At 71.8% G+C, this 113,738-nt stretch carries 109 protein-coding genes, 1 pseudogene and 1 riboswitch (1 of these 111 running past the window's edge); of the genes and pseudogenes, 85 read left to right on the top strand and 25 right to left on the bottom strand.

Annotated features, from left to right (window positions below; genetic code table 11):
- The 6 genes from ACZ6TB_RS26790 to ACZ6TB_RS26765 all read left to right on the top strand — a co-directional run.
- On the top strand, positions 1-2,893 hold the 3' portion of the coding sequence (locus ACZ6TB_RS26790) for an error-prone DNA polymerase (protein ID WP_465558187.1). The gene continues 503 nt to the left of window position 1, outside the view; the window shows 2,893 of its 3,396 coding nt (coding positions 504-3,396); the start codon falls outside the window, past its left edge; it ends in the stop codon at positions 2,891-2,893.
- Positions 2,894-2,935: 42 nt separating this feature from the next.
- A complete protein-coding gene (locus tag ACZ6TB_RS26785) occupies positions 2,936-3,322 on the top strand; it encodes an SSI family serine proteinase inhibitor (protein ID WP_465558185.1) in 387 nt (128 codons plus the stop codon).
- Positions 3,323-3,377: 55 nt separating this feature from the next.
- Entirely contained in the window at positions 3,378-4,124 is a 747-nt protein-coding gene (locus tag ACZ6TB_RS26780; protein ID WP_465558183.1) for a class I SAM-dependent methyltransferase, read from the top strand.
- Between the two features lie 35 nt (positions 4,125-4,159).
- Positions 4,160-5,275: an alkaline phosphatase family protein gene (locus tag ACZ6TB_RS26775; RefSeq protein ID WP_465558616.1), complete on the top strand. Its 1,116-nt coding sequence runs from the start codon at positions 4,160-4,162 to the stop codon at positions 5,273-5,275.
- Between the two features lie 38 nt (positions 5,276-5,313).
- A complete protein-coding gene (gene dinB, locus ACZ6TB_RS26770) occupies positions 5,314-6,609 on the top strand; it encodes a DNA polymerase IV (RefSeq protein ID WP_465558181.1) in 1,296 nt (431 codons plus the stop codon).
- Between the two features lie 99 nt (positions 6,610-6,708).
- The gene (locus ACZ6TB_RS26765; RefSeq protein WP_465558179.1) at positions 6,709-7,095 is read left to right on the top strand and encodes a DUF3040 domain-containing protein; all 387 of its coding nucleotides are present in this window, start codon (positions 6,709-6,711) and stop codon (positions 7,093-7,095) included.
- Between the two features lie 837 nt (positions 7,096-7,932).
- On the opposite strand, the gene ACZ6TB_RS26760 is transcribed toward ACZ6TB_RS26765, so the two are convergent.
- Positions 7,933-8,238 (bottom strand): antibiotic biosynthesis monooxygenase, encoded by a 306-nt coding sequence (locus ACZ6TB_RS26760; protein WP_465558177.1) that lies wholly within the window; start codon positions 8,236-8,238, stop codon positions 7,933-7,935.
- A 46-nt stretch (positions 8,239-8,284) separates the two neighbouring features.
- Here ACZ6TB_RS26760 and ACZ6TB_RS26755 point away from each other — a divergent pair, with 46 nt between their 5' ends.
- Positions 8,285-8,800 (top strand): DUF402 domain-containing protein, encoded by a 516-nt coding sequence (locus ACZ6TB_RS26755; protein ID WP_465558175.1) that lies wholly within the window; start codon positions 8,285-8,287, stop codon positions 8,798-8,800.
- Between the two features lie 149 nt (positions 8,801-8,949).
- Here ACZ6TB_RS26755 and ACZ6TB_RS26750 read toward each other — a convergent pair whose 3' ends face one another.
- The 3 genes from ACZ6TB_RS26750 to ACZ6TB_RS26740 are packed head-to-tail and all read right to left on the bottom strand — an operon-like array spanning position 8,950 to position 13,752.
- Complete coding sequence (locus tag ACZ6TB_RS26750; protein WP_465558173.1) at positions 8,950-11,406, bottom strand: transglutaminase TgpA family protein; 2,457 nt, start codon at positions 11,404-11,406, stop codon at positions 8,950-8,952.
- Entirely contained in the window at positions 11,403-12,701 is a 1,299-nt protein-coding gene (locus tag ACZ6TB_RS26745; RefSeq protein WP_465558171.1) for a DUF58 domain-containing protein, read from the bottom strand. The genes ACZ6TB_RS26750 and ACZ6TB_RS26745 overlap by 4 nt, the downstream gene beginning before the upstream one ends.
- A gap of 1 nt (position 12,702) precedes the next feature.
- The gene (locus ACZ6TB_RS26740) at positions 12,703-13,752 is read right to left on the bottom strand and encodes an AAA family ATPase (protein WP_465558169.1); all 1,050 of its coding nucleotides are present in this window, start codon (positions 13,750-13,752) and stop codon (positions 12,703-12,705) included.
- 321 nt (positions 13,753-14,073) lie between these two features.
- Between ACZ6TB_RS26740 and ACZ6TB_RS26735 the strand changes: the two genes are divergently transcribed.
- Both ACZ6TB_RS26735 and leuS read left to right on the top strand, forming a co-directional pair.
- Positions 14,074-16,920, top strand: a complete 2,847-nt coding sequence (locus tag ACZ6TB_RS26735) for a M36 family metallopeptidase (RefSeq protein ID WP_465558167.1) — start codon at positions 14,074-14,076, stop codon at positions 16,918-16,920.
- 208 nt (positions 16,921-17,128) lie between these two features.
- A complete protein-coding gene (leuS, locus tag ACZ6TB_RS26730; RefSeq protein WP_465558165.1) occupies positions 17,129-19,936 on the top strand; it encodes a leucine--tRNA ligase in 2,808 nt (935 codons plus the stop codon).
- Between the two features lie 65 nt (positions 19,937-20,001).
- Here leuS and ACZ6TB_RS26725 read toward each other — a convergent pair whose 3' ends face one another.
- Complete coding sequence (locus ACZ6TB_RS26725) at positions 20,002-20,814, bottom strand: C40 family peptidase (protein ID WP_465558163.1); 813 nt, start codon at positions 20,812-20,814, stop codon at positions 20,002-20,004.
- A 6-nt stretch (positions 20,815-20,820) separates the two neighbouring features.
- Positions 20,821-20,952: riboswitch (cyclic di-AMP (ydaO/yuaA leader) on the bottom strand.
- Between the two features lie 430 nt (positions 20,953-21,382).
- On the opposite strand from ACZ6TB_RS26725, the gene ACZ6TB_RS26720 reads away from it, so the two are divergent.
- Genes ACZ6TB_RS26720 through ACZ6TB_RS26710 form a run of 3 tightly spaced genes read left to right on the top strand, consistent with a single transcriptional unit; the run spans position 21,383 to position 24,093 of the window.
- Positions 21,383-22,606, top strand: a complete 1,224-nt coding sequence (locus tag ACZ6TB_RS26720) for a MurT ligase domain-containing protein (protein ID WP_465558614.1) — start codon at positions 21,383-21,385, stop codon at positions 22,604-22,606.
- Positions 22,596-23,309 carry a type 1 glutamine amidotransferase gene (locus tag ACZ6TB_RS26715; RefSeq protein ID WP_465558161.1) on the top strand — a complete coding sequence of 238 codons (714 nt, stop codon included), beginning with the start codon at positions 22,596-22,598 and terminating at the stop codon, positions 23,307-23,309. Before ACZ6TB_RS26720 ends, ACZ6TB_RS26715 begins: the two co-directional genes overlap by 11 nt.
- 40 nt (positions 23,310-23,349) lie before the next feature.
- Positions 23,350-24,093, top strand: coding sequence for a TVP38/TMEM64 family protein (locus ACZ6TB_RS26710; RefSeq protein WP_465558159.1), 744 nt, complete (start codon positions 23,350-23,352; stop codon positions 24,091-24,093).
- Positions 24,094-24,104: 11 nt separating this feature from the next.
- Here ACZ6TB_RS26710 and ACZ6TB_RS26705 read toward each other — a convergent pair whose 3' ends face one another.
- Positions 24,105-25,082 (bottom strand): DUF559 domain-containing protein, encoded by a 978-nt coding sequence (locus tag ACZ6TB_RS26705; RefSeq protein WP_465558157.1) that lies wholly within the window; start codon positions 25,080-25,082, stop codon positions 24,105-24,107.
- Positions 25,083-25,762: 680 nt separating this feature from the next.
- Here ACZ6TB_RS26705 and mraZ point away from each other — a divergent pair.
- The 26 genes and pseudogenes from mraZ (at position 25,763) to ACZ6TB_RS26575 (ending at position 56,617) form a co-directional block, all read left to right on the top strand.
- Positions 25,763-26,194: a division/cell wall cluster transcriptional repressor MraZ gene (gene mraZ / locus ACZ6TB_RS26700; RefSeq protein WP_465558155.1), complete on the top strand. Its 432-nt coding sequence runs from the start codon at positions 25,763-25,765 to the stop codon at positions 26,192-26,194.
- 240 nt (positions 26,195-26,434) lie between these two features.
- Complete coding sequence (gene rsmH, locus ACZ6TB_RS26695) at positions 26,435-27,496, top strand: 16S rRNA (cytosine(1402)-N(4))-methyltransferase RsmH (protein WP_465558153.1); 1,062 nt, start codon at positions 26,435-26,437, stop codon at positions 27,494-27,496.
- A 173-nt stretch (positions 27,497-27,669) separates the two neighbouring features.
- Positions 27,670-28,392, top strand: coding sequence for a cell division protein FtsL (ftsL, locus tag ACZ6TB_RS26690; protein WP_465558151.1), 723 nt, complete (start codon positions 27,670-27,672; stop codon positions 28,390-28,392).
- Positions 28,393-28,396: 4 nt separating this feature from the next.
- Positions 28,397-30,802, top strand: coding sequence for a peptidoglycan D,D-transpeptidase FtsI family protein (locus ACZ6TB_RS26685; protein ID WP_465558149.1), 2,406 nt, complete (start codon positions 28,397-28,399; stop codon positions 30,800-30,802).
- Between the two features lie 57 nt (positions 30,803-30,859).
- On the top strand, positions 30,860-32,365 hold the full coding sequence (locus ACZ6TB_RS26680; protein WP_465558147.1) for a UDP-N-acetylmuramoyl-L-alanyl-D-glutamate--2,6-diaminopimelate ligase: 1,506 nt from the start codon (positions 30,860-30,862) through the stop codon (positions 32,363-32,365).
- Positions 32,362-33,747, top strand: a complete 1,386-nt coding sequence (locus ACZ6TB_RS26675) for a UDP-N-acetylmuramoyl-tripeptide--D-alanyl-D-alanine ligase (RefSeq protein WP_465558145.1) — start codon at positions 32,362-32,364, stop codon at positions 33,745-33,747. The genes ACZ6TB_RS26680 and ACZ6TB_RS26675 overlap by 4 nt, the downstream gene beginning before the upstream one ends.
- Positions 33,744-34,850, top strand: a complete 1,107-nt coding sequence (gene mraY / locus ACZ6TB_RS26670; protein ID WP_465558143.1) for a phospho-N-acetylmuramoyl-pentapeptide-transferase — start codon at positions 33,744-33,746, stop codon at positions 34,848-34,850. Before ACZ6TB_RS26675 ends, mraY begins: the two co-directional genes overlap by 4 nt.
- Before the next feature lie 69 nt (positions 34,851-34,919).
- Positions 34,920-36,305 (top strand): FtsW/RodA/SpoVE family cell cycle protein, encoded by a 1,386-nt coding sequence (locus ACZ6TB_RS26665; RefSeq protein ID WP_465558141.1) that lies wholly within the window; start codon positions 34,920-34,922, stop codon positions 36,303-36,305.
- A complete protein-coding gene (murG, locus tag ACZ6TB_RS26660) occupies positions 36,305-37,414 on the top strand; it encodes an undecaprenyldiphospho-muramoylpentapeptide beta-N-acetylglucosaminyltransferase (protein WP_465558139.1) in 1,110 nt (369 codons plus the stop codon). The genes ACZ6TB_RS26665 and murG overlap by 1 nt, the downstream gene beginning before the upstream one ends.
- Before the next feature lie 13 nt (positions 37,415-37,427).
- The gene (gene murC, locus ACZ6TB_RS26655) at positions 37,428-38,915 is read left to right on the top strand and encodes a UDP-N-acetylmuramate--L-alanine ligase (RefSeq protein ID WP_465558137.1); all 1,488 of its coding nucleotides are present in this window, start codon (positions 37,428-37,430) and stop codon (positions 38,913-38,915) included.
- Positions 38,916-38,919: 4 nt separating this feature from the next.
- On the top strand, positions 38,920-39,690 hold the full coding sequence (locus ACZ6TB_RS26650; RefSeq protein ID WP_465558135.1) for a cell division protein FtsQ/DivIB: 771 nt from the start codon (positions 38,920-38,922) through the stop codon (positions 39,688-39,690).
- 294 nt (positions 39,691-39,984) lie between these two features.
- Positions 39,985-41,118 carry a cell division protein FtsZ gene (gene ftsZ / locus ACZ6TB_RS26645; protein ID WP_465558133.1) on the top strand — a complete coding sequence of 378 codons (1,134 nt, stop codon included), beginning with the start codon at positions 39,985-39,987 and terminating at the stop codon, positions 41,116-41,118.
- Positions 41,115-41,825: a YggS family pyridoxal phosphate-dependent enzyme gene (locus tag ACZ6TB_RS26640; protein ID WP_465558131.1), complete on the top strand. Its 711-nt coding sequence runs from the start codon at positions 41,115-41,117 to the stop codon at positions 41,823-41,825. Before ftsZ ends, ACZ6TB_RS26640 begins: the two co-directional genes overlap by 4 nt.
- Before the next feature lie 191 nt (positions 41,826-42,016).
- Complete coding sequence (locus ACZ6TB_RS26635; RefSeq protein WP_465558129.1) at positions 42,017-42,739, top strand: cell division protein SepF; 723 nt, start codon at positions 42,017-42,019, stop codon at positions 42,737-42,739.
- Between the two features lie 36 nt (positions 42,740-42,775).
- Entirely contained in the window at positions 42,776-43,081 is a 306-nt protein-coding gene (locus ACZ6TB_RS26630; protein ID WP_465558127.1) for a YggT family protein, read from the top strand.
- 42 nt (positions 43,082-43,123) lie between these two features.
- Entirely contained in the window at positions 43,124-43,939 is an 816-nt protein-coding gene (locus tag ACZ6TB_RS26625) for a DivIVA domain-containing protein (RefSeq protein ID WP_433302679.1), read from the top strand.
- Positions 43,940-43,971: 32 nt separating this feature from the next.
- A pseudogene (locus ACZ6TB_RS26620) lies at positions 43,972-44,181 on the top strand (hypothetical protein); the annotation flags it as partial.
- A 799-nt stretch (positions 44,182-44,980) separates the two neighbouring features.
- Positions 44,981-45,283: a DUF167 domain-containing protein gene (locus tag ACZ6TB_RS26615; RefSeq protein WP_465558124.1), complete on the top strand. Its 303-nt coding sequence runs from the start codon at positions 44,981-44,983 to the stop codon at positions 45,281-45,283.
- Positions 45,280-46,818, top strand: coding sequence for a potassium/proton antiporter (locus tag ACZ6TB_RS26610; protein ID WP_465558122.1), 1,539 nt, complete (start codon positions 45,280-45,282; stop codon positions 46,816-46,818). Before ACZ6TB_RS26615 ends, ACZ6TB_RS26610 begins: the two co-directional genes overlap by 4 nt.
- Positions 46,819-47,130: 312 nt before the next feature.
- Positions 47,131-47,553: a TraR/DksA family transcriptional regulator gene (locus ACZ6TB_RS26605; RefSeq protein WP_465558120.1), complete on the top strand. Its 423-nt coding sequence runs from the start codon at positions 47,131-47,133 to the stop codon at positions 47,551-47,553.
- Complete coding sequence (lspA, locus tag ACZ6TB_RS26600) at positions 47,454-48,137, top strand: signal peptidase II (RefSeq protein ID WP_465558118.1); 684 nt, start codon at positions 47,454-47,456, stop codon at positions 48,135-48,137. Before ACZ6TB_RS26605 ends, lspA begins: the two co-directional genes overlap by 100 nt.
- Positions 48,138-48,175: 38 nt before the next feature.
- Positions 48,176-49,060, top strand: coding sequence for an RluA family pseudouridine synthase (locus ACZ6TB_RS26595; RefSeq protein ID WP_465558612.1), 885 nt, complete (start codon positions 48,176-48,178; stop codon positions 49,058-49,060).
- A gap of 16 nt (positions 49,061-49,076) precedes the next feature.
- Positions 49,077-50,048: a hypothetical protein gene (locus tag ACZ6TB_RS26590; RefSeq protein WP_465558116.1), complete on the top strand. Its 972-nt coding sequence runs from the start codon at positions 49,077-49,079 to the stop codon at positions 50,046-50,048.
- Between the two features lie 171 nt (positions 50,049-50,219).
- On the top strand, positions 50,220-51,644 hold the full coding sequence (locus tag ACZ6TB_RS26585) for a MinD/ParA family ATP-binding protein (protein ID WP_465558114.1): 1,425 nt from the start codon (positions 50,220-50,222) through the stop codon (positions 51,642-51,644).
- Positions 51,645-51,719: 75 nt separating this feature from the next.
- The gene (dnaE, locus tag ACZ6TB_RS26580; protein ID WP_465558112.1) at positions 51,720-55,256 is read left to right on the top strand and encodes a DNA polymerase III subunit alpha; all 3,537 of its coding nucleotides are present in this window, start codon (positions 51,720-51,722) and stop codon (positions 55,254-55,256) included.
- A 755-nt stretch (positions 55,257-56,011) separates the two neighbouring features.
- The gene (locus tag ACZ6TB_RS26575) at positions 56,012-56,617 is read left to right on the top strand and encodes a hypothetical protein (protein ID WP_465558110.1); all 606 of its coding nucleotides are present in this window, start codon (positions 56,012-56,014) and stop codon (positions 56,615-56,617) included.
- Positions 56,618-56,800: 183 nt separating this feature from the next.
- Here the strand turns inward: ACZ6TB_RS26575 and ACZ6TB_RS26570 are convergent, their stop codons facing one another.
- Positions 56,801-57,508: an LON peptidase substrate-binding domain-containing protein gene (locus ACZ6TB_RS26570; RefSeq protein ID WP_465558108.1), complete on the bottom strand. Its 708-nt coding sequence runs from the start codon at positions 57,506-57,508 to the stop codon at positions 56,801-56,803.
- A gap of 104 nt (positions 57,509-57,612) precedes the next feature.
- Between ACZ6TB_RS26570 and hisD the strand changes: the two genes are divergently transcribed.
- From hisD to priA, 7 genes are read left to right on the top strand one after another with little or no spacing between them, the layout of a single operon-like run.
- Positions 57,613-58,956, top strand: a complete 1,344-nt coding sequence (gene hisD / locus ACZ6TB_RS26565; protein WP_465558106.1) for a histidinol dehydrogenase — start codon at positions 57,613-57,615, stop codon at positions 58,954-58,956.
- A complete protein-coding gene (locus ACZ6TB_RS26560) occupies positions 58,953-60,029 on the top strand; it encodes a histidinol-phosphate transaminase (RefSeq protein ID WP_465558104.1) in 1,077 nt (358 codons plus the stop codon). Before hisD ends, ACZ6TB_RS26560 begins: the two co-directional genes overlap by 4 nt.
- Entirely contained in the window at positions 60,026-60,637 is a 612-nt protein-coding gene (gene hisB / locus ACZ6TB_RS26555) for an imidazoleglycerol-phosphate dehydratase HisB (RefSeq protein ID WP_465558102.1), read from the top strand. Before ACZ6TB_RS26560 ends, hisB begins: the two co-directional genes overlap by 4 nt.
- Positions 60,637-60,795 (top strand): hypothetical protein, encoded by a 159-nt coding sequence (locus ACZ6TB_RS26550; RefSeq protein ID WP_465558100.1) that lies wholly within the window; start codon positions 60,637-60,639, stop codon positions 60,793-60,795. The genes hisB and ACZ6TB_RS26550 overlap by 1 nt, the downstream gene beginning before the upstream one ends.
- Entirely contained in the window at positions 60,795-61,418 is a 624-nt protein-coding gene (hisH, locus tag ACZ6TB_RS26545) for an imidazole glycerol phosphate synthase subunit HisH (RefSeq protein WP_465558098.1), read from the top strand. Before ACZ6TB_RS26550 ends, hisH begins: the two co-directional genes overlap by 1 nt.
- A gap of 6 nt (positions 61,419-61,424) precedes the next feature.
- The gene (locus ACZ6TB_RS26540) at positions 61,425-61,742 is read left to right on the top strand and encodes a hypothetical protein (RefSeq protein WP_465558096.1); all 318 of its coding nucleotides are present in this window, start codon (positions 61,425-61,427) and stop codon (positions 61,740-61,742) included.
- Between the two features lie 11 nt (positions 61,743-61,753).
- Positions 61,754-62,473 (top strand): bifunctional 1-(5-phosphoribosyl)-5-((5-phosphoribosylamino)methylideneamino)imidazole-4-carboxamide isomerase/phosphoribosylanthranilate isomerase PriA, encoded by a 720-nt coding sequence (priA, locus tag ACZ6TB_RS26535; RefSeq protein WP_433302703.1) that lies wholly within the window; start codon positions 61,754-61,756, stop codon positions 62,471-62,473.
- On the opposite strand, the gene ACZ6TB_RS26530 is transcribed toward priA, so the two are convergent.
- Entirely contained in the window at positions 62,425-63,348 is a 924-nt protein-coding gene (locus ACZ6TB_RS26530) for a LysR family transcriptional regulator (protein WP_465558094.1), read from the bottom strand. The two genes, priA and ACZ6TB_RS26530, sit on opposite strands and share 49 nt — an antisense overlap.
- Before the next feature lie 72 nt (positions 63,349-63,420).
- Between ACZ6TB_RS26530 and ACZ6TB_RS26525 the strand changes: the two genes are divergently transcribed.
- Positions 63,421-64,338 carry an EamA family transporter gene (locus tag ACZ6TB_RS26525; protein WP_465558092.1) on the top strand — a complete coding sequence of 306 codons (918 nt, stop codon included), beginning with the start codon at positions 63,421-63,423 and terminating at the stop codon, positions 64,336-64,338.
- Positions 64,339-64,577: 239 nt separating this feature from the next.
- Positions 64,578-65,339 carry an imidazole glycerol phosphate synthase subunit HisF gene (hisF, locus tag ACZ6TB_RS26520; RefSeq protein WP_465558090.1) on the top strand — a complete coding sequence of 254 codons (762 nt, stop codon included), beginning with the start codon at positions 64,578-64,580 and terminating at the stop codon, positions 65,337-65,339.
- 76 nt (positions 65,340-65,415) lie between these two features.
- Here the strand turns inward: hisF and ACZ6TB_RS26515 are convergent, their stop codons facing one another.
- The gene (locus tag ACZ6TB_RS26515) at positions 65,416-65,844 is read right to left on the bottom strand and encodes a hypothetical protein (protein ID WP_465558088.1); all 429 of its coding nucleotides are present in this window, start codon (positions 65,842-65,844) and stop codon (positions 65,416-65,418) included.
- A 67-nt stretch (positions 65,845-65,911) separates the two neighbouring features.
- Positions 65,912-66,550, bottom strand: a complete 639-nt coding sequence (gene yczE / locus ACZ6TB_RS26510; RefSeq protein ID WP_465558086.1) for a membrane protein YczE — start codon at positions 66,548-66,550, stop codon at positions 65,912-65,914.
- A 59-nt stretch (positions 66,551-66,609) separates the two neighbouring features.
- Between yczE and yczR the strand changes: the two genes are divergently transcribed.
- Positions 66,610-68,064 carry a MocR-like transcription factor YczR gene (gene yczR, locus ACZ6TB_RS26505; RefSeq protein ID WP_465558084.1) on the top strand — a complete coding sequence of 485 codons (1,455 nt, stop codon included), beginning with the start codon at positions 66,610-66,612 and terminating at the stop codon, positions 68,062-68,064.
- Here the strand turns inward: yczR and ACZ6TB_RS26500 are convergent.
- Both ACZ6TB_RS26500 and ACZ6TB_RS26495 read right to left on the bottom strand, forming a co-directional pair.
- Positions 68,054-68,512, bottom strand: a complete 459-nt coding sequence (locus ACZ6TB_RS26500) for a pyridoxamine 5'-phosphate oxidase family protein (RefSeq protein WP_465558082.1) — start codon at positions 68,510-68,512, stop codon at positions 68,054-68,056. The two genes, yczR and ACZ6TB_RS26500, sit on opposite strands and share 11 nt — an antisense overlap.
- The gene (locus ACZ6TB_RS26495) at positions 68,505-68,846 is read right to left on the bottom strand and encodes a VOC family protein (protein ID WP_465558080.1); all 342 of its coding nucleotides are present in this window, start codon (positions 68,844-68,846) and stop codon (positions 68,505-68,507) included. Before ACZ6TB_RS26495 ends, ACZ6TB_RS26500 begins: the two co-directional genes overlap by 8 nt.
- A 76-nt stretch (positions 68,847-68,922) precedes the next feature.
- Here ACZ6TB_RS26495 and ACZ6TB_RS26490 point away from each other — a divergent pair, with 76 nt between their 5' ends.
- Positions 68,923-69,777 (top strand): sigma-70 family RNA polymerase sigma factor, encoded by an 855-nt coding sequence (locus tag ACZ6TB_RS26490; protein WP_465558078.1) that lies wholly within the window; start codon positions 68,923-68,925, stop codon positions 69,775-69,777.
- On the opposite strand, the gene ACZ6TB_RS26485 is transcribed toward ACZ6TB_RS26490, so the two are convergent.
- Positions 69,774-71,597 carry an AMP-dependent synthetase/ligase gene (locus ACZ6TB_RS26485; protein ID WP_465558076.1) on the bottom strand — a complete coding sequence of 608 codons (1,824 nt, stop codon included), beginning with the start codon at positions 71,595-71,597 and terminating at the stop codon, positions 69,774-69,776. The two genes, ACZ6TB_RS26490 and ACZ6TB_RS26485, sit on opposite strands and share 4 nt — an antisense overlap.
- A 39-nt stretch (positions 71,598-71,636) precedes the next feature.
- Positions 71,637-71,945, bottom strand: coding sequence for a helix-turn-helix domain-containing protein (locus ACZ6TB_RS26480; protein WP_465558075.1), 309 nt, complete (start codon positions 71,943-71,945; stop codon positions 71,637-71,639).
- A gap of 94 nt (positions 71,946-72,039) precedes the next feature.
- On the opposite strand from ACZ6TB_RS26480, the gene ACZ6TB_RS26475 reads away from it, so the two are divergent.
- The 21 genes from ACZ6TB_RS26475 to ACZ6TB_RS26375 all read left to right on the top strand — a co-directional run bounded on the left by ACZ6TB_RS26475 (position 72,040) and on the right by ACZ6TB_RS26375 (position 87,842).
- Complete coding sequence (locus tag ACZ6TB_RS26475; RefSeq protein ID WP_465558073.1) at positions 72,040-72,222, top strand: helix-turn-helix domain-containing protein; 183 nt, start codon at positions 72,040-72,042, stop codon at positions 72,220-72,222.
- Positions 72,223-72,498: 276 nt separating this feature from the next.
- Complete coding sequence (locus ACZ6TB_RS26470) at positions 72,499-72,894, top strand: hypothetical protein (RefSeq protein ID WP_465558071.1); 396 nt, start codon at positions 72,499-72,501, stop codon at positions 72,892-72,894.
- Positions 72,891-73,073 carry a hypothetical protein gene (locus ACZ6TB_RS26465; protein WP_465558069.1) on the top strand — a complete coding sequence of 61 codons (183 nt, stop codon included), beginning with the start codon at positions 72,891-72,893 and terminating at the stop codon, positions 73,071-73,073. Before ACZ6TB_RS26470 ends, ACZ6TB_RS26465 begins: the two co-directional genes overlap by 4 nt.
- Entirely contained in the window at positions 73,070-73,276 is a 207-nt protein-coding gene (locus ACZ6TB_RS26460) for a hypothetical protein (RefSeq protein ID WP_465558067.1), read from the top strand. Before ACZ6TB_RS26465 ends, ACZ6TB_RS26460 begins: the two co-directional genes overlap by 4 nt.
- Positions 73,276-73,533, top strand: coding sequence for a hypothetical protein (locus tag ACZ6TB_RS26455; RefSeq protein WP_465558065.1), 258 nt, complete (start codon positions 73,276-73,278; stop codon positions 73,531-73,533). Before ACZ6TB_RS26460 ends, ACZ6TB_RS26455 begins: the two co-directional genes overlap by 1 nt.
- A gap of 55 nt (positions 73,534-73,588) precedes the next feature.
- Positions 73,589-73,744: a hypothetical protein gene (locus tag ACZ6TB_RS26450; protein ID WP_465558063.1), complete on the top strand. Its 156-nt coding sequence runs from the start codon at positions 73,589-73,591 to the stop codon at positions 73,742-73,744.
- 5 nt (positions 73,745-73,749) lie between these two features.
- Positions 73,750-74,685 carry a hypothetical protein gene (locus ACZ6TB_RS26445; RefSeq protein WP_465558061.1) on the top strand — a complete coding sequence of 312 codons (936 nt, stop codon included), beginning with the start codon at positions 73,750-73,752 and terminating at the stop codon, positions 74,683-74,685.
- Positions 74,686-75,355: 670 nt separating this feature from the next.
- Positions 75,356-75,748: a hypothetical protein gene (locus ACZ6TB_RS26440; protein ID WP_465558060.1), complete on the top strand. Its 393-nt coding sequence runs from the start codon at positions 75,356-75,358 to the stop codon at positions 75,746-75,748.
- Between the two features lie 34 nt (positions 75,749-75,782).
- Positions 75,783-77,186 (top strand): terminase, encoded by a 1,404-nt coding sequence (locus ACZ6TB_RS26435; RefSeq protein WP_465558058.1) that lies wholly within the window; start codon positions 75,783-75,785, stop codon positions 77,184-77,186.
- 67 nt (positions 77,187-77,253) lie between these two features.
- On the top strand, positions 77,254-80,343 hold the full coding sequence (locus tag ACZ6TB_RS26430) for a phage portal protein (protein WP_465558056.1): 3,090 nt from the start codon (positions 77,254-77,256) through the stop codon (positions 80,341-80,343).
- A 76-nt stretch (positions 80,344-80,419) separates the two neighbouring features.
- Positions 80,420-80,905 (top strand): hypothetical protein, encoded by a 486-nt coding sequence (locus ACZ6TB_RS26425; RefSeq protein ID WP_465558054.1) that lies wholly within the window; start codon positions 80,420-80,422, stop codon positions 80,903-80,905.
- Positions 80,906-80,914: 9 nt separating this feature from the next.
- Entirely contained in the window at positions 80,915-81,517 is a 603-nt protein-coding gene (locus ACZ6TB_RS26420) for a hypothetical protein (protein WP_465558052.1), read from the top strand.
- A 1-nt stretch (position 81,518) separates the two neighbouring features.
- The gene (locus ACZ6TB_RS26415; protein ID WP_465558050.1) at positions 81,519-81,932 is read left to right on the top strand and encodes a hypothetical protein; all 414 of its coding nucleotides are present in this window, start codon (positions 81,519-81,521) and stop codon (positions 81,930-81,932) included.
- On the top strand, positions 81,932-82,342 hold the full coding sequence (locus ACZ6TB_RS26410) for a hypothetical protein (protein ID WP_465558048.1): 411 nt from the start codon (positions 81,932-81,934) through the stop codon (positions 82,340-82,342). Before ACZ6TB_RS26415 ends, ACZ6TB_RS26410 begins: the two co-directional genes overlap by 1 nt.
- A gap of 13 nt (positions 82,343-82,355) precedes the next feature.
- A complete protein-coding gene (locus tag ACZ6TB_RS26405; RefSeq protein WP_465558046.1) occupies positions 82,356-82,673 on the top strand; it encodes a hypothetical protein in 318 nt (105 codons plus the stop codon).
- Between the two features lie 167 nt (positions 82,674-82,840).
- A complete protein-coding gene (locus ACZ6TB_RS26400) occupies positions 82,841-83,254 on the top strand; it encodes an HK97 gp10 family phage protein (RefSeq protein WP_465558044.1) in 414 nt (137 codons plus the stop codon).
- On the top strand, positions 83,254-84,291 hold the full coding sequence (locus ACZ6TB_RS26395) for a hypothetical protein (RefSeq protein ID WP_465558042.1): 1,038 nt from the start codon (positions 83,254-83,256) through the stop codon (positions 84,289-84,291). The genes ACZ6TB_RS26400 and ACZ6TB_RS26395 overlap by 1 nt, the downstream gene beginning before the upstream one ends.
- Positions 84,291-86,378, top strand: a complete 2,088-nt coding sequence (locus tag ACZ6TB_RS26390) for a hypothetical protein (protein ID WP_465558040.1) — start codon at positions 84,291-84,293, stop codon at positions 86,376-86,378. Before ACZ6TB_RS26395 ends, ACZ6TB_RS26390 begins: the two co-directional genes overlap by 1 nt.
- A complete protein-coding gene (locus ACZ6TB_RS26385; protein ID WP_465558038.1) occupies positions 86,379-86,819 on the top strand; it encodes a hypothetical protein in 441 nt (146 codons plus the stop codon).
- 16 nt (positions 86,820-86,835) lie between these two features.
- On the top strand, positions 86,836-87,174 hold the full coding sequence (locus ACZ6TB_RS26380; RefSeq protein WP_465558036.1) for a hypothetical protein: 339 nt from the start codon (positions 86,836-86,838) through the stop codon (positions 87,172-87,174).
- Positions 87,174-87,842 carry a hypothetical protein gene (locus ACZ6TB_RS26375; protein ID WP_465558034.1) on the top strand — a complete coding sequence of 223 codons (669 nt, stop codon included), beginning with the start codon at positions 87,174-87,176 and terminating at the stop codon, positions 87,840-87,842. Before ACZ6TB_RS26380 ends, ACZ6TB_RS26375 begins: the two co-directional genes overlap by 1 nt.
- Here the strand turns inward: ACZ6TB_RS26375 and ACZ6TB_RS26370 are convergent.
- Positions 87,839-88,072: a hypothetical protein gene (locus ACZ6TB_RS26370; protein WP_465558032.1), complete on the bottom strand. Its 234-nt coding sequence runs from the start codon at positions 88,070-88,072 to the stop codon at positions 87,839-87,841. The two genes, ACZ6TB_RS26375 and ACZ6TB_RS26370, sit on opposite strands and share 4 nt — an antisense overlap.
- Positions 88,073-88,249: 177 nt before the next feature.
- Between ACZ6TB_RS26370 and ACZ6TB_RS26365 the strand changes: the two genes are divergently transcribed.
- Positions 88,250-88,462, top strand: coding sequence for a helix-turn-helix transcriptional regulator (locus ACZ6TB_RS26365; protein ID WP_465558030.1), 213 nt, complete (start codon positions 88,250-88,252; stop codon positions 88,460-88,462).
- 63 nt (positions 88,463-88,525) lie between these two features.
- Here ACZ6TB_RS26365 and ACZ6TB_RS26360 read toward each other — a convergent pair whose 3' ends face one another.
- On the bottom strand, positions 88,526-89,254 hold the full coding sequence (locus ACZ6TB_RS26360; protein WP_465558028.1) for a tyrosine-type recombinase/integrase: 729 nt from the start codon (positions 89,252-89,254) through the stop codon (positions 88,526-88,528).
- A 354-nt stretch (positions 89,255-89,608) separates the two neighbouring features.
- Here ACZ6TB_RS26360 and ACZ6TB_RS26355 point away from each other — a divergent pair, with 354 nt between their 5' ends.
- Positions 89,609-90,481 carry a carbohydrate kinase family protein gene (locus ACZ6TB_RS26355; protein ID WP_465558026.1) on the top strand — a complete coding sequence of 291 codons (873 nt, stop codon included), beginning with the start codon at positions 89,609-89,611 and terminating at the stop codon, positions 90,479-90,481.
- On the opposite strand, the gene ACZ6TB_RS26350 is transcribed toward ACZ6TB_RS26355, so the two are convergent.
- Entirely contained in the window at positions 90,474-91,691 is a 1,218-nt protein-coding gene (locus ACZ6TB_RS26350) for an MFS transporter (RefSeq protein WP_465558024.1), read from the bottom strand. The genes ACZ6TB_RS26355 and ACZ6TB_RS26350 overlap by 8 nt on opposite strands.
- Positions 91,692-91,940: 249 nt before the next feature.
- Here ACZ6TB_RS26350 and pdxR point away from each other — a divergent pair, with 249 nt between their 5' ends.
- Complete coding sequence (gene pdxR, locus ACZ6TB_RS26345; RefSeq protein ID WP_465558022.1) at positions 91,941-93,341, top strand: MocR-like pyridoxine biosynthesis transcription factor PdxR; 1,401 nt, start codon at positions 91,941-91,943, stop codon at positions 93,339-93,341.
- Here pdxR and ACZ6TB_RS26340 read toward each other — a convergent pair.
- The gene (locus ACZ6TB_RS26340; protein WP_465558020.1) at positions 93,233-94,516 is read right to left on the bottom strand and encodes an APC family permease; all 1,284 of its coding nucleotides are present in this window, start codon (positions 94,514-94,516) and stop codon (positions 93,233-93,235) included. The genes pdxR and ACZ6TB_RS26340 overlap by 109 nt on opposite strands.
- 66 nt (positions 94,517-94,582) lie before the next feature.
- Positions 94,583-95,215 carry a TIGR03085 family metal-binding protein gene (locus ACZ6TB_RS26335; protein ID WP_465558018.1) on the bottom strand — a complete coding sequence of 211 codons (633 nt, stop codon included), beginning with the start codon at positions 95,213-95,215 and terminating at the stop codon, positions 94,583-94,585.
- Positions 95,216-95,372: 157 nt separating this feature from the next.
- On the opposite strand from ACZ6TB_RS26335, the gene ACZ6TB_RS26330 reads away from it, so the two are divergent.
- On the top strand, positions 95,373-97,115 hold the full coding sequence (locus tag ACZ6TB_RS26330) for an ABC transporter ATP-binding protein (protein ID WP_465558016.1): 1,743 nt from the start codon (positions 95,373-95,375) through the stop codon (positions 97,113-97,115).
- Positions 97,112-98,884 carry an ABC transporter ATP-binding protein gene (locus ACZ6TB_RS26325; protein ID WP_465558014.1) on the top strand — a complete coding sequence of 591 codons (1,773 nt, stop codon included), beginning with the start codon at positions 97,112-97,114 and terminating at the stop codon, positions 98,882-98,884. Before ACZ6TB_RS26330 ends, ACZ6TB_RS26325 begins: the two co-directional genes overlap by 4 nt.
- Here ACZ6TB_RS26325 and rpsD read toward each other — a convergent pair whose 3' ends face one another.
- Positions 98,885-99,493, bottom strand: a complete 609-nt coding sequence (gene rpsD, locus ACZ6TB_RS26320) for a 30S ribosomal protein S4 (RefSeq protein WP_465558012.1) — start codon at positions 99,491-99,493, stop codon at positions 98,885-98,887.
- Between the two features lie 93 nt (positions 99,494-99,586).
- On the opposite strand from rpsD, the gene ACZ6TB_RS26315 reads away from it, so the two are divergent.
- The gene (locus ACZ6TB_RS26315; protein ID WP_465558010.1) at positions 99,587-100,312 is read left to right on the top strand and encodes a DUF2470 domain-containing protein; all 726 of its coding nucleotides are present in this window, start codon (positions 99,587-99,589) and stop codon (positions 100,310-100,312) included.
- On the opposite strand, the gene ACZ6TB_RS26310 is transcribed toward ACZ6TB_RS26315, so the two are convergent.
- The 4 genes from ACZ6TB_RS26310 to ACZ6TB_RS26295 form a co-directional block, all read right to left on the bottom strand.
- Complete coding sequence (locus tag ACZ6TB_RS26310; protein ID WP_465558610.1) at positions 100,309-100,917, bottom strand: TetR/AcrR family transcriptional regulator; 609 nt, start codon at positions 100,915-100,917, stop codon at positions 100,309-100,311. The two genes, ACZ6TB_RS26315 and ACZ6TB_RS26310, sit on opposite strands and share 4 nt — an antisense overlap.
- 8 nt (positions 100,918-100,925) lie before the next feature.
- The gene (locus ACZ6TB_RS26305; protein ID WP_465558008.1) at positions 100,926-101,663 is read right to left on the bottom strand and encodes an ABC transporter permease; all 738 of its coding nucleotides are present in this window, start codon (positions 101,661-101,663) and stop codon (positions 100,926-100,928) included.
- Positions 101,660-102,388 carry an ABC transporter ATP-binding protein gene (locus ACZ6TB_RS26300; RefSeq protein WP_465558006.1) on the bottom strand — a complete coding sequence of 243 codons (729 nt, stop codon included), beginning with the start codon at positions 102,386-102,388 and terminating at the stop codon, positions 101,660-101,662. Before ACZ6TB_RS26300 ends, ACZ6TB_RS26305 begins: the two co-directional genes overlap by 4 nt.
- Positions 102,389-102,513: 125 nt before the next feature.
- Positions 102,514-104,781, bottom strand: a complete 2,268-nt coding sequence (locus ACZ6TB_RS26295) for a hypothetical protein (protein WP_465558004.1) — start codon at positions 104,779-104,781, stop codon at positions 102,514-102,516.
- Between the two features lie 235 nt (positions 104,782-105,016).
- On the opposite strand from ACZ6TB_RS26295, the gene hisI reads away from it, so the two are divergent.
- The 4 genes from hisI to ACZ6TB_RS26275 all read left to right on the top strand — a co-directional run bounded on the left by hisI (position 105,017) and on the right by ACZ6TB_RS26275 (position 108,687).
- The gene (gene hisI / locus ACZ6TB_RS26290) at positions 105,017-105,379 is read left to right on the top strand and encodes a phosphoribosyl-AMP cyclohydrolase (RefSeq protein WP_465558002.1); all 363 of its coding nucleotides are present in this window, start codon (positions 105,017-105,019) and stop codon (positions 105,377-105,379) included.
- Positions 105,376-106,908 (top strand): anthranilate synthase component I, encoded by a 1,533-nt coding sequence (locus ACZ6TB_RS26285; protein ID WP_465558000.1) that lies wholly within the window; start codon positions 105,376-105,378, stop codon positions 106,906-106,908. The genes hisI and ACZ6TB_RS26285 overlap by 4 nt, the downstream gene beginning before the upstream one ends.
- A complete protein-coding gene (locus ACZ6TB_RS26280; RefSeq protein ID WP_465557998.1) occupies positions 106,905-107,633 on the top strand; it encodes a Trp biosynthesis-associated membrane protein in 729 nt (242 codons plus the stop codon). The genes ACZ6TB_RS26285 and ACZ6TB_RS26280 overlap by 4 nt, the downstream gene beginning before the upstream one ends.
- 283 nt (positions 107,634-107,916) lie before the next feature.
- Entirely contained in the window at positions 107,917-108,687 is a 771-nt protein-coding gene (locus ACZ6TB_RS26275; RefSeq protein WP_465557996.1) for a hypothetical protein, read from the top strand.
- Between the two features lie 6 nt (positions 108,688-108,693).
- Here the strand turns inward: ACZ6TB_RS26275 and ACZ6TB_RS26270 are convergent, their stop codons facing one another.
- A complete protein-coding gene (locus ACZ6TB_RS26270) occupies positions 108,694-108,984 on the bottom strand; it encodes a hypothetical protein (RefSeq protein WP_465557994.1) in 291 nt (96 codons plus the stop codon).
- A gap of 326 nt (positions 108,985-109,310) precedes the next feature.
- On the opposite strand from ACZ6TB_RS26270, the gene trpC reads away from it, so the two are divergent.
- The 5 genes from trpC to ACZ6TB_RS26245 form a co-directional block, all read left to right on the top strand.
- A complete protein-coding gene (gene trpC, locus ACZ6TB_RS26265) occupies positions 109,311-110,114 on the top strand; it encodes an indole-3-glycerol phosphate synthase TrpC (RefSeq protein ID WP_465558608.1) in 804 nt (267 codons plus the stop codon).
- The gene (gene trpB / locus ACZ6TB_RS26260) at positions 110,111-111,355 is read left to right on the top strand and encodes a tryptophan synthase subunit beta (protein ID WP_465557992.1); all 1,245 of its coding nucleotides are present in this window, start codon (positions 110,111-110,113) and stop codon (positions 111,353-111,355) included. The genes trpC and trpB overlap by 4 nt, the downstream gene beginning before the upstream one ends.
- On the top strand, positions 111,352-112,155 hold the full coding sequence (trpA, locus tag ACZ6TB_RS26255) for a tryptophan synthase subunit alpha (RefSeq protein WP_465557990.1): 804 nt from the start codon (positions 111,352-111,354) through the stop codon (positions 112,153-112,155). The genes trpB and trpA overlap by 4 nt, the downstream gene beginning before the upstream one ends.
- A 74-nt stretch (positions 112,156-112,229) precedes the next feature.
- Positions 112,230-113,384 (top strand): prolipoprotein diacylglyceryl transferase, encoded by a 1,155-nt coding sequence (lgt, locus tag ACZ6TB_RS26250; RefSeq protein WP_465557988.1) that lies wholly within the window; start codon positions 112,230-112,232, stop codon positions 113,382-113,384.
- Between the two features lie 12 nt (positions 113,385-113,396).
- A partial coding sequence (locus ACZ6TB_RS26245; RefSeq protein ID WP_465557986.1) for an FAD-dependent oxidoreductase occupies positions 113,397-113,738 on the top strand: 342 nt, incomplete at its 3' end.

Here is a 113,738-nt window from a genome sequence, read left to right as displayed (position 1 = left end):
GGACGCGGCCGGTTACGCGGCGCTGGGCAGCGCGATCGGGGAGGGTCAGCTGACCGGCGCCGAGAAGGGGAAGCCCGACTACGGCGGCGTGGAGCGGATCGCCGAGCGGCTGCGTGATCACGTCATGGTGCTGACCGGCTGCCGGAAGGGTCTCGTCCCGCACGCGCTCGCCACCGGTGGTGTCGAGGCGGCCGCGCGGGAGCTCGACCGGCTGACCGAGCTGTTCGGCGCCGAGCACGTCGTGGTCGAGCTGACCGACCACGGCGACCCGTACGACGGTGACCGCAACGACGTGCTGTACCAGCTGGCGCGGCGGCGGAAGCTGTCGACGGTCGCCACCAACAACGTGCACTACGCGATCCCGGCCCGTCGCCGGCTCGCCACCGCGGTCGCGGCCGTGCGGGCCCGGCGCAGCCTCGACGAGATCGACGGCTGGCTGCCCGCGGCCGGCACCGCCCACCTGCGCAGCGGCGCCGAGATGGCCCGCCGCTTCGCCGCCTACCCGGGCTCGGTCGAGCGGGCCGCCGAGCTGGGCCTCGCGCTCGCCTTCGACCTCCAGCTCGTGGCGCCGCAGCTGCCGGCGTTCCCGATCCCGGAGCCGGGCCACACCGAGATGGGCTGGCTGCGCGAGCTGGCCATGCGCGGCGCCCGGGCCCGTTACGGCCTCCCCGACGAGGTGCCCGAGGTCTACGCGAAGCTCGAGTACGAGCTCCAGATGATCGAGAACCTGGACTTCCCGGGCTACTTCCTCGTCGTCTACGACATCGTCAACTTCTGCAAGGAGAACGACATCTACTGCCAGGGCCGGGGCTCGGCCGCGAACTCGGTGGTCTGCTACGCGCTCGGCATCACCAATGTGGACGCCTTCGAGTACGACCTGGTCTTCGAGCGGTTCCTGGCGCCGGAGCGGGACGGGCCGCCGGACATCGACGTCGACATCGAGTCGGATCGCCGCGAGGAGGTCATCCAGCACGTCTACCAGCGCCATGGCCGGCGGCACACCGCCCAGGTCGCGAACGTCATCTCGTACCGCCCGCGCTCGGCCGTCCGCGACGTCGCCAAGGCGTTCGGCTTCTCGCCCGGCCAGCAGGACGCGTGGAGCAAGCAGATCGACCGCTGGGGCAGCGTGGCCACGGTGGACATCGACGACATACCCGAGCAGGTGGTGTCGTTCGCGAATGAGCTGCAGACCTTCCCGCGGCACCTCGGCATCCACTCGGGCGGCATGGTGATCTGCGATCGGCCGGTGAGCGAGGTGTGCCCGGTCGAGTGGGGCCGGATGCCGGGCCGCACGGTGCTCCAGTGGGACAAGGACGACTGCGCGGCGATCAACCTGGTCAAGTTCGACCTGCTGGGCCTCGGCATGCTCTCGGCGCTGCACTACGCCTTCGACATGATCGACGACAAGCTGGATTTCGGCGACATCCGGCCGGCCGATCCCGAGGTCTACGAGATGCTGTGCAAGGCCGACTCGGTCGGCGTGTTCCAGGTGGAGAGCCGCGCGCAGATGGCGACCCTGCCCCGGCTCAAGCCGGAGGTCTTCTACGACCTGGTGGTCGAGGTGGCGCTGATCAGGCCCGGTCCGATCCAGGGTGGCTCGGTCCACCCGTACATCCGGAGAAAGAACGGCATCGAGAAGTGGGAGATGCCGCACCCGACGATGGCCCGCGCCCTGGAGAAGACGCTGGGGGTGCCGCTCTTCCAGGAGCAGCTGATGCAGCTCGCCATGGACTCGGCCGGCTTCACCCCGCTGGAGGCGGACAAGCTGCGGCGGGCGATGGGATCCAAGCGCTCGGTCAAGAAGATGGAGGAGATGCGCGAGCGCCTCTATCAGGGCATGGCGGCGAACGGCATCTCCGGCGAGCTGGCCGACGACCTCTACGTGAAGCTGTGCGCCTTCGCGAACTACGGCTTCCCGGAGAGCCACGCGATCAGCTTCGCCTACCTGGTCTACGTCAGCGCCTGGCTCAAGCGGTACCACCCGGCCGCGTTCTGCGCGGCGCTGCTGAACGCCCAGCCGATGGGCTTCTACTCACCGCAGACGCTGGTCGACGACGCGCGGCGGCACGGCGTGGAGGTGCGCCGGCCGGACATCAACCTCAGCGACGCCGCGGCCACCCTGGAGCGAACCCCGCGGACGCGGGCGATAAGCGAGGAGGGGGAGCCGCCGCACGCCTGGGGAATCGGGGGGCCGGCCGTCCGCCAAGGGCTTTCCCGCATCCGTACGGTGGGAGACGAGCTCGCCCAGGCGATCGAGCAGGAACGGCGGGCCCACGGGCCGTACCGGAGCATGACCGATCTCGCCCGCCGCACCGGGTGCACCACCGCGCACCTGGAGGCGCTCGCCACGGCCGACGCCTTCGCGAGCTTCGGCCTGTCGCGCCGGGAGGCGTTGTGGGCCGCGGGCGCCGCGGCCCAGGACAAGCCGGACCGGTTGCCGGGGACCGTGACCGGCACCGACGCGCCGATGCTGCCCGGCATGAGCGACGTGGATCGCCTGGTCGCGGACGTGTGGGCGACCGGGCTGTCGCCGGAGACGCACCCGGCGCAGTTCATCCGGGCCGAGCTCGACCGGGTCGGCGCGCTGCGGATCTCGCAGCTCGGGCGGGTGGAGGCCGGCACCCGCATCCGGGTCGGCGGGATCGTCACCCATCGGCAGCGGCCGGCCACCGCGGGCGGGGTGACGTTCGTGAACCTCGAGGACGAGACCGGGATGCTCAACGTGACCTGCTCGCCGGGGCTGTGGCAGCGGTACCGCCGGGTGGCCCGGACGAGCTCGGCGCTGGTCGTGCGGGGGCGGCTGGAGAAGGCCGAGGGCGTGCTCAACCTGGTCGCGGACCGGTTGGAGGCGGCCAGCCCACCGGTCACCCCCGCGTCCCGTGACTTCCGGTAGCGTACCCATTTGTCGGATTTGTCGGATAAATGGGAGCGCGCAATGATCCCCACGATGATCGGCCTGGTCGCGGCGGTGCTCGCCGCCGGGCCGCCCACCGGCTACGGCGACGGCGGCGGACGCGGGGAGCCGGAGTCGAAGCTGACCGTGAGCTACCGGGCGGACGCCGGCTTCGCCTCCGCGGTCAGGCTCGAATGCGGTCCGGCCGGCGGCGGCCACCCGAAGGCGGCCGACGCGTGTGCCGAGCTGGCCGCCGTCGACGGCGATCCCGGCCGGATCGAGCCGGCGCACACCGCCTGCATCCTCATCTACCAGCCGGTCACCGCCGAGGTCGCCGGCGAGTGGCGGGGAACCACGGTCGAGTGGACGCACCGGTACGGCAACAGCTGCGAGATGAAGCGGGCGCTCGGGCCACTCGTGGCCTTCTGAAACCGGGGGCCGTGCGCTACCGGTGCCGGATGAGCGAGGCCGATACGCTGCCCGTGTGGAAACCGCATCGACGCGTACGGCCCGACCGCTCGTCTCCGCCCGCACGGCCGCCGTCTGGGCCGTGCTCCGCCGCGAGCTGGACCGCCACGCCGGCCGCGCGCTGACCGTGGTCGACGTCGGCGGCGGCACCGGCGGCTTCGCCGTGCCGCTGGCCCAGTCCGGGCACACGGTCACCGTGGTCGACGCCAGCCCCGACGCGCTCGCGGCGCTCACCAGGCGGGCCACCGACGCCGGGGTGGCCGGGCGGGTGCGCGCGGTGCAGGGCGACGGCGACGCGCTGGCCGGGCTGATCGAGCCGGGCAGCGTCGACCTGATCCTCTGCCACGCGGTGCTCGAGGTGGTCGACCACCCGGCCGACGTGGTCGCGGCGATCACCGCGGCGCTGCGCCCGGGCGGCGCGGTCAGCGTGCTGGTGGCGAGCCGGGCCGCGGCGATCCTCGGCCGGGCGATCAACGGGCATCTGCGGTCGGCCGCCGCGCTGGTCACCGACCCCGAGGGCCGGGCCGGGGCCCGGGACACGCTGCGCCGGCGATACGACGCGGACTCGGCGGCGGACCTGTTGCGCACGGCGGGGCTCGAGGTCGAGGAGACCCACGGCGTACGGGTGCTGGCCGATCTCCTCCCGGCGGCGGTGGTCGAGGAGGACCCGCAGACGCTGCTCGAGCTCGAACTGGCGCTCTCGGCGCGGCCGCCGTTCCGCGACATCGCCTCCCAGCTGCACCTCTTCGCGCGCCGCCGGTGAACGGCGACCGGCTCGGGCCCGACGCCCTGGTGCCGATGCGCCCGGCCTACGGCACCGGCAGCCTGGCCGACCTGCTGCCGAGCGTCTGCGCCGTGCTGGGTGTGCCGGGCACGACCGACGTGCTCGGGCTCGCGCCGGCGCTCGACGGGGTCGACCGGGTGGCGGTGCTGCTCGTCGACGGACTGGGCGCGTACCAGGTGCCGCTGGTCTCCGCGTACGCCCCCGTGGTGAAAGATCTCGCCCCGGGGAGCCGCCGCCTGACCGCGGGTTTCCCCTCGACGACGCCGGTGAGCCTGGTGACCGTCGGGACGGGCGCGCTGCCGGGAGCGCACGGGGTGCTCGGCTTCACGACGCGGCGGCCGGACGGGCGCGTGCTCAACCACATCCAGTGGAAGAACGATCCCGAGCCGCGCGCCTGGCAGCCGGTGCCGACACGGTTCGAGACGGCGGCCGCGGCGGGGCTGCCGGTCACGGTGGTCAACAAGCCCGAGTACGACGGCAGCGGCCTGAGCGTCTCGGCCAACCGCGGCGCCACCTACGTCGGCGCCTCGAACACCGAGGAACTGGCGGCCGGCATGCTCGCGACGCTGGCGGCCGGGCCCGGGCTCGTTTACGGCTATCACCCGGACCTCGATCACTACGGACACCAGGACGGGGTGGACTCGCCGTCGTGGCAGGCCGCGGCCGTCGGGGTCGGCCGGCTGCTCGATCGGCTCGTGCACGGTTTGCCGCCACGGTCGGCGCTGCTGGTCATCGCCGACCACGGTCAGCTGAACGTCCCGCTCGAGGGCCGCACCGACATGGCCGACATTCCGGATCTGGCGGCGGGCGTGACGGGGGTGGCGGGGGAGCCGCGGGTCCGTTATCTCTACACCGCCGACGGCGCCCGGGACGACGTGATCGACGCCTGGCGGGGCGTGCTCGGCTCGGGTGCGTGGGTGCTGAGCCGGGAAGAGGCGATCGCGCAGGGATGGTACGGGCCGGTGCCGGACGCTCATCTCGGCCGCATCGGTGAGATCGTCGTGATCTGCCTGGACCGCACGGTGGCGCTGGCGACCGGCTGGGAACCGCCCGTCGTCGGCAAGCTCATCGCGTACCACGGCTCGGTGACGGCGGCCGAGATGGCGATCCCGCTGCTGATCGCCCGCTGACACCTTTTTTGTCAGAGGGTGCGGCTAGGGTCCCTGGCGTGGGACGTAGTCAGGTGGTGCCTCGGGGGCGCGACCCGCGGTTCGGTCCGGAGGCCGACGACGCGGGGTGCACGATCCTGCACGTCGACATGGATGCGTTCTTCGCGTCGGTGGCGGTCCGGGCGCGGCCCGAGCTGCGGGGCAAGCCGGTGGTGGTCGGCGGCATCGGCCCGCGCGGCGTGGTGAGCTCGGCCAGCTACGAGGCCCGCCGGTTCGGGGTGCGCAGCGCGATGCCGACGATGCGGGCCAAGGCGCTCTGCCCGCAGGCGATCTTCCTGCCGGTCGACGGGCCGGCGATCGCGACCGCCTCGGCCGCCGTCATGGCGATCTTCCGCGACGTGACGCCGCTAGTCGAGCCGCTCTCGTCCGACGAGGCGTTCCTCGATGTCGCGGGCGCGCAGCGGCTGCTCGGCCGGCCCGCGGTGATCGCCCGGCAGATCCGCGAGCGGATGTTCGAGGAGCAGCGGCTGACCTGCTCGGTCGGGGTCGCGCCGACGAAGTTCGTGGCCAAGCTCGGGTCGACCCGGGCCAAGCCCGACGGCATGCTCGTGGTGCCGGCCGGCATGGTGCTCGACTTCCTGCACCCGCTGCCGGTCGACGCGCTCTGGGGCGTGGGGGAGCGGGCCGCCGAGACGTTGCGCCGGTTGGGGCTGACGACGGTCGGCGAGCTGGCCAACGCGCCGTACGGCATGCTTCGCCGCGCGGTGGGCGAGGCCGCGGCCGCCCACCTGCACGAGCTCTCCTGGGGTCGCGACCCGCGCCGGGTCACGCCCGAGCGCGAGGAGAAGTCGATCGGCGCCGAGATGACCTTCGACGTCGACGTGGCCGATCGCGAGGTGCTGCGGCGCAGCCTGCTCGCGCTGTCCGAGAAGACCGGCGCCCGGCTCCGCGCGAGTGGCCAGGTCGGCCGCACGGTGGCGATCAAGGTCCGGCTTGCCGACTTCCGCACGGTCAACCGGTCACGCACGGTGCCCACGAGCACCGATGTGGCGCGTGAGATCTTCGAGATCTCGTGGGGATTGTTCGAGGCGCTCGGTGCGACCGATCACATCCGGCTGCTCGGCGTCCGGGTCGAGGGCCTGACCCCGGCGGCGACCACGTCGCGGCAGCTCAGCCTCGGCGAACCGGAGCGCGGCTGGCGCGAGGCGGAGGCCGCGGCCGACGCCGTGGCCGCCCGATTCGGCCGCGCAAGTGTCGGTCCAGCCAGTCTTTTGGGACGAAGCGATCTCCGCCGCACCGAAAATCACCCCCAGCGGACGGTCGTCCCGCTTTCCGAGCCGCCCACCCCCTCGTAGACTTGCTCGATAAGGCAGCCGACGGCTGTCCCGCGCCACCTACCTTGTTTCACTCCGACCCCGGCTTCGGGATCGGATATGCGCCCGGGGAGGAATGCCGTGCCGCTCTCGGAGCACGAGCAGCGGCTGTTCGATCAGATCGAGCGGTCGCTTGCCGAGGATCCCAAGTTCGCCTCGGCTGTGCGGGCCAGCGACCCGCGTTTCCACGCACGGCGCCGGCTCCTCGTCGCCGCCTTCGTGATCATCCTTGGTCTTGCCCTGGTCGTCTACGGAACGGTGAGTAGCAACACGCTGCTCGGCGTCGGCGGTTTCGTGGTCATGCTCGGTTCCGCCGCCTTCGCGATGCAGTCCCGTCGCAAGGGCAGCGCACCCGATCTCCACGCCGTTGGCGGCACCGCGAGTCGCCGCACCCGCCAGACGCGCAAGGCAGGATTCATCGATCGGCTCGAGGACCGTTGGCGTCAGCGCCCGGAAGGACACCGCTGACCCAGGCGCGCTCGCTGACGAGCGCGCAGTCCTGAACACGCTGGCGTCCGAGACGCGCAGCGACCGGCAGATGGCGGCCACCGGCCGCCATCGCCGTTTGTCAATGCGCCCATAACACGGCGTGTGGGCGGGCGTGGTTGCGGGATTTCGGATGATGTGGCGCCGCTGGATCGGCCCGGCGGATGCGCTTGCCGGGCAACGGACGCGGCGCGGTGCACCGGATGCGGTTGGCGGGCGGCAGCGGACGCGGTTGCCGGGCGATGACGGACGCGGTTGCCGGCCAGCAGCGGATGCGGTTGTCGGGCGATGACGGATGCGGATGCCGGGCGGCGGTGGATGCGCCGGCGCGTTCGGCCGCCCATCGTGAGTGCGGGTCCGGGCGGGTTGGTTGCGGGAACGGCGGACGCCGTGGCGGGTGCTTCCGCCAACGCGAGCCTGGGCGGGTCCGGCGGCGCGAATAACGGCGGCCGGGCGCCGCGAATAACGGTGGGCCGAGCGCCGCGGGGACGAGGCAGCGTGGGCCGGGCAGCGTGGGCCGGGCAGCGTGGGCCGGGCAGCGTGGGCCGGGGCGTCGCGGGGACGAGGCAGCATGGGCCGGGCGGTGTGGGCCGGGCGGCGTGGGAACGCGGCAGCGTGGGCTGAGCGGCGCGAGAACGCGGGCGGGCCCACCACCTCGGCGCGAGAATGTGGCGCGGCGGGCTGGGCGGCGCGGCGGGCTGGGCGGCGCGGCGGGCTGGGCGGCGCGGCGGGCTGGGCGGCGCGGCGGGCTGGGCGGCGCGGCGGGCTGGGCGGCGCGGCTACGGGCTGGGCGGCGCGGCTACGGGCTGGGCGACGCGGCTACGGGGTGGGCCAGGCGTCGAGGACCTCGGCGTGACGCAGCCCAAGCGACTGGTCGATGTGCGTGAACCAGGCCGCGCACTCCGGGATTGTCATGATTTGCTTGGCCGACTCCTCGGCCTCCTCTCGGCTGCGCCACACGATTATGTCGACCCAGGTGCCGTCTTCCTCGCGGGTCAGGTAGGCGGCCTGGCAGGCGGGGAAACGGGCGCGCAACGCCGCCAGCATCGCCGGGCGGTCGGCGATCATCTGGGCCTCGGCGCCGGGGTGCACGGTGAAGCGGGCGAATTCCACGGTCCTCGTCACGCGGGTGACACTAGACCCTGCCTACGACAAATTCGGGGGGTCGAGCGTGGCGGAGCTGCGGTACACGAAGTGGGGCGGGAAGAAGCACTGGAACTTCGCGGCGGAGCCGCTGGGGAGCGACCGTTTCGGCTGGTGGTACGGGTGCCGGGCGGGGATTCCGATGCGGCGCGGGCTGGAAGAGCCGATCTTTCCGGAATACGAGTTCATCGTGCTCTGCCCGGCCGAAGGCAGCTGGGTCGGCTCGTGGAACGGGCCCGCCCACCGGGAGGTCGAGATCTACGTCGACGTCACCACCGTGCCGGTGCGGAACGCGGAGGGGGACATCGAGGCGGTCGATCTCGATCTCGATGTCGTGCGGCTCCGGGACGGGTCGGTCGAGCTGCTCGACGAGGATGAGTTCGAGGAGCATCAGCGCCGGTACGGGTACCCGGACGAGCTGATCGCGCAGGCGCGCGCCACCGCGGACGAGTTGGTCGCGATGATCTCGGCGCGCCAGGAGCCGTTCGGCGCCGTCGGTGACGCGTGGCTGGCCGCCTTCATCAAAAATGGACGCCCCGCGTGAAATACGGACGCCCCGCGTGAAATACGGACGCCCCGCGTGAAAAACGGACGCCGCGCGTGAAAAACGGACGCCGCGCGTGAAAACCGACGCTCCGCGTGAAGAACGGACGCCGCCCCGCGTAACAGCGGGACGGCGTCCGGAAAAGGGAATCAGCGACCGCGACTCGCCAGCAGCCGGCGCGGGCTGAAGCGGGACATCGACTCCCGCACGCGGCCGGACCAGACGATGAAGCGGGCCGACATCTCGGCCGTGCCGATCCGCCAGCGCAGCAGGACCGACGGCGGCATCAGGACGGCCAGGATCCGCGTGCGCCGGTTGGCCGAGCGGGCCAGCCCCTTGCGCACCTGACCCAGCGCCGTCGTCAGCTCGCCACCCACCAGCGGCTTCCGGGCGTACCGTGCGCGTTCCTCGGCCGTGCCCAGCAGCGTCGCCGACGTGGCCGGCTGCTCGCGCAGGTACGCGTCCCGGATCAGGCGCTGGGCCGTGACCCGCGGGGTCTCGCTCGGGTCGACCGGGATCCGGAAGTCGATCATCGTGTCGAGCAGCTCGTCCCAGGCGGCGTGGGCGTCATGACGGGCCCGCGTCGCCTCGGGGGTGACCACGATGCCGTGCCCGCCGCCCGGTGGCCCGGCGCCCGAGGCGGCCAGCACCTTGGGCGCCGCCGGCGCCGTCGCCGCGTGTCTGCGCCGGCGCAGCAGGGCCCGGAGCAGCGCCGGAATCAGCAACAGCGCGATCAGCAGGGCCACACCGCCGGCGATCCAGAGCAGCGTGTACGACGTCTTCGTCGACCCCGTGTCGAAGCTGCCCGCCCCGGTCGGGTCGTTCAGCCCGCGGTCGAGGCGATCCGGGTTGCCGGGCGCCACCGACGTCTCGGGTCCGGCCGCGGCCGGGCCGGTCGACGACGACGCGGTCGGGGTCGGCTCGTCGACGTTCGGCGCGTACGACGACCGGGTCGAACCGGCCACACTGGACGCCGGCGTCGCGTCGAACGGGATCCAGCCGAAGCCCTGCAGGTAGACCTCGGTCCACGCGTGCGCGTTCCGGTTCGTGATGACCCACGAGCCGTCGACCTCGTTGCCCTTGGTGAAGCCGAACGCGACCCGGGCCGGGAGGCCGGCCACCCGCGCCATCCAGGCCAGCGCCGCCGCGTACTGCTGGCAGTATCCGACCTTGTTCTTCAGGAAGGCGGCGATGTCCGAGCTGTTGCCGGCCGACTCGGTCGTCAGGCTGTAGCTGAAGTTGTTCGCCTTCGAGAAGTAGTTGTACAGCGTCCGGATCTTGTCGTAATCCGTGGTCTTGCCCTTGATCAGGCCGGCCACGAGGGTGTCGACGTAGTCGTCGCGCGGGGTGTTCGTGTACTGCGTGCGCAGCGGGTTGTCCTTGTTCAGCGGCTCGGCCGTGCGCAGCTCGGCCTCCGTGTACGACGCCCGCACGTAGTCGAACGAGTACTTCTTCCCCTTGGTCGTCTGGCGGGTGGAGAAGATCACCTGCTGGTTCGGATCGAAGGACCAGCCGCCGCCGAGGTCGCCCGCGCGCACCGTGTTCGAGTAGATCGGCAGCATGTTCTGCTTCAGCGCGTCACTGACCTCGATCTGCGCGTGGTACTGCTGGAACTGGCCGCCGGCCGTGCCGCCGCGCGGGTCGGGCAGGCCCCGGTTGACCGCGTTGCCGACCGGCGTGCGGTTGCCGAAGCCCAGGTTCGTGAGCTGGTCGGCGACCCCGAAACGCAGGTAGAACGGGTACTCCTCGTTGGTCGTCAGCTTGATCACCTGGACCGTGTTGCCCTGGGTCAGGTTGCCGCTGAGCGACGCGAACAGGTTGATCCGCCCGCCGGCGCCGTTGCCGACCCCGCCGGCGCCGACGCCGCTGCCGCTCTGCGTGAGCTGCGAGAGCAGGCCGCCGGTGATGGTCGGCACGAGCAGCGGCAGCACCACGGCCGCGGCCACGCCGACCACGCCCAGGCGCCGGCCCGCGGCCGCGAGCGGCGAGGGCTCCCAGACGTCGACGTCGCGGCCGTCGCCGGTGAAGCGGCGGCCGAAACGGCGTACGCGATCGACGTTGTCGGAGACCAGCAGCCACATGAAGCCGGTGGCGCCGATGATGAACGGCAGCACCGGGACGCTGTCGATGTAGACCGCGACCGGCACCGAGTAGATCGCCAGCATCGGCAGGCCGGCCAGCGCCGGGCGCCGCGCGACGACCGTCAGCAGGTCGACCGCGATCGCCACGCTGCCGACGCCGAGGACCGTGATGAACAGCAGGCCGTCCCGATCGGGGACGGGCACACCGTACGACCTCGTGTCCTGCCCGGCCTGGGTGAACAGCTCCGCAAAATGGCCGAAGGTGGCCGGTTGCGGCACCAGGATCTCGTGGCCGCTGGGGAACATCCAGGTCAGGATGAGCAGCAGGACCACGACCTCGGTGACCGCCTGCGCCCAGACCGGGAACCGCAGCGTGCGGGCGAGCATCACCGCCCCCGCGATCAGGCCGACCGCGAGGATGCAGCGGACCAGCCAGTTCCACGAGTCGAAGATGGACGAGATCGGCGCGGCCGCGAGCAGGGTGGCGCCCGCCGCGACCAGTCCGAGTCGCCGCCGGCCGGTCATCGGATCACCCCACCGACGGTCTCGGCCATGGCGGCCCGCCAGGCGAAACCGCTCGAGCCGCGGGCGGCGGCCGGCCACAGGTTGGGCAGCGTCGCGCCGTGCGTCACCGGCACCGAGCGCCAGCCCGCGTGCACCAGGGCGAGCGCCGCGGCGGCGTGCTCCCGGTCGGCCTCCTGCCGCTCGCCGGCCGACATCGACACCCAGGTCGAGCTGTCGATGGCGAAGCCGATGCAGGTGGCGCCGTTGCCGCGGAGGCCGGCCAGCAGCTCGGCCTCGGCGACGCTGAGCGAGCCGAAGATGCCGATCACGAGGCCACCGTCGGAGCGGCGGCGCACCTGCTCGACCAGGATCGAGACGTCGCCGTTCTGGGCGAGCTTGACCTCGGCGAGCGTGTCGAGGATGACGCCCTCGCCGGCGATCTCGGCCGCGTCGATGTCGACGCCCGAGCCGGTGACCAGCCGCAGCTTGTAACCGGCCGCGCGCAGGTGCATCGCGATGCTGGCGGTGGCCGAGACGGCCCACTCGAAGCTCGCCGTCGGGCCCTCGCCGCGGTGGGCGAAGACCCGGGTGTCGAGCACGACCGTGGCCCGGCTCTCCCAGGGCTGCTCCTCGCGGCGCACCATCAGCTCGCCGGTGCGGGCGGTGGACCGCCAGTGCACGCGCCGCAGGTCGTCGCCGCGGCGGTACTCGCGGGTCGCGGCGTCGTCCTCGCCGTGCACGGCCACCGACCGGGCGCGGCTGTCGCCGGTGCCGGCGTACTCGCCGGCGAGCCGGACGGTGGGCAGCGGCACCACGTGCGGGATGACGGTGAGCCGGTCGACGCTGGGGAACGACCGGGTCAGCTCGCACAGGCCGAACGGGTCGGTCAGGCGGATGACCAGCGGGCCGATCGGGTACTTGCCGCGCACGTCGGCGCGGACCGTGTACGCCACCGAGCTGGCCTGGTGCGCGCCGAGCCGCTCGAGCACGACGCGCGGGCGGCTGCCCAGCGCGTACGGCAGCTTGTCCTCCAGCAGCAGCGTGCCGGTGGGCAGGCGGGACATGTTCTGCAGGCGCAGGATGACCCGGGCGCTGGAGCCGACCGGGGCACGGCCCGGCTCCAGCGAGCGGGTGCAGGCCAGCTTGTACCGGCTGCGCCCGACGTACGCCGCGGCGAGCAGTGGCAGCGCGGCGAGCAGCACTGCCACCCGCAGCAGGTCACGCTCGCCGAGGACGATCGCCGAGACGCCGGCCGCGGCGGCCGCGGCCAGGAAGGACCGGCCGCGCGTGGTCAGCCCCCGCAAGGCCTCGCGCATGTCAGCGCCCCCGCGGCTCGTACTGGGTGCCGCCGCCGGCGCCCGGACGGGTGTCGTACGGCGAGCGGCTCCGCTCGTGGGGCAGCGGCAGGCGGTGCACGATCTCGGCCACGATCGCGTCGGTCGTGCGGCGGTTCAGCTGCGCGTCCGCGGTCGGGATGATGCGGTGCGCGAGAACCGGCACGGCCAGCGTCTGGATGTCGTCGGGCAGGACGTAGTCGCGGCCCTCGAGCGCCGCGACCGCCTTGGCGGTGCGGATCATCTGCAGGGTCGACCGGGGCGACGCGCCGAGACGGATCTCGGGCGCCTCACGGGTCGCGGTGACCAGCGCGATCGCGTACTGCTGGACGGCGTCGGCCGCGTGCACGTCGCGGACCGTGGCGATGAGGCGGCGGACCAGCGAGGCGTCGGAGACGGCCCGCAGGTCGTTCAGCGGGTCGTGGGCGCCGTGGCCGCTGAGCATGGCGAGCTCGGCCCGGGGGTCCGGGTAGCCCATCGCGATGCGGGCGGTGAACCGGTCGCGCTGGGCCTCGGGCAGCGGGTAGGTGCCCTCCATCTCGATCGGGTTCTGGGTCGCGATGACCATGAACGGCGCCTGCAGCTCGTACGTGGTGCCGTCGACCGTGACCTGCCGCTCCTCCATGCACTCGAGCAGGGCCGACTGGGTCTTCGGCGAGGCCCGGTTGATCTCGTCGCCGACCACCAGGTTGGCGAAGACCGCGCCCGGCTTGAACTCGAAGTCGCGCGTCTCCTGGTTGTAGACGCTGACGCCGGTCACGTCGCTGGGCAGCAGGTCGGGGGTGAACTGGATGCGTCGCACCGAGCAGTCGATCGACCGGGCCAGCGCCTTCGCCAGCTTGGTCTTGCCGACGCCCGGCACGTCCTCGATCAGCAGGTGGCCCTCGGCGAGGAGCACCGCGAGCGCGAGGCGGACCGTCGCGCTCTTGCCCTCGATGACCTGCTCGATGTTGGTCATGATCGCCTGCGTCGCCACGCGGAATTCGTCGGCGGTCATCGGTCCACCGGGCTCGTCCCAGGTCGGGGTTGTCACGGGCCTCCTCCAAGGTCTTTCTCGCCATGTCGGCGCAGCGAAACAGGGCGGCGTGCCGCCCGTCCCCACAGGTTAGCCCGATCACACCAAACCGCCGAGTGCGGGCGATGGATGCCGTCAGGCAAGCGTCAACCGGACTCAGATATCGGATGGGTAAAGAATCGGACATCAGTCTAGTTATATTTTCGGATCTTCGGACAGAGTCAGGCATCGACGGGCCACACAAGTGGGGTGCGGCCGGCGCGAGGGTCCTCATCGCGTCCGGGCTGCTCCTTTGCCCGGTCGAGAGGGGCTGAATTGAGACCGTTATCCGTACCGTCCGTGACCCGGCGGGTCGGGGCGGCTGCCGCCGGCGTGTTCCTGCTGGCGGGACTGTTGCCGGCCACCGCGCAGGCCGCGCCGGATCCTTCGCGGGACGCCGGGAAAACCCAGCGCCAGCAGCCACAACGTCGCGCCGATTACGACAGCCGCGCGAGCCTCGGCGCCGCCGTGGCCGCGCAGCCGACGGCCGCGCTGAAGGCCAGGATCGTCCCGCAGGCGTCCGGCTCGGCCGTGAAGAAGCTGCGTGACACCCTCGGTGTGCAGGGCATCGTGGACATGGACCGGTCGACCGGCACGCCACGCCGCGTCGCCCGCCTGGACGGCTTCCTGACCGGCAAGAGCAAGCTGAAGCCGGAGAAGATCGCCCGCGACTACCTGGGCAAGCACGCCGACGTCTTCGGGCTCGACGCCGCCACGCTCGGCAACCTCAGCCTTCGGCAGGACTACGTCGACGTCGAGGGAACGCACCACCTGAGCTTTGTGCAGACCGTCGGCGGCATCCCGGTCTTCGGGAACGGACTGAAGGCGCACATCGCCAAGGACGGGCGAATCGTCCAGATCGACGGCTCGCCGCTCAAGAACCTCCCGGCGGCCGCCGGTGCGGCGAAGGTGTCCGCGGCCGGCGCCCGGGCGGCGGCGGTCAAGGACGTCGCCGGCACCTCCACCGCCAAGGTCGTCAAGGCCAACGCGGGGGCCACCAAGCAGACCACGTTCAGCGACGGCGGCAACGCCAAGCTGGTCTGGTTCCAGGCCGCCGGCGGGGCCCGCCTGGCCTGGCAGACGATCTCGGTCGACGAGGGTTACGTGCACGTGGTCGACGCGGCCACCGGCGACGTCCTGTACCGGCAGAGCACGGTCGACGCCGATTCCGCCGAGACCTGGGCGAACTACCCGGGCGCCCCCAAGGGCGGCAAGCAGGTCGACGTCAGCCTGACCAAGTGGCTGCCGAACAACTCGCCCCGGCTCGCCGGCAACGTCGCGCACGTCTACTCGGACGTCAACGACGACGACATCGCCAACCCGACGGAGGAGATCGCACCGTCCGGGAAGCGGAGCTTCGACTACCCGTTCACCGACTTCTCGGCGACGGTCGGCGGCAAGTGCTCGGCGTCGTTCAAGTGCTCGTGGGACCCGAACACCCCGAACTCGTGGCAGGTCAACCGCGCGCAGAACGCGGTCCAGATGTACTACTTCCTGGGCACCTGGCACGACCACCTGGCGGCCAAGCCGATCGGCTTCACCCGCACCGCCGGCAACTTCGAGGCGGTCGACGGCGACGCCGTGCAGGGTCAGTCGGACGACGGCGCGAACACCGCGAACGGCCTGCCCGACGACGACCACGTCGACAACGCCAACATGAACACGCCGCCCGACGGCATCTCGCCGCGGATGCAGATGTACCTGTTCCTTCCGGACAACCTGTTCATCGCGGGCAACTCCGGCGACGAGTCGGACGTCGTGTACCACGAGTACACGCACGGCCTGTCCAACCGGCTCGTGGTCGACGCCAACGGCAACTCGACGCTCGGCAACGTGCAGGCCGGGTCGATGGGTGAGGCCTGGAGCGACTGGTACGCGATGGACTACCTGATCAACCAGGGTCTGGAGAAGGACACCGCGACGATCGGCGACGTCCGGGTCGGCCGGTACGTCACGGCCGGCACCACGATCCGCAGCGAGCCGCTCGACTGTACGGTCGGCGCCCCGGCGGCGGTCTGCCCGGGCACCGCGGGCGCGGGTCCGGGCGGTTACACGTACGGCGACTTCGGCCGGATCTCCTCCCGCGGCGCCGAGGTGCACGCGGATGGCGAGATCTGGGCGCAGACGCTGTGGGATCTGCGCAAGACGATCGGCGTCAGCAAGGCGGAGTCGCTGGTGACCCGCGCGATGGAGCTGTCGCCGTCGAACCCGTCCTTCCTGGACGAGCGCAACTCGATCCTGGCCGCCGACATGGTGGTCAACGGTGGCAAGCTGCAGAAGACCATCTGGAAGGTGTTCGCGAACCGGGGCATGGGCTACTTCGCCGCCGCCGTCGACGGTGACGACAAGCAGCCGGTCGAGGACTTCTCGATGCCGCCGGGCCCGAACACGCCCAAGGGCACGCTGATCGGCAAGGTGACCGACCAGGACACCGGCACCGCGGTGGCGGGCCTGTCCATCGGCTTCGGCGGCCACGCCTCCGGCTTCGCCGGCGACCTGCAGACCACGACGGCGGCGGACGGCACGTACACGATCTCGGGCATCTTCCCCGGCACGTACGCGAAGGTGTTCGCGCGTGGCGCCGGTTACGACCTGCAGACCGCGACGCTGTCGATCCCGTCGCACACCGTGCGCAAGGACTGGTCGGTCCGCAAGGACTGGGCGGCCTCCAGCGGTGGTGGCTCGGTGGTCAGCTTCACCGGCCCCGACTACAGCCCGCAGTGTGGGCCGGCCTTCCTGATCGACCAGTCGCAGAGCTCCGGCTGGGGCTCGGACACGGCCGACGGCGGGCAGACCATCGTGCTGAAGCTGTCCGGTGCGGTCAACATCAGCCAGCTGCTGGTCAACCCCTCGGCGACCTGTGGTGACCCGGCCAGCGTCTCGACCGCCGGCTACCGGATCGACACGTCGGCCGACGGCACGACCTGGACCCAGGCCGCGGCCGGCACCTTCCCGCCCGGGACGGTCACCGCGACCCCGGTCACGCTGGCGCCCGGCACCGGCACCGGCGTCGGCTACATCCGCTACAACATGATCAACACCCAGGCCCAGGTGGCCGGCCTCTGCCCGGCGGGTCAGCCGCCGGCCGACGCCGGTTGCGTGTTCCTGGACTCCACCGAGCTCTCGGTCTACGGACCGGCGGCCTGACGGACGAGTGATACCGGTCGCCGCTTGCGGGCGGCGACCGGTATCATGCACCCATGGCCCGGCAGTTCCTGCTTCTTAGCCGGCCGTGCTGCCACCGCCGATAACGACGGGCACAGCACGGCGATCCCCTCCTGCGTGAGGGGCTTTTTTGTGCCCACTGAGCCAACCCGCGGCGGAAAACAGAATGTGACCCCGCTTGAGAAGACGGATGCCGATCATGAGCGAGTCAGAGACCCCGCGGTTCCGGTACACGGCCGCCCTGGCCAACGAGATCGAGCCGCGCTGGCAGGCCTGGTGGGCCGAGCACGGGACGTTCAACGCGCCCAACCCGGCCGGTGACCTGGCCGACCCGGCGCACCCCCGGACCGGCGCGCCCAAGCTGCACGTCCAGGACATGTTCCCGTACCCCTCGGGCTCGGGTCTGCACGTGGGTCACCCGCTCGGGTACATCGGCACCGACAGCTACACCCGCTACAAGCGGATGGCCGGCTTCAACGTGCTGCACCCGATGGGCTTCGACGCGTTCGGCCTGCCCGCCGAGCAGTACGCGGTGCAGACCGGCACCCACCCGGCGGTCACCACGGCGGCGAACGTCGAGCGGTACAAGGGCCAGCTGCGGCGGCTGGGCCTGGCCTACGACGAGCGGCGCTCGTTCGCGACCACCGACCCGGACTACTACCGGTGGACGCAGTGGATCTTCCTGCAGGTCTTCAACTCCTGGTACGACGAGAAGATCCACAAGGCCCGACCGATCCCGGCCCTGATCGCCGAGTTCGAGGCCGGCACCCGGCCGACGCCGGGCACGCCGTGGGCCGCCATGTCCGCCGTCGAGCGGCGCAAGCTGGTCGACGACCACCGCCTGGCCTACATCAGCGAGGCCCCGGTCAACTGGTGCCCGGGCCTGGGCACGGTGCTGGCCAACGAGGAGGTCACGCCGGACGGGCGCAGCGAGCGCGGCAACTACCCGGTCTTCCAGCGCAAGCTGAAGCAGTGGATGATGCGGATCACCGCGTACGGCGACCGCCTGATCGAGGATCTGGACACGCTGGACTGGCCCGAGCCGGTCAAGCTGATGCAGCGCAACTGGATCGGCCGGTCGCGGGGGGCGCACGTCGAGTTCCCGGTCGGGGACGACGTGATCACGGTCTTCACCACCCGCCCGGACACGCTGTTCGGCGCGACCTACATGGTGCTGGCGCCCGAGCACGAGCTGGTCGACAAGATCGCGCCGGCGTCGTGGCCGGACGGTACGAACCGGACGTGGACCGGGGAGTTCGCCACGCCCGGCGAGGCGATCGCGGCCTACCGGGCGCAGGCCGCGGCCAAGACCGACGAGGAGCGCACGGAATCCAAGGTCAAGACCGGCGTCTTCACCGGGGCGTACGCCATCAATCCGGTCAACGAGCAGCGGGTTCCCGTCTTCGTCGCCGACTACGTGCTGGCCGGCTACGGCACCGGCGCGATCATGGCGGTGCCCGGTCAGGACGAGCGCGACTGGGAGTTCGCGGAGAACTTCGAACTGCCCATCATCCGTACGGTCGAAGCGCCTGTTGATTTTGAAGGTGCTTTCACCGGCGACGGCCCCGCGATCAACAGTGACTGGCTGGACGGGAAGGGTGTCACCGAGGCGAAGGCCGCGATGATCGCGTGGCTGGAACAGCACGGGCACGGGCGTGGCGCCACCACCTACCGCCTGCGCGACTGGCTGTTCAGCCGGCAGCGGTACTGGGGCGAGCCGTTCCCGATCGTGTACGACGAGACCGGCCTGCCGGTCGCGCTGCCCGAGGCGATGCTGCCGGTCGTGCTGCCCGATGTGGACGACTTCTCGCCGCGCACCTTCGACCCCGACGACGCGAACAGCGAGCCGGAGACGCCGCTGTCCCGCAAGAAGGACTGGGTCAACGTCGAGCTGGACCTGGGTGACGGCCCGAAGTCGTACATCCGGGAGACCAACACCATGCCGCAGTGGGCCGGCTCCTGCTGGTACGAGCTGCGCTACCTGGACCCGCGCAACGACAAGGCGCTGGTCGACCCCGACAACGAGGCCTACTGGATGGGCCCGGCGCGCGACGGCGACTCCGGCGGCGTCGACCTGTACGTGGGTGGCGTCGAGCACGCGGTGCTGCACCTGCTGTACGCCCGCTTCTGGCACAAGGTCCTGTACGACCTGGGCCACGTCTCGTCCTTCGAGCCGTTCCGGAAGCTGTTCAACCAGGGCTACATCCAGGCGTACGCGTTCCGCGACGCGCGCGGCGTGATCGTGCCGGCCGAGGAGGTCGTCGAGCGGGACGGCAAGTACTTCCACTCCTCCCAGGAGGTCTTCCGCGAATACGGCAAGATGGGCAAATCGCTGAAGAATGTCGTCACGCCCGACGAGATGTGCGAGCAGTACGGCGCCGACACGTTCCGGGTGTACGAGATGGCGATGGGCCCGCTGGACGTCTCGCGCCCGTGGGAGACCCGGGCCGTGATCGGCTCGCAGCGGTTCCTGCAGCGGGTGTGGCGCCTGGTGGTCGACGAGGAGACGGGCGCGCTGCGGGTCTCCGACGAGCCGCTGGAGCCGGCCGTCCGCAAGCACCTGCACCGCACCATCGCCGGCGTCCGGGAAGACCTGGACGAGCTGCGGTTCAACACCGCGATCGCCAAGCTGATCGAGCTGACCAACACGCTGACCCCGCTGCCGGTCGCGTCCCGGGAGGCGATCGAGCCGCTGGTGCTGATGGTGTCGCCGTTCGCGCCGCACCTGGCCGAGGAGCTGTGGAACAAGCTGGGGCACGCGGGCACGCTGGCCTACGCGGACTTCCCGGTCGCCGACCCGGCGCAGCTGAAGGCCGAGTCGATCACCTATCCGGTGCAGATCAACGGCAAGGTGCGGGGGCGGATCTCGGTTTCCCCTTCGGCTTCCGAGGATTCCGTACGGGATGAAGCTCTGGCCGCGGTGGCCGAGGCGCTCGGGGATCGCACGCCCAAGAAGGTGATCGTGGTGCCCGGCCGGTTGGTCAGCGTCGTCGTCTGATCTCCATGGCAAAGGGCGCCGCGCGAACCGCGCGGCGCCCTTTCGTCTCGCCTTTGTTCCTTTTGTTACGCGACCAGACGGCGTACGACGTAGTTGCTGCCGTACATCTTGTGCTTGCCGACGCGCGCGCCGGTGTGCGGCGAGTCGTACATGTAGCCGTTGCCGGCGTAGATGCCGGCGTGGTACCCGTACGAGCCCGAGCGGAAGACGATCAGGTCACCGACCTTGACCGACTTCTTGGCGACGGCCTTGCCGTACCTCTGCTGCGAGTTCGCCTTGTGCGGCAGGCTCTTGCCGGCCGCCTTCTTGAAGACGTACATGGTGAAGCCGGAGCAGTCGAACCGCTTCGGCCCGGCGGCCGCGAACTTGTACAGCGCGCCGGTGTGCGACTTCGCCTCGGCCAGCACCCTGGCCCCGGCGTTGCTGCGCACCGTGATGCGGATCGAGCTGCCCCAGTACGCCTGGTACGAGCCGTTCCCGTAGAAGACGGCGCGGAGGTTCACGCTGGTGCTCGGCCGCGTGTAGAGGTTGGTGATGCCGTTCTTGCCGACCCGGACGGTGCCCACTGCGGCCCACTTGCCGCCCCGGTTGCCCTGGAGCTGGACCTTGCCGGACGTGATCCGCTTGCCCGTCTTCGGGTTGTAGTACCGGACGGTGATGCGAACCTGCTGGCCGGAAGTGAGGGTCCGGGTACTGACGTTGGTCAGGTTGGTGGGCTTTGGCTTGGCCGCGGCCTGGACCGCCGCCACCGGCGTGGCGGCGCTGGCCGCCGGCGTCGAGATCAGCTGACCTGCGCAGAGGCAGAGTCCCAGGGACAGCGCGGCAGTACCGGTGCCGACGGACAGCCGTCGACGCCGGCTCGAGGTGTGCTCGTGCACGGTAAGGAAATCCCTCCGGCACGCCTGCGAGGTTAGCTGTCGGGTTCGGGCGGGAAGGTTGCCCGGTCGCCGTGGAGGCCGACTTCACCCCGAGGTTGCCCCGTTGCCCGCCACCGGAGCGGGTGGCGCGGAGCGGACCGGCTGTCTCTCTCGAGAAGCTGTGGGTCCCCCGTCCCTGCCCCCGTATGCCTTTGTGGTTGTACGAGTTCGGTGGTCGTGACGATCGGCCCGGGGCAGGGCTCGGCGTGAACCGGATCGTCGCGAGCCGTTCCATTCGGATCGGCAGAACCTTGCTACCTGAAATTCCGCATGATCGGCGGGAGCGGTTTCGTCACGCTCCGTGGTTGGCACATTGGTGGCTGTCCAATTTGTTACGTCCGCGAGACAAATGCCGTGACGCGTCGTGCCGGGGGGATCACGGCTTGTCGAAGGTTACGGGTGAAACAGAACACATAAATAGTGCTTCCCCAGGTCAGGGCGATTTCGTTTCGTCCTGTCCGCCTCTTGTCCGCCGCAACTCGACGTAACAGCCGACTCCGGTACCCTCGCTCCCGTGACGGACGGCAAGATGCCCCTGCGGGCCAAGGTCGCGACCGGCGTGTCGAAGACCGCGGCCGCGCTTTCTCGGGCCGCGGGACGCGGCGACGGCTCGGTCATCGGCGGATGGATCGGCCTCAAGATCGACCCAGATCTCCTCGCCCACCTGGCCTCCGGCCGCGCGGTCGCGCTGGTCTCGGGCACCAACGGCAAGACCACCACGACGCGGCTCACCGCGGCCGCGCTCGAGGTGCTGGGCCGGGTCGCCACCAACTCGTTCGGCGCCAACATGCCGACCGGCCACACCTCGGCCCTCGCCAAGGCCGGCACCACGCCGTTCGCGGTCCTCGAGGTCGACGAGCACTACCTGGCCCGGGTGATCGACGCGACCAGCCCGCGCGTGGTGGCGCTGCTCAACCTCTCCCGCGACCAGCTCGACCGGGCCAAGGAGGTGGCGATGATGGCGCAGCTGTGGCGCGACGCCCTCGCCGGCCACCCCGAGGTGCGCGTGGTCGCCAACGCCGACGACCCGATGGTGGTCTGGGCCGCCGAGGGGAGCAGCGGGCAGGTCACCTGGTTCAGCGCCGGCCAGCGCTGGCACGACGACTCCTTCGTCTGCCCGCAGAGCGGCCACCCGATCGAGCGCAACGGCGGCGACTGGTGGTGCACCGGCTGCCCGTTGCGCCGCCCGCGGGCCCAGTGGCACGTCGAGGACGAGGGTGTCATCGACCCGCGCGGCGACTGGCACCTCGTCAAGCTCCAGCTCCCCGGGCAGGTCAACCTGGGTAACGCCGCGACCGCCCTGGCGGTGGCGGCCGAGTTCGGGGTGCGCCCGATAGAGGCTCTGCCGCGACTCGCGACTGTGTCGTCCGTCGCCGGTCGTTATGCGCAGGTCGACCGGGACGGACGAAACGTCCGTTTGCTGCTGGCGAAAAACCCGGCAAGCTGGTTGGAGGCGTTCGACATGGCGGAGCTCGCCCCCACGCTGCTCTCCGTCAACGCCCGGGACCCCGACGGTCTCGACACCTCGTGGCTGTACGACGTCGACTTCTCGCCGCTGCGGGACCGGCCCGTGCTGATCACCGGCGATCGCGCGTACGACCTGGCCGTTCGTCTCGAGGTGAACGGAGTGCCTTTCCGGCACGTGAATAGTTTTGACGAGGTCATCCGGTCGGTTCCGCCCGGTCGCCTCGAGGTGATCGCCAACTACACGGCGTTCCAGGACATTCGAGCGGAGTTGGACCGTGTCAACTGAGAGCACGCTGCGCATCGTCTGGATCTATCCAGACCTGCTCTCGACGTACGGCGACCGCGGCAACATGCTCATCCTGGCGCGCCGGGCCGCGATGCGGGGCATCCCCGTCGAGGCCTACGAGATCCGCTCGGACCAGCCGATGCCGTCCAGCGCCGACATCTATTTGATCGGCGGCGGTGAGGACGGGCCGCAGGCCCTCGCCTCGCAGCGCCTGATCGCCGACGGCGGCGTGCACCGCGCCGTCAACCAGGGCGCCGCCGTGCTGGCCATCTGCGCCGGTTACCAGCTGTTCGGGCACTCGTTCTTCGCAAAAGGGGCGAAATGCCCCGGGCTCGGGCTGCTCGACCTGCACTCCGACCGCGGCGAGACCCGGGCCGTGGGCGAGATCCGCGGCGACATCGACCCGCGGCTGGGGCTGCCGGCGCTCACCGGCTTCGAGAACCACGGCGGCCGCACCCACCTGGGCCCCGGCGTCTCGCCGCTGGCCCGGGTCACGGCCGGCATCGGCAACGACGGGCAGACCGAGGGCGCATGGCACGGGAAGATCCTGGGCACGTACTCCCATGGGCCCGCGCTGGCTCGCAACCCAGCTATAGCCGATCTGCTACTGCGTTGGGCGATCGGCGCGGATAGTCTTCCTCCCGTTGACGACACCTGGACGGACCGGCTTCGCGCCGAAAGGCTCGCCGCGGCGAGCGCATGACCGATCATGGAACCGACGACAAGGTTGGCGGTACGCCTGCATGACTGACACCCTGTTCGCTCTCCCGGCTCCGGCCGTCTCCGCTCCCGCCGTGCCCGTGCCGGCCGCTCCCGCGGCCATGGGCTGGAAGCGCCGCCTGACCCGGTTCGGCGTCCTCGGTGTCGTCGTGGGTGGCCTCGCGGCCGCCGCGGCGTTCCTGCCGCTGCGCGAGATCGGCGACGCGATCCTGGCCCTCGGCCACGTCGCGCCGATCGCGATCGCCGTGGTCGGCGGCCTCCTGCTGTCGGTCCTGGTCCCGCGCACCGCCATCACCATCGCCTGCGGCGCCCTGCTCGGCGCGGCCACCGGCGCGGTGACGGCCCTGGCCGCCGCGGTGATCGCCGCGACCGCCACCTACTACGCCGGCCGCTGGGCCGGCCGGGGCGTGCTGCACGCGCGGTCCGGCGGCCGTCTCGCCCGCCTGGACGGCTGGCTGAACAAGCGGGGCCTCTCCGCGGTGCTCCTGGTCCGCTTCCTGCCGCTGGCGCCGTTCGGCCTGATCGGGTACGCCTACGGCACCACCAGCGTCTGCCGCAAGCGCTACCTGTTCGGCACGTTCCTGGCCTCCATCCCGTCCGCCGTGAGCTACGCCGTGATCGGGGCCGCGGTCGCCAACCCGCACGGCATGAGCCCGCTGACGCTGGCCCCGGCCCTGGTCGGTTTCACCTTGACCACCACCATCGTGTGGCGCTGGAAGCGCTCGGCCCGCCGCCGCGCCGCCGCCGAAGCCGCCGCCGCTGCCTGACCGTCCTCGCTCTACGGCCCGTCGCTCACCGCGGCGGGCCGTTTCGCGTCCCCGGCCCGCTGCCGCAGTGCCTCGCGGATCTGCCGGGCCACCGAGGCCGGGTCGGATCGTACGAGCCAGGCCGGAAAGCGCAGGATGCGGTCGCCGGCTATCCAGATCTGGTTCTGCCGGAGCATGTCCGCCGTCCAGTGCTGAACGTCCATGTGGTGGCTGCCGTCGACCTCGACCAGGACGCGTGCGCTCGTCCAGTGCGCATCGACGAAGCGATTACGGCCGGATTCGTCGGTGCGGCGAAGCTGGAGGTCGGGCATCGGCAACCGGTACCGCCGGCAGAGGCGCAACAGGTCGATCTCCGAGAGCGCGGCGGCCCCGCCGTCGATGTCGTCGATCGTCGTCCTGATCAACTGCCGGCGGCGAAGTGCCGGGAAGTGGCCGAGCACCTCGCGCAACTCCGCGACGGTGACCAGACCCTGCTGGCGGGACCGTGCGATCAGGTCGCGCACCTCGTGGTCGCTCGCTGCCCAGGACGCGCCGTCGATCACCGCCCGCGCCATGGTGGTGCGCGGTGGACGAGCGGGCCGGCGATGCCACTCGGGGAACACCGTGGTCCGCCGGACCCGAACGCCCGGCATGTCGCCGGGAAGCCGTGGCAGCCGTACGCTCCGGCACCGATCGGCCGGCACGATCACCTGGATCGGGCCCGCCCGGAGCCCCTGCGCGCCGCCCTCGGTGGCGGCCGTCGTGCCGGCCAGGTGCGCGTCCCGGCCGGACACCAGCACCGCGACCCAGAGTTGCTGCTCGTGGCGGAGCAGTCCGTTCTCGGCGAGCAGAACGCCACGGCACAGCCGGCGCCACCGCCCCTGACGAATGTGCGAACGCACGATCCCCGGCCGGAGGAGCCGCTCGGCCTGCGCGGTCGTCAGCACGCCCGCCTGTTCGAACAGCAGCCAGGCGAGTTCGTCGGCGTCGGAGCCCGGAATCGGTAGCACCCGAGGACCTTGCCCCATCCAGCGCGCCACGCGCTCCGGCGCTGTGGATATCGCCGGGCGAGCACCCGGAAGGGCTGATGACTTGCCGTTCCAGACGTGCGGCAACTCATCAAGATCGCGGCGGTGGTGGGCGCGCGGGTGGCGGGCGGGCGGAGCGCTGATGACTTGCCGTTCGCTTGGTGCGGGAAGTCATCAAGATCGCCGGAGAGGCGGCGCGGCGACAACGTGGCGCGGGGGGCCTGCGGCCAGGGCGGCGGAGGGTGCCGGCGCTTGCTTGGGAGCGGCCCGGCGCGAGGCGGGGTGGTGGTGTCGCTTGGTGGGGCGGAGGGCTCCACTTTGCTCCACCTGGGGGCCCCACTTTCCTCCCGGGGAGGGGTTGACAGGGCGTGGGAGCGGGAGAAATCCGACATTTTGCGGTGGTATGGGGTGGTCTGGAGCGCGGGTGTCGGGAACGTGACGGGGATGATCATGGGGATGCGCTCCACTCCGGGGGCAACGCGGTGAGCTGGGCATTCTCGCTAGTTGACAACGGGGCGGGGCTCGCATTCCGCTTGCGGGTGGAGGGAAGTGGAGTAGAGTGGAGCGCAGTGGCAGGGTCGAGGGGGACTGGACCTGGGAGGCCTGCCGGCCCGAGTTGACAGGCGGACCGCGAACCGCTGGGGCAGGGGGGTGGACAGCCGATGTTCCTCGGCACCCATACCCCGCGCCTCGATGACAAGGGGCGGCTGATTCTTCCGGCCAAGTTCCGAGATGAGCTGGCGGGAGGTGTCGTGATCACCAAGGGGCAGGAACGCTGCTTGTACGTGTTCCCGATGCCGGAGTTCCAGCGCATCGCGGGCCAGCTTCGTGAGGCGCCGGTGACCAACAAGTCCGCCCGGGCATACAGCCGGGTGTTCTTCGCCAGCGCGCATGACGAGGTGCCGGACAAGCAAGGGCGGGTGACGATCCCGGCGCACCTGAGGGAATACGCGGCTCTCGACCGCGACCTCGTGGTGATCGGGGCCAGCACCCGGGTGGAGATCTGGGACAAGCAGTCCTGGGACGACTACCTCGCGGCGAGCGAAGACGAGTTCGCCGACATCGAGGAGGGGGTGCTGCCCGGCGGACTGTAGGGCGTGGCACCCTGCCGGGCCGGTTGCGGCCCTGGACGTCACTGCCGCCGTACTGCGAGATCTCCAGCCGCTCCCGCACCTGGCGCCTCTTCCCCGGCGCCAGGCGCGTGTCCGAGAGGAACGGCCCGCCGGCAACGGGCCGCCCGACGGACACGAGCGGATGGGGATCTGGCGGTACGGACGACGTCCGGGCCGATGCGCGGCGATGGAGGACGGCCGGGGTGGCAAAGGGGGGTCGACATGGGGGAGCCTCGTGGCACGCATGTGCCCGTGCTGCTCGAGCGCTGTCTCGAGCTGCTCACTCCCGCGCTCGACATGCCCGGCGCCGTCCACGTCGACTTCACGCTCGGGCTGGGTGGGCACGCCGAGGCCGTTCTCGAGCGCTTCCCGGACGTGGTCCTCATCGGACTCGACCGGGACACCGAAGCGCTCGCGCACGCCCGGCAGCGGCTGGCGCCGTTCCGCGCCCGGACCCATCTCGTGCACGCGGTCTACGACGAGCTCCCGCAGGTGCTCGCCGACCTCGGGTACGAGCGGATCCACAGTGGCCTGTTCGACCTGGGCGTCTCGTCGTTGCAGCTGGACGAGGCGGATCGCGGGTTCGCGTACGCCCAGGACGCCCCTCTCGACATGCGGATGGACCAGACCGCCGGGGTCACCGCCGAGGAGGTCGTCAACACGTACGAGCCGGGCGAACTGGTCCGGATCCTGCGGCAGTACGGCGAGGAGAAGTTCGCCCCGCGCGTCGTCTCGGCGATCGTGCGGGAGCGGGCGAAGGGGCGGATCACCTCCACGGCCCGGCTGGCCGAGCTGGTCAAGGAGGCGATCCCGGCCGCCGCGCGACGAACGGGTGGAAATCCCGCGAAAAGAACGTTTCAGGCGTTACGTATTGAGGTAAATGGGGAGCTCGCCGCCCTGGAGTCGGCACTACCGGCCGCTTTGGACGCCTTGGCGCCTAAAGGCCGACTTGTGGTGATGAGCTACCAATCGTTGGAGGACCGGATCGTCAAGCGCGCCCTCGTCGCGAGGACGCGCAGCACCGGGCCGATCGACCTGCCGGTCGAGCTGCCCGGAACCGGACCGACATTGCGGCTGCTGACAAAGGGGTCCGAGCCGCCCACCGACGAGGAGGTCGAGGCGAACCCGCGAGCGGCTTCGGTGAAGCTGCGCGCGGTGGAACGCCTCGGCCGGCAGGACCAGGCATCGGGCGCCGAACGCGAACGGCAGCCCCGCATGTCAACGCACGGGGGACGAGGGCGGTTACGCCCGGGGGAACGCGACGAGGGGGAGGGGAAAGCATGAGCGAGCGCACGCGCGCGCCGCGGCCGGGGGGCCGGGTCACGGATCAGCGCGGGACGATGCCGGCACGCGATGCGGACGCCCGAAGTGACGCCCGGGGGGCGCGCCACTTCACGGACGACACGCGCCAGTCAGGGACCGGGCGGGTCGCGCGGGACGAGGGCGGCGAGGCGAAGATGCCGCGCGGCTCGGACCTGGCGCGGGGCAAGGGCCGCCGGCCGGAGCCGATGATCGGCCGGAGCCGCACGTCCACGCCGGACCGAGAAGGCCGAGAGGGCCGAGAGGGCAAGTCGCGCGAGAACAAGACGCGCGAGAACAAGCGGGACGTACGGGCCGGTGGCCGCCGGCCGGTGTTCGACGCTCCCGTCGACGGCACCGCCGCGCTCAAGCCCGAGGCCTTCATCGACCTCGACGTGGCCAGGGCCGAGCCGCTCAAGGTGGCGAAGCCGAAGGCCGAGCCGCTGAAGACCGGCGAGGAGACGCGCGCGCCTCGGCTGCGGGTCGCGCCGCCGGCGCCGATCAGCGCGCCGCGGGCGCCGTTCGTGGCCTCGGTGATCGGCGTGGTGATCGTCGGGGTGCTCGGCATCCTGCTGATCAACACCAAGACCAACGAGAACTCGTTCCGCATCGCCGACCTGCAGAAGCAGGACGCCCAGCTGGACACCCAGCGGCAGGATCTGGACAACCAGCTGGTCGAGGTGTCCAGCATCGGCAACCTGGACGCGGCGGCGCGCCGCCTCGGCCTGGTCAAGGCGGACAACCCGGCGCTGTTCACGCTGCCCGACGGCAAGATCATCGGCGTGCTCACGCCGGCGAACGGCAAGCCGGCCGTGACCGCCGGCGACGCCGCCACCAAGGGCGCCGGGAAGGCGACCGGCGCCACGGGCGACGGGCACTAGCCACATGTCGCCGCGATCCGACGACACACCGCGCCGGGGCTCTCAGCCCCGGCGCGGCACGTCTCGTGACATCCCCGCCGACGGCGCCGAGGACGACGAGAACGGGACCGGCCGGAGCCGCGGCTTCGGCGGCATCGGCGACGCGCGGGCGTACACCCCGCGCGGGCGCACCGTGGCCGAGCGCGACCAGCGCACCCGCTCGCCGCGCGCGGGCCGCACCAGCGACCCGTTCCGCCCGGCGCTGCAGGTGCTCGACGGCGGCCGTCCCCAGCGCGGGCGCCGCCCGGCCGGGAACGACCCGGCCCCGAACAAGCCCGAGCCCGAGTCCAAGCCGGAGCCCAAGGCGGCGAGCCGGACGACCGCGGCCAAGGCGCGGAACCGGGACGAGCGCCGCGAGCCGCCGCGCAGCCGCCGGCCGGAGCCGGACGACCGGGATGTCGACGAGCTGACCCGCCGCCGGGAGCGGGCCGGGACCCGGGACCGGGCGGCGACCCGGGAACGGGCCGGGACCCGGGAGCGGGCCACGACCCGGGACCGAAACGCGACCCGGGAACGGGCCACGACGCGTGGCGCCCGGACGCGGGAGCCGGTCGGGCCGCGGGCCGGCCGGGATACGCGTACGGGAAAAAGCCGTGCTGTTCGCACCATCGCCCCCGAACCGCCCAAGCTCGCCAATTCCACCCGGCGGTTGCGCCTGGGCACCGTGCTCGCCCTCTCGCTGTTCGTGATGATCGGCATTCGCCTGGTCGTCCTCCAGGTCGCCTCGTCGCCGGCCGACGCCAAGCGGCTCATCGAGCTGCGCGCGACCCGGATCAGCGACATCACCCTGCCCGCACCGCGCGGCAGCATCATCGACCGGGACGGCACCGTGCTCGCGCACAGCGTCGAGGCGCGCTACGTCGGCGCCGACCCGACGCTGATCACGAACCCGACGCAGACCGCGGCCACGCTGGCCCCGCTGATCGGCGTCCCGCAGTCCAAGCTGGTCCCGCTGATGACCCGGCACAAGCGGCCGGGCGGCGGCGAGTCGCACTTCGAGTTCCTGGCGCACGGCGTCGACATCTCGGTCGGCAACAAGATCAGCTCGATGGACCTCGCGGGCATCGTGGTGCGGCAGGACGAGCGGCGGGACGTGCCGGGCGTCGACCTGGCCGCCAACCTGATCGGCTTCACCGGCGCCGACAACTCCGGTCTCGAGGGGCTCGAGGCACGCTACGACTCCCTGCTGCGCGGCACGCCGGGCGAGCAGGAGTACGAGGTCGGCAAGGGCGACCTGAACTCGCCGATCCCGGGCGGCTACCAGCGCTACGTGGCGCCGCAGCCGGGCGCGTCGCTCGAGCTGACCATCGACGCCGATCTCCAGTACGAGGTGCAGCGCATCCTGGGTGACCAGCTGCGCGAGTGGAAGGCGTCGATCGGCGGCGCCGTCGTGCTCGACGTGAAGACGGGCGAGGTGCTGGCGCAGGCGAGCTTCCCGCCCTACGACGCGACCAAGCCGGAGAACTACACGCCGGAGAACCGGATGGACGTGCCGAGCGCGGTCGTGGCCGACGTCGGCTCGGTGCACAAGGCGATCATCTTCGGCGCGGCCCTCCAGGAGGGCATCATCACGCCGCAGTCGACGCTGGCCATCGGCCCGGGGCTGATGCGTGGCGGCTACCCGTTCGTGGACAGCCACCCGCAGAAGAAGGGCACGCTGATGACGATGCCCGGCCTGCTCGCGCTCTCCTCGAACGTCGGCACCATCATGATCGCGGACCAGCTGGGCAAGCAGCGGGTGTACGACTACCAGCAGAAGTTCGGCCTCGGGAAGGCGACCAACGAGGGCGTCGCCGGCGAGCAGCCCGGCAAGATCCTCACGCCGGACCAGTGGAGCGCCTCGGCGTCGGGCTCGGTGCCGGTCGGCATGAGCATGGACGTCACGCTGATCCAGATCGCGGCCGCCTACGCCGCGATCGCGAACGACGGCATGTACGTCCAGCCGCACCTGATCAAGGCGATGATCTCGGGCAAGGACGGCAAGGTCACCCCCGGCGCCCAGCCGCAGACGCACCGGGTGCTGCGCCCGGAGGTGGCCTCGGAGCTGCGCACGATGATGGAGGCCGTGGTCGACGAGCAGGACGCGACCGGCACCCAGGCGCGGGTCAACGGCTACCGGGTGGCGGGCAAGACCGGCACCGGCAAGCGGCTGATCGACGGCCAGTACACGAGCAGCAACTACGGCTCGTTCATCGGCATGGCGCCGGCCGAGAACCCGCGCTTCGTCATCGCGGTCTCGGCCGAGGTGCCGCACGGCGCCGGTGGCGATGTGGCGGCGCCGGCGTTCAGCAAGATGATGTCGTTCGCGCTGCTGCAGAACCGGGTGCCGCCGTCGGCCACCAAGGCGCCTACTTTCAAGATCCATCCATGAGCGTACGCAGCATGGCGTTTTCGGTCGATTGCCGGGCACGGGGTAGGGTCTGACGCCGTGCCCGGCATTCCCCGTCCCGAGACCGTCGCGCCGCTACCACTGGCGCGCCTGGCCGAGCTGTTGCCGGCGGTGCTGACCGGCGGTGACGCCGAGGTCACCGGCATCACGCACAGCAGCCAGGAGGTTCGCCCCGGCGATCTGTACGCGGCGCTGGCCGGCGCGAACCGGCACGGCGCCGAGTTCGCCGCGGGCGCGGCCGCCGCCGGCGCGGTGGCGGTGCTCACCGACGAGGCGGGCCGCGAGCGGGCGCTGGCGGCCGGGCTGCCGGTGCTGGTGGCGGACGACCCCCGGGCGGTGCTCGGCGCGGCCGCGGCGGCGATCTACGGCGACCCGTCGGCCCGGCTCACGATGATCGGCATCACCGGCACCGCCGGCAAGACCTCGACGGCCTACCTCGTGGAGTCCGGACTGCGGGCGGCGGGCCTGGTCACCGGCCTGATCGGCACCGTCGAGACGCGCCTCGGCGACCTGGTGGTGGCCAGCGTGCGCACGACGCCGGAGGCGACCGACCTGCAGGCGATCCTGGCCGCGGCCGCCGAGCGCGACGTCACCGCCGTGGTCATGGAGGTGTCCAGCCACGCGCTCGCGATCGGCCGGGTCAACGGGCTGCGGTTCGCGGTCGGCGGCTACACCAACTTCGGCCTCGACCACCTCGACTTCCACGCCGACGTCGACGACTACTTCGCGGCCAAGGCGCGCCTGTTCGACGGGCGCAGCCGGGCCGAGGTGCTCAACTTCGACGACCCGGCGCTGCGGCCGCTGTTCAAGCCGTCGACGATCAGCTATTCGGCGGCCGGCGACACCGCGGCCACCTGGTGGGCGTCCGGCGTGCGGCCGTCGGCGTTCGGCCAGCGCTTCGTGGCGCACGGCCCGGACGGGATCACGGTCGAGGCCGGCGTCGCGCTGCCCGGCCGGCACAACGTGGCCAACGCGCTGCTCGCCCTGGCGTCCCTGGTGGCGGTCGGCGTCGACCCGGCGGTGGCGGCCCGCGGCATCGCGGCCTGCCCCGGGGTGCCCGGCCGGCTCGAGCGGGTGGAGGCGCCGGGCGAGGTGCTCGGCGTGGTCGACTACGCGCACAAGCCGGACGCGATCGTGGCGGCGCTGGCCGCGCTGCGCGAGCTCGCGGCCGGGCGCGGCGGCCGGGTGATCTGCCTGATCGGAGCCGGTGGCGACCGCGACAAGGGCAAGCGGCCGCTGATGGGCGCGGCCGCGGCACGTGGCGCCGACCTGGTAATCGTGACTGATGACAACCCGCGCACCGAGGACCCGGCCGCGATCCGGGCGGCGGTCCGGCGGGGCGCCGAGGAAGCGGGCGGCACATCAAAATTGATCGAGGTGGCCGGCCGGCGCGCCGCCATCGACGAGGCGGTCCGGCTCGCCGGGCCGGGCGACGTGATCGCGTTGCTCGGCAAGGGGCACGAGCGGGGCCAGGAGGTGAACGGGCAGATGCTGCCGTTCGACGACCGCATCGAGCTCGCGGCCGCGCTGGGGAGTGACTCTTGATTCGCATGACGCTGGACGAGATCGCCAAGGTGACCGGCGGGCGTCTCGTCAACGCCTCGCCGTCGGCGGAGGTGACCGGCGGAGTCGAGTACGACTCCCGCAAGGTCGGGCCGGGTGGGCTCTTCGTCGCCTTCGAGGGCGAGAAGGTCGACGGCCACGAGTACGCGTCGGTCGCCGTCACGAAGGGTGCGGCCGGCGTGCTGAGCACCCGCGACACCGGGGAGCCGGGCGTCGTGGTCGAGGAGCCGCTCGTGGCGCTGGCCTCGCTGGCCCGGACCGTCGTCGAGCGGCTGCCGGGGCTGACGATCGTGGGGCTGACCGGCTCGTCCGGCAAGACGACGACCAAGGACTACATCGGGCAGCTGCTCGGGCGGCTCGGGGCGACCATCGCGCCGGCCGGCTCGCTCAACAACGAGCTGGGCTTCCCGTACACGGTGCTCCAGGCGACCGAGGAGACCCGCTTCCTGGTGCTCGAGATGGGCGCCCGGGGGATCGGGCACATCAAATACCTGTGTGAGATCGCCCGGCCCGAGGTCGGCGTGGTGCTCAACGTCGGCGCCGCGCACATCGGCGAGTTCGGCTCGGTCGAGGGGACGGCGCGGGCCAAGGGCGAGCTGGTCGAGGCGCTGCCGGCGACCGGGGTGGCGATTCTGAACGCGGACGATCCGCTGGTCGCCGGCATGGCGTCGCGGACGGGCGCGCGGGTGCTGCTGACCGGGGAGTCGGCGGAGGCGGCGGTCCGGGCCACCGAGGTCACGCTCGACGAGCGCGGCCGGGCGGCGTACACCCTGGGATTTGCCGGAAAAACCGGAAATGTTCGGCTGGGGGTGGCCGGGCGGCACCAGGTGGCGAACACGCTCGCGGCGGCCGGGGTGGCGTTGTCGCTGGGCATGAAGATCGACGACGTGGCGAACGCCCTCGGGGAGATCGGGATCGTGTCGAGCCGGCGGATGGATGTCTTCACCCGCCCGGACGGCGTCACGGTCATCGACGACTCCTACAACGCGAACCCGTCGTCGACCGCGGCCGCGCTGCACGCGCTCGCGGCGATGCGAACGGAAGGACGCCGCGTCGCGGTGCTCGGCTACATGGCCGAGCTCGGCGAGCACGAGCGGGCCGGGCACGAGGAGGTCGGCCGGCTGGCCGCCGAGCTCGGCACCGACCGGCTGGTGGCGGTGGCGGAGAACGCCCGTCCGATCCTGGACGGGGCCGCGACGGTCGAGGGGTGGACCGGTGAGGCGATCTTCGCGGACGATCAGACCGCCGCGCTCGAGATCGTCCGGGGGGAACTGCGGGCCGGCGACGTCGTGCTCGTGAAGGGTTCCAGGTACCGCACGTGGGACGTGGTCGATGGACTGCGTCCTGAGGAGGGTCGCCCGTGAGGGCAGTCATCGTCGCGGCCGCGGTCGCGTTCATCATCTCGCTGTTCGGCACCCCGGTGGCCATCCGCGTGTTCACCGCGCTCAAGGCCGGCCAGCCGATCCGCGGTGGCCTCGGCCTGGCCAGCAACCAGGGCAAGAAGGGCACCCCGACGATGGGCGGCGTGGCGTTCATCGTCGCCACCGTCTTCGCGTACGTGGCCGGGCACGTCGCCCTGACCACGCTGCCCGAGCGGCAGATCGCGCAGGAGGGGCCGACCATGACGGCCCTGGTCCTGCTCGGGCTGTTCGTCTTCTGCGGCGTGGTCGGCTTCCTCGACGACTTCCTCAAGGTGCGCCGCCGCAACTCCGACGGGCTCAGCGCCAAGGGCAAGCTGCTCGGCCAGCTGATCGTCGGCGCCGGCTTCGGCATCGCCGCCCTCTACGTGGCCAGCACCAACGGTCAGACCGTGGCCAGCGAGCACATCTCGTTCATCCGCGACGTCAGCTGGCTCGACGTCGGCAAGGTCGGCTCGGTGATCGTGTTCGTCTTCGTGATCATGGCGATGTCGAACGGCGTGAACCTCACCGACGGCCTCGACGGCCTCGCCACCGGCGCCTCGATCCTGGTGCTCGGGGCGTACGCGCTGATCGGCTTCTGGCAGTACCGGCACTGGTGCGGTGACACCGACTACCGGCTGGCCAACGCCTACTGCTACCAGGTGCGCGACCCGCTGGAGATCGCCATGATCGCGGCCGCCGCGGCCGCCGCCTGCGTGGGCTTCCTGTGGTGGAACACCTCGCCCGCCCGGATCTTCATGGGCGACACCGGCGCGCTCGGCCTCGGCGGCCTGATCGGCGGGCTGGCCGTGGCGACCCGCACCACGCTGCTGTCGATCATCATCGGCGGCCTCTTCGTGATCATCACGATGTCGGTGGTCATCCAGATCATCTCGTTCAAGACGACCGGTAAACGGGTGTTCCGGATGTCGCCCCTCCAGCACCATTTCGAGCTGGCCGGGTGGAGCGAGGTCAACATCGTGGTCCGGTTCTGGATCGTGGCCGGCATCTGCGTGGCGATCGGCCTCGGGTTGTTCTACTCGGACTTCCTCGCCGTCATGGGGTGAGTCACATTGCGACGCGACACGCCAGCGACGTGACCACGGCTGGCGTGTCGCCCGCACGATGATGTGTCCATGGCGGACGACCGGACACAAAAGGTGGCTCGCCCGTCGCTCAGCAGGCAGCTCCTGCCCGCCGTGCACGGGCTGCTCGCGCGACCCCTCTCCTCGTACTACCTGCTGATCGCCTGCTCGGGCCTGCTGCTGCTGATCGGGCTCACCATGGTCTTCTCGGCGACGAGCGTGAAGGCGTACGAGGAGAACGGGAACGCCTTCTCGGCGATCGCCAACCAGACCGTGTACGCGCTGCTCGGGCTCGTGGCCTTCTGGATCTGCCAGCGCCTGCCCGCCGGCACCCTGCGCGACCTCGGCAAGTACATCCTCGGCGCGGCGGTCGTGCTGCTCGCCCTCCTCGACCTGCTCGGCGCGCTGCACTCGGTCGGCGTGCTCGGCCGCTCCGCGATCGGCCCGGTGCACGCCGAGCTGCTCTGGCTGTACTTCGGCCCGGTCGGCCTCCAGCCGGCCGAGCTGGCCAAGCTCGGCATGGTGCTGTGGGGCGCCGACGTGATCGCCCGCAAGGGCCCGGCGCTCGGCCACTGGCGCGAGCTGGCCCGCCCGCTGTTCCCGGTGGTCGGCCTGCTGTTCGTGCTGGTCGGCTACAACGACCTGGGCACCATGCTGGTTCTGCTCGCGCTGATCGTCGGCCTGCTCTGGGCGGCGGGCGTACGCCTGCGGGTCTTCGCCGCGCTCGGGGTGCTCGGCCTGGCCGGCGTCGGCCTGCTGATCGCCGCGGCCTCGGGCGGCGCCGGCTCGGGCACGGCCGGCGGGGAGAACTACCGGCTCGCCCGGCTCACGAACTTCCTGCAGCCGATCGAGAAGTGCAACCTCGCCGACGAGTGCTACCAGATCATCCAGGCCCGCTCGGCGATCTTCGAGGGCGGCTGGTTCGGCGTCGGCCTCGGCAAGAGCGTGCTCAAGTGGAACTGGCTGCCCGAGGCGTCCAACGACTTCATCTTCGGCGTGGTGGCCGAGGAGCTGGGCGTGGTCGGCTGCTCGGTGATCCTGGCGCTGTTCTCGGTGCTGGCGTACACCGGCTTCCGGATCGCCCGCCGCTCGGCCGACCCGTTCCGCCGCCTGGCCGCCACCGCGATCACCACCTGGCTGGTCACCCAGGCCGTCATCAACATCGGCGGCGTCACCAAGATGCTGCCCATCACCGGTGTCCCGCTCCCGTTCATCTCCGCTGGTGGCAGTGCCCTCGTCGTGACCCTCGCGGCGATCGGCATGCTCGCCTCGTTCGCCCGCGCCGAGCCGGACGCGGCCAAGGCCCTGAACGCCCGTCCGCCCTCGAAGTGGGTACGGCTAGTCTGGGCCCCGCTGCCGCCGCTTCCCCCGCAACGGCAGCCGGGTCCGAAGTCCGGCCGGACGCCCGAGGGCGCGGGGGCCGGAAGGAGACGGTGATGAGCTCGCTGCGGTCGGTCGTGCTCGCCGGGGGAGGCACCGGCGGTCACATCTACCCGCTGCTCGCCTTCGCCGACGCGCTGCGGCGGCATTTCCCCGGCGTGCGCATCACGACGCTGGGCAGCCCCAAGGGCATGGAGAACGAGCTGATCCCGCCGGCCGGTTACGACCTGCGCGTGATCCCGGCGTTCCAGCTGCCCCGCTCGATCAACATGAACCTGCTGCGCACCCCCGACCGGATGTGGAAGTCGGCGCACGCGGCCGGCCGGATCCTCGACGAGGTGCAGGCCGACGTGGTGGTCGGCTTCGGCGGGTACGTGTCGGTCCCGGCGTACCTGGCGGCGTGGCGGCGCGAGCTGCCCATCGTCATCCACGAGGTGAACGTGCCGCCGGGCGTGGCCAACCGGATGGGCATGAAGTTCACCAAGAACGTGGCGGTCGGCTTCCCGCAGCAGCCGCAGCAGGCCGAGTCCCTGCGCGACGCCCGGGTCGTCGGCGTGCCGCTGCGCACGGCCATCTCGCACCTCGACCGCGCGGCGCTGCGCCCGCAGGCGCTCTACCAGTTCGGCCTGCGCCCCGACCTGCCGGTGCTGTTCGTCTCCGGCGGCTCGTCCGGCGCGCGCACCATCAACCTGGCGGTGGCGGCGGCGGCCAAGCGGCTCGCGCACGCCGGCGTCCAGGTGCTGCACGTGCAGGGCGGGCGCAACGAGCCCTTCGAGGTGCCGAACGATCTCCCGGTCCCGTACGTGGTGATTCCGTACCTCTCCGACATGCAGCTCGGCTACGCGGCCGCCGACCTCATGCTGTGCCGGGGCGGCGCGATCACGGTGGCCGAGACGACCGCGCTCGGCGTGCCCGCGGTCTACGTGCCCTACCCGCACAGCAACCAGGAGCAGCGGCGCAACGCGTTGCCCGTGGTCGAGGCGGGCGGCGGCGTCCTGGTCGACAACAGCGAGCTCACCCCCGAGTGGATCGAGCAGCACATCATCCCGTTGGCACGCGACCGGCAGCGGCTCGCGATGATGGGCGCGGCCGCATCGCGGTACGGACGCCGCGACGGTGACGAGGCCCTGTTGGAGTTCGTCCTGGAAGCGGTGGCCAAGCGATGAAGGGGATTCACCAGTGAACACCGCGGAGCTCACCCCGGCCGGCGAGTTGACCGCCGAGGACCTGGGCAGCGTGCACCTCATCGGCATCGGCGGCGTCGGCATGGGCGGCCTCGCCCGCCTGCTGCTCACCCGCGGCGTTCCGGTCTCCGGCAGCGAGCTGCGCGAGTGGCCGGCGCTGGCCGCCCTGCGCGCGCTCGGCGGCACCGTGCACATGTCGCACGTCGCGGAGAACCTGGACGGCGTCGACACGGTGGTCTACTCGACCGCGATCCCGCACGACCACCTCGAGCTGGTCGAGGCCCGCCGCCGCGGCCTGCGGATCATGCACCGCTCCGAGGCGCTCGCGGCCGCCATGACCAACCGGCAGACGATCGCGGTGGCCGGCACCCACGGCAAGACCACCACCACGTCGATCATGACGGTGATCCTCCAGCACGCCGGCCAGGACCCGTCGTTCGTGATCGGCGGCGAGATCTCCGAGGCCGGTTCGAACGGTCACCACGGCACCGGGCCGCACTTCGTGGCCGAGGCCGACGAGAGCGACAAGTCGTTCCTGATCTACCGGCCGCACGTCGCGATCATCACGAACATCGAGGCCGACCACCTCAACAACTGGGGCGACCTGGACGGCCTGAAGGCGGGCTTCCTCCAGTTCGCCAATCTGACCGACGACTCCGGCTTCGTCGTCACCTGTGCCGACGATCCGGGGACGGTGGAGCTGATCGCCGCGCTGCGCGCCTCCGGACGAACGGTTTACACGTACGGCGAAAGCCCGTCGGCCGATCTGCGGGTTTCCGACGTCGTGTCGACCGTGAGCGGCGTGCGCTACCAGGCGTTCCTGGACGGTGCCCCGCTCGGCGAGATCAAGCTGGCGCTGCCCGGCCGGCACATGGGCCTCAACAGCGCGGCGGCCGTCCTCACCGCGCTGCGCCTGGGCATCCCGCTCGACAAGATCACCGAGGCGCTGGCGTCGTTCCCCGGCGTCCGGCGCCGCTTCGAGCGCAAGGGCATCGCGGCCGGCGTGCGGGTCTACGACGAGTACGCGTACCACCCGACCTCGGTCAAGGCGGCGCTGCTGACCCTGCGCGAGGTGGCCGGCGACGGCAAGCTGCTGGTGGTGTTCCAGCCGTACCGCGTCTATCGCACCCGCGACCTGCAGGCCGAGCTGGCCGAGGCGCTGTCGATCGCCGACCAGACCATCGTCATGGAGGTCTTCGGGCCGGGTGAGGTGCGCCAGCCGGGCGAGGGCGGGGTCGCGCTGACCGCGGCCATCGACCTGCCGGCGGGGCAGAAGGTCTTCGTGCCCGACTGGGAGGACGTGCCGGCCGAGGTCGTGCGCCGCAGCCGGCCGGGCGACGTGGTCGTGACCATGGGGGCGCCGCCGATCTCGCTGATGGGCGACGAGTTGCTGGCCGCGCTCGCGGGCGAGGACGCGCTCTCGGGCGAGGACGCGCTCTCGGGCGAGGACGCGCTCTCGGGCGAGGACGCGCAGGAGGAGTGACGGCATGAGCGGGGGCGGCGGGCGCAACTGGCGGCTGGTCCGGGCGAACACCGACGCGGTGCCGTCCTCGGCCCGGCGGTTCATGGCGCGCGCCCGTCAGCGCCGGCTCAAGGCCGCCGTCCCGTGGGCGGCGGCGGCCGGCGTGCTGGTGATCGCCGGCGCGCTGACCTGGCTGGTCTACGGGACGTCGGTGCTCGGCGTGCGCGACGTCAAGGTGGTCGGCGTCCAGCTGATCAGCCCGGTGCAGGTGCAGGACGCGGCGGCGGTGCCGGCCGACGAGCCGCTGGCCCGGGTCGACCTCGACGGCGTCCGCTCCCGGGTGCGGGCCATCCCCGCGGTCGACCGGGTGACCGTCAAGCGCGGCTGGCCGTCCACGGTCGTGATCGAGGTGGTCGAGCGCACGCCGGTCGCGGCCGTGCCGACCGCCCCGGGCAAGCTCCAGCTGATCGACGGGACCGGGGTGGCGTACCGGGAAGTCGCCAAGAAGCCCGACGGCCTCCCGCTGATGCGCCTGGCCACGCCCGGTCCGTCCGACGTGAACACGAGATCGGCCCTCAAGGTGCTCACGGCGCTCAGCCCCGACCTGCGCGAGCAGCTGGTGGCGGTCTCGGCCGCCGCTCCCGCGCAGATCAAGCTCGAGCTGAGCAAGGACCGCACGGTGGTCTGGGGCGACGATACCGCGAGCGACACGAAGAGCCAGGTCGCGACCGCGCTGCTCAAGAAGGCGGGTAAGGAGATCGACGTCAGCGCGCCCACGGTCGTCACGATCCGATAACGGATTTTTCGGACATAAGGGCAGGAACGGCGTATTTTGTCAGAGGTTACGGCCGCGTCGGATATTCGCCACGCACGCGGGCCTCGACACGCCGCGCCGGTCCTTGGTTGACGCCTGTCCGCCGCTTACGTTGCCTCCAGAGGTTGAATGGTTGACATAACCCTAAGCCTCTAGTAGAGGGTGAGGGTTTCCTCGCCCTCCCTTGCACGGCAGCGGATGTCGAGCTGCGGTTCCTGGCCGGACCGCACGGGGCCCACGACATCCGCCAACCCCGGAAGGGAAGGCTGAGCCCTGATGACACCTCCACACAACTACCTGGCGGTCATCAAGGTCGTCGGGATCGGCGGCGGCGGCGTCAACGCCGTGAACCGCATGATCGAGGTGGGGCTCAAGGGTGTCGAGTTCATCGCGATCAACACCGACGCCCAGGCGCTGTTGATGAGTGATGCCGACGTGAAGCTCGACGTCGGCCGGGAGCTCACCCGCGGACTCGGCGCCGGCGCCCAGCCCGAGGTCGGCAAGAACGCCGCCGAGGACCACCGCGACGAGATCGAAGAGGTGCTCAAGGGCGCCGACATGGTCTTCGTGACGTGCGGCGAGGGCGGCGGCACCGGCACCGGCGGCGCGCCCGTGGTGGCGAACATCGCCCGCAAGCTCGGCGCGCTCACCATCGGGGTGGTCACCCGGCCGTTCTCGTTCGAGGGCAAGCGGCGCCAGGTCCAGGCCGAGTCGGGCATCGACGAGCTTCGCAACCAGTGCGACACCCTCATCGTGATCCCGAACGACCGGCTGCTCGCGCTCGGCGACCGCGGCATCAGCATGATGGACGCGTTCCGCCAGGCCGACCAGGTGCTGCTCTCCGGCGTGCAGGGCATCACCGACCTGATCACCACGCCGGGTCTGATCAACCTGGACTTCGCCGACGTCAAGAGCGTCATGAGCGGCGCCGGCAGCGCGCTCATGGGCATCGGCTCGGCCCGCGGCGACAACCGCGCGGTCGAGGCGGCCGAGAAGGCGATCTCCAGCCCGCTGCTCGAGCAGAGCATGGACGGCGCGCGCGGCGTGCTGCTCTCCATCGCCGGCGGGTCCGACCTCGGCCTGTTCGAGATCAACGACGCGGCCCAGCTGGTCACCGACGCGGCCCACCCGGACGCGAACATCATCTTCGGCGCGGTCATCGACGACGCCCTCGGCGACGAGGTGCGGGTCACCGTGATCGCGGCCGGGTTCGACGGCGGCACCCCGTCGTACAAGCCGGCCGAGCCGTCCCGGAAGGTCTCGGCGCCGGCGCAGCCGGCCGCGACCCCGGCCGCGGCCAGCACGGCCCCGGTGCACACGACGACGGTGCCGGCCGCGCCGGTGCAGACGCCGCGCCGGGTGCTCTTCGACGATGTGGACGTGCCGGACTTCCTCAAGAACGGATCGTGACCGCCGCCGCCGGTCGCCGCGACGAGCTCGCCGCCTCGCTTGCCGAGGTTCGTGAGCGGATCACCCGCGCCTGTTCGGCCGCGGGGCGGCCGGCGGAGGAGGTCACCCTGGTCGCCGTGACCAAGACCTATCCGGCCAGCGACGTCGTGTTGCTGGCCGGACTCGGCGTCACCGACGTCGGGGAGAACCGGGACCAGGAGGCCGCGCCCAAGGCCGCCGAGGTCCGGGCCGAGGGCGCGAAGCCGCGGTGGCATTTCATCGGCCAGTTGCAGCGGAACAAGGCGAGGTCGGTGGCCGAGTACGCCGACGTGGTCGAGTCGGTCGACTCGGTCCGGCTCGCGGAGGCACTCGAGAAGGCCGCGGCCGAGCGGTCGAAACAACTGGAAATTCTGATCCAGGTGAGCATCGACGGCGATCCGTCCCGGGGCGGAGCGATCGGCGACGATCTCTGGCGGATATCCGACGCGGTGGCCGGGTCGGCGGCGCTGCGTCTGGGCGGACTGATGGCGGTCGCTCCCCTGGAATGGGACGCGGACCGGGCGTTCGAGCAGCTTGCCGCGCTGTCGGCGCGGCTGGTGGCGACGCATCCGGCCGCGACCGCGCTGTCGGCCGGGATGAGCGGCGACCTCGAGGCGGCCGTCCGGCACGGCGCGACACACGTCCGGATCGGCACTTCTTTGCTCGGAATGCGAAACCCGCTGCGGTAGCCTTGCGGCGGGCAGCAAACTACATAGGTGTTATTTAACACCGCGGGTCGCCTCAGTCCGTTTCGGACTGCCGGCTCGTGCAAGGGGGGACTGCGGTACGCCGAGGGGGTGCGGGCCGCGCAGCGGACAAAGGTGGGGGACATGGCTGGTCGGGTCGGCACTTTCGCCCAGGTGCGGAATGAGGTGGGGGCATGAGCGCGCTTCGGAAGGCGGGCGTCTGGCTGGGCCTCGTCGAGGAGGACGACGACCGCGGCTACGACGACCGCGGCTACCGCGAGACCTCGTACCGCGACCGTGACCGCGACCGCGACCGTGATCGGGATCGCGACCGGTACTCGTCCGACCGCTACGCCGACGAGTTCGCCGACGAGGAGGACGACGTCGAGGAGGAGCGGTCGGTGCCGCGCGCCCGCAGCGACCGGGCGCGAATCTCCGAGCGGCTCTCCCGGGCCGATCTGGACGACCACGATCGGGTGGAAACCGGGGATCGGGCCCGGGTGCGTTCCATCACGCGGTCGACCACGTCGAGCGATGCGGCGACTCCGCTGAGCTACGCGACCCGCGACAATCTCGCCCTGGCGCCGCAGCAGGTGCACACTCCCCAGCCCCAGGCGCGGCCGGTCGAGGAGGAGCAGCGGTACCAGATCACCACGCTTCACCCGACCACATACCGGGAAGCGCGGACCATCGGCGAGCACTTCCGGGACGGCGTTCCGGTCATCATCAATCTCACCGAGATGGATGAAGGAGACGCCCGGCGGCTAGTCGACTTCGCGGCCGGTCTGGCGTTCGGTCTTCGCGGTACGATCGAGCGCGTGACCAACCGGGTTTTCCTGCTCTCGCCGGCAAATGTCCAGGTCACCGCGGAGGACAAGGCCAAGATCGCCGAGGGTGGGTTCTTCAACCAGAGCTGACCCGGCAGATCTGACCCGACCGGGGGACACTCAGACGTGCTGTCGATCCTTTTCCAGATCCTTTATCTCATCGTCTACCTTTTCTTTCTGGTCCTGCTGGCCAGGTTCGTCCTGTCGGCGGTGCTCCAGTACGGACGGCGGTGGCAGCCCGGCCGGGGCGCCTCGGCGGCACTCGAAACGGTGTGGACCGTCACCGATCCGCCTCTCAAGGCGTTGAGGCGTGTGATCCCACCGCTGCGCATTGGTAACGTGAGCTTGGACCTGGCTTTCATCGTGCTGCTGGTTATCCTGTTCGTGCTCATGACATTCGTGCTTCAAAGCCTGATCATCGCGTACAGCTAGACAGCAGCCCCACCGCGGCCGCAACTGACCCGAGGAGTTTCGATGCCGCTGACCCCGGCCGACGTGCACAACGTCGCCTTCAAGAAGCCCCCGATCGGCAAGCGGGGGTACGACGAGGAGGAGGTCGACGCCTTCCTGGATGAGGTCGAGCGCGAGCTCGCCCGTCTGATCGAGGAGAACAACGAGCTGCGCGCCCAGGTGGAGCGCGGTGGACGAGGCGGCGCGCCAGCCGTCTCGGGCGCCGACCCCCGTCTCGCGGCCGAGCTCAACGACGTCAAGGCCCAGCTCGACCGTGTGCAGCGGGACAAGGCTCAGGCCGAGCAGGCGGCGCGCCAGATGCAGGCCGAGCTGGAGCAGGTCCGGGCCCAGGGCCCGGTCGGCGCTCCCGCCGGTGGCACCGGCGACGGCGAGCAGCAGGCGCTGCGGGTGCTCATGATGGCCCAGCGCACCGCCGACGACCACGTCGCCGACGCCCGCCGCGAAGCCGACAAGCTTCTCTCCGACGCCCGCTCCAAGGCCGAGGAGGTCACCCGCGAGGCCCGCGCGAAGGCCGATGCCCTCGAGCGCGACGCCCGCCAGCGTCACCAGGAAGCCATGGGCGGCCTGGACGCGAAGCGGACCGCGCTGCAGAAGCACATCGAGGAGCTGAAGCAGTTCGAGCGGGAGTACCGCACGCGGCTGAAGGCCTACCTGGAGAGCCAGCTGCGCGATCTCGACGGCCGGGGCCAGGGCCTCGAGGCCGAGATGTCGCGTGCCGACTCGAGCCGGGCGGTCGGCGGTTCCGGCGGTCTCGCGGCGGCCGGTCTCGCCGGGTCGTACGGCGGCAGCCGTACCGGCGCCATCGAGTCCGGACGCTGATCTTCCCTCCGGCGCCACGACGAGGATGAGCCATGATCGTTGTTAGCCTGCTGCTCATCCTCGTCGCGGTGACGCTGCTCGCGCTGGGCCTCACCGGCGGATCGAGCACCCTCCTGATCAGTTCGATCGTGGCCAGCCTGCTGGCCGCGGTCGCCCTGGTCATCGGCGCGCGCCAGAACGCCGGTCGCCGCGCGGCCGCCGGCGAGGCCGGACCCGCCGCTCCCGAGTTCGCCGCGGAGTCCGCCGGCACCGACGATTTTGCCGGGCCCGAGCCCGTGTTCGCCGCCGAATCGGCCGAGTCCGATTTGTCAGATAGACGGGAAACCGTCCGCCTCGACGCGGTCGATGATCGACTCGACGAAAATCTTCGCAACGAAAATCTTGACGACGACCCGTACGCCGCCGAGCGCGAGGCCTTCGAGGCCGGCCGCCGCGACGCCGCCGCCGGAATGGCCGCCGCGGGCATGGCCGGCGCCCCGGGTGCGCGCCGCGACGACGACCTTGCCGCCGAGCCCGACTACGACCGCGCTGCCGACGCGATCAACGCGGCCCGGGCCGAGGACGACTTCTCCGACGACGAGCCGCCGTGGCGGACGCACGCCGAGCCCGCGTTCGACGAGCCGGTCGCGGAGGAGGAGGACGAGTTCGCCGAGGCGGACGACGACGACCCCGCGGACGAGCCGCTGCCGCAGTCGGTCAGCCCGTCCGACGCCGTGCGGGTGGCCCGCCTCGACGCCGAGGTGCTGGTCGTCGACGGACGGCCCCGCTATCACCTCTCCGATTGCCCGCACCTGCTCGGCCGGCTCACCGAGCCGATCCCGGTGAACGAGGCGGTCGAACTCGGCTTCAGCCCCTGCGGCCTGTGCCGCCCGGTCGACCGGCTGGTCGCCGCCGCCGTTCGCCACTGAGTTGCCCGGCTGGGGACAACGTGGGGGAAATGTCGTAGCCGGGTTCTAGTCTCGGCCCCACCCAGTGACGAGGGTGGGGATCGTGGGGGTGGTGGGGGTGCCTCGCCGCACCCGGTGATCGGCACAATGGGGCATGGTTTCCGGAGGTCTTTCCGTCGCCGTCCGCGTTCGTCCCGGCGCGGGGCGCAACCGGGTCGGCGGGCGCTACGACGGCCCGCACGGTCCCGCGCTGATCGTGGCGGTGAGCGCGCCCGCCGTCGACGGCAAGGCCACCGAGGCGGTGCGCCGGGCGCTCGCCGGCGCCCTGGCGGTGCGGGCCGGGGACGTGACGCTGCGGGTCGGCGCGACGAGCCGGGACAAGGTCTTCACGGTGCCGGCCGGCGACGAGATCCAGGCCCGCCTGGCCGAGCTGCGCGACGGCGCCGGAGCCCCGTGACGGGAAACCTCGACCTCGCGCTGCTCATCGGGGCGGCGGTGCTGCTGGTGGCGGTGGCCGCGGTGCGTCTCTCGACCCGGGTCGGCCTCCCCAGCCTGCTCGTCTACCTGCTGCTCGGCATGATCATCGGCGAGTCCGGCTTCGGCATCCGCTTCGACGACGCCGAGCTGACCCGCACGCTCGGCTTCTGCGCGCTCATCCTGATCATCGCCGAGGGTGGCCTGACCGCCCGGTGGAGCACGCTGCGTCCGGTGCTCGGCCTGAGCGCGTCGCTGGCGACCGTCGGGGTGCTGGTCAGCATCGCGGTGGTCGGCCTCTGCGTACATCTGATCCTTGGTCTGAATTGGCAGTTGGCGCTGCTTTACGGCGCCGTGCTGTCCTCGACCGACGCCGCCGCCGTCTTCGCCACCCTGCGCCGCCTGCGCCTTCCGCCGCGGCTGGTGGCCACCCTCGAGGCCGAGTCGGGACTCAACGACGCCCCGGTGGTGATCCTGGTGGTCCTGCTGAGCGCTACGGCCGAGGTCGGGCATCCCTGGTGGTACGAGGTGCTGCTGGTGATCTACGAGCTGGCCGCCGGGGCCGCGATCGGGCTGGCCGTGGGCGCGGCCGGCCGCTGGACGCTCCGGCACGCCGCGCTGCCCTCGGCCGGGCTCTACCCGATCGCCGCGGTCGGGCTCACCGTGCTCGCGTACGCGGCCGGGGCGGTGGCGCACGCCTCCGGCTTCCTCGCCGTCTACGCGGCCGGGGTGGTGCTCGGCAACGGCCGCCTGCCGCACCGCCGGGCCGTCCTCGGCTTCGCCGACGGGCTCGCCTGGCTCGCCCAGATCGGCCTGTTCGTGCTGCTCGGCCTGCTCGCCTCGCCCGAGCGGCTGAGCGGCGCGCTGGTGCCGGCCCTGGTCGTGGGCCTGGCGCTGGTGCTGCTGGCCCGGCCGCTGTCGGTGATCGTGGCGGCGGTGCTGGCCCGCCCGGTGCGTGGCCCCCGCCGTCCCGGCAACCGCGTCGGCTGGCGCGGCACCGCGTTCCTCTCCTGGGCCGGGCTGCGCGGCGCGGTGCCGATCGTGCTCGCCACCATTCCGCTCTCGGCCGGCACCGCCGGGGCGGACGGGCTGTTCGACGCCGTCTTCCTGCTGGTCATCATCTTCACGCTGGTGCAGGCGAGCACCCTCGGCCCGGCCTCCCGGCTGCTCGGGGTGACCGCGCCGGACGAGCCCGCCGAGATCCATGTGGAGACGGCGCCGCTCGAGAACATGCACGCCGACCTGCTCCAGCTCGACGTGGCGCCCGGCTCCCGGCTGGCCGGGGTCTACATCGACGAGCTGCGGCTGCCGGTCGGGGCCTCGGTGACGCTGGTGGTGCGGGACGGCGCCGGCTTCGTGCCCGGTCCCGACACCCGGCTGCGGACCGGGGACGCCCTGCTCATCGTGACCACGGCGGCCGTGCGCGACGTGGCCGAGCGGCGGCTGCGGGCGGTGAGCCGGCGCGGCCGGCTGGCCCGCTGGTTCGGCGAGGAGGGGCGGGAAGAACCGGCTCGATGAGGCGGTCCGGCATCGAATCGGGAACGGTCGGGTATCCGACTGGGAGATTTACGACCTTTGTCGGGCCAAGATCGGGTGCCCGTGTTGTCGCTCCCCGATACGTTCCGTATCCTTGCCACCCTCCGGAGTGCGCGGCTGACGGTTCAGCCGCGCCGTTTGTGCAGGTGGGGCAAGATCTACGGCGGCGTCGGGCTCGCGGCGCCGACTGCCGGGCGCTTCTCCGGCACGACAAAGGGGACAGGCGGGCAGCACGCTCGCCCGTCCCGACGAACGCTGATCGCCGCGCCGGGGGGTGCGGCCGAGGGAGCGACTATGGCCAAGGCAACCGAGACCAGGACCGCCACGACCGCCAAGGCCGCCACGAAGCGGACCCGCAGCGCCGCCGAGACGGAGAAGATCCGGGTGGCGTTGACCGAACGCCGCGACGAGCTGCAGTCCGAGTACGACCAGTCGCTCACCGAGATCTCCGACCTCCAGCGCGAGCGGCTCGCCGACTCGGCCGGGGACGACCAGGCCGACACCGGGACCAAGACGTTCGAGCGCGAGCAGGAGATCACTCTCGCCAACAATCTGCTCGAGCGGATCACACAGGTGGAACGCGCCATCGACCGCCTCGGCGAGGGGAACTACGGTTGGTGCGAGCGGTGCGGCAACCCGATCCCGGTCGAGCGACTGGCGGCGTTCCCGTCCGCGACTCTCTGTGTGGCTTGCAAGCAGTTGGAGGAACGACGCTGAACGCTGACGAGGCGGAGGGCGTGACCGCGGTGCGGCCCGAGCCGGAGGCACGGCCCCGGTTCAGTGGCCGTGCCGTGGCGGTGCTCGGCATCACGGCCGTGCTCGCCGTGGCGCTCGACCAGTGGGTGAAGTGGCTGTGCACCGAGCACCTGACCGAGGGCGAGCCGGTGCGCATCCTCGGTGGCTTGGTCTACCTGTCGCTGCTGCGCAACAGCGGGGCGGCGTTCAGCATGGGCAGCCAGCACACCTGGGTGTTCCCGGTGATCACGCTGGTGGTCATCGGCTGGATCGTCTACATGGCGACGCGGCTGCGCTCCCTGCCCTGGGCGATCTCGCTCGGGCTGGTGCTCGGCGGCGCGTTCGGCAACCTCGCCGACCGGCTGTTCCGCGCCCCCGGCCCGTTCCGCGGCCACGTGGTCGACATGATCAGCCTCTTCGCGCCGTACGCGGAGAAGTTCGCCGTCTTCAACATCGCCGACAGCTGCCTCTCGGTGGGCGTCGCGCTCGCGGTCGTGCTCGAGCTCACCGGCCGGCAGCGGGACGGCCGGAAGGCCGTACGGAAGAAGGCGGAACCGGCGTCGTGACCCAGCGCTCCCTGCCGGTGCCCGACGGGTTGGACGGCATGCGACTCGACCAGGCGGTCTCCCGGCTCTTCGGGCTGTCCCGCACGGCCGCCGCCAGCCTGGTCGAGGCCGGCGACGCGCTGGTCGACGGCTACCCCCGGCCCAAGTCGGACAAGGTCGCGGCCGGCTCGTGGCTCGAGGTGACCCTGCCCGCCCCGGTGAGCGCGCCCGTGGTCGTGGCCGAGCCGGTGACCGGGCTGACCATCGTCTACAGCGACGACGACATCGTCGTGGTCGACAAGCCGGTCGGCGTGGCCGCCCACCCGAGCCCCGGCTGGACCGGTCCGACCGTGATCGGCGGCCTGGCGGCGATGGGGCAGAACGTCGCGACCAGCGGCGCCGCCGAGCGGCAGGGCATCGTGCACCGGCTCGACGTCGGCACCACGGGGCTGATGGTGGTGGCCAAGAGCGAGATCGCGTACAGCGTGCTCAAGCGCGCCTTCAAGGAGCGCGAGGTCGACAAGCGGTACCACGCGGTCGTGCAGGGCCACCTCGACCCGCTGCGCGGCACCATCGACGCGCCGATCGACCGGCACCCCACCGCCGACTACAAGTACGCGGTGATGTCCACCGGCAAGCCGAGCGTCACCCACTACGACACGCTCGAGGCGTTCCGCGCCGCCAGCCTGGTCGACGTGAAGCTCGAGACCGGCCGTACCCACCAGATCCGGGTGCACTTCTCGGCCATGCGGCACCCCTGCGTCGGTGACCTCACCTACGGCGCCGACCCCACGCTCGCGGCCCGCCTCAAGCTGAGCCGGCAGTGGCTGCACGCCCGAGAATTGGGGTTCCTCCACCCCCGAACGCACGATGAGGTTCGGTTCGTCAGCGACTACCCTGATGACCTGAAGTACGCGTTGGACGTGCTTCAGGACGCGAGCTGATCTCGGGGAGCAACACGTGGGTCCCGCGGAACGGATGCGGGAGCCGATGATGAGCGCGGTCACGCTGCGGGCCATGATCGGGCTCGCGATCGTCTCGGCCGCCGTGCTGTTGCTGGCCATCGTCTGGGCGAGCCGGCGGGACCACGACGTCCCCGGCATCCCCGGCGACGTCATCCGGGTCGGCGTCGTGCAGGGCCAGTCGGTCACCGGCTACCTCCGGTCCTCCCGCTCCGAGCTGGCCGCCCTCACGAACCCGTCGGCGCCGCCGGCCGGCGACACCTGGGCGCTGGTGAGCCTCGACGACTACGTCCCGCCGGGGGCGCTGCCGCGGATGTTCGACGGCGCCGCGGTCGCGCAGGTCTACACCCGGGTGCCGGTCGCCGGGAAGCACACCCAGGTGGTGCGGATCCCGGTCTACCGGCTGCCGGCCGACGTCATGTCGGGCATGCTCGACGCGGCCCTCCAGCGCGACCAGGAGAAGGCCGAGTACCTCCAGCTCGGCCGCCGGATCGGCGGGGACGACGCGAACGCGGCGCGGGCCCGGAAGGCGTACGAGTCGGCCGCTCGCACGGCGGGGACGGAGGCCGACGCGTACCGCAGCGGTTGCGCCTGTGTCTTCGCGGCCGTGGTCCGCGCCGCCCCCGCCGCGTTGCAGGGTGTCGCGGACCGTCCCGGAGTGAGAGCCGTCGATCCCGCGCCCGAGGTGCGGCAGCTCGACCGGGCCGAGTTCCGGCCGCCGCTGCCGGAGCAGGACGGGACGATCCCGGCGGAACCGAGCGGATCTCCGATTCCTGTGCCAAACGACGGTTCAGCCATTGCCTCGCGGAGGCCCCCGCCGATACTGTCTTCGTCCGGGCTCCCTGTGACATCCGACTCACCGGCGAGCATCCGCCCCCTGCCCGATCCCTCTGTCCCGGCACCCGAGGAACGCCCTGCAGTGCCTTCAGCCACATTCGCGAGCGCTGCTCAAGGGCCGCCGAGTTCATGATCGGCAGCACCTCGAGCGCGGTCCGCACGTTAGATCCCTCGTCCGCGAAACGTACGGATGGCCAGTCGATCACGACCGTGGCGCTGGGGTTCGATCGAGGAGAATGACCGGGGATGGTCGGTCGGGCAGTGGCCCGAACAGGTTTCGCTCCGTAGCCTGTCATGGGCTGTCATGGGCGGGGTATCACCGGGATTGAATGCGCAGGGAGGACGAGCCGTGGATGGGACCGAGACCGGCTGGGGCCGGCCTGCGGAACCTGCCCCGCGTTGGCGGGCGCTGCTCGACCGCGCCCGGCATGGTGCCCGCAACGCCGAGGAGCAGCCGGCCGAGGCCGAGCCGGAACCGCAGCAGGCCCCGCCGCAGCAGTTCGGGCAGCCGTTGCCGAGCCGCCGGCCCTACAACCCGCTGGAGCCGCGCGGGTACGAGCAGCCGGCGAACGGCTTCGAGCAGCGGGCGCCCGAGCAGCCGTACGAGCCGCGCCGGCAGATGCCGCCGCGCCCTCCGATCAACCCGCTCGACCCCCGTCACCAGGCGCGGCAGGCCGCCGCTCCGGCTCCCGCCCCGGCCCCGCCCCAGGCCCCGGCGCAGCAGCCGCACAGCTTCTTCAGCCCGGCGCCGCCCGCCCGCTCGACGCCGGTGGCGCCGCCCCCGCCGCCCGCGCCGCGCGACTACCCGCAGATCCGCGCCTCCGCGGCCGCGCCCGTCCGGCCGCCGGCGCCCGCGCCCGCACCGGCGCCCACCTCGCCGGCCGGCGCCCGCATCGAGTGGCGGCAGACCGCGCCCGACGACGAGCTCGGCCGGGCCGTCGCGGTGCTGCGCCGCAAGCTCGGCAAGCCCCGCGTGCTGGCCTTCGCCAACCCCAAGGGCGGCGTCCACAAGACCACGGCGACCGTGCTGGCCGCGGCCACCATCGGCAGCGTCCGCGGCCGCGGCGTGCTCGCCTGGGACGACAACGAGCTGCGCGGCACGCTCGGCCTGCGGGCCGGCAGCGCCCGGCACGCCCGCACGATCAAGCACCTGCTGGCCGACCTCATGACGATCGAGGGGCTGCACGGCGACGGGCTGCTCAGCGAGCTCGACAGCTACCTGCGGCACGCCTCCGACGGGTCGTACGACGTGCTCGCCGGCGAGGAGAACCCGCGCTTCGCCGCCCGCCTCGACCAGGACACGGTCCGTCGCGTGATGGACCTGCTGCGCCGCACCCACGACGTGATCTGCGTCGACACCGGCAACAACGTGGAGAGCGTCAACTGGCAGACGGTGATGCGCCAGGCCGACCAGCTGGTGATCACCACGGTGCCGCGCGAGGACGCCGCGTTCACCGCCGACTGGATGCTCGACGTGCTCGACGAGAGCGGCATGGGCGACCTGGTCTCGAACGCGGTGACGTTGATCTCGTGCCCGTCGCCGGGACCGCTGCCGATGCTCGACGACTTCGCCAAGCACTTCGCCACCCGGACGCGCGGGGTGGCGATCGTGCCCTACGACCCGTCTCTCGAGGTCGGGTCCTCGATCGAGTACCAGGACCTCCAGCCGGAGACCCGGCAGGCGTGGCTGCGGGCCGCCTCGATGATGGTCGAGCCGTTCGCCGAGTGATCCGCGTGTGGCCCTCGAAAGTGTCGTAGGGGCGGACTAGAGTCGCGGGGTCCACACAACTTAAGGGGGCCCCGGGTGTCTGACTCGTTCGTGCATCTCCACGTGCACACCGAGTATTCGATGCTCGACGGGGCGGCCCGGGTCAGGGAGCTGTTGGCCGAGGCCAAGCGGCTGGGCATGCCGGCGGCGGCGATCACCGACCACGGCAACATGCACGGGGCGTACGACTTCTACACCCAGGCCAAGGCCGCCGAGATCATTCCGGTGATCGGCGTCGAGGCGTACGTGGCGCCCGAGTCCCGCCTCGACAAGGCGCGCGTGAAGTGGGGCCGTCCCGAGCAGAAGAGCGACGACGTCTCCGGCAACGGCGCCTACACGCACATGACGATGTGGGCGCGCAACGCGGTCGGCCTGAAGAACCTCTTCCGCCTCAACTCGCGGGCGTCGATGGAGGGCCAGCTCGGCAAGTACCCGCGGATGGATTTCGACATCATCGCCGAGCACGCCGAGGGCATCATGGGCACCACCGGCTGCCCGTCCGGCGCCGTGCAGACCCGGCTGCGGCTCGGCCAGTTCGACGAGGCGCTCAAGTCGGCCGCGAAATACCAAGAGGCGCTGGGCAAGGACAACTACTTCCTCGAGATCATGGACCACGGCCTCTCGATCGAGAAGCGGGTCCGCGACGGGCTCCTCGAGATCGGCCAGAAGCTCGGCATCAAGCCGCTGGTCACCAACGACTCCCACTACACGCACGAGGCCCAGTCCGAGGCCCACGACGTGCTGCTGTGCGTGCAGACCGGCAGCAACGTGGCCGACCCCAACCGGTTCCGGTTCGACGGCAACGGCTACTTCGTGAAGTCGGCCGACCAGATGCGCGCGGTCGACTCCTCCGACGCGTGGCAGGAGGGCTGCCGCACCACGCTGCTGGTGGCCGAGAAGGTCGACACCGACGGCATGTTCACCTTCAAGAACCTCATGCCCCGGTTCCCGATCCCTGAGGGCCGCACCGAGGAGGAGTACTTCCGCGAGGTGGCGTACGAGGGACTGCGCCGCCGTTTCCCCGACGGCATCCCCGACACGCACGTCAAGCAGGCGGAGTACGAGCTCGGCGTCATCATCCAGATGGGCTTCCCGTCGTACTTCCTCGTGGTCGCCGACTTCATCCAGTGGTCCAAGCGCAACGGCATCGCGGTCGGCCCCGGCCGCGGCTCGGCGGCGGGCTCCCTGGTGGCGTACGCGATGGGCATCACCGACCTCGACCCGCTGCCGCACGGCCTGATCTTCGAGCGGTTCCTCAACCCCGAGCGCATCTCGATGCCCGATGTCGACATCGACTTCGACGAGCGCCGGCGGGGCGAGGTCATCAAGTACGTGACCGACCGCTGGGGCGAGGACAAGGTCGCGCAGATCGCCACCTTCGGCACGATCAAGGCCAAGGCCGCGATCAAGGACGCGGCCCGGGTGCTCGGCTTCCCGTTCGCGGTCGGCGACCGGATCACCAAGGCCATGCCGCCGGATGTGATGGGCAAGGGCATCCCGCTCTCCGGCATCTTCGACAAGGAGCACAAGCGGTACAGCGAGGCGGGCGAGATCCGCACGATGTACGAGCAGGACCCCGACGTGAAAAAGGTGATCGACACCGCGCGGGGCATCGAGGGCCTGATCCGGCAGACGGGCGTGCACGCGGCCGGCGTGATCATGTCGGCCGAGCCGATCATCGACCACATCCCGCTGATGCGCCGGGCCTCGGACGGCGTGATCATCACGCAGTTCGACTACCCGACCTGCGAGACGCTCGGCCTGCTCAAGATGGACTTCCTGGGCCTGCGAAACCTGACGATCCTCGACGACGCCGTCAAGAACATCAAGCTCAACCACGAGCTCGACCTCGACCTGCTGAAGGTGCCGCTGGACGACCCGGCGGCGTACGAGTTGCTCTCCCGCGGCGACACCCTGGGCGTGTTCCAGCTCGACGGCGGCCCGATGCGGTCGCTGCTGCGGCTGATGAAGCCGGACAACTTCGAGGACATCTCGGCCGTCCTGGCGCTGTACCGGCCCGGCCCGATGGGCGTCGACTCGCACACCAACTACGCGCTCCGCAAGAACAACCTGCAGGACATCACGCCGATCCACCCCGAGCTCGAGGCGCCGCTGCGCGAGATCCTCGAGCCGACGTACGGCCTGATCGTCTACCAGGAGCAGGTGCAGCGCGCCGCGCAGATCCTCGCCGGCTACAGCCTCGGCCAGGCCGACCTGCTCCGCCGGGCGATGGGCAAGAAGAAGAAGGAGATCCTCGACAAGGAGTTCGGCCCGTTCCAGCAGGGTTGCATGGAGCGCGGCTACTCCAAGGAGGCGATCCAGGCGGTGTGGGACGTGCTGGTCCCGTTCGCGGGCTACGCGTTCAACAAGGCGCACTCCGCGGCGTACGGGCTGGTGTCCTACTGGACGGCGTACCTCAAGGCGCACTACCCGGCCGAGTACATGGGCGGACTGCTCACCAGCGTCGGCGACGACAAGGACAAGATGGCGATGTACCTGGCCGAGTGCCGGCGCATGGGCATCCAGGTCCTCCCGCCCGACGTCAACCAGTCCGCCGGCCCGTTCACCCCGGTCGGCAAGGACATCCGGTTCGGTCTCGCCGCGGTCCGCAACGTCGGGCACAACGTGGTCGAGGCGATCGCCCGGTGCCGCAAGGAGAAGAGCGAGTACCTCGACTTCTACGACTTCCTCTCCAAGGTGGACGCGGTCGCCTGCAACAAGAAGACGATCGAGTCTTTGATCAAGGCCGGCGCGTTCGACTCGATGGGGCACACCCGCAAGGGGCTGCTCGCCGTGCACGCCGAGGCGATCGACGCGTACGCGGATGTGAAGCGCAACGAGGCGGCCGGGCAATTTGATCTTTTCGGGGCGTTCGCCGACACCGCGGAGGGCGGCTCGTCGGCCACGGTGGCGATGCCGACGATCGGCGACAGCGAGTGGGACAAGCGCGACAAGCTGGCCTTCGAGCGGGAGATGCTCGGCCTCTACGTCTCCGACCACCCGCTGGCAGGCCTCGAGCAGCTGCTGGCCAACTCGGCCGACACCTCGATCGCCTCGCTGAACGAGGAGGGTTCGGTGCCGGACGGGCAGGTCGTCACGCTCGCCGGCATCCTCACCGGCGTGCAGCGGCGGATCACCAAGCAGGGGCGGGCGTGGGCGTCGGCCACCCTCGAAGACCTGGCCGGTGGCGTGGAGACGCTGTTCTTCCCGAATACGTATGAGGTGATCGGCCAGTACATCGCCGAGGACGCGATCGTGGTGGTGAAGGGCCGGGTCGACCGGCGCGACGACACCCCGCGCATCATGGCGATGGACATGTCGCTGCCCGACATCAGCCACAACCCCGACAGCAAGCCGGTCACGCTGACCATGCCGATCACCCGCTGCACGCCGCCGCTGGTGTCGGAGCTGAAGGAGATCCTGACCAGCCACCCGGGCGACTCCGAGGTGCACGTCCACCTGCAGAACGGCAGCCGTACGACGGTCCTGCGGCTGGGCGCCGTGCGGGTGGCGCCGACGCCCGCCCTGCGCGCCGACCTCAAGATGATCCTCGGCCCGTCCGCGGTGGCCTGAGGCCCTGGTGATGACGGCGGTCCGGGGCACGACCGACAGTCCGCGGCGGGACCTGGCAGGATCGTAGGGTGAACCCGAGCCAGGAGTCGGCCCCGAGCCAGGAGCCGGCGCAGCCCCAGCCCACCGGCCGGCCGCCGGTCGATCCGACGGCCGACCCCGCCGCCTACGGCCCTTCCGGGCCGCCGGCATCTCCGGGTGGGCCGGCATCTCCGGGTGGGCCGCCGTCGCCGGGTGGGCCGCCGTCGCCGGGTGGGCCGCCGTCGCCGGGTGGGCCGGGGTCGCCGGGTGGGCCGGGGTCGCCAGGTGGGCCGGGGTCGCCAGGTGGGCCGGGGTCGCCAGGTGGGCCGAGGTCGCCAGGTGGGCTGGGGTCGCCGGGCAGCGGCGCGGCGCCCTTCGGCGGAGGTGGGCCGGACGGGGTTGCGGGTGGCGGGCTGTTCGGCGCCGACGCGACCGCGCCTGCGGGCGGTTCGGCGGGCGTTTCGGGTGGCGGCGAGCCGTTTGGCGCGGGTGGCTCTTACGGCGCGGGCGCTTCCGGTGGCGAGCCGTTCGGGGCGGGCGGGTCTTACGGCTCGGCGGGCGCTTCCGGTGGCGGTGAGTTCTACGGCGCGGGGGACGGGGCCGGGCAGCCGGGGTTCGGGGGCGAGGGCGTCGGCTATGGGCTTGCCCATCCCAGCGGGCCCGAAGGTGGCAGCCGGTGGTGGGGGCTGCGGCCGGCCACGCGGCGGCCGTGGCGGCGGACCGTGATGGTCACCGTCTTGAGCGCGGCCGTGGTGACGGCGCTCGGCGGGCCGCTCGGGCTGCTCTGGGCGTGGATCGCGCCGAGCGTACCGGTCATTGCCACGGGGCAGAACATCGTCGTCAACGATCCGTCGCCGGAAGAATACATCGCGGCCGACGGGTGGTTCACGATCCTCGGGCTCGGCTTCGGGCTGCTCGTCGCGGTCGTCGCCTGGCTGCTGCTGCGCCGGGACCGTGGGCCGTTCCTGCTGCTCGGCGTCGTCGCGGGCACGCTGGGGGCGGGCTATCTGGTGGCGCCGTGGGTCGGGGAGATGATCGGGAAGAGCGCCTACGAGCAGTGGCAGGACTCGGCCACCCGCGGCGCGACCTTCATGGCGCCGCCCGAGGTGCACTCGACCGGGCCGATGCTGGTGCCGGCGTTCGCGGCCGCCATCGTGCTGACGCTGCTGGCCGGCTGGTCGAACGATCCCGACCTGGAGAACCCGGGCGCGAGACCCGGCTACGGACCGAACACCGTTGCCGCCGGCCCGTGGCCCGGCGACTATCAGTCCGCGGAGCCCGGCCCCGAGGCCGTCGAGGCGGCTCACCACCCGCAGACGTCCGCCGAGCCGCCCCGCGCCTGACCGGTGCCGAGCCGCCCCCGCGCCTGACCGGTTTCGAGCCGCCCCCGCGCCTGACTGGTGCCGAGCCGCCCCCGCGCCTGACCGGCGCCGAGCCGCCCCCGCGCCTGACCGGTGTCGAGCCGCCTCGCGCCTGACCGGTGCCGAGCCGCCCCGCGCCTGACCCGCGCGGTCAGCCGGGCAGGGTCAGTTCGGGCTGGCGGGGCGGGCCAGATCGGAAAGCGGCACCGGGACCGCGCGCACCCGGGCCAGCAGGCCGGCCTCGCGGTTGAGCAGCTTCAGCTCGGCGCGCAGGCGGCTTGCCGTGTCGGGGGCGGACAGCAGCAGCTGGCGCTCGTCGGTGGTCAGCTGGGCGGTGGCGGCGATCAGGTGGGAGAGGACCGTCGGGTCGGCGGGCACCGCGTCGAGCACCTCGGAGTCGGGGCGCAGCAGGTCCAGGTAGGTGCGGAAGGCGGCCAGGGCGCGCGGGGCCAGCATTGCCGCGACCTCGTCGGCGGCCTCGTCGGGAAGCCACTCGATCTTGGCCGTCAGGTAGGGCTCGTCGCCCTTGTCGACGTCGAGTATCTGGAAGCGGCGGCGGCCCACGGTCATGATGTCGAAGCGGCCGTCGGGCAGCTCGGTCACCTGGCGCAGCTCGGCCGTGCACCCGACCGGGTAGAGATCGCTCGCCTGCACGGCGGCGGGCTCCGGCTCCGGATCGTCCTCGGCCTCGGGACTGGGCGCCTCGGCGCCGCGGCGCAGAGTTACCACGCCGAACTCGTGCGGGCCGTCGACCGGGCTGGCGACGAGCTCGCGTACCAGCGTGCGGTATCGCTCCTCGAAGATGTGCAGGGGCAGCACAAGCCCGGGAAACAGCACCGTACCCAGCGGGAACACCGGCAGCCGCTCGCTCACCAGCTCAGCCTATCGGCCACCCCACCATGGTCAACCCGTCTCAAGCCCTGGGCCACGACGTGGCGCGAAAGGCATGGTCACACCCCCCGCCTAGAATTGGCGGCGTGCTGAACCGGACCGACCTGCGCGGCTCCCTCCGTGACCCGCGCGGCCTGCTGCCCCGTGCCCGGCTCGACGTCTCCGAGGCCGTCGAGCGGATCCGTCCGACCGTCGAGGCGGTCCATCAGCATGGCTTCTCCGCGATCGCGGAGGCGACCACCCGGTTCGACGGCGTCACCCTCGAGCGACTGCGCGTGCCCAAGGCGGCGATCGCGGCGGCGGCCGAGACCCTCGATCCGCAGGTACGCGACGCGCTGCTCGAGGCGATCCGGCGGACCCGCAAGGTGCACGCCGACCAGCGCCGCCACGACGTGACGACCCAGGTGGTCGCCGGCGGCACGGTCACCGAGCGGTGGGTGCCGGTGACCCGCGTCGGGCTCTACGTGCCGGGTGGCCTCGCGCTCTATCCGTCCACCGTGGTCATGAGCGTGGTGCCGGCCCAGGAGGCCGGCGTCGAGGGTCTCGTCGTCGCGTCGCCGCCGCAGAAGGAGAACGGCGGCCTGCCCGACGCGCGGGTGCTGGCCGCCTGCGCGCTGCTCGGCGTCGACGAGGTCTACGGGGTCGGCGGCGCCCAGGCGATCGCCATGCTCGGCTACGGCTCCGACGGCGTCGACGAGGGCGACCGCTGCGAGCCGGTCGACATCATCACCGGGCCCGGCAACATCTGGGTGACGGCGGCCAAGCGGCTGCTGCGCGGGGTCGTCGGCATCGACGCCGAGGCGGGCCCGACCGAGATCGCGATCCTGGCCGACGAGACGGCCGACCCGCGGCACGTGGCGGCCGACCTGATCAGCCAGGCCGAGCACGACCCGCTGGCGGCGAGCGTGCTGGTGACCGACTCCGAGGAGCTGGTGGCCCGGGTCGAGGCCGAGCTCACCCGGCAGGTGGCCGCGACCAAGCACGAGCAGCGGGTGCTCGCCGCGCTGACCGGGGAGCAGTCCGGCGTCGTGCTGGTCGGCGACCTCGAGCAGGGGTTGCGCGTCGTCGACGCGTACGCGGCCGAGCACCTGGAGATTCAGACGCGTGACGCGCGGCAGTGGGCCATGCGGGTCCGCAACGCCGGCGCGATCTTCGTGGGCGCCTGGTCGCCGGTGTCGCTCGGTGACTACATGGCCGGCTCCAACCACGTGCTGCCGACCGCCGGCTGCGCGCGCCACTCCTCCGGCCTGTCCGTGCAGTCCTTCCTGCGCGGCATCCACGTCGTGGAGTACGACCAGGCCGCGTTGCGCGACGCGGCCGATCACGTGGTGGCCTTGGCCAACGCCGAGGACCTGCCGGCTCACGGCGATGCCGTCAAGGTTCGCCTTCAGTCCGATCAGGGGCGGTCGGACGGGAGGTTCCGAGGATGAACATCGACGATCTGCCGATCCGGGACGATCTGCGGGGCAAGTCGCCGTACGGTGCGCCACAGCTCGACGTCGCGGTCCGGCTGAACACCAACGAGAACTCGTACTCGCTGCCCGACGAGGTGACCGACGCGATCGGCAAGGCGCTGCAGGCCGAGTTGCGCGACCTCAACCGCTACCCCGACCGGGACGCGGTGGCGCTGCGCACCGATCTCGCCGACTACCTCGGGCACGGGCTCACCACCGCCCACCTCTGGGCCGCCAACGGGTCGAACGAGGTGCAGCAGCAACTGCTCCAGGCGTTCGCCGGCCCCGGCCGTACGGCGCTCGGCTTCGGACCTTCCTATTCGATGCATCCGCTGCTCGCCCAGGGCACCGGCACCCGCTGGATCGGCGCCCTGCGCGACCCCGACTTCGGCCTGCCGGTCGACAGCGCGGTCGAGCAGCTCGAGTTGCACGACCCCGACCTGGTCTTCCTCTGCTCGCCGAACAACCCGACCGGCACGGCGCTGGACCCCGAGGTGATCACGGCGGTTCTCGACAAGGCGCGCGGCATGGTGGTGGTCGACGAGGCGTACGCGGAGTTCGCCCGCCCCGGCACCCCGACGGCGCTGGCGCTGATCGCCGATCACCCGCGCCTCGTGGTGAGCCGCACGATGAGCAAGGCGTTCGGGTTCGCCGGCGGCCGGCTCGGCTACTTCGCGGCGCACCCGGCCGTGGTCGACGCCGTCCAGCTGGTCCGCCTGCCGTACCACCTGAGCTCGCTCACCCAGGCCGCCGCCCGCGCCGCGATCGCCCAGCGCGACGCCCTGCTCGCGACGGTCGAGGCGATCAAGCAGCAGCGTGACCGCATCGTGGTGACGCTGCGCGAGCGCGGTCACCGGGTTGCGGACAGCGACGCCAACTTCGTGCTGTTCGAGGTCGGCGGCGACCAGAAAATCGTGTGGCAGCGGCTGCTCGACCGCGGTGTGCTGATCCGCGACGTCGGCCTGCCGGGCTGGCTGCGGGTCACCGCCGGCACCGAGGCCGAGACGGATGCGTTCCTGGAGGCCATGAAATGGGAGGCCGTTAAATGAGTCGTACCGCCAAGGTCGAGCGCGTCACCAACGAGACCAAGGTGCTGATCGAGATCGACCTCGACGGCACCGGCAAGGGCGACCTGGCCACCGGGGTCGGCTTCTACGACCACATGCTCAACCAGCTCGCCAAGCACGGCGGCTTCGACCTCACCGTGCGCACCGAGGGTGACCTCGAGATCGACGCGCATCACACCATGGAAGACACGGCCATCGCGCTCGGTGAGGCCTTCTCGCGCGCGCTGGGTGACAAGGCCGGCATTCGGCGGTACGGGTCGGCCACCATCCCGATGGACGAGGTGCTCTGCCGCGCCGCCGTCGATCTCTCCGGCCGCCCCTACGTGGTGCACGACGAGCCCGAGCTGGCGCCGTACATCGGCCCGGTCTACCCGACCAGCATGACCCGGCACATCTTCGAGTCGTTCGGCTTCGCCGCCAAGGTCACCCTGCATGTGAGCGTGCTGCGGGCGGCCCGCGACGGCGGCAAGCCCGATGCCCACCACGTGGTCGAGGCGCAGTTCAAGGCGTTCTCCCGGGCGCTGCGCGAGGCCGTCGAGATCGACCCGCGCAACGCCGGCGCGCTGCCCTCGACGAAGGGCGTGCTCTGATGGCGATCGTCCTGTTCATCGTGGCCGGCTTCCTGGTCGGCGGCGTGGTCCAGCTGGCGCGCTCGGGCGCGACCAAGTTCAGCGTCGCCCTGGTCGGCGTGCTCGCGGCGCTGGCCGTCGCCGGCGGCGTGGCCTGGCTGATCCCCGGGGATGGATGATGACCAAGAAGGTGGTCGTGCTCGACTACGGGTCGGGCAACCTGCGGTCGGCCGAGCGTGCCGTCGCCCGCACCGGGGCCGACGTCACGGTGACCAGCGACCTGACGGTCGCCGCCGAGGCCGACGGGCTCATGGTGCCGGGTGTCGGCGCCTACGCGGCGTGCATGGCCGGCATCGAGGAGCTGGGCGCCGGGCCGATGATCGCCGACCGGGTGGCGGCCGGAAAACCGGTGCTGGGCGTCTGCGTGGGCATGCAGATCTTCTTCGACTCGGGCGTCGAGCACGGCGTGGAGACCAAGGGACTGGGCCTGCTGCCGGGGGTCGTGTCCAAGTTGACGGCGGTCCGCATCCCGCACATGGGGTGGAATACCGTGGAGGTCGCGCGCGACTCGGCTTTGTTCGCGGACGTCAGTGCCAGCGCGAGGTTCTACTTCGTTCACTCGTACGCCGCCTCGGATCTTGATGTTCTGCTCCAAGCCGGCGCCAAGGTGACCACCGCGAGCCACGACGAGCCTTTTGCCGCCGCCGTCGAGCTCGGCCCGATCGCGGTCGCCCAGTTCCATCCGGAGAAGTCCGCCGACGCCGGCTATGCGCTGCTGCGCAACTGGGTCGCCGGGCTGTAGCGGACGGTGTCCAAGGAGCGCGCGAAGCGACGCGCCGAGCGGCTCGCCGTGCTGGAGCGGGAGAAGGCCGTCCGCGCCCGCAAGGTGGCCCGCCGGCAGCGCCGCCGCACCCTCGTCAAGAAGCTGACCCCGCGGGTCGGGCGGTCCGGGCGTCTCTATCGCCGCAGCCGCGGCCAGCGCATCGGCATCGTGCTCGTCCCGCTGCTCGCGGCGATCGCGGTCTGGCTGTTCGTGCCCGATCTCGGCCTGCGCATCGTGCTCACCGTCGTGATCGTTATGGCCCTGCCCGCCCTCGTCGTCGCCATCCTGGGCGGAAAGAACTAGAAGGAGACATCGTGACCCTCGCTCTGCTGCCCGCCGTCGACGTCGCCGACGGCCAGGCCGTCCGCCTCGTGCAGGGCGCCGCCGGCTCGGAGACCGCCTACGGCGACCCCATCGAGGCCGCGCTCGCCTGGCAGAACGACGGGGCCGAGTGGGTGCATCTGGTCGACCTCGACGCGGCCTTCGGGCGCGGCTCGAACGCGGAGCTGCTCGCCGACGTGGTGCGGCGGCTCGACGTCAAGGTGGAGCTCTCCGGCGGCATCCGGGACGACGCGTCGCTGACCCGGGCGCTGGCCACCGGCGCGGCCCGGGTCAACATCGGCACGGCCGCCCTCGAGGACCCGGAGTGGTGCGACCGGGTGTGCGGCGAGTACGGCGACCGGGTGGCGATCGGGCTCGACGTGCGCGGCCGCACGCTGTCGGCGCGCGGCTGGACCCGCGACGGCGGCGACCTGTACGAGGTGCTGGCCCGCCTCGACAAGGCGGGCGCGGCCCGGTACGTCGTCACCGACATCACCAAGGACGGCACGATGCGCGGGCCGAACCTGGATCTGCTCCGCGAGGTGTGCGCGGCCACCGACAAGCCGGTCATCGCCAGCGGCGGCGTGTCCACGCTGGACGACCTGCGGGCGCTGGCCACGCTCGAGCCGATCGGGGTCGAGGGCGTGATCGCCGGGAAGGCCCTTTACGCCGGGGCGTTCACCGTGGCCGAGGCCCTGGCCGCGCTGGCCTGACTCCACGACTCGCGCAGCGCCCGCTCGGCGGCCTTGATCGCCGGGCGGGCCGCGGCGGCCTCGCGCCAGGCGACCACGACCCGGCGTCGCGGCGCCGGATTGATCCCGACGACGCGCACGCCCTCGGGCAGGACGGCCGGCCTGGCCAGCCGGGGGATGATCGCCACCCCGAGACCGGCCGCGATCAGGGTCAGCTGCGTCTCGAACTCGCCGACGTGGAAATCCGGCTGCACGCTCGGCAGCACCCGCATGAGCCACTGGTTGCAGACGTCGCCGGCCGGGGCCGAGATCCACCGCTCGTCGCGCAGCTTGCCGAGCGTCGTCGTGCCGCTCAGCCGGTGACCGCTCGGCACGATCAGGTCGGCCACGTCCCAGCCGAGGGCCACGTGCGCGATGCCCGCCGGGTAGTGCAGCGCCACCTCGGGCCAGTCGTCGAGCACCGCCAGATCGACGTGCCCGCGGTGCAGCGCCTCGAGGCCCTCGTGCGGGTTGGCCTCGATCAGCCCGGTGGACAGCTGAGGATGCTCGCCGGCCAGCCGGTGCAGGGCCCACGGCAGCAGCGCCCGGCACGCGGTGGCGAACGCGACCACGGTCAGGCGCCCGACCACCGTGTCGCGATGGGCGGCCAGCGCGGCCTCGGCCTCGTCGACCGTGGCGAGCACCCGCTCGGCGTGCCGGGCCAGCACCTGGCCGGCCTCGGTGAGCCGCAGCCCGCGCCCGTCCTTCTCGACCAGTGTGGTGCCAGTCTCGCGCTCGAGCTTGGCGAGCTGCTGTGACACGGCGGACGGCGTGCAGTGCAGCGCCTCGCCGGCGGCCAGGACCGTCTTGTAGCTGGCCACGGCGTGCAGGGCGCGCAGGCGACCCAGGTCAATCATGAAGCGACCCTACATCGTCGCTTCAGCAGTATTCGATGGTGCTTAACGGTCCGCCGCGCGAGGCTTGCGATCGTGAGACCTCGTGACATCGCGCTCGCCATCGCGGTCATGGCGATCTGGGGCGTCAACTTCGTCGCCATCGAGACCGGCCTCGACCACTTCCCGCCGCTGCTGTTCAACGCGCTGCGCTTCACCCTCGCCGCGTTCCCGGCGCTGTTCTTCGCCGGCCGCCCGCAGGTGCCGTGGCGCTGGATCGTGGCGACCGGCCTGATTCTCGGCGTCGTCAAGTTCACGATGCTCTTCGCCGGGATGGCGGCCGGGATGCCGGCCGGCCTCAGCTCGCTGGTGCTCCAGAGCCAGGCCGTCTTCACCGTGATCTTCGCGGCGCTGCTGCTGCGCGAGCGCCCGCGCCCGGTGCAGATCGCCGGGCTCGCGGTGGCGGCGGCCGGGATCGTGGTGGTCGCCGCCGGCATGAGCACGGGCTTCGGCGCGTTCCTCCTGATCATCGGGGCCGCGGCGGCGTGGGGCCTGTCCAACATCGTCACCCGCAAGGCGGCCCCGCCCGACACGCTGCGTTTCATGGTGTGGGTCTCGGCCGTCGCGAGCGGCCCGCTGATCCTGCTCACGCTCGCGGTGGACGGTCCGGCGGCCGACCTCGCCGCGCTGCGCGCGATCGACGGCCGAGCCGTCCTGGCGGTGCTTTACGTCGCGCTCATCTCGACGCTTGCGGGTTTCGCGGCCTGGGGCTTCTTGCTGCGACGGTACGGGGCGAGCACCGTCGCACCGTTCTCGCTGCTCGTGCCCTTCTTCGGCATGGCGTCGGCGGCGCTCGTGCTGGGCGAGGCGATCCGCCCGATCGACGTGATCGGTGGCGCGCTGGTGATCGGCGGCATCCTGCTCGGCCTCGTCCGCCGGCGGCCGGCCTCGCCCTCGCCCGCCGTTCCGCCCTCCGCCGCGCGCGATTCCGTTCTGACCCGCGCGTATAGGTGAGCAGAGCGTCCGACGCCGGTCCCCGGGGCCGGGCCGCGCGTATAGGTGAGCAGAGCGTCCGACGCCGGTCCGCGGGGCCGCTCGCGCGTATAGGTGAGCAGAGCGTCCGACGCCGGTCCGCGGGGCCGCTCGCGCGTATAGGTGAGCAGAGCGTCCGACGCCGGTCCGCGGGGCCGGGCGCGCGTATAGGTGAGCAGAGCAAAGGACGTCCGGAACGGAGCGACCGTTAGGGTTGGGGCATGACGGTCGCGGTGCGCGTTATCCCTTGTCTCGACGTCGACGCCGGGCGGGTGGTCAAGGGCGTCAACTTCGTCGATCTGCGCGACGCCGGCGACCCGGTCGAGCTGGCCGCGGCCTATGACGCGGCGGGGGCCGACGAGCTGACGTTCCTCGACGTGACCGCCTCCTCCGACGACCGGGGCACGATGCTCGACGTCGTGCGGCGGACGGCCGAGAGCGTGTTCATCCCGCTCACCGTCGGCGGCGGCGTGCGGTCGGTCCAGGACGTGGACGTGCTGCTGCGGGCCGGCGCCGACAAGGTGGGCGTCAACACGGCGGCGATCGCGCGGCCGGCGCTGATCTCCGAGATCGCCGAGCGCTTCGGCAACCAGGTGCTCGTGCTCTCGCTCGACGTGCGGCGGTCGGCCGAGCAGCCCAGCGGGTGGGAGGTCACCACCCACGGCGGCCGGCGCAGCGCGGGGCTCGACGCGATCGAGTGGGCGCGCACGGTGGCGTCGCTCGGCGCCGGCGAGATTCTGCTCAACTCGATGGACGCCGACGGCACCAAGGCCGGGTTCGACCTCGAGCTGATCCAGGCGGTGCGGGCCGTGGTCGACATCCCGGTGATCGCGAGCGGGGGAGCGGGCGCGGTCGAGCACTTCCCGCCGGCGGTGGCGGCGGGGGCCGACGCGGTGCTCGCGGCGAGCGTCTTCCACTTCGGAGACCTCAGCATCGGCGAGGTCAAGGACAGCCTGCGGGCGGCCGGCAACCCGGTGCGCTGAGGGCCACCCCCGCCCTGTTGGGTGGGGGTGGAGTTAAACAGCCGGGTACGACAATTTCGGGCGCGAGTCCACCGGCTCAGCGACCGTCGGCCAGGCGCATCGAGTACTCGCGGACGGCGGCGTTGTAGGTCTGCTCGTCCAGCGTCCAGTCGAAGTCGCCGGGGGCGCTTGCCCGGTTGAGCTGGGCCTGGAGGGTCATCACGGCCGACGACAGGCCGCTGAACGGGCGGGTGCGCCACAGCTGCTCGCCGGCGGGGGCGATCTCCAGCAGGTCGTCCTCGATCACCAGCAGGCCGGCGCCGGCCAGGCGGCGTACGGACTCCTCCAGCTCCTCGCGGCTCGGCACGGCGTGGTGCAGGAAGTCGGCAGCCGCCAGCACGTCGGCCAGGCCGGCCCCGGTAACGGGCAGCGAGGCGTGCATGGCCCGGTCGCGCTCGAGGCGCTCGGCGATGACCGCGGACACGAAGATCCAAGCGTCGTTCCACTGCCAGTCGCCAGCCCCCATGGCGCAATGATGCCGCGCTCCGACCACGCCGGGGAAGCAATTGTGGCCGGATGATCACCGACTTGTGTCAGTCCACCCGGGACACGTGCAAGTTGCGCGATTCCGGCACGGTGCACAGGGGCAAAAAGACGTGAACCAGGGGTCCAATGCACAGGGCGTAGGCGATCGTGCCGATGCCGACGGTGCCGCCCAGGAGGAAGCCGACCCCGAGGACTGACAACTCGATCGTGGTACGGACGAGGCGGATGGACAGCCGCGGGAAGCGGTGCACGATCCCGGTCATCAGGCCGTCACGCGGTCCCGGGCCCATGCGGGCGCCGATGTACAGACCGGTGGCGAGCGCGTTCACGAGGATGCCGGCGACCAGATAGCCGACGCGGCCGGGAATCGTCCCGCCGGCCGGCAGCACGGCCAGCGCGAAGTCGACCACGAAGCCGATCACGACCAGGTTGGCGATCGTGCCGAAGCCGGGCCGCTGGCGCAGCGGGATCCACAGCAACAAGATAGGGATGCCGAGCAGGATCACGACCCAGCCGAAGCTGATGCCGGTCGCCTCCGACAGCCCCTGGTGAAAGACGTCCCACGGATTGAGACCGAGGTCGGACTTCACCATGAACGCCATGCTCACCCCGTAGAGCACGAGGCCCGTGAAAAGCTGGACCAGGCGCCGGGTGAGACGGCGATCTCCGTTGCCAATGAGACTCATAGATGCCACTCTGAAGGCCAATTCGGCATCGCTGAAGAGCCAATTTGCGGGAGGTGGCTGTGACGAGCTCGGTCAGAGGGGCCCAACTGGCTCGCCTGCTCGGTCAGTGGCACGCATTGCCGGGCCGCCACCGCAGCCCGGATTACGCCGCTCTGGCCGCCGCCGTCCGGGGACTACTCTCCGACGGGCGCCTGCCGCTCGGCGTGCGACTTCCCGCGGAGCGGGAACTGGCCGAGGCGCTCGGGGTCAGCCGCACGACGGTCAGCGCCGCGTACCGCGCCCTCCGGGAGACCGGCCACCTCACCAGCCGGCGTGGCGCCGGGAGCTGGACCACCCTCCCGCATGGCCACCGCGTGGCGACCTCGGGCCTGTGGGCGGCCGGCGACGAGAGCGACGTCATCGACCTCGGCGTGGCCGCCTCGCCGGCGCCGGACGAGCTGGTGACCGCCGCCCGCGCCGCCGCCGACGACCTGCCGCGCTACTTGGGCAGCGCCGGGTACCACCCGACCGGCCTGGTCGAGCTGCGCGAGGCGGTCGCGGCCGGGTACACGGCCCGCGGGGTGGCCACCTCGGCCGAGCAGATCCTGATCACGGCCGGCACCCAGCAGGCGCTCGACCTGGTGCTGCGGCTCTCGGTCCCGGCCGGCGCGCCGGTGCTGGTCGAGTCGCCGACCTATCCCAACGCGCTGGCCGCGCTCTCCGCCCGCCGCGCGCGGATCAACACGCACGGCCTCGACGCGGCGACCGGCTGGGACGGGGAGATGCTGCTCGGCGCTCTGCGCCAGGGACGGCCGCGGGTCGCGTACGTGATCCCGGAGTTCCACAACCCGACCGGCCACCTGATGGACGCCGCCCTGCGCGAGCGCCTGGTCGCCACCGCCCACCCGGCCGGCACCGAGCTGATCGTCGACGAGTCGTTCGTCGACCTCGCCCTGGACGGCGCCGAGATGCCGCCGCCGGTCGCCGTCTTCGACCGGCACTCGCGGGTGGTGTCGATCGGCGGGATGAGCAAGGGCTACTGGGGTGGCCTGCGGATCGGCTGGGTACGGGCCTCGGCGCCACTCGTGCAGCGGCTGGCCGCGATCCGGGTGGGCGTCGACATGGCCAGCCCGGTGCTGGAGCAGCTGGTGGCCGTACGGCTGCTGGCCCAGGCCCCGCAGATCATCGCCGCCCGTCGCGCCCAGCTCCGCGCCCGCCGCGACGCCCTGATTCTCGCCCTGCGCGACCACCTGCCCGAATGGAGCTTCACGGTGCCGTCCGGCGGGGTGATGCTCTGGGCCGAGCTCGACGGCCCGATCTCCAGCGCGCTCGGCCGCGCCGCCGAGGACGTGGACGTCCGGCTCGCTCCCGGACCCCGCTTCGGCCTCGACGGCACGCTCGAGCGTTTCCTGCGGCTGCCGTTCGCCCTCGACGCGGAAACCCTCACCGAGGCCGTACGGCGAATCGCGTCCGTGCGCTACGACCTGGACCGGGCGGCCCGGCCCGCATGGCGCACGCCCGCCGTCATCGCGTGACCCAGGCGCCGTTCTTCATCACGGTACGGCCCGGGAGCTCGTCGACCTCGCGCCAGGCCTGCACGAGATGAGGTCGCAGCACGAGGAAGACATACGACTCGCCGGCCGACCGGGGGTCCCAGTCGCTCTGCTCGGCGTACGCCGAACCCACCGCGCCGGCGGAAGCGACCGGGATCGTCTCGTCGAGCACGGCGTCGATCATGACCACGTCGCGGGTGGGGCCCAGCCCGACCCGGGCCCGCCCGTTCGCGGCGAGGTTGCGCGCGGTGGGCGAGGTCCGGGACGTGGCCAGGATGATCCGCTCGTCGTGCCAGGCCATGGTGAGCGGCACCAGGTAGGGCACGCCGTCGGCGGAAGCGGTCGCCACGAAGCAGTCGGCCACCGGCGCGGCGAGCCGGACGAGCGCGTCGGCCTTGCGCTGCGAGAGGGAGCGGGGCTGCTCAGGCATTGTTTCCCTGGAACAGTCCGACCAGGTTGCCGTCGCCGTCGCGCAGGTGGGCGGTGAGGCCGCCGCCGCCGATGTCGCGCGGCTCCTGCTCGACGGTCGCGCCCGCGGCCGCGAGCTCGGCGACCATCGCGTTGATGTCGTCGACGTGGAAGTACGTGATCGGGCCGGCCGCCAGGTCACCGTGGGGGTTGAGGCCGATCTCGGGCGAGCCCTCGGGGCGGAAGCCCACGTAGTAGGGCGACGACATGTACGGGTCGACGCCGAGCAGCTTGGCGTAGAGCGCGGTGGCCGCCTCCAGGTCCTTGACCGGGACGGTGATGGTGCGAATAGCCATGGGATCCTCCGTTTGTCACAGCGGACCGCTGCGGTCCGTCAAAGGCTATGACGGACGCCGAACAGAGAGTGTGACGATGAGCGAACTCGAGATTCTGGCCGCACGGTTCGAAGAGGACCGCCCGCATCTGCGCCAGGTCGCCCAGCGGATCCTGGGCTCGCCCCACGAGGCCGACGACGCCGTGCAGGAGGCCTGGGTCCGGCTCAGCCGCTCGGACACGGCCGAGGTCGGCAACCTCACGGGCTGGCTCACCACCGTCGTGTCGCGCGTCTGCCTCGACATGCTGCGTTCCCGCCAGGCCCGCCGCGAGGACGTGGCCGAGCTGCCGGTGGTGGTCGACGAGGGCGCCGACCCCGAGGGCGAGGCGGTGATGGCCGACTCGCTCGGGCCGGCGCTGATGCTGGTGCTCGACACGCTCGGGCCGCGGGAGCGGCTCGCCTTCGTGCTGCACGACATGTTCGCGGTGCCCTTCCCGGAGATCGCGGAGATCATCGGGGCGTCGCCGGCGGTGGCCCGCCAGCTCGCCAGCCGCGCGCGGCGCCGGATCCAAGGCATAAATCCGGATAACCCCGATAAATCGCGCCAGCGGGAGATTGTTGACGCGTTCCTCGCGGCGGCCCGCGGGGGCAACTTCGCCGCGCTGCTCGAGCTGCTCGATCCGTCGGTGGTGCTGCGGGCCGACGAGGCGGCGGTCGCGATGGGCGTGAGCGCGACGGTCAGCGGCCAGGAGGGCGTGGCCGGAATGTTCAACGGGCGGGCCAAGGCGCTGCGGACGGCGCTCATCGACGGCGTCGCCGGGCTGGTCTGGGCGGTGCGCGGCGAGCCCAAGGTGGCGTTCGCCTTCACGGTCTCCGAGGACGGCCACGTCACCGGCATCGAGCAGATTGCCGACCCGGCGACGCTGACCGTCCTGGAAATCGAGTTCCTCTAGATCTGCGCGAGGGATCCCTCGTACATCTTGTCGATCTCGGCGGCGAAGTTGGTCTCGACGCTTCGCCGCTTGATCTTCATGGACGGGGTGACCTCGCCGGCCTCGATGCTCAGGTCGCGGGGGAGGATCGCGAACTTCTTCACCGTCTCCCAGCGGTTGAGCTTGCTGTTGAGCTCCTTGACGTAGCCGTCGATCAGCGCCTGGGTCTCGGCCGCGGCGACGATCTCGGCGTACTCCTTGCCGTCGAGCGGTCCGCCCTTGGCCCAGGAGACGATCGCGTCCTCGTCGAGCGAGATCAGCATGGTCACGTAGTTGCGGGCCTGGCCGATGATGACCGCCTGCGACGTGTAGGGGCAGACCGCCTTGAACATGCCCTCGATGGCGCTGGGCGCGATGTATTTGCCGCCGGACGTCTTGACCAGGTCTTTCTTGCGGTCGGTGATGCGCAGGTAGCCCTCGTCGTCGAGCTCGCCGATGTCGCCGGTGCGCAGCCAGCCGTCCTCGGTGAACGCCTCGGCCGTCTCCTTGGGCAGGTCGTGGTAGCCGCGCATGACCGGCTTGCCGCGCAGCAGCACCTCGCCGTCCGAGTCGATCTTGCACTCGAGGTCGCCGATCGCCACGCCGACGGTGCCGATCTTGAGCCGCCCGGCCCGGTTCACGAAGTTGGCCGCGCTGCTCTCGGTCATCCCGTACCCCTCCATGATCGGAAGGTTCGCGGCCGCGAAGAACTCGGCGATGTCGCGGCTGAGCGGCGCGGAACCGCTGACCAGCACCCGGAGCCGGCCGCCGAGCCGGGTCTGCAGCTTCGAGAAGACCAGCTTCTCGGCCAGCGCGTACTTGATCTTGAGGCCGGCCGGCAGCGGCTTGCGGGCCTGCTCGAGCGCGACCTTCTGCTTGCCGACGCCGACCGCCCAGCCGAAGATCTTGGCCTTGGCCCCGCCGGCGTCGAGCGCGGTGGTGACGGTCTTGTTGTAGACCTTCTCGAAGATGCGGGGCGCCGCGCACATCAGCGTCGGCTTGACCACCGAGAGCATGTCGACCAGCTTGTCGACCCGGCCGTCGACGTAGGTCGGGACGCCCACGTGCAGGATGCCGCAGAGCAGCGTCTTGCCGAACGAGTGCGACAGCGGGAGCCAGAGGTACTGCAGGTCGGTCGACTCGAACAGGCCGAGGTCCTGCTGGGCGACGCCCTCCCAGGTCCAGCCGCCGTGCAGCAGCTGCACGCCCTTGGGACGCCCGGTGGTGCCCGAGGTGTAGATGAGCGTGGCGAGGTGGTCGGGGCCGATGCTCTCGACCACCTGCTCGATCATCCGCGGGTTGTCGCGCAGCGCCGCCTTGCCGCGCTCCTCGAGCTCGGCCAGCGTGAGCTGCGGCGGGGTGGCGCCGGCGTCGGCCTGTCCGCCGAGCAGCACGACGTGGGTCACGCCGGCCTCGACGCCAGAGATCTTGAGCGCCTGCTTCGGGTTTTCCGCGATCAGCACCTTGGACCCCGAGTTCGACACGATGAAGCTCGCGTCCTCGGGCTCGGTGGTCGGGTAGACCGTCGTGGTCGCGGCGCCGGCGCAGTTGATGCCGAGGTCGGCGAGCACCCACTCGTAGCTGGTGCCGGAGAGGATCGCGACCCGGTCCTCGAGGCCGACGCCCAGCGTGCGCAGCCCGGCCGCGATCGCGGTGGCGCGCTCGCCGACCTCGGCCCAGGTGTGCCAGACCATGCCGGTGTCGTCGGCATTGGGCGTCGCGAACGCCTGACCGTTCGGAGTCGCCGCCACGCGCTTGAAGAACATGTCGGGGATCGACCGGTAAGGAACGTCGAGAGCCATCAGGCGCCGCCTTAGGAAAGGGGGGAGGTAACGCGGTTGTTACCGCAGGGTATCGCCAACGCGTTCCCCAACAATAGAGGCCGGAATCTCGGCGACGGGCCCTAGCGCGAGCCAGCGGTAGTCGACCCCCGTGACGCCGGCGATCTTCATGCAGGCGTTCAGCAGCTGCCGCGGCTCGAACTTGCCGGCTTCCCATTGCCGCCAGGTCTGCGGCGCGATCGCGCACGACTCGGCGGCCTCCTTGATGTTCGTCCAGCCCATGCGCTGGCGGACGAGAGCCAGCCGTGCGCCGAACGTCGACAGGTCCGGCACCCACCCCGATGCCGGCGCCCTCTTCAAATCGGTCATGGGAAGCACTATACGAGTGCGGACACATGCGAAGCGTGCCAAGCTTTGAAACTAGTACTTGACACTACTCGCGCCCGCGCCCATGCTTCAGTACATGACACCGCTGCCAGAACTTCTTACTGCTCGCGAGGTAGCGGAAGCGCTGCGCGTCGACGTCACGACCGTCCACCGCTGGGCCCGCACGGGAGAGATCGAGGCCATCCGCCTGCCCGGGCGGCTGATCCGCGTCCCTCGCGCCGAGGTGGAGCGGATGCTCGCCGTGCCGTCGCCGTCATGAGCAAACCGCCGGCGACTCCGCCGCCTCCCGCGGGCCCGAAGCCCCCTACCCGTCCCAACAACGCGCGTCCGCTCGGTACCCCGCCGTACGGGCCGCGGCCCAAGTAGGCCCCCGATCCTCGCGGCGTCCCACCGATCGCTACGGCGTGACAGCGGGGATCGGGCCAGATCCGCCGGCGGGCCACGCGCCCCCCGTAGACGCGCAGTGGCCCCCCACGCGCGCCGCGTGTCCCGCCGGCTCTTCCCAACCAACTGCCCGATGAAGGGATGTTTCGTCATGCCCGAATTCAGCACCGACGAGATCGCCGAGGCCCGCTCGGCGCTCGAGCGGATGGGCGCCACCGCGAAGTGGGTGGGCGGCGTGTCGATCGCGTCGGTCCCGCTCAGCTTCCTCGGCTCCGCACTCTCGTACGCGAGCCTGAACTACCCGGAGGACCCGCAGCTGCGCGGCGCGGCCGCGGTGTACGAGGCGTGGAAGCAGCTGCCCACCATGGCCGGCCCGCCCCCGATTGACGCGGTGCTCGACGCGTGGCAGCAGCCGCCGCCCCCGCTTCAGCCGGTCGCCGAGGTGCCGCCGCTCCCGGACGACGCCGGCGCGCTGATCCGGGCGTGTACGTCGCCGACCGATGAGCAGCTGGTCAAGGTCGTCAACAAGCTGAAGGAGCTCGCGTGATCGCCGTCGACCTGCAGCTCGCGCGCGTGTGCAAGCACGTGGTCAAGTACGAGGCGATCGACACGGCCGCGCCGGCCGTCGACCAAATCTACGTCGACAAGGCCGCGCTCGGCCGCCTGGCCGAGGGTGGCTTCCCCGAGATGCTCACCATCCGGATCAGCGCGGTCGGTGACCAGTGACCGCCGACGCGCTGTGTGGCCGCTGCAAGCGGCCGGGCAAGCTACGCGCGCTCTACGCCCGCGATCGCGAAACGGGCGTGGCGATCCTGGTCGGCCGCCTCGGCCCGCACTGCTTCTACATCGTGGCCGGCCAGGTCTCCCGCAACGGCCACACCCCGGAGACCCACCAGGCGAAGCCGATCTACCTGCGCGGGAGCAAGTGATGGCGCCCAGCTGGTGGCCCTGGGAGACGTCGGCCGAGACGCCGGCGGAGGAGGCCGAGAAGCTGACCCCGGCCGAGTTCGCCCTGGGCGACCTGCAGACCCGGGTCAAGCACGCCGAGGCGGTGATCGTGACCGCCCTCGGCGACTACAAGGGCGGCCCGGTCCCGTTCGACGTGCTGCTCGACGTCCGGCTCGCGCTGCGCCCCGTCCCTCTGCGCCCGGCCGTCCCGGTCGTGCCCGGCGGGGGAGGTGCCTAGACCGGCATGGGCCGTCGTCGACGCGTCAGGCAAGCAACGCGAATGGAGCTGCGCCGTGTGCAGATTCCAGCACCGGCCCGGCTCGCTGTGCCCCCGCGCCGGCGTGTGGCTCGTTGCGGCGATCTGCCTGCGCTGCCGCGCCGACGGCACCTACTACTGCCCCGACCACGACCTCCACACCTACTTCGAGCGAAGGCGGCCTACCGAGTGACCTGGGTGAAGATCTCCGACACGGCCGCCTCACACCCCGTCGTATCCGGACCGCTGACGTGGTCGGCCGAGCACCTCGACGCCGTCGAGGGCTACGACCTGTGCAACGTGCTGTTCGGGATCGTGCTGCGCTGCGCGACCCGGGCAGCGCAGTACGAGCGCGATTACGAGGTGCTCGACAACGTGGTGGCCGAGATCGCGGGCCCGAACTGGCTGACCCGGGCGGAGCAGGCCGCCCGGGCCGGCTACTGGACCCGCAACGCCACCGCGGACGGGTGGACGCTGCTCGACGACGCCGAACACCTGTTCCACATCCGCAAGAAGGCCGAGATCGAGTGGGAACGCGCCCGCAAGCGCGATATCTCGAATCCGCGGCTGGTTGTGCCCGTCCGGCTGCGTGACGGCGATGCCTGCCGCTACTGCGGCCGCATCGTCCAGTGGAACGCGCGCCGCGGCAACCGCGCGGGCACCTACGACCACCGGCGGCCCGGAACGGCCGCCCTGTTCCCCGATGACCTCGTCGTGTGCTGCGCGGGCTGCAACAGCCAGCGCGGCGCCGACATCGACCCCGACGCCTGGCCCTTGCGCCCCGCGCCGGCCTCACCGCACTACGGCGACCTGACCGTCCGCCTGTTGGCCGAACACGGCCACATCGTCCCTTCCGCAGCACCAGAAGCGAGCGCAGCCGGGCCCGGCGACGCTCCATCAGGTGCTCCACGCCCGGCCAGCGCAGGCGCCTCCGACGGCGACGACGCGGCCGAGCGTGTCGAAGATCTGCAGGTCGGATCTGCAGATCTTCTGGATCGGGGGCATCCGGCGGACAGAAACCCGGGTCGGGACGGTAATGCGGGTAGGTCCGGATCGGCGCGGCGCGGCCGCCGGGGCGGGCGTCGGGCCCGGAACCATCATTACCTAGAAGGAGGTGAAAACCATGCTCGTTAAGACGTACGCGCTCAGCTGTGACACCTGCGGGAACTGGGGTGGCTCCTACGCATCCAGTAAGGAGGCGCGCGCCAGATACCTCAAGTCAGGGTGGAAGCGCGTACCGAAGAGCCGCGATCAGCCGGCCGCCGATCGCTGCCCGCGGTGCTTGCGCCGTGAGTAAGACCTGGGCCGGGGGCAGCACCAGGGCGTGGCGTACGACGCGCGCTCTGGTGCTCGCCCGTGATCGGCGCGATGGATGGGGTTGTCGTGCGCACGATGAGGGTTGGTGCGCTCGAGCGAACCGCGCATCATCGCACGCGTGTACGACAGTTCCGTCGTGCGCGCATCACACCAGGGGGAAGGCGGTCACGGGCGATGATCCGCGCTACCTGGTGGCCAGCTGCAGCGCCTGCAACCTGTACATCGGTGACCCTGCGCAGGGCGCCGACCCACCGAACGAGGGAGTGACCAAGTGGTGATGGGCTTCGACTCGCCGTTGCACGGAGAGATCCTGCGACTCGAGGAGGGCGAGTGGCGGCCGGTCACGGTCGTTGAGAAGCGCGATGGGTTCGTGATCGTCGATCGCCGCCGCGTTTTTTCCGAGAACGGGGGTGCCGGGACACCCGCGCCCTGTCTTTCTCCCTCCCCGGCCCAGCAAAAAACTTTTCCGAGCGACCGGTAACTATCCGTGACGATGCTGACCCGCGTGCGCGCCGCGCTCCGGTCGACGCCCCGCATGGACCGGGACGCCGCCACTGTGGAGCTCGCGCTCGCCCACGCTCGGCAGCTCGACGTCGTCGCCACGGCCTTGGCCGAGCTCGACCCGGTCGAAAACTCGCTCGCGTACCGCCGGGCGGTCGCGTCGTACAAGGATTTCGCCCGCATGCTGGAAGCCACCCTCGATCGTCTGGGGATGAGCCCCGGCGCGCGGCCGGCGGCGCGAGCTCCGGAGGAGGCCGGCGGTGACCCTGCATCTGCTGCCCTCCACGGACTCCGAGCCGACGCCGCCGCCGGTACCGCTGGGGTCGATTACGCCGCGGCTGTGGACCCGGCCGTTACGGCCGCTGACGCCGGCGACTAGCTACGGCTTCCGGGTCATATGGTTCGCGGCCGTCGTGCTGCGCGAGCCGCTCGACCCGTGGCAGCAGTGGGCGGTCATTCACCTCGGCGAGCTGCTGGAGGATGGCCGGCCCCGCTTCCGGCAGGTGCTCATCCTGGTGGCCCGGCAGAACGGCAAGACGCACCTGTGCAAGGTGCTCGCGCTGTACTGGATGTTCGTCGAGCGGTGGCCGCTGACGTTCGGCACGTCGACCAAGCTCGAGCAGGCGAAGAAGGCGTGGCGGCTCGCGATCCGCACGGCCCAGCGGAACCGGGCGCTGCGCGGCCGCTGCCTGAAACCGCGGGTCGCGAACGGGCAGGAGATGTTCTGCACCGTCGACGACTGCTGCTACACGATCGGCGCGTCGGACGCGAAGGGCGGCCGCGGTGACAGCATCGACCGGCAGATCGGCGACGAGCTGCGCGAGCAGCACGATTGGGAGGCGTACAACGCGGCCGCCTACGCGATGAACGCCCGGCCGTACGCGCAGGCGGTCTACATCACCAACCAGGGCGACGCCCGGTCGGTCGTGCTCAACTCGCTGCGTACGGCGGCGCTGGCCGGCACCGATCCGCGGCTCGGTCTGCTCGAGTGGTCGGCGCCGCCCGGCACGCACCCGATGGACACGGGCGGGTGGGCCGCGGCCAACCCGCAGCTGGGCCGCTTCCGCGCCGGCGTGTCGGCGATGGACATCGACACGATCCGCGGTGCCGCGCTACGCGTGGCGAAGCCCGGCGCCGACCCGGGCGACCTGGCCGGCTTCCTGACCGAGTCGCTGTGCATGGCGGTCGACCAGCTCGACCCGGCGGTCGACGCGGCCGCGTGGGCGGCGTGCCTGGACCGGGCGCCGCTGGACGTCGACGACCGCGGCGGCCTGGCCGCGTGTGTCGATCTCTCCCCGAACCTGCAGCACGCCACCCTCTCCGCCGCGCAGATGCTCGAGGACGGCCGGGCCCGAGTCGAGACGATCGCCGCGTGGGACGGGCCCGACACGCTCGCCAGGCTCCGCGCCGAGCTCCCGGCGTGGGTCGCTCGGGTGCGGCCGCGGTCGCTCGGCTGGTATCCGGGCGGCCCGGCCGCCACCCTGGACGCCGACCTGCGCGACCGGCGTAAGGCCGGCCGCTACAGCTGGCCGCCGCGCGGCGTCGACGTCGCCGAGATCAAGGCCGATACGCCGGCGGTGTGCATGGGGTTCGCCGCGCTGGTCGGCCAGCACCAGATCGCGCAGTCCGGGCAGCAGCTGCTCGACACGCAGATCGAGCAGGCGGAGAAGCTGTACGTGCCGGGCGAGCGGTGGGTGTTCACGCGCCGCGGCGTCGGCCAGGTAGATGCGGTGTACGCGGCCGCCGGCGCCGTCCACCTCGCCCGCACTCTGCCGCGCGCCCGGACGGTGTCTCGCCGAGCCCGGGCCGCGACCTGACCGAACGAAATTCGGTAGATCGCGCGCCAGCCGAAGAAAGTTCGGATCGCGGCCTACACTCCCGATCATGGGATGGTGGTCCGCGGCCCTCGAGCAGGCGCGGCAGCTGGTCGGGCTGCCGCGCCCCATCACGCTCGACCTGCAGCCGCTGCACACGTTCGACCTCGCCCCGCAGCCGGTCGACCGGCTGCTCACCGCGATGCGCACCGGCGCCGGCCCGGTCACCCGCGACCAGGCCATGTCGGTGGCCGCCGTCCAGCGCGGCCGCAACGAGCTCTGCTCGATCGCGACGCTGCCGCTGCGCCTCTACCGCGGCCTGGACGTCGTCCCGTCGCCGCTGTTCCGCCAGTTCGACCTCGACGTCCCGAACGTCGTGCACCTGGCCATGACCGTGGAAGACCTCGTGCTCGAGCGGATCGCGTGGTGGGAGGTCACCGGCCAGGACTTCGACGGCTACCCGGTCGCCGTGCACCGGATCGAGCCGTGCCGGGTGCGGCTCAAGCGGCCGGACGGGCCGCCGCGGCCGGGCGATGCCCGGTGGGTGTGGATCCGCACCGAGGATGACAAGGCGTGGCGGCAGGTGTCGGCGGCCCTGATGATCCGTTTCGACTCGCCGAACCCCGGCATCCTCAAGGCCAACGCCCGCGCGATCCGGATCGCTCAGCGGCTGGACGAGCTCACCGAGATGTACGCGAACAACCCGGCGCTGCGGGAGTACTTCACCGACGCCGATGACCCGTCGGTCGATCCGATGGAAGACGACGAGATCGACGCGTTCCTGTCGGAGTACGGGGCGATGCGGCAGCAGCGACCGTTCGGGTGGATCCCGAGCTCGGTCAAGCGTGTCGAGGGCGGTGTGCCGTCGCCGAAGGACTTCACCCTTGTCGACCTGCAGCAGCAGGTGATGATCGCGATCGCGAACGGGCTGGGGGTCGACCCGGAGGACATCGGCGTGTCGACCACCTCGCGCACGTACCAGAACGAGGACGCCCGCCGCCGCGACAAGATCAACCGGATGTACGCGCCGTATATGCGCGCGATCACCGACCGGCTGTCGATGGGCGACGTCATCCGCCGCGGCTACACGGTGCAGTTCGACCTGACCGACTACCTCAAGCCGGACCCGCAGGGCCAGGTCGACTACTGGAAAGGGCTCAAGGACATGGGTGTGACCGACGAGGCGGAGATCCGCGGCTGGGCCGGGCTGTCCGGGCCACCCCCGAAGGCGACGCCGGCGGCCGCGCCGGCGCCGACCCAGAACGCGCTTCCTCCGGTCCGCGTCTCGTCGCAGCTCGGCCGATTCGACGGTGACGGCCCCGCGTTCCGGTTCCACGCCACCGACTTCGCGGCGCCGCCGCCGGCGCCGACCGTCGACGAGGCGGCCCGCACGATCACCGGCCTGGCCGTGCCCTACAACGCCGTGGCCAACAAGTTCGGGCTCCGCTACTCGTTCAAGCCCGGCTCGCTCGAGTACTCCGACCCGGCGCGGATGGCGCACCTGAAGGACCACACGACGCCGGTCGGTTTCCATCGCTCCGTCAAGGACTCCGCTGACGGGCCTGTGGTGGAGCTGGCGGTCCTGGACGGCCCGGACGGTAGCCCGGCCAAGGCCGAGCGGGATCAGCTGCTCTACGACGCCGCGCACGGCCTCTACAGCGGCCTGTCGATCGGCGTCGACTTCAGCATCGACCCCGAGGACGGCGACGTCGAGATCGGCGACGACGGCACCTACAACGTCGTCCGCGCGACCTGGCGCGAGACGTCGACCACGTACCTGCCCGCTTTCGACGATGCCCGCGTGACCAAGGTGGCCGCGAGCCTGACAGGAGGAACCATGAAGTGCCCCCACTGCGGGCTCGCGCACGCGCCCGGCATCGCCTGCGCGACGTTCGCTGCGCAGCTGCGCACCGACCCGCCCCCGGCCGCCCCGCCCACGCCGGCGGCCGCCCCGACGCTCGAGCAGTTCCACGCCTGGCTACAGACGCAGCCGGCCGCGGCTCCGCCGGCGCCCGCGCTGCCGGCCGAGCCGCCGACGGCGGTCAACCCGAACCACGGGTCGGTCCAGGTGGTTGAGCCGTTGCCTTACCGCTACGACCGCAAGGGCAACCTGCGCGACGGCACCCACGATTTCAGCTCGGACATCTCGGCGGCCTACAACCCGAAGTACCGCGGCGAGCTCGACCCGGTGACCGCGCAGGGCCGCATCGAGGCCTGGCTCAAGCACGCGTTCGACCCGCAGGCGCCGGACCTCGGCCGCCTCGACCCGCCCGGCAACGCCGCGCAGCAGCAGTTCGCGATCACCCCGGCGAACGTGGTCAACCTCAACTACCCGCAGAACCATCCGGAGATGTACGTCGACCAGCTCGACTACCTCTACCCGATGTACCAGGCGTTCAACAAGGGCACCCTCGACACGGTCACGCCGTTCGTGCTGCCCAAGTTCAACGCGAGTTCCGGCCTGGTCGCCGACCACGTCACCGGCACCGAGCCGACCCCGGGCGCGTTCACCGCGACCGCGCAGACCATCACCCCGTCGCCGCTTTCCGGCAAAGTCGAGATGACGCGCGAGGTCCTCGACCAGGGCGGCAACCCGCAGGCCTCCGGGCTGATCTGGCGGCAGATGGTCCGCGGCTGGTACGAGGGCATCGAGGCCGCGATCCAGGCGTTCTTCGTCGCGAACGCGGCCAGCATCCCCGACATCAACCTCGGCGTGGCGGTCACCGACGCGGTCATGGATCAGGCCCTCGCGACTGCGATCACCGCGCTGCAGTACATCCGCGGCGGAGACCGCTACTCGCGGGTGTTCACCCAGATCGACCTCTACCAGAAGCTGGCCAAGGCGGTCGACACGACGAACCGCCCGTTGTACCCGACGCTCGGGGCGATGAACGCGTCCGGGCAGATGGGCCCGGAGCAGAACTACCTCAACGTCCGCGGCAAGACGTTCGCGCCGGCCTGGGCGACCGCGGCCACCGGCTCCGTCGCCGCGTCCAGCTGGATGATGGACCCCGACGTCGTCGGCGTCTGGCTGTCCACCCCGCAGCGCCTCGACCTCGAATGGCGCGTCGCCTGGGTCGACATCGGCATCTGGGGCTACAAGGCCCTCGCGATCACCGACTTCACCCGCACCCGCGAGCTGGTCTACGACCCGGTATAGGGATCACAGGCCCGGGGCCACTCACGCCCCGGGCCGCCCCTATCCCCTCGAATCCGTTGCTACGTAAGGAGATCCGATGTCCGAGACGAAAGACGAGATCGCCGCGGAGCGCGATCGGCTGCAGGCGGAGAACGAGCAGCTGCGCGGTCAGCTCGCGTCCGCCGGCGCCGGCCGGGCGTACGCGCCGGCCCAGCGGTTCCAGCTGTCGGAGGGCGACCGGCAGGAGCTCGAGATCCGCGGCGTGGTCAACATCGGCGGCCGCATGTGGACCCGCGAAGAGGTCCTCGCCGAGCTCGCGAAGACCGGCCCGGACGCGTCCGGAAACAACGACCAGTCCGGCGTGCAGATCGCCGAGGCGCCGGCGGGGACCCGGGTTGACCCGGGCACGCTGCCGACTCGCACCGGCCCGGGCGTGGCCGGCGTCGACTTCGTGTACCCGTCGGTCAAGCGCGGCGCGATCGACCCGGCCGTGGCCGGCACGCCGGGCATCAACGGCCCGGCCGCCGATACAAAGCTGGGCGGTTTCGAGCCGGCCCAGCCCGACGACGTCGACCTCGACTAGGGCCTGGCCGTGCCCTGGAAGCCCGACTACATCACCGTGTCGCAAGCCACGGCGTTCCTGCGCGTCGACGACACGGTCGATGACGTCGAGATGGGCAACTGGGTCACGGCCGCGTCCCGCGCGGTCGACAAGAAGACCAACCGGCAGTTCGGGCAGCTGGCCGCGCCGGCCGCCCGGGTCTACCGGCGGCCGCCGGCCTACGACCCGTCGACGGGTATGTGGCTGCTCGAGATCGACGACGTCCAGGACGTGACCGGCATGCTGGTCAACGGCGTCGCGTACGCGAGCTCCGGGGCCACGCTGCTGCCCGACAACGCACCCGCCGACGGCGTCCCGTGGGAGCGGCTCGGTCTCATCGCCCCGCCGATCATGCCGGGCCCGGGCGTGCCGATCTCGTACACGATCACCGCCCGGTGGGGGTGGACGGCTGTGCCGACGCAGGTGATCGCCGCGTGCAAGTTGCAGTGCTCGCGGTGGAACGCCCGCCGGGACAGCCCGTACGGGATCGCGGGGTCCCCGGACAACAACTCGGAGATGCGGCTGCTGGCTCGGCTCGACCCGGACGTGGCCACGACCCTGGCCGGCCTGTCCCGGCGCCGGAAAGTGGGCTGACGTGGACGTGTACGCGGTGATGGACGAGATCAGCACCCTGGTCCACACGATCACTGGTCTGCGCAATGCGACCTGGGCGTCCCGCAGTGTGGCCTCGCCGGCGGCGATGGTCGGGTGGCCGGAACGTGCCGATTACGTCGGCACCTATCAACGCAAGCAGACGCGGATCCCGGATCTGCCGGTGCTCGTGCTGTGCGGCAAGGCGTCCGAGCGGGTCTCGGCCAAGCGGCTCGGTGAGTACGTCGCCGAGACGGGCGCCCGGTCCATCCCGGCCAAGATCATGTCCCGGGCCGGTTCGTGGGTGGCGTGCGACCTCGTGGACGTCAAGTGGGTCGGCTTCCCGGCCGCGACGGTCGCCGGTATCGATTATCTGGCCGCCGAATTCCACCTCGACGTCATAGGAAAGGGCACCTGATGGCATTCGTTCACGGTCAGTTCACCAAGGTCACCGTCGCGACCAAGGACATCAGTCCTTACATCAAGACGTCGACGTTCACCGAGGAAGCCGACTTCCACGACACGACGGGCTACAACCCGACCGGAGGCCGTAAGACGAAGGCCGGCGGTCTGCTCGACGGCAAGTTCGTCATGTCTGGCAGCTACGACAACACCGCGTCGACGGGGCCGCGTAACGCGCTGCGGTCGCTGCTGGGCACGTCGGTCTCGGTCGTGCGCAACGTGGAAGGCCTCGGCACGGGCAAGCCCAACGACGCGTTCTCCGGGGTGCTGACCAAGTACGAGGAGACCAACCCGGTCGACGACATGGTGACGTGGTCGGCCGAGATCGAGATTTCCGGCGCGGTCACCACGACCGCGCTGCCGTAGGGAAGGCCTTCGGATGACGAATCTGACTCGCGAGCAGATCCTGGCCCGCAAGACCGGCAAGGGCACGGCGACCCTGCCGGACGGCAGCACCGTCGCGATCCGCGCGCTGACCCGTGACGAGGTGCTGGAGTCGCAGGATCTGCGCGAGCTCGCCGACCGGGACAACTTCATCATCGCCACCGGCCTGACCAACCCGAAGCTGTCGGTCGACGACGTGGCCGCGTGGGCCGCCGAGGGCGACGCCGGCGACCTGGTCGCGGTCAGCGAGGCGATCGCCGAGCTGTCCGGCCTCAAGCAGGGCGCCGGGAAAAGCGGCGTACCTGGCGCTTGAGGAAGACCCGGACCTGGAGTTCGAGTTCTACCTCGCCCAGAAGCTCGGCCGGACCGTCGCCGAGCTGAGGGCGTCGATGGGCAACGACGAGTTCGTGGTGTGGACCCGGTTCTATGCCCGCAAGGCGCAGGCCCAGGAGCTGCAGCACAAGATGGTGGGAGGCTGAGATGGCCGCGAAGATCGAAGTGCAGGGTCTACGCGAGTTCCAGCGCGCCCTCCGGTCGATGGACGCTGCTCTGCCGAAGCAGATGCGGGTGGCGCTGAACGAGGCGTCCGGCGTGGTCATCGACTACGCCCGGCCGCGGTTCCCGCGTAAGTCAGGCCGGGCCGCGGCGTCGCTGAAGGCTCGCTCGTCGCAGCGCGCGGCCCGGGTCGCGCTGGGTGGCGGCCGAGCCCCGTACGCGCCGTGGCTCGACTTCGGCGGGCAGGGCCGGGTGAAGGGCCGGCCCCCGAAGCGGGAGTTCATCAAGGGCGGCCGGTACGTCTACAAGGGGCTGGAGGTCAACCGGGAGCAGATCACCGACAAAATGAGCGCCGCGCTGACCGAGCTTGCTCGCTCGGCCGGCCTTGAGGTGACCTGATGCCCAACCAGGTGACATTGACGTTCGCCGGCGAGGAAAAGCCGCTCACCGACTCGTTCGACCGGGTCGGCGGCTCGGCGAAGAGGATGGGCGACAGCGTCGGCTCGACGGCACGCCAGCTCGACGAACACGCGAACGGGCTGGAAAAGGTCGGCGGGTCGGCGGACAACGCCGAGCGCAACATCATCGGGGTGCACGACGTCATCGACGGCACCGCGACGATCATGCAGGGCCCGGGGAAGCAGGGCATCGTCGCGTACCTGCAGGGCTGGGCCGACCTGGCGGGCGGTATCGCGCCGATGGCCGAGTACCTGGCGCAGACCAAGGTGGCCACGCTTGCGCAGGCCGCGGCGCAGAAGGTCGCCTCGCTGGGCGCGAAGGTGTGGGCGGGCACGCAATGGCTGCTGAACGCGGCGCTGACCGCGAACCCGATCGGCCTGGTCATCGCCGCCATCGTCGCCCTGGTCGCCATCTTCGTGATCGCGTGGAAGCACTCCGCGACATTCCGCAGCATCGTGATCGGCACCTGGAACGGCATCAAGGCCGCGGCGCTCGCGGTGGGCCGCTGGTTCACCGGCACGCTGTGGCCGTGGATCAAGGGTGTGGGCGACCGGATCGGCGGCATGTTCAAGGCGATCCCGGGCATCATCAAGCGGGCGTTCTCCGGCCTGGTCAACATCATCTTGTGGCCGTACCGCACCGCGTTCAACCTGATCGCTGACGCCTGGAACAACACGATCGGGCGGCTGCACTTCACGATCCCATCGTGGGTGCCCGGCATCGGCGGCGCGTCGATCGACGTCCCGAACCTGCCGCACTTCCACGCCGGCGGCATCGTGCCCGGCGTGGTCGGCACGCCCACCGTCGCGCTGCTGCAGGCCGGCGAGAAAATCGGCTCGGTGGGCAGCTCCGGCGACGGCGGCGGCTGGGTGGCCGTGCGCGGTGACGCCCTGATCGATCAGCTCACGACGATGATCGCGGCCCGGGTCGGGGCCCGCGGCGGCCGCGCCGCCCAGCTGGGCATCCGGATCATCTGATGGCCGCCCTCGATCTGCAGGTGCAGCTGTTCGTCGACGGCGCCTGGACCACCTATCCGGCGTACTCCGAGGAAGGCTTCACCGTCCGCTGCGGGCCCGACGTCGAATCGGGGCCGCAACCCAACCTGATCAGCCTGACGCTGGCCAACGACGACTACTCGATGGACCCGGCGAACGTCGCGTCGCCGCTGTTCGGGAAGATCGGCCGCAACACCCCGGTGAAGATGGTGATCCACGGCATCGGCATGTTCGTCGCCGAGGCGTCGTCGTGGAAGCCGGAACGCACCGTTGAGCACTCGCCCGGCGCCGGCCGCGGCCGGTCGTCGATCACGCTGACCGCCGAGGGCGTGCTGCGCCGGCTGGGCCGCTGGGAAGACCAGCTCGACTCGCCGATGACCCGGCAGACGTCCGGCTACTCGAGCTTGCTCGGCCATTGGCCGCTCGAGGACCCGGCCGGCGCGGCCCAGCTCGAGCAGCGCGTCTCCGGGGCCTCCCCGGGCGCCTACAGCGGCACCGTGACGCTGCAGGGCGACGATGGCGCCGGCGGCTCCGACAAGTGCCTCGTGCTCGGCTCGGACGGGTTCGTCGGCGGGAACTTCCTGCGGACCACCGGCAACGGGTGGCAGTGGGTGTTCGCGATGAAACTGGCGGCCGTGCCGTCGTCGGGGACGACGCTGACGTTCGCGAACATGTCCGACACGCTCGGCCGCAACTGGACGTGGGGCGTCAACTCGACACAGTTCGTGGTCACGGTCACCGACGCTGACGGGTCCGTGCTCTCGACGACGGCGTTCGGGTCGATCCCACCCAACAAGTGGATCCGCTACCGGATGAAGTGCACCCAGGCCGCGGGCACGATCACCCTCGAGCCGGCCTGGTACCCGCAGGACTCCCTCGTGATCACCGGCGGAACGATGACGTTCGCCGGCAGCACCGCGGCCAGGCCGTCGCAGTGGTACGTGCGGGGCAACGCGTGGACCGACGGCGCCGCCTACACCACCGTGTTCGCCACCTCCGACACGGTCGTCGACCTCACCACCACCCAGGCGGCCGCGGCGTTCAACGGCTACCTGGCCGAGCGCGCCGGCGACCGGTTTAGCCGGCTCATGAACGAGCAGGGGCAGACGTTCTGGATCGGCGGGGACGTGTCGAAGTCGGCGCCGATGGGGCGGCAGAAGCCCGGCCGGCTGCTTGACCTCATCCAGGAGTGCGCGGAAACCGACGGCGGCCTGTTGACCGATGAGCCGATCGCGTTGGGCATCCTGTTCCGCCTCTACAACGACCTGATCAACCAGACACCGACGATCGCGCTGACCTACGGCGTCGACGTCTCCCCGCCGCTGGACAAGACCATCGACGACGTCGGCGTGATCAACGACATCACCGTGGAGAACGCCGACGGCACGAAGGTGCATCAGGAACAGACGTCCGGGCCGTTGTCGACGTCGCCGCCGCCGGCGGGCGTCGGCCGCTACAAGAAGACGATCAACGTCAACGCGGCCGGGATCAGCCAGCAGATCGACCGGGCGAATTGGGAGCTGACTAACGGCACCCTGGCCCGGGCCCGATATCAGTCGGTCACCATCGACCTGCTCAAGTTCCCGTCGTACCGCAACGCCGTCAACCAGACCAAGCCTGGGCACATCATCACGATCGACGGTCTCGAGCCTGATCAGGTGCGCCTCCTGGTGATCAACATGACCCGGCAGGGCGGCGCGTTCGCGCATTTCGCGACGTTCAACTGCGTCCCCGCGGACCTGTACTTCACCGGCCGGTACAACGACGCCGGCCTGAAGTACGACTCGAGCTCGACGACGCTCGGGTCGGGTGTGACGTCGACGGCGACGTCGGTCGTGTTCTCGACGCAGGTCTCCAAGGAGCTGTGGTCGACGTCGAACGTGCCGTACGACGTGGCGATCGCCGGCGAGCGGATGACCGTGACCGCGATGGGCGCACCCAGCGGGACGGGCCCGTTCCTGCAGACAGCCACCGTGACCCGCTCGGTCAACGGCGTCGTCAAGGCCCAGACCGGCGGCGCGGAAATCCACCTGGCGAACCCCGCCCGCTACTCGATGGGAGGCTACTAAATGCCCAACGCCGGCGATCCGATCAGCGCGTCCGACATCGCCGAAAACGTCGGCTTCGCGCAGCTCACCGTCGACTCGAGCACGTTCACGACCACCGAAATCGGGGTGCTCGACTGCGTGTGCGCAGGGTTGATCAACGGCCAGTTCTACGTGATCACCCTGTACGTGGCCGGCCTGTCGTCCACCGTCGCCGGCGACCTGGCTTTCGCCCGCGTCCGTCAGGACAACGCGGCCGGCGTCCAGATGATGGGGCCGCAGATCTACATCCCGACGACGTCCACGTTCGGATTCCCGACGATGGCACAAGCCCGGTACACGGCGACGGCGACCGGGGCGAAGACCTTCACTCTCACCGGACAACGGCAAACCGGCACCGGCACGCTCAAGTACGGCAACGGCGGCGGCCGGGCCACGGTCCTGCGCGTCGACCGGCTCATCTGACCGAAGGAGACCCCCGATGAACAAACTCAGCTGGCCGGCCGTCGGGCTGATCGCCGTGCTCGCCGGCGTCGCGGTCGCGCTGGCCACCCTGGCGCACTGGGATCCCGCAGCGATCCTCGGCGTGCTCGGCATCCTCGGCGGCATCGGCGGCGGCGCCGCGGTTGGCGGCGCGGTCGCCGGACGAGTCGAAGACGTACACGCCGAGACGGCCGCGCAGACCCCGATCCTTGAGACCGTCGCGAAGCGGGTCAACGGCGACCTGGACGGCCGGATCGCGGCCGCGATGGAAGAAGCCGCCGAGACCGGCGCCGCGCGCGCCCTGGCCGCGCTGCGCGCGCAGGGGGCGATCCGCTGATGGCCGCCCTCGTGCCGTGCCTGGTCGCGCTGCGCGGCGAATTCGACGCCCTGTTCCCGGATCGCGATCGGAGCTCGGACGGCTGGATTGGCGACGCCGCGCACGCCGCCCGCAGCTCCGACCACAACCCCGACGCTCGCGGCCTGGTCCACGCGATCGACGTCGACACCCAGCTCGGCGAGGGCGCCTCGATGCAGGCGTTCGTCGACCACCTCGTCGGCCGCAAGGACCGCCGGCTGACCTACATCATCTTCAACCGGCGGATCTGGTCCGCGTCGCACGGCTGGAACCCGCGGCCGTACGAAGGCACCGACCCGCACACCGGGCACGCCCACGTGAGCGCCGACGACCTGCCGGCGCTCGAGCAGAACACCGCCAGCTTCCACCTCGAGGAGGTCCCCGTGAGCATGACCGCCACCGACCTGAAGAAGATCGACGACATGATCAAGGCGTCCGAGGCCCGCGTACTCGCGCAGGTAGTAGGGCTCAACGACAAGATCGGCAACGAGGGGCACCCGAACCGCACGCGCGGCCAGAACGATAACGACCTGTCGAACCTCAGGGGCTTCTTCGTGGGCGACCAGCTCGACGCGCCCAACGCCGGCGTTGTGGCCGGCTCCCCGCTGGACAAGATGACCCGCGCCGCGGAGAAGATCCTCGCGGACTAGGGCCGCTTGGGAATCAGCGCGTAGCCGTCGTCGACCGGGTGCACGTAGAAGCCGCGCATCATTCGGTGCCCCGGGCCCTCGGGCTCGACGACCAGGCCGTGGATGACAAACCAGCCTTCCCAGCCGGTCACGTTCATCTCTTCGGCGTAGTCGAACCGGATCACGAAGTCGTACGGTCCGCCCGGCCAGAACACCGTGATGCGCTCGCCGCGCTTGTGTGGCTGGTCCATGGGTCGTCCTCCCCGGCAGTGGTGGACGGAAGGGCGGGCAGGTCTCGGGACCCTGCCGGGGGCGTTCCCGGGCCCGCCCCTCCTGCCGACGGAGGTTACGTCGCGTAACCCCCACATGCAAGAGGTAATGTACGGTTTACGTCACGTCAAGATCACTTAGAGTCTACGTTCTCGGGTGTGGCGGAGGACGTGTTCCCGATGGGGCCGGAAGAGATCCGGCAGCGCCTGGGCATCTCCCGGCAGCGGGCATACATCATCATCGGCCGGCGGGACTTCCCGGCGCCGTGGCGCGAGCTCGCGCGGGGGAAGGTCTGGCGGTCTACGGACGTCGAGGCGTGGATAAGCGCGAATCGGCCGAATCTCACGGCCGAAGGTGCCGAGGACGGCTGACAAAAGGTGCGGGCCGCACCCGTCTGGGTGCGGCCCGCGTTGTCTCGTGGATACTGAATGTGCCTAGTTACCTGCTGGGGGCTGGGTGGGGGCGGGCAGCGATCTGATCGCGAGTCGGCGCTGCCTGCTTGCCACCTTCGTGTATCCCTGGGTGCTGGTGATGCTCTTATGTCGCAGGGCGTCCCGGACCAGCTCCAGATTGTTCGTCTCGTTCAGCAGTCGGGTAGCGAACAGGTGGCGAAACCGGTGCATCGTCACGCCCTCCAGGCCGAGCGAGTCGAAGTGCTCCCGGCCGTGGGTGCCGATCCACCGAGGCGTCACCGGCACGCCGCGGCCGCGCACGAGCACCGGCCCCGGCGGCCGGCCCCGCACCAGCTCCCACACCACCGGGTGCGTGTCGACGTAGGCCGGCGACCCGCCCTTCGACCGCACCACATAGATGTTTTCCTCGGTCACGTGCTGCCGGTACACGCCGCACATCTCCTCCACCCGCAGCCCGGCGTAGGAGGCGAGGTGTATTGCGGTGCGCCACGGATCTCGCGACCGGCTGGCCGCGATCTCGAATTCTTCGTCGGTGACCGGCCGCGGCACGCCGGCCGGCGAGCTCGGCTTGGCCATGTCGGCGGCCGGGTTGCCGAGCAGGTAGCGGCCGGCGGCCCAGCCGTAGAAGCCGAGGATGTGCCCGGCGTAGGTGTGGAGCGTCCAGCCCGACCAGCTGTCGTCGTGCTGCAGCCAGTCCTCGAGTTCGTCGGTACTGGCGTACGCCAGCCCGAACGGCAGGTCGTTGTGCAATTTCCGGAGGACGCGGCATCGGCAGTCCACTGTGTGTGGTGAGGCCCCCGATGCCCTGAGAAACCGCTCGTACGCGGCGATCATTTCACTCACCGAGACAGTTTCTTTACGTTTGGTTAAATCCTCAATCCGGCTCTTCATCCGACTAGCCGCGGACTGTTTAGGCGACTGTCAATCGGTCGCGCGCGCACAACTGTCCGACATTTTCCCTGGTCAGGCCGCGCTTGTTCCCCGATGGTCGCGATCACGCGCTGACCAGCGGAATACCGCAGGGTATTGAAAGGTCGGCCAGGAGGCCAGTACCGGGCCCCGGGTCCGATTCTATCGACCGACCCGCCGGTAACGTCGCGAAGCATGAGCGTGATTGTCCTGGGCGGGACTGGTGTGGACACGGTGGTGCCGGTGGCGGGCCTGCCGGTGCTGGGCGCCGACTCGGCCCGCCCGGTCGGACCGATCCGCGACGAGGTGTCGCACACCGGCACCTGCGTGGCGCTGGCCCTGCGCGCGCTCGGCGTGCCGGTCGCCCTGGCCGACACGGTCGGCGACGATGACGCCGGCAGGCGGGTGACCTCGGCGTTCGCGGCGTGGGGCATCCCGCTGCACGCGGCGGCGGCGCCGGCCGGCACCCGGCGCGCGGTCAACCTGATGAGCCCGGACGGCCGGCGTCTCTCGATTTACGACGGCCGGGACGTGGCCGGATACCGGTTCCCGGCGGAGATCCTGGCGCAGGCGACCGGCCGGCACGCGCACGTGACGATCATGGATTGGGCTCGGCATCTGGTGCCCGAGCTGCGCGCGGCGGGCCTGACGATCTCCACCGATCTGCACGACTGGGACGGCGTCAACCCGTACCACCTCGATTTCGCCCTGAATGCCGACCTCGTCTTCGTGAGCGGGGTGCAGCTGGCCGAGGGCGCGCCCGAACGGATCCTGACCGAGGGGAAGGCCTCGCGGGTGCTGGTCACGCACGGCGGAGAGGGCGCCACGCTGCACACGAAGGAGGGCGCCCGGCATTGCGCGGCGGCCGATCCGGGCGCGCCGATCGTGGACACCAACGGCGCCGGCGACGCGTTCGCCGCCGCCTTCCTGGCGGGATGTCTGGCGGGCGAGAGCGACGACTCCTGCCTGCGCTCGGCGTTGCTCGCGGGTGCCTTCGCCTGTACGCGCGAAGTGGGCCCCGAGTGCTTCATCGATCGCGAGACCCTGGCCGCCCGGCTGCTCACGTAGGCGCGGTCTCCTCCAGCGGCCGCATCGTCCGGATGCCGGCCGCGAGCGACGCGGTCACGGCCGCCACCAGCACCGACGCGGCGAAGAGCAGGATCGTGCGCGGCCCGCCCCAGGCCGTCACGAAGACGCCGGCCAGCAGCGGCGCCGCGGCCGACGCCGACATCGCGGCCAGGAAGATCACGCTCAGCACCCGGCCCTGGAGGCGGTCGGGCGTGATGGCGGCCTGGTAGCCGAACAGGGCCGCGTTGCAGGACGGACCGAGGAAGACGGCCAGCGCCACCGGCACCGCCGCCAGCACGCTCGTGGTCAGCCACGCGCTCGCCACCAGCACCCCGGTCGCGGCCCAGCAGATCGCCCGGATCAGCCCGGCGAACGGAAGCCAGCGCTGCAGGAGCGGCGCCACGAACGCGCCGGTCAGCCCGCCGATGCCGACGATCGTCTCGGTCAGCCCGATCACGCCCGGGGTCACGCCGTGCCGCTGGAGCGTGACCACGATCGTGAACAGCACGCCGGTCAGAGCGAAGTTCAGCGGCGCCGCGATGATCAGCACGGCACGCAGGAACGGGTTGCCGAAGACGAAGCGCAGCCCCTCGGCCAGGGCGGTGGCGTGCCCGGGCGGCGGCTCGGACTGCTCGGCCTGCAGCGGCCGCCGGATCAGGGCCACCCCGGCGAACGAGGCCAGGTAGGACAGGGCGTTGCCGAAGAACGGCAGGGCGTGGGTGATGCCGAAGAGCAGGCCACCCAGCGGCGGGCCGGCCAGCGAGGTGCCGTACGTGCGGGCCTCGTTGCGGGCCACCGCGGCCGGCAGCTGGGCGGCGGGGACGATGCTGCGCAGCGACGCGTGCTCGATCGTGTTGAACAGTGCCGTGCAGGCGGCGTCGAGGACGGCGACCGTGATGATCAGGGCGAGGGTGGCGCGGCCGGTGGCGACGGCGATGCCGAGTCCGATGCCGGCGATCAGCCGGATCACGTCGCAGATCAGCATGGCCCGGCGGCGGTCGACCCGGTCGGCGAGCACCCCGGCCGGCAGCCGGGTGGCGAGCTTCGCGATCAGGGCGCAGGTGCCCACGACGCCGGCCCGCACCGGCGACCCGGTCAGGTCCAGCACCAGCAGCGGCACCGCGAGCTGGGCGATCGCGCCGCCGAGGTCGGACAGCGACTGGCTCGTCCAGAGGAGCGTGAACTCCCGGTTGCGCCACAGGGCGCTCACCCGCGAACTCCGCTCGGTAGCACCCCGGTCACCTAGCGCAAGATATTTACTGCTCGCGATTTCCGCAACGGTGCCGGCTCAGAGCAGCGAGACCTTCTTTTTCACGATCTCCCCTTCCGTCGGTCGGTCGGCGGCCGTCTTCGTGCTCGTGGCGCGTCGGTGCGACGGCCGCCGCTCCGCATGCGAACGAGCTTATTTCGCCGGTCGGGGCGGACCTGCATACCGGTTTGGACATATCAGAATGGGTCGGTGGATCTGGTCATCACCGACGACGGCGGCGGCGAGAAGACCGTTCTCGTCTACCGGGCGCTGCGCGACGCGATCGTGGACGGACGGCTGCCGGCCGGGCATCGCCTGCCGCCGACCCGGGCGCTCGCCGTCGACCTGGGCGTTTCGCGAGGCAGCGTGGCCACCGCGTACGAGCGCCTGGTCGCCGAGGGCTACCTGTCGGCCCGGGTCGGCTCGGGCACGTTCGTCGCCGAGGTGCCGGCGCGGCGGCACGCGCCGCGGGCCGCCGCTGATCCGTTGCGGCCACGCGCCGGCTGGCCGACCAGCCCGGCGCCGACCAGCGGGGACGAGCCGAAGCCGCGGTACGACTTCCGCACCGGCATCCCCGACGTGACCCTGTTCCCGTTCGACGCCTGGCGGCGGCTCGTCACCGCCGAGATGCGGGCGGGCGCGAACACGCCGGGCACCTATCCGGCGCCGGCCGGGCACCCCGCGCTGCGCTCGGCCATCGCCCGCTACCTCGGCTACGCGCGGTCGGTGCGGGCCTCCGCCGACGACGTGGTCGTCACCAACGGCACGCAGCACGCGCTCGACCTGCTGGCCCGGGTGCTGCTGCGGCCGGGCGACGTGGTGGCGGTCGAGGAGCCGGGCTATCCGCCGGCGCGGCGGCTGTTCGAGGCGATCGGCTGCCGGGTGGCGGGGGTGCCGGTCGACGAGGAGGGGCTGGTGGTCGCCGCGCTGCCGGCCGGGTGCCGGCTCGTGTACGCGACCCCGTCGCACCAGTTCCCGCTCGGCCGCCCGATGAGCCTGGCCCGGCGCCGCGAGCTGCTCGACTGGGCCCGCCGGCGCCCGGTGGCGATCGTCGAGGACGACTACGACAGCGAGTTCCGGTTCTCGGCGCGCCCGCTCGAGCCGCTGCACAGCCTGGACGAGGCGGGGCGGGTGCTCTACGCCGGCACGTTCTCGAAGAGCATGATCCCGTCGATCCGGACCGGCTTCCTGCTGGTGCCGCCCGGCCTGCGCGGCGCCGTCGCCGCGGCTCGTCAGCTCGGCGACGGCTACGGCCCGCCCGCGCTCCAGGCCGCCCTGGCCCGGTTCATCGACGAGGGTCAGCTCGCCCGGCACGTCCGCCGCGCCGGCAAGGAGTACGCGCGGCGACATGCCGCGCTAACCGCCGCCTTGAGCGACATTTCAGAAATGTCGCTTATACCGTCGGCGGCGGGGCTGCACGTCACGGCGTTGTGGGAGGGCGACACCGCGGCGGTGGTAAAGGCAGCGGCAAAGCGGGGAGTGGCGATCGAGGACCTGGCTGCCTATGCGACCTCGCACGCCGGCTTCGTGTTCGGGTTCGGCGCCGTCGACCCCGCGCTGATCGGCGAGGGGATGGCGATCTTCGCCGGCCTCCTGGACCGCCACGCCTGATAGCTGATCGCCCCGGCCGCCACCACGAGGCTGAGCAGCGCCGGCGGCCCGGTCAGCAGGAGCAGCCCGAGCACCGCCACGAACGCGGCGCCGGCCCCGATCCGGGACGGCCCGGCCGGCAGCAGCCGGAGGGCGGCCGCGGTGCCGAGCACGTAGACGAGCGTGAAGCAGCCGGTGACCAGCAGCATCGAGGTCTTCAGCGCGAACGGCAGGGACACCGAGGCGAGGCTCGCGAACAGCACGAACGTCAGCGACTTGCGCTGCGTGCCGAAGACCCGGGCGGGCAGCGCGCCGTCGCGGGCCAGCGCCGCGCCGAGCCGGGACGCGCCGGCCAGGTACGCGTTGACCGCCCCGATCGTGAGCAGCACCGCCACGATCGCCGTCACCACCCGCACCGGGCCGCCGACGCCGACCGCGAGCAGGTCGGCGAGCGGCGCCGCGCTGCCGCCGAGCGCCGGGCCGAGCACGAGCACGCTGGTCAGCGCCACGGCGAGGTAGAGGACGCCGACCACGACGACCGCGATGGCGGTGGCCCGGGGCACGTCGCGCCGCGGGTCGCGGTAGTCGGGGGAGAGCGACGAGATCGCCTCCCAGCCGGCGAAGCCCCAGACGAGCACGGCCGCCGCCGCCCCGATCCCGGTCCAGCCGTGCGGCGCGAACGGGGTGAGGTTGTGCCAGCGGGCGTGCGGCAGCGCGGTGATCACGGTGACCACCAGCAGGGCGGCGAGCGCGCCGGTCAGCCACAGCTGGACCCGGCCGGAGACGCGCAGGCCGAACCAGTTCATCGCGAAGACGGTGCCGACCACGGCCAGGAACGTGCCGAGCACTGTGGCCCGGCCGCCGCCGAGCACGTCGGCCACGTACCCGCCGGCGAACGCGGCCGCGGCCGGCGCGCCGAGCGGCACGGCGAAGTAGAAGCACCAGCCGACGGCGGCCGCGGCCCGCGGGCCGAAGGCGAGCCGGACGTACGTCGAGACCCCGCCCGAGTCCGGGTGGCGGGCGCCGAGCGCCGCGAACGTCCAGGCCAGCGGGGCCGAGAGCACGATCAGCGCGAGCCAGGCGACCAGCGAGGACGGACCGGCCACGTCGGCGGCGAGGGCGGGCATCGAGATCACGCCGGTGCCGAGGACGGCGCCGACGCTGAGCGCGGTGCCCTGCGCCACGGAAAGCTTCATGGGACGAACCTACGGCCCGGATTGGCTCCGCGTCTGGGCCAATTCCGGGCCGTTGGCATGGGCCAATCAGATCGCCAGGCGCGCCTTCTTGAGGGCGGCGACCTGGTCCTCGGGGCCGGTGACCTCGGCCCGGGCGGCGCCCTGCCGGCCGGAGAGGAACAGCGCCAGCTCGCCGGCGTGCCCGATCACGGTCACCTGCGCGCTCTCGCCGCCGACCACGAACTCGCCGAAGCCGGCCGCCTCGCGCACCCGTACCGGCATCCGCACCCGGCGCAGGGCCAGCTTGCCGGTGAACTGCGCGGCCCGCCAGATCGCCCGGGCGTGCGGCTCGTCCAGGTCGCGGGGCTCCCACGCGCCCTCGCCGCGGCGCACGTCCTCGTGGTGGATGAAGTACTCGACGGTGTTGGTGAGCTCGTCCAGCAGCGGGTTGCTGACCAGGCTCCACCACGGCGGATTGCGGATCTCGTCGACGATCTCGGGATACGGCCGGGCGGCCTTGGCGAGCCGAATTCGCTCGCCGTACGCGCGGAGCGGCGGCAGGATGATGCCGGCCGCCGAGTCGGGTCGCCGCTCGCGCACGACCAGGTGAGCGGCGAGATCATGGGTGGTCCAGCCGGCGCAGAGCGTCGGCCGGTCGGGGCCGACCCGCAGCAGCAGGTCGGCCAGTTGCTGACGCTCGCTCTGGGCAAAGGCAGTCACACACGTGATCGTAGACACACTGTTACATGTGTAAACGGCGCCAAGCGTTCGGCAGGATGGGTTGGTAAGGCCGGTTGCGCCGGCACAGGCTTACAGGTCGGGCGGAAAATTGAGCGGCGGCAGGGCCAGCAGGGACGTGCTGGGACGGGGACTGCGAGTGCTCGGGCAAGCCATCCGGGACGAACCGCGCCTGTTCACCATCGGGGTCGTGGGCAGCAGCCTGTTCGGCCTGCTGATCATCGCGAACTCGTACGTGGTGGGCGCCGTGATCGGGCATGTCGTGGTGCCGGCGTTCGCCGACCACCGGGCCACCACCGGCACGCTCGCCCTGGTCGCGGCCGTGTTCCTGGGGATCAGCGTGCTGCGCGTGGGCAGCATCTTCGGCCGCCGGCTGGGCGCCGGCTTCATGCAGTTCCGCCTCCAGGCCCGCTACCGGCGCGCGGTGACCCGCCGCTACCTGTCACTGCCGCCGTCCTGGCACCAGCGGCACGCCACCGGCACCCTGCTGTCCAACGCGAACTCCGACGTCGAGGCCGCGTTCGTGCCGATCGCCCCGTTACCGTTCGCGGTCGGCACGATCGTCATGGTCTTCGCCGCCGTGCTCGCGCTGTTCCTCACCGACTGGGTGCTGGCGCTGGTCGGCGTGGCCCTGTTCCCGGCGCTGTTCGGGCTCAACGTCGTCTACTCGCGCTACATGTCGCCGCGGCAGATCCGCGCCCAGCGGTTGCGGGCCAAGGTCAGCGCCGTCGCGCACGAGAGCTTCGACGGCGCGCTGGTGGTCAAGACGATGGGCCGCGAGGAGGACGAGTCGCGGCGCTTCGGCGTCTACGTCGACGAGCTGCGCGACGCGCTGATCTCGGTCGGCCGGCTGCGCGGCCTCTTCGACCCGGTGATGGACAGCCTGCCGAGCACGGGCACGCTCGCGGTGCTGCTGCTCGGCGCCTGGCGGCTGGAGAACGGCGCGATCAGCGTCGCCGAGCTGGTCACCGTCTCGTTCCTGTTCACCGTGCTGGCGTTCCCGGTGCGGGCGATCGGCTGGGTGGTGGCCGAGCTGCCGCGGTCGGTGGCGGGCTGGGAGCGGGTGCAGGCGGTGCTGACCTCGACCGGCGACCTGGACTACGGGCCGAACACCTTCGAAAAGACCGACGAGGCGGCATCCGTACGCTTCGACGGGGTCGACTTTCGCTATGGCGACGGCCCGCTGGTGCTCCGCGACGTCTCGTTCACGGTCCCGGCCGGGAAGACGGTCGCCCTGGTCGGCCCGACCGGATCGGGCAAGTCGACGATCGCGTCCCTGGCGATCCGCCTGGTCGACCCGGCCGGCGGCACGATCACGCTCGACGGCGAGCCGCTGCCCGGCCTGACCGAGGCCGCGCTGGCCGGCACGTCGGCGCTGGTGCCGCAGATCCCGTTCGTCTTCGACGACACCGTGCGCGGCAACATCACCCTCGAGCGCGACGGCCTGTCCGACGACGACGCGTGGGCGGCGCTGCGCCTGGCCCAGGCCGACGGCTTCGTCGCGAAGCTGCCCGACGGCCTCGACACGGCGGTCGGCGAGCGCGGCACGTCGCTGTCCGGCGGCCAGCGCCAGCGGATCACGCTGGCCCGGGCCCTGGCCGGCCACCCGCGGCTGCTCGTGCTCGACGACGCCACCAGCGCGGTCGACCCGCGGGTCGAGGCGGCCATCCTCGGCTCGCTGCGCGGCGGGGACGCGAACGCCTCGATCCTGGTGGTGGCCTACCGGCGGGCCACGATCGCGCTCGCCGACGAGGTCATCTACCTCGAGCAGGGCAAGGTGGTGGCGACCGGCACGCACGCCGATCTGCTGGCCACCAACCCGGGGTACGCCGACCTCGTCACCGCGTACGAGAAAGCCGAGCAGGAAAGGGTCGAGGCGTGACCACCGCGGAAGGCACCTTCGCCACCGTCAAGCGGGGCCTCGCGCTCTCGCCCGAGCTGCGTCCCGGCCTGGCCGGGACGATCGCGCTGGCGCTCGTGCAGATGGCCGGCCGGGTCGCCGTGCCGATCGCCGTCCAGCAGGGCATCGACCACGGCATCCGCGGTGACGGCGGTCCCGACCTCGGTTTCGTGATCAAGGTCGTGGCGCTCACCTTCGTGGCGCTGGTGATCTCGACGGCGGCCGGCTACCTGATGACCCGGCGGCTGTTCACGGTCAGCGAGACCGCGCTCGGCGCCCTGCGCTCGCGCACGTTCCGGCACATCCACGACCTGTCGATGCTGCACCAGCAGTCCGAGCGGCGCGGCTCGATGGTGTCCCGGGTGACCAGCGACGTCGACCAGATCTCCCTGTTCCTCCAGTTCGGCGGCGTGCAACTGCTGCTCTCCTCGGGCCAGCTGCTGGTGTCCACGCTGGTCATGCTCGCGTACTCGTGGCAGCTCACGATCGTCGTGCTGCTCGCCTTCGGACCGGCCGTCGCGGTGATCCGGCTCTTCCAGAAGCGGCTGGCCGCCGTCTACCGCTCGGTCCGCGAGCGGACCGGCGTCATGCTCGGCGCGGTGGCCGAGAGCGTCGTCGGAGCGATGGTCATTCGCGCGTACGGGGTCTCCGGCCGCACCGAGCAGCGGCTGGACACCTCGATCGAGAGCCTCCGGGTCGCCCAGCAGAAGGCCCTGCGCACCAGCGTGACCAGCTTCTCCTCGGGCGAGCTCGGGGCCGGCCTGGCATTGGCCGCGGTGGTCGTGATCGGCACCCTGCTCGGCGTCGACGGCTCGCTGAGCGTGGGCGAGCTGACCGCGTTCCTGTTCCTGGTCACGCTCTTCATCCAGCCGGTGCAGATCGCCACCGACATGCTCAACGAGGCGCAGAACGCGGTGGCCGGCTGGCGCCGGGTGCTCGACGTGCTCGACCTCCGGCCGGACGTGGCCGACCCCGACGATCTCGGGGTGCCGCTGCCGCCCGGGCCGCTGTCGGTGCGCTTCCGGGACGTGTCGTTCCGCTATCCCGGCGGCCCGATCGTGCTGGCCGACGTCGACCTGACCCTGGACGCGCGCCGGAAGTACGCGGTGGTGGGCGAGACCGGCAGCGGCAAGACCACGTTCGCGAAGCTGCTCACCCGCCTGATGGATCCGGCGTCCGGCGAGGTCCTGCTCTCGGACACGCCGCTGCCGACCGTGCGCTTCTCGTCGCTGCGGTCGCGGGTGGTGATGGTGCCGCAGGACGGCTTCCTGTTCGACGCCACGATCGCCGAGAACGTCCGGTTCGCCGAGCCGTCGCTCACCGACGAGCAGCTGGCGGCGGCGTTCGAGGAGCTGGGCCTGGCCGACTGGGCGGCCGGCCTTCCGGCCGGGCTGGAGACCGCGGTGGGCGAGCGGGGCGAGGCGCTCTCGGTGGGGGAGCGGCAGCTGGTGGCTCTCGTACGCGCTTACGTCGCCGACCCCGACCTGCTGGTGCTCGACGAGGCGACCAGCGCCGTCGACCCGGCGACCGAGGTGCGCCTGCAGCGCGCCCTCGACACCGTCACCCGGGGCCGCACCACGGTCGCGATCGCGCACCGCCTCTCCACCGCCCAGGCCGCCGACGAGGTGATCGTCGTGGACGCGGGCCGCGTCGTCCAACGCGGCCCGCATGCCCAGCTCGTCGCCGACGAGGGCTCGATCTACGCCAAGCTCTACGCCTCCTGGCTGGAGCAGACCCGATCCGCCGCTTGATCAGCGGGCGTAGAACTCCACGACCAGCTGCTCGTCGCAGCGGACCGGGATCTCCTTGCGCTCGGGGTTGCGCAGCACCTGGGTGCGCAGCTCCTCGAGAGCCGTCGACAGGTAGGGCGCGGTCGGGCCGTCGAGGTGGGCGCCGGCCGCCGCGATCTGGAACGGCGGCTTCTGCCGGCTCGACTCGCGGACCTCGACGAGCTGGCCCGGCTTGAGCCGGAAGCCCGGGCGGTCGACCTTCTTGCCGTCGACCGTGAAGTGGCCGTGCACGACGAGCTGGCGGGCCTGGTAGATGGTGCGGGCGAGGCCGGCGCGGTGGACGACGGCGTCGAGGCGGCGCTCGAGGAGGGTCACCATGGTCTCGCCGGTCTTGCCCTCGGCGCGGTGCGCGTCCTCGTACGCCTTCCGCATCTGGGCCTCGCTGATGTTGTACTGGTGCCGCAGGCGCTGCTTCTCCAGCAGCCGGACCTGGTAGTCCGAGCTCTTGCGCCGCGCCCGGCCGTGCACGCCCGGCGGGAACGGCCGCTTCTCGAAGTACTTCACGCACTTGGGGGTCAGCGGGATGCCGAGGGCACGGGACAGCTTGGCCTTGGGCCGGGAGTTGTTCATGAAGTCTCTCCGAGGGTCTTGCGCTCGAGGGCTCTGTTACGGTTAGCCTCACCTTACTAAGGCAAGCCTAACCTGTCCCGCGGAGGTACCACCATGCAGCCCACCCACGCCGAGGTCGCCCGCACCCTCGCTGCCGGCCACCTCCCCGCGGTCGCGCACATCGCGTGCCGACAGGGCCCGCTCCCGGTGCGGCACGTGACCGACACGCAGGGCCGGGTGCTGCTGCTGGCGCCCGCCGGCGGCGCGTTCGCCGGGGCGGTCACGCCGCAGCCCGGCACTGACGACACCGCGATGGTGCTGGACATCAGCGACGTGCCGCCGATCGCCGGCTCGCCCGCGCTGGGCCGGGTCTGGGTCTCGGGCTGGGCCAAGCCGCTCGACGGCGACGAGGCCAAGCGGGCCGCGCTGGACTACGCCGAGATCGACGCGTCCGGCGACCTGCTCGACGTCGGCGGCTCGATGGTGCTGCACCGGATGGACGTCGCCGAGGTGCGGTACGAGCGCCACGAGAACCTGGTCGACGTCGACCCCGAGGAGTTCGCGGCGGCCAGTCCCGACCCGCTGCGGCAGATCGAGTTCGACCTGATCGCCGACCTGGTCGACCACCACCTCGCGGAGATGAGCGCGTACGTCCGCCGTCAGCTCGGCTCGACGTTCCAGCCCAAGAACGAGCCGCAGGTGGTCCGGATGGACCGCTACGGCTTCCTGGTGCGCCTCGACGACAAGCTGGCCCGGCTCGCCTTCCCGCGGCCGGTGACCGACCGGCGAGACCTGGCCCACCTGCTGCACCCGGTGCTCTGCCACCGCTGCGGCGGCTAGCTCTTCTTGAACACCTCGGGCATGGGGTCGGTCAGATAGCGCTGCACGTTCGGGGCGATCGCGGCCACGACCGTCTCCGGGTCGGCGCTCGCCAGCGGCTCCAGCTTGAGGACGTAGCGGGCCATCAGCGTGCCCGCCACCTGCGACGCCACCAGGGCCGAGCGCATCGGGGCCTCGGCCGGGTCGGCGATGTCGACCACCGCCCGGCGCAGGATCTGCGTGATGACGAACTCGCGCAGCAGCCGCGCCGTCCACTCGTTGCTGATCGCCGACCGGAACATCGCCAGCGCCGCCGCGCCCGCCGGCGAGTCCCACACCTGCACCGCCACCCGGACCAGCCGCTCGCCGGCCTGCTCGGGCGGCCCGGCCAGCGCCTGCGGGATCAGCTCACCGGGGTTGATCGGCGCGTTCATGGCCGCCAGGAACAGCTTCTCCTTGGTGCCGAAGTAGTGGTGCACGAGCGCCGGGTCGACGCCGGCGTCGCCCGCGATGCCGCGGATCGACGCCTGGTCGTACCCCTTCTCGGCGAAGGTCCGGCGGGCGGCCTCCAGGATGGACGCCTTCGTGTCCTGGTTGCCGGGGCGCCGCCCGCTCCTTCTCACCAACACGGCTCCTAGGGTGTGCGCCGCCGCAACGTCGCGGCGGCCAGGACCAGGGCGACGACAGCCGCGCCGGCCACGATGATCAGATCGCGCCACATGGTGGTGGTGGCCTCGGCCGAGCGGCCCACCTCGATCAGCGCGTCGACCGCGTAGGTCAGCGGCAGCACGTCGGCGATCGCCTGGAGCCAGCCGGCCATCTGCTCGCGCGGGACGAACAACCCGCAGAGCAGGATCTGCGGCACGACCACCACCGGTAGGAACTGTACGGCCTGGAACTCCGTCCGGGCGAAGGCGCTGCACAGCAGGCCCAGCGCGACGCCGAGGACCGCGTCGACGACCGCGATGAGCATGACGAGCGCCGCGCTGCCGACGGTGTGCAGGCCGAGCAGCCAGTACGCGACGCCGGTCGCGACCGCGCCCTGGACGGCGGCCGCCGCCGAGAACGCCAGGCCGTACCCGAACAGCAGGTCGAGCTTGCCGAGCGGGGTGGTGAGCAGCCGTTCCAGGGTGCCGCTGGTCCGCTCCCGAAGCATCGCGATGCTGGTCACCAGGAACATGATCACGAACGGGAAGATGCCGAGCATGATCAGCGCCACCCGGTCGAACGTCGGCGCCGAGTCCTCGTACATGAAATACAGAAGAGCGAGCAGCAGCGCCGGTACGAGGATGAGCAGCGCCACCGTGCGCCGGTCGTGCCGCAGCTGCCGGACGATCCGCCCGGACGTGGCCAGGGTGATGCCGACGCTCATGCCGCCACCTGCTCCCGCTCGCGGATCAACCGGAGGAACGCCTCTTCGAGGTCGTCGGTGCCGGCCCGCTCCCGGATGGCGGCCGGCGTGTCGTCGCCGATCAGGTCGCCGTCGCGGATCAGCAGCAGGCGGTCGCAGCGCCCGGCCTCGTCCATCACGTGGCTCGACACCAGCAGCGTCGTTCCGTTCGCCGCCATCTCGTGGAACTTCGCCCAGAGGTCGGCCCGCAGCACCGGGTCCTGCCCCACGGTCGGCTCGTCCAGCACCAGCAGCGCCGGCGTGCCGATCATCGCGCAGGCCAGCGAGGCCCGGCTGCGCTGGCCGCCGGACAGGTTGCCGACGAGCTGGTGGCTCGCGTCCGCGAGCCCGACGCCGGTGATCGCCCGGTCGGCCTCGGCCGCGCCCAGCCCGTAAAGGCGGGCGAAGTACCGCGCGTTCTCCCGCACGGTCAGATCGGCGTAGACGCTGGGCGCCTGCGTCACGTAGCCCACCTCGCGCCGCAGCGACGCGCTTCCCGCCGCCCGGCCCAGCACGGTCACCGTGCCCGACTTGACGATCTGCACACCCACCACGGCCCGGATCAACGTGGTCTTGCCGCTGCCGCTCGGCCCGAGCAGCCCCGTGACGCTGCCGGCCGGGATCGCACAGCTGATCCCGCGCAGCACCCGCCGCCGCCCTCGCTCGACGACCAGGTTCGCTACCTCGATCGCGCTCTCGTAATTCATCACGCGATGATTTCAACGCACGATGAATTCCTTGGCAAGGAGGTTTCGGCATCTGAACTTTTTCCGGGGCATACGCAAGCGCCCCGCCGGTCGTGGTGACCGGCGGGGCGCTTGGGGAAGGTCGGTTACAGGGCGAGGATGCGGTCCAGGAACTCCCGGTAGCCGCGCATCGCCATCCGCATGCTCTCCGTGTCCGGGGTGCCGGTGCCGCGCAGCGGGTCGAGCTCGTCCCGCTCGGCCAGCAGCGCCTCGGTGAGCTCGTTGACCGCGTCGGTGAGCAGGTCGTGCGCCCGGGTCAGGGCCCGCACCGGGTCGTCCACGAACTCGGCCTTGACCTCGTGCCAGGCCGCCCGGAAGTGCCGGGTCGCGTCGTCGTCCCAGAACGCGATGTGCCCCGCCGCGACGTCGCCCGGGCGGGCCTGCTCCTCGGCCGCGGGCTCGTCGTCGACGTCGGGCGCGGCGCGGCGGCCGCGGCGGGCCGGCTCGGCGTCCTCGAGGCTGGCCGAGCGGCGCGGGGCCGGCGGGCGGAGGACGCTCTCCTCCTCCCACGGGCGGCGGTCGGTGTCGGCGGTGCGCAGGGATCCCGGGCCGGCCAGGGTGGCGCTGCTGCCGAGCGTGGCGCCGGGCAGGGCGATCTCGACCTGGTCGGTGGGCGGGGTCACGGTCGAGGGGAGGCTCGGCGCCGGGATTCCCGCGGGTGAGCCGCCCAGGGGGGTGCCGCCCAGGGGGGTGTAGCCCAGGGCCGCGTTGTCCGGCGCCGGGCTCGAGCCGCCCAGGGCCGGCGCCGGAATTCCCAGGGCGGAGCCGCCCAGCGATGAGCTTCCCCGGGCCGGGTTGTTCAGGGCCGGGTTGTTCAGGGCCGGGTTGCTCATGGGCGGCGGGCCGTGCAGCGCCGAGTCGCCGAGCGGGGACCCGTCGAGCCCGGGGGCGGCCGGCGAATGCGGCGCGGCCGGCGAGTGCGGCGTGACCGGCTTGACCGGCGCGGAGGCGGTGGCGCGCGGCTCGTCGGCCTTGGCCTGCTCGCCCGGCGTGCCCAGGCGCGGGGCCGGCACGCCGGAGACCGGGCCGGCGGCCGGGTCGGGCAGCGCGGGCACGTACGACGGCGGCTGGCCGAACCCGCCCGGGTTGAACCCCGGCGAGATCGGCGCGGCCGAGACCGGGGCGCCCGAGGTCGGGGTGATCACCGGGTTCGTCGAGGTGGGCACGGACGCCCAGCCGGTCGCCTGGCGGCGCTCCCCGGCATCGGCCGTGTCCTCTATCGGAACGGAGTCGGCCCGTCCGTTCATGTCATCACGCCCGTTCTCGTCGTCTGCGTCCGCCGGCTCCGGCACGGAGTCATCCACAGTAGACGCTTCGTCGGCCGGCTCACTCGTCCGTCCGTTCAGTTCCGTGCTCGAGTGCCCGTTGAGCCCGTGCTCCGCGTCGCCGTGACCGTTGCGTCCCGGCTCCGCGTCCCCGTGCCCGTTGAGCCCCGGTCGGCGCTCGTCGCCGCCGCGCCCGAACAGGAACCGCCCGTTGCGTCCACCGAGCCCGAAACCACCGAACGCGCCGGTGTCCCGGTCCCAGGGGTTCTTGGCTCGACGGGACTCTACGGCCTGAGCTGCGTCTTCGCCGTTCTCCGACGCGCCGGAGTGATCGGGATCGCCCTCCCGCGCCTCGTCCGCCTGGTGCTGGCCGCCCGCCCCGCCGCCGGTGTTGGCCGGAACGCCGCTCACGCTCTCGGCCGGATCGCCGCTCGCACCGCTCGCGCCGCCGAGGCCGGTCGTGCCGCTCGTGCCGCTCACGCCGCCGAGGCCGGTCGTGCCGCTCACGCCGCGCCCGCCCGCCGCGCCGCTTCCGCTCGCGCCGAGACCGCCGGGCGCCCCCGAGGTCGGCGCCGCGCGCGGGCCGCCCGGATTCAGTGAAGAAGGCGGGAGGCCACCCAGCGGCTTCGGCCCCTCGGAGCCCGCCGAGCCGCCGCCCGAGCCACCGCCGCCCGGGCCGCCGGCCGCCGAGGCGAAGGGCGCGTTCGGCCGATCGCCCCCGAAGCGCTGCGGCCCGCTCGCGCCGACTCCCTGCGGGCCGTTCGCGCCGATGGCTCCTTGCGGGCCGTTCATTCCCTGCGGGCCGTTCGCGCCCTGCGGGCCGTTCGCGCCCTGCGTCCCCGGGAGGCCGGTCAGGCCGAAGCCGGGCGTGCCGATCGGGCCGGCCGGCTGGGCACCGTGCGCCAGCAGGCCGGGCGGGTCGGCGCGGCGCGAACCCAGCGCGACCATCTCGGTTTCACCCGGTCGGGCGACGGCCGGGTCGTCCGTACGGGCCTCCGCGGACGGGTCCTCGCCCTCCCGATGAACCGGCCAGAAGCGCGACAGACCGCGCGGTGACCGTGAGTTGTCGGGGTTGGAACTCGGCTCCATGGGCTTAAGACTCCCGTCGCGAGGATGCACCACCCGCGCCCGTGAGCTGCGCTGACCCTCATCCGCCGGGTGGGCGGCCACGCCCTGGGCCGGGCGCGGCGCTTGACGACGGTACCGAACCGGGCGTCCCGGCACATCCCCTGTGCCCGGATCGTGAGCGGCCCCGGCGCCCGGATCGTGGGCGCGGCCGCGGGGCCTGTCGGGCGTGTCGCGCGGCGGGGTGGAGAATCGGGGCGTGGCAGTCAAGACCGACCTGGATCCGGCCATCGCGGCCCGCCTCAAGCGCACCGACGACGGCCTCGTCGCGGCGATCGTGCGCGAGCACGGCACGGGCGACGTGCTCATGCTGGCGTGGATGGACGACGAGGCGCTGCATCGCACGCTGACCACCGGCCGGGCGACGTACTGGTCCCGCAGCCGCCGGGAGTACTGGGTGAAGGGCGCGACCTCGGGCCACTTCCAGTACGTGAAGTCGGTGGCGCTCGACTGCGACGGCGACGCGCTGCTGGTGACCGTCGAGCAGGTCGGCGCGGCCTGCCACACCGGCGCGCACGACTGCTTCTTCACCGAGCTGCCGGTGACCGGGGAGGGCCGATGACCAGCGGCGCGGTCCGTCCCGACGAGGCGACCTTCCTGCGACAGCGCCGGCGGGTGGTGCCGGTGGTCCGGCGGCTGCTCGCCGACGGCGAGACCCCGGTCGGCGTCTACACCAAACTGGCCGGCGGGCCCGGCACGTTCCTGCTGGAGTCGGCCGAGCAGGGCGCCGGCCCGTCCGGTGCGGCCTGGTCGCGGTACTCGTTCATCGGCGTGCGCAGCGCCGCCACCCTGGTCGAGCGCGACGGCGAGGCGGCCTGGCTGGGCGTGCCGCCGGCCGGCGTCCCCACCGGCGGCGACCCGGTCACCGTGCTGCGGGCCACGGTCGCGGCCCTCGCCGACGGGCCGGCCGAGGCGGGCCTGCCCCCGCTGACCGGCGGCATGGTCGGCTACCTGAGCTACGACCTGGTGCGGCGGTTCGAGCGGCTGCCGGCGACGACCACCGACGACCTGGCGCTGCCCGAGCTGGGCATGATGCTGGCGACCGACCTGGTGGTGCTCGACCACTACGACGGCTCGGCGATCCTGGTCGCCAACGCGGTGCTGTCCGAGGGCGCCGACGATCGCGAGCGGCTCGCGGCGTACCACAATGCGGTCGGCCGGCTGGACGCGATGACCACCGCGCTCTCCCGCCCGACGCCTCCGATGATCTCCACGGTGGACCGTCGTCCCGCGGGCGAGCCGGTCAGCCGTACGGCGCCGGGTGAATATCAGAAGGCGGTCGAGGAGGCCAAGGAGGCGATCCGGGCCGGCGAGTGCTTCCAGATCGTCGTGGCCCAGCGGTTCGAGCGGCCGACAGATGCGAACTCGCTCGACGTGTACCGGGTGCTCCGGGCGACGAACCCCAGCCCGTACATGTATCTGTTGCGCTTCGATGATTTTGACATCGTGGGCTCGTCCCCCGAGGCCCACCTGAAGGTCAGCGCCGACGAGGGCGGCGTGCGCCGGGCGCTGCTGCATCCGATCGCCGGCACCCGCTGGCGCGGCGCCACCCCCGAGCAGGACAACGCGCTCGCCGCCGAGCTGCTGGCCGACCCGAAGGAGCGCTCCGAGCACGTCATGCTGGTCGACTTGGGCCGCAACGACCTGGGCCGGGTCTGCAAGCCGGGCACGGTCGAGGTGCCGGAGTTCGCCCGCATCGAGCGCTACAGCCACGTCATGCACATCGTCTCGACGGTCACCGGCGAGCTGCGCGACGACCGCACGGCGTTCGACGCGCTGGCCGCGACGTTCCCGGCGGGCACGCTCTCGGGCGCGCCCAAGGTTCGCGCCATGGAGATCATCGAGTCGCTCGAGCCGACCCGGCGCGGCCTCTACGGCGGCACGGTCGGCTACTTCGGCTTCGCCGGCGACATGGACATGGCGATCGCGATCCGCACGGCGCTGCTCAAGGACGGCACGGCGTACGTCGGCGCGGGCGCGGGCATCGTGGCCGACTCGGACCCGCAGTCGGAGGAGACCGAGACCCGAAACAAGGCGGCCGCGGTGCTGGCCGCGATCGCCTCGGCCGAGACGCTGCGCGCCGCCCGATGAGCCGCCGCTCGTACACCCTGACCCTGATCGCCTGCCTGACCGGCGCGGCGCTGTCGCTGTACGCGATCACCCGCACCTGGTCGGTCCACCTGACCCCGCGCCCCGGCATGTCCGACCTGCGCGTGGCCCGCACCGGCACCGACCTGGAGCCGTGGGTGACCGGCCTGGCCCTGGTCGCCCTGGCCGGCACGGGCGCGCTGCTGGCCACCGCGGGCCTCTTGCGGCGCGCGCTCGGCGTGGTGCTGGCCCTGGCCGGAGTGGGCGTCCTGATCGGAGCGATAGCCGGCCGGGCCGGCACCGACCCCGGCACGGCCGGCGGCTTCTGGCCGGTGGCCTGCGCCGCCGGCGGCGTGATCATCGCGGCCGGCGGGGTGACCGCGGCCGTGCGGGGTCATCAGTGGCCGCGCATGTCGGCCCGGTACGACCGCAAGCCGGTCCCGCCGCCGCGAGCGGCCGAGTCCGGGGCGCGGCCGGCGGGCGAGGCGGGGGCGACCGCAGAGACCGCGGGCGAGGCGCGACCGACCGCCGAGGCGCATCGCGGCAGCGAGGCCCTGGCCAGCGGCGAGGCAGGCGCCGGCGGCGAGGCGCGTGGCGGCGGCGCGGCAGGGGCCGGCAGCAAGTCGCGCAGCGGCGGCGAGGCCCGCCGCGAGCCGACCACGACGCCCACCGATAACCGCGCTGCGTGGGACGCGCTCGACCGCGGAGACGACCCGACGGCGGGTTGAGGGCGCGGTCGGCGGCCGATGAGATGTGGACGGCCGCGCGATTTTGTCGTACCCGGCTGCTTCGATCGGCCCCACCCACGAGGGTGGGGTCGAGAGCCAGGCCGAATTCGCCCCGCGCAGGGGCCACACGACACCCCCGGGCTCAGTACCATCCCGCGGTGTGCGAACCACACCCGAGGCGCCGATCGATATGCGCGCGGAGTTTCCCGAGCTGACGCCATTCGCGCGGACGGCTGTGCGACTGCACCCGCGCTCCGGCGCGCCTACCGCTCAGCAGAGTTCGATGGGTGGGCCGCTGCTCTGGCCGGCCGGCGAGCCCTGGCCTCTCTGCGACGGGCCGGGCGGCGACGATCACTGGGACGGGCCGGTCGAGCCCGAGGCGCCGCTCGTGCCGGTGCTTCAGCTGTTCCGGGACGACGTTCCGGAGCTGCCCTTCCCGGACGGCGCCGACCTGCTTCAGGTTCTTTGGTGCCCGTTCGACCATGAACCGTACGGCTCGCCGCGGCCTCAGGTGCGCTGGCGCCGCCGGGACGAGATTGTCGAGATCAAGGCCGCGCCCCGCCCGGACGCCGAGTCCGACCCGCACCTGATACCCGGGCCGTGCGTGCTGCACCCGGAGCGGATCACCGAATATCCCAGCGACGACCTGCCGGGGCCGGTCTGGCTGGCGATCGAGCAGCGGTGCGCCCGGCTGGCCGCCGAGACGGGGTGGGAGTACGAGTCCGACCTCGCCGTCGCCTCCGGCACCAAGGCCGGCGGCTACCCGGGGTGGACCCAGAGCCCGGAGTGGCCGGTGTGCGCGTGCGGCGCCGGCATGCGGCACCTGGCCACGATCGCCGGCTGGGAGTTCAGCCGGGGGGACGAGAAGCGCTGGATTCCGGTGGAGGACCGGGCCGCGATGGACGGGTGGGGCTTCGACGCGGCGGCCGGGCACCCGTGGCGGGCCGTGCAGAACCCGGCCGGCCTGATGCTCGGTGACGTCGGTGGCGTTTATCTCTTCGTGTGCGTGGACTGCCCGGAGCGGCCGTTCGACTACCGCTACGACAGCGCCTGACCGAACTCAGCGAGCCTGCACCAGAGTCCGGGCCGAGCGGCGACGGGCCGCCACCTGGCGGGCCACCTCGCGGGCCACGTCGGCGCGGGCCTGGTTGCGGGCCTGGTCGGCGAGCATCGCGTCCCAGGCGTTGTCGCGGGCCGTGCGGATGTTCTCGGGGCCGACCACGGCGCGCTGGACGTTGGTCACCAGGTCGGCGGCGGCGGACACGAAGGCGCGCGAGACGGACGCGAGGCCCGCCGGCTGCGTCGGGGTGTGCTGCATATCGGCCACGGTCAACTCCACGTAGATCTTCATTGCCAGGAGAACGCCGGGAACTAGTGTGCCCTGTTCTCAGGATGGCCGAGGCTTGTTTCCCCGCCATGTCGGCGGCGTCAACGCGCCGCGGCATCCACCGATCAGATGAGTTGTCGCAGCACAGGGCCCTGGGTCGGCTGTGACTGACGTGACACGATGCGCAAGCAGGCCGCATTATGCCGCAGCCCACCTCGTGAGGCGCGCCATACCCCGGGGGCTTGCCGACGACCGCCACCTCCTAGCATCGGGCGGAGGACACCCGGAGAGGGGAGTCGTTAGTGACATCCGATCAGCAGGCGGAAGCGGGCACTGGCGGGCCGCAGAACGTGCTGGAGGAGATTCTCGCCGGAGTGCGCGAGGACGTGGCGGCCCGGCAGGAGCGAGTGCCGCTGGAGCAGGTTCGGGAGGCGGCCGCGGCGGCGCCGCCGGCCATCGACGCTTACGCGGCGCTGCGTAAGCCGGGCGTAGCGGTGATTGCCGAGGTCAAGCGGTCGTCGCCGTCGAAGGGCGCGATCGCCGACATCCCCGACCCGGCCGATCTGGCGGGGGAGTACGCGGCGGGTGGCGCCCGCTGCATCAGCGTGCTCACCGAGGGCCGGTGGTTCGGCGGGTCGCTGGACGACCTGGCCGCCGTCCGCGCGTCCGTGCAGATCCCGGTGCTCCGCAAGGACTTCGTGGTCTCCAGTTATCAGGTGCACGAGGCTCGCGCGCACGGCGCCGACCTGGTGCTGCTGATCGTGGCGGCGCTCGAGCAGAACGTTCTCATGGGCCTCCTCGAGCGGATCGAGTCGCTGGGCATGACCGCGCTGGTCGAGGTGCACAACGAGGAGGAGGCCGATCGGGCTCTCGAGGCGAACGCGAAGGTGATCGGGGTCAACGCCCGGGACCTGCGGACGCTCGAGGTTGACCGGTCGGTGTTCGAGCGCATCGCGCCCGGCCTGCCCAACAACGTCGTGAAGATCGCGGAGTCCGGCGTGCGGGGTCCGCACGACCTGATCCGGTACGCGTCGGCCGGCGCCGACGCGGTGCTGGTGGGCGAGGGTCTGGTCACCCAGAAGTCGCCGCGCGACGCGGTGGCCGAGCTGGTCAACGCCGGCAACCATCCCGCGACCCCGAGGCCGGTACGATGACCACGACGCCCGCCCTGCCCGACCTGTCCGGACATTTCGGCCGGTACGGCGGCCGGTTCGTCCCCGAGGCCCTGGTCCGGGCGCTCGACGAGCTCGACGCCGCCTACCGGTCGGCCAAGACCGATCCGGAGTTTCAGCGAGAGTTCGCCGATCTGCTGAAGAACTATGCCGGCGTCCCGTCGCTGCTCTACCGGGCCGAGCGGCTGAGCCGGAGCGCGGGCGCCGAGATCCTGCTCAAGCGGGAGGACCTCAACCACACCGGCGCCCACAAGGTGCGCAACGTGCTGGGCCAGGCCCTGCTGGCCAAGCGGATGGGCAAGCCGCGGGTGATCGCCGAGACCGGCGCCGGCCAGCACGGCGTGGCCAGCGCGACCGCGGCCGCCCTGCTCGACCTCGAGTGCGTCGTCTACATGGGCGAGATGGACACCGAGCGGCAGGCGCTGAACGTGGCCCGCATGCGGATGCTCGGCGCCACCGTGATCCCGGTGACGAACGGCTCGCGCACGCTCAAGGACGCGCTGAACGAGGCGCTGCGCGACTGGGTGGCCACCGTCGACGACACGCACTACCTGCTCGGCACGGCGGCCGGCCCGCACCCGTTCCCCGAGATCGTCCGCGACTTCGTGGGCGGGATCGGCATCGAGGCCCGCGAGCAGTGCCTGGCCCAGCTCGGCCGGCTGCCCGACGCGGTCGCGGCGTGCGTCGGCGGCGGGTCCAACGCGATCGGCATCTTCCACGCCTTCGTGGACGACGAGGACGTGCGCCTCTACGGCTTCGAGGCGGGCGGCGACGGCGTCGAGACCGGCCGGCACGCCGCGTCGATCACCGGCGGCTCGTCGGGGGTGCTGCACGGCGCCCGGACGTACGTGTTGCAGGACGACGACGGCCAGACGGTGGAGTCCCACTCGATCTCCGCCGGGCTGGACTACCCGGGCGTCGGTCCCGAGCACGCGTGGCTCAACGACACCGGCCGGGCCACGTACGAGCCGGTGACCGACGCCGAGGCGATGACCGCGTTCCAGCTGCTGTGCCGCACCGAGGGCATCATCCCGGCGATCGAGAGCGCGCACGCCGTCGCGGGCGCCCTGCGGATCGTGCCGGAGCTGACCGCCGAGCTCGGCCGCACGCCGACCATCGTCGTCAACCTGTCCGGCCGCGGTGACAAGGACGTGCACACCGCCGGCGCCTACTTCGGCATCCTCGACCCGGTCGAGACGCTGGTCCCCGGGGAGCAGGAGTGAGCATTTCCGACGTCTTCCACAAGGCGAGGGCGGAGAACCGCGCCATCCTCGTCGGATGCATGCCGGCCGGCTTCCCGACCGTCGACGACAGCATCGCCTCGATGATCGCGATGCACGAGGCCGGCTGCGACGTGATCGAGGTCGAGCTGCCCTACTCGGACCCGGTCATGGACGGCCCGGTGATCCAGAAGGCGAGCGACATCGCCCTGGCGGCCGGCGTCCGCACCCGCGACACGCTGCACATCATCGAGTCGGTGGCCCGGGCCGGCGCGTCCGTCGTGCTGATGACCTACTGGAACCCGATCGAGAAGTACGGCGTGAACGCGTTCGCCCGGGACCTGGCCGCGGCCGGCGCCACCGGGATGATCACGCCCGACCTGATCCCGGACGAGGCGCAGGAGTGGATCGCCGCGTCCGACGAGCACCGGATCGACCGGACGTTCCTGGTGTCGCCGTCCTCGACCGACGAGCGGATCGAGATGACCGTGGCCAACTGCCGCGGCTTCGTCTACGCCACCGCGCTGATGGGCGTCACCGGCGCCCGCACGTCGGTGTCGCGGCAGGCCCCCGACCTGGTCGCCCGGGTGCGCGCGGCCGACCGGGACATGCCGGTCGGGGTGGGCCTGGGCGTCGGCAACGGCGCGCAGGCGGCCGAGGTGGCGGCGTTCGCCGACGGGGTGATCGTGGGCTCGGCGCTGATCCGCTGCGTGCTCGAGGCGCCCGACAAGGCGACCGGCCAGGCCCGGCTGCGGGCGCTCAGCACGGAGCTGGCCGAGGGCGTCCGCGGGGTGCACGCCTGAGGCGTGCGCAAGGCGCAAAAGTAGGCCTGCCCTGAGCAACCGCCGCGGGCGTCGCGACGGTAGCGTGTGCACCCGTGATACTTGCCGCGATCCCGAGTCCGACGACGTCCGTCTGGCATGTGCTCGGCCTGCCCGTCCGGGCCTACGCGATCTGCATCGTGCTGGGCATCGTCGCCGCCGTGCTGATCATGGAGTACCGGCTGCGGCATCGCGGTGTGGCGCCGTGGGCCTCGCTCGACATGGCGGTGTGGGCGGTGCCGTTCGGCATCATCGGGGCTCGCGTCTACCACCTGATCACCTCCCCGCAGGACTACTTCGGCTCGGGCGGCCACCCGATCCAGGCCCTGTACATCTGGGAGGGCGGCCTCGGCATCTGGGGCGCGGTGGCCGGCGGCGCGCTCGGCGCCTGGATCGCGTCCCGCCAGCTCGGCCTGCCGCTCGCGGTCTTCGCCGACTCGCTGGCGCCGGGCCTGCCGGTGGCGCAGGCGATCGGCCGGTTCGGCAACTGGTTCAACAACGAGCTCTACGGCAAGGCCACCACGCTGCCGTGGGGCCTGCGCGTGCACGACATGGACCAGAACAACCCGGGTCACGCGCTGGTGATCGACGGCGAGCCGGTGACCAAGGCCGGGCTCTACCAGCCCACCTTCCTTTACGAGGCGGTCTGGGACCTCGGCGTCGCGGCGCTGGTCTGGGCGCTCGACCGCAAGTTCAAGTTCGGCCGGGGCCGGGCGTTCGCGCTGTACGTGATGGCGTACACGGCGGGCCGCTTCTGGATCGAGATGCTGCGCATCGACGAGGCCAACAAGGTCTTCGGCATCCGGCTCAACGTGTTCACGGCGATCGTGGTGTTCCTCGGCGCGCTCGCCTACTTCGTGATCGTGAGCGGCCCCCGGGCGTACGTGGTGCCCGACGACGCGCCCACCACCAAGCCCGACCCGGACGCCGAGGCCGCCGAGCCGCGCCGCGCTCCCAAGGGTTACCAGGTGGTCAGCGAGCACCGCTTCGAGGAGTACAACCGCAACGGCTACCTGCCACCCGAGACCGAGTCCGACCGGGCCGAGGAGATCGCGGCCGGCGGCCATCCGGACGACACCGACCCGGCGGGCCCGGCCGGCAAGACCGAGGCCGTGCTGGCGACCGGCGCCCAGGCGGCGAACGGGCCGGACGGCGTCACCGGCGCCGACACCGATGTGGACAAGGCTTCCCGCCCGGCCGACGAGAACTGACGCGCGGTCGTCGTGCGCACGGCGGTGGTGGTGGGCGCGGGGATGGCCGGTCTGGCCACCGCCGGCGCCCTGTCGCGCGCCGGCTGGCAGGTGATCCTGCTCGAGCGCGGTGAGCGGGTCGCCGCGCCGCCGACCGCCCTGGTGCTGTGGTCGAACGGCCGGCGCGCCCTCGAGTCGCTCGACCCGGACGGCGGCTGGTCGGCGATCGCCGCCCCGCTGCCCGACGGCGGGGTGCGCCGCCCGGACGGCCAGTGGCTGGTCGCGCCCCGATCCCGGGGCGGGGGGGGGGGGGGGGGGGGGGGGGGGGGAGTGGGGGGGGGGGGGGGGGGGGTGAGGGGGGGGGCGGGGGGTTGG

This window comes from Actinoplanes sp. NPDC051537 (assembly GCF_055586105.1).
The sequence above is the reverse complement of the archived record's forward strand: the minus strand, read 5'-3'. Positions and strand labels throughout refer to the sequence as shown.

What these genes read in the sequence shown, in the direction of transcription:
- ACZ6TB_RS26300 (WP_465558006.1), bottom strand. Translation starts at nt 102,388, where the DNA reads ATGAATTACGAGAGCGCGATCGAGGTAGCGAACCTGGTCGTCGAGCGA.
- mraZ (WP_465558155.1), top strand. Translation starts at nt 25,763, where the DNA reads ATGTTCCTCGGCACCCATACCCCGCGCCTCGATGACAAGGGGCGGCTG.
- ACZ6TB_RS26495 (WP_465558080.1), bottom strand. Translation starts at nt 68,846, where the DNA reads ATGGCTATTCGCACCATCACCGTCCCGGTCAAGGACCTGGAGGCGGCC.
- ACZ6TB_RS26490 (WP_465558078.1), top strand. Translation starts at nt 68,923, where the DNA reads ATGAGCGAACTCGAGATTCTGGCCGCACGGTTCGAAGAGGACCGCCCG.
- ACZ6TB_RS26355 (WP_465558026.1), top strand. Translation starts at nt 89,609, where the DNA reads ATGAGCGTGATTGTCCTGGGCGGGACTGGTGTGGACACGGTGGTGCCG.
- ACZ6TB_RS26275 (WP_465557996.1), top strand. Translation starts at nt 107,917, where the DNA reads ATGGGTGGGCCGCTGCTCTGGCCGGCCGGCGAGCCCTGGCCTCTCTGC.
- ACZ6TB_RS26775 (WP_465558616.1), top strand. Translation starts at nt 4,160, where the DNA reads ATGCGCCCGGCCTACGGCACCGGCAGCCTGGCCGACCTGCTGCCGAGC.
- ACZ6TB_RS26270 (WP_465557994.1), bottom strand. Translation starts at nt 108,984, where the DNA reads ATGAAGATCTACGTGGAGTTGACCGTGGCCGATATGCAGCACACCCCG.
- ACZ6TB_RS26585 (WP_465558114.1), top strand. Translation starts at nt 50,220, where the DNA reads ATGGGCGGGGTATCACCGGGATTGAATGCGCAGGGAGGACGAGCCGTG.
- hisF (WP_465558090.1), top strand. Translation starts at nt 64,578, where the DNA reads ATGACGGTCGCGGTGCGCGTTATCCCTTGTCTCGACGTCGACGCCGGG.
- ACZ6TB_RS26500 (WP_465558082.1), bottom strand. Translation starts at nt 68,512, where the DNA reads ATGCCTGAGCAGCCCCGCTCCCTCTCGCAGCGCAAGGCCGACGCGCTC.
- ACZ6TB_RS26625 (WP_433302679.1), top strand. Translation starts at nt 43,124, where the DNA reads ATGCCGCTGACCCCGGCCGACGTGCACAACGTCGCCTTCAAGAAGCCC.
- ACZ6TB_RS26710 (WP_465558159.1), top strand. Translation starts at nt 23,350, where the DNA reads ATGACTGACACCCTGTTCGCTCTCCCGGCTCCGGCCGTCTCCGCTCCC.
- yczE (WP_465558086.1), bottom strand. Translation starts at nt 66,550, where the DNA reads ATGAGTCTCATTGGCAACGGAGATCGCCGTCTCACCCGGCGCCTGGTC.
- ACZ6TB_RS26370 (WP_465558032.1), bottom strand. Translation starts at nt 88,072, where the DNA reads ATGGACCAGCCACACAAGCGCGGCGAGCGCATCACGGTGTTCTGGCCG.
- ACZ6TB_RS26615 (WP_465558124.1), top strand. Translation starts at nt 44,981, where the DNA reads ATGGTTTCCGGAGGTCTTTCCGTCGCCGTCCGCGTTCGTCCCGGCGCG.
- ACZ6TB_RS26745 (WP_465558171.1), bottom strand. Translation starts at nt 12,701, where the DNA reads ATGCGCGAGGCCTTGCGGGGGCTGACCACGCGCGGCCGGTCCTTCCTG.
- ACZ6TB_RS26315 (WP_465558010.1), top strand. Translation starts at nt 99,587, where the DNA reads ATGCAGCCCACCCACGCCGAGGTCGCCCGCACCCTCGCTGCCGGCCAC.
- ACZ6TB_RS26295 (WP_465558004.1), bottom strand. Translation starts at nt 104,781, where the DNA reads ATGGAGCCGAGTTCCAACCCCGACAACTCACGGTCACCGCGCGGTCTG.
- ACZ6TB_RS26405 (WP_465558046.1), top strand. Translation starts at nt 82,356, where the DNA reads ATGACGAATCTGACTCGCGAGCAGATCCTGGCCCGCAAGACCGGCAAG.
- ACZ6TB_RS26470 (WP_465558071.1), top strand. Translation starts at nt 72,499, where the DNA reads ATGCCCGAATTCAGCACCGACGAGATCGCCGAGGCCCGCTCGGCGCTC.
- ACZ6TB_RS26425 (WP_465558054.1), top strand. Translation starts at nt 80,420, where the DNA reads ATGTCCGAGACGAAAGACGAGATCGCCGCGGAGCGCGATCGGCTGCAG.
- ACZ6TB_RS26785 (WP_465558185.1), top strand. Translation starts at nt 2,936, where the DNA reads ATGATCCCCACGATGATCGGCCTGGTCGCGGCGGTGCTCGCCGCCGGG.
- ACZ6TB_RS26390 (WP_465558040.1), top strand. Translation starts at nt 84,291, where the DNA reads ATGGCCGCCCTCGATCTGCAGGTGCAGCTGTTCGTCGACGGCGCCTGG.
- ACZ6TB_RS26560 (WP_465558104.1), top strand. Translation starts at nt 58,953, where the DNA reads ATGAACATCGACGATCTGCCGATCCGGGACGATCTGCGGGGCAAGTCG.
- murG (WP_465558139.1), top strand. Translation starts at nt 36,305, where the DNA reads ATGAGCTCGCTGCGGTCGGTCGTGCTCGCCGGGGGAGGCACCGGCGGT.
- ACZ6TB_RS26650 (WP_465558135.1), top strand. Translation starts at nt 38,920, where the DNA reads ATGAGCGGGGGCGGCGGGCGCAACTGGCGGCTGGTCCGGGCGAACACC.
- ACZ6TB_RS26530 (WP_465558094.1), bottom strand. Translation starts at nt 63,348, where the DNA reads ATGATTGACCTGGGTCGCCTGCGCGCCCTGCACGCCGTGGCCAGCTAC.
- ACZ6TB_RS26605 (WP_465558120.1), top strand. Translation starts at nt 47,131, where the DNA reads ATGGCCAAGGCAACCGAGACCAGGACCGCCACGACCGCCAAGGCCGCC.
- ftsL (WP_465558151.1), top strand. Translation starts at nt 27,670, where the DNA reads ATGCCGCGCGGCTCGGACCTGGCGCGGGGCAAGGGCCGCCGGCCGGAG.
- ACZ6TB_RS26635 (WP_465558129.1), top strand. Translation starts at nt 42,017, where the DNA reads ATGAGCGCGCTTCGGAAGGCGGGCGTCTGGCTGGGCCTCGTCGAGGAG.
- ACZ6TB_RS26485 (WP_465558076.1), bottom strand. Translation starts at nt 71,597, where the DNA reads ATGGCTCTCGACGTTCCTTACCGGTCGATCCCCGACATGTTCTTCAAG.
- ACZ6TB_RS26550 (WP_465558100.1), top strand. Translation starts at nt 60,637, where the DNA reads ATGGCGATCGTCCTGTTCATCGTGGCCGGCTTCCTGGTCGGCGGCGTG.
- ACZ6TB_RS26375 (WP_465558034.1), top strand. Translation starts at nt 87,174, where the DNA reads ATGGCCGCCCTCGTGCCGTGCCTGGTCGCGCTGCGCGGCGAATTCGAC.
- ACZ6TB_RS26380 (WP_465558036.1), top strand. Translation starts at nt 86,836, where the DNA reads ATGAACAAACTCAGCTGGCCGGCCGTCGGGCTGATCGCCGTGCTCGCC.
- ACZ6TB_RS26665 (WP_465558141.1), top strand. Translation starts at nt 34,920, where the DNA reads ATGGCGGACGACCGGACACAAAAGGTGGCTCGCCCGTCGCTCAGCAGG.
- ACZ6TB_RS26595 (WP_465558612.1), top strand. Translation starts at nt 48,176, where the DNA reads ATGCGACTCGACCAGGCGGTCTCCCGGCTCTTCGGGCTGTCCCGCACG.
- hisB (WP_465558102.1), top strand. Translation starts at nt 60,026, where the DNA reads ATGAGTCGTACCGCCAAGGTCGAGCGCGTCACCAACGAGACCAAGGTG.
- ACZ6TB_RS26685 (WP_465558149.1), top strand. Translation starts at nt 28,397, where the DNA reads ATGTCGCCGCGATCCGACGACACACCGCGCCGGGGCTCTCAGCCCCGG.
- ACZ6TB_RS26480 (WP_465558075.1), bottom strand. Translation starts at nt 71,945, where the DNA reads ATGACCGATTTGAAGAGGGCGCCGGCATCGGGGTGGGTGCCGGACCTG.
- ftsZ (WP_465558133.1), top strand. Translation starts at nt 39,985, where the DNA reads ATGACACCTCCACACAACTACCTGGCGGTCATCAAGGTCGTCGGGATC.
- ACZ6TB_RS26305 (WP_465558008.1), bottom strand. Translation starts at nt 101,663, where the DNA reads ATGAGCGTCGGCATCACCCTGGCCACGTCCGGGCGGATCGTCCGGCAG.
- ACZ6TB_RS26720 (WP_465558614.1), top strand. Translation starts at nt 21,383, where the DNA reads ATGCCCCTGCGGGCCAAGGTCGCGACCGGCGTGTCGAAGACCGCGGCC.
- ACZ6TB_RS26750 (WP_465558173.1), bottom strand. Translation starts at nt 11,406, where the DNA reads ATGACCGGCCGGCGGCGACTCGGACTGGTCGCGGCGGGCGCCACCCTG.
- leuS (WP_465558165.1), top strand. Translation starts at nt 17,129, where the DNA reads ATGCCGATCATGAGCGAGTCAGAGACCCCGCGGTTCCGGTACACGGCC.
- ACZ6TB_RS26475 (WP_465558073.1), top strand. Translation starts at nt 72,040, where the DNA reads ATGACACCGCTGCCAGAACTTCTTACTGCTCGCGAGGTAGCGGAAGCG.
- rsmH (WP_465558153.1), top strand. Translation starts at nt 26,435, where the DNA reads ATGGGGGAGCCTCGTGGCACGCATGTGCCCGTGCTGCTCGAGCGCTGT.
- ACZ6TB_RS26400 (WP_465558044.1), top strand. Translation starts at nt 82,841, where the DNA reads ATGGCCGCGAAGATCGAAGTGCAGGGTCTACGCGAGTTCCAGCGCGCC.
- rpsD (WP_465558012.1), bottom strand. Translation starts at nt 99,493, where the DNA reads ATGAACAACTCCCGGCCCAAGGCCAAGCTGTCCCGTGCCCTCGGCATC.
- ACZ6TB_RS26515 (WP_465558088.1), bottom strand. Translation starts at nt 65,844, where the DNA reads ATGGGGGCTGGCGACTGGCAGTGGAACGACGCTTGGATCTTCGTGTCC.
- hisH (WP_465558098.1), top strand. Translation starts at nt 60,795, where the DNA reads ATGACCAAGAAGGTGGTCGTGCTCGACTACGGGTCGGGCAACCTGCGG.
- ACZ6TB_RS26385 (WP_465558038.1), top strand. Translation starts at nt 86,379, where the DNA reads ATGCCCAACGCCGGCGATCCGATCAGCGCGTCCGACATCGCCGAAAAC.
- ACZ6TB_RS26280 (WP_465557998.1), top strand. Translation starts at nt 106,905, where the DNA reads ATGAGCCGCCGCTCGTACACCCTGACCCTGATCGCCTGCCTGACCGGC.
- ACZ6TB_RS26340 (WP_465558020.1), bottom strand. Translation starts at nt 94,516, where the DNA reads ATGAAGCTTTCCGTGGCGCAGGGCACCGCGCTCAGCGTCGGCGCCGTC.
- trpB (WP_465557992.1), top strand. Translation starts at nt 110,111, where the DNA reads ATGACCACGACGCCCGCCCTGCCCGACCTGTCCGGACATTTCGGCCGG.
- ACZ6TB_RS26395 (WP_465558042.1), top strand. Translation starts at nt 83,254, where the DNA reads ATGCCCAACCAGGTGACATTGACGTTCGCCGGCGAGGAAAAGCCGCTC.
- ACZ6TB_RS26430 (WP_465558056.1), top strand. Translation starts at nt 77,254, where the DNA reads ATGGGATGGTGGTCCGCGGCCCTCGAGCAGGCGCGGCAGCTGGTCGGG.
- ACZ6TB_RS26455 (WP_465558065.1), top strand. Translation starts at nt 73,276, where the DNA reads ATGGCGCCCAGCTGGTGGCCCTGGGAGACGTCGGCCGAGACGCCGGCG.
- ACZ6TB_RS26285 (WP_465558000.1), top strand. Translation starts at nt 105,376, where the DNA reads ATGACCAGCGGCGCGGTCCGTCCCGACGAGGCGACCTTCCTGCGACAG.
- ACZ6TB_RS26410 (WP_465558048.1), top strand. Translation starts at nt 81,932, where the DNA reads ATGGCATTCGTTCACGGTCAGTTCACCAAGGTCACCGTCGCGACCAAG.